General features: G+C 39.1%; 98 protein-coding genes, 1 tRNA gene, 3 rRNA genes and 1 other annotated feature (2 of these 103 only partly in view). Of the genes, 78 read left to right on the forward strand and 24 right to left on the reverse strand.

What is annotated here, in order from left to right:
• Both dhaK and dhaL read left to right on the forward strand, forming a co-directional pair.
• Positions 1 to 713, forward strand: partial view of a dihydroxyacetone kinase subunit DhaK gene (gene dhaK / locus IGK77_RS02210; protein ID WP_074800438.1) — the 3' portion only. It extends 271 nt beyond the left edge of the window; 713 of the gene's 984 nt are visible here — the last part of the coding sequence; its start codon lies off the left edge, out of view; its stop codon occupies positions 711 to 713.
• Positions 714 to 727: 14 nt separating this feature from the next.
• Positions 728 to 1333 (forward strand): dihydroxyacetone kinase subunit DhaL, encoded by a 606-nt coding sequence (dhaL, locus tag IGK77_RS02215; protein WP_074800552.1) that lies wholly within the window; start codon positions 728 to 730, stop codon positions 1331 to 1333.
• A 124-nt stretch (positions 1334 to 1457) separates the two neighbouring features.
• On the opposite strand, the gene IGK77_RS02220 is transcribed toward dhaL, so the two are convergent.
• Positions 1458 to 2612: a hypothetical protein gene (locus IGK77_RS02220; protein WP_074800435.1), complete on the reverse strand. Its 1155-nt coding sequence runs from the start codon at positions 2610 to 2612 to the stop codon at positions 1458 to 1460.
• Positions 2613 to 2928: 316 nt separating this feature from the next.
• Positions 2929 to 3132, forward strand: a binding site (T-box leader).
• Positions 3133 to 3228: 96 nt separating this feature from the next.
• Here IGK77_RS02220 and tyrS point away from each other — a divergent pair.
• From tyrS to tyrP, 3 genes are all read left to right on the forward strand, one after another.
• Positions 3229 to 4485 carry a tyrosine--tRNA ligase gene (tyrS, locus tag IGK77_RS02225; RefSeq protein ID WP_010736393.1) on the forward strand — a complete coding sequence of 419 codons (1257 nt, stop codon included), beginning with the start codon at positions 3229 to 3231 and terminating at the stop codon, positions 4483 to 4485.
• Positions 4486 to 4775: 290 nt separating this feature from the next.
• On the forward strand, positions 4776 to 6650 hold the full coding sequence (tdc, locus tag IGK77_RS02230) for a tyrosine decarboxylase (protein WP_074800430.1): 1875 nt from the start codon (positions 4776 to 4778) through the stop codon (positions 6648 to 6650).
• 244 nt (positions 6651 to 6894) lie between these two features.
• Positions 6895 to 8313: a tyrosine-tyramine antiporter gene (tyrP, locus tag IGK77_RS02235; protein WP_074800427.1), complete on the forward strand. Its 1419-nt coding sequence runs from the start codon at positions 6895 to 6897 to the stop codon at positions 8311 to 8313.
• Positions 8314 to 8821: 508 nt separating this feature from the next.
• Here tyrP and IGK77_RS02240 read toward each other — a convergent pair.
• The 4 genes from IGK77_RS02240 to IGK77_RS02255 form a co-directional block, all read right to left on the reverse strand.
• A complete protein-coding gene (locus IGK77_RS02240; RefSeq protein ID WP_074800424.1) occupies positions 8822 to 9838 on the reverse strand; it encodes a LacI family DNA-binding transcriptional regulator in 1017 nt (338 codons plus the stop codon).
• Between the two features lie 62 nt (positions 9839 to 9900).
• Positions 9901 to 10911, reverse strand: a complete 1011-nt coding sequence (locus IGK77_RS02245; RefSeq protein WP_074800421.1) for an aldose epimerase family protein — start codon at positions 10909 to 10911, stop codon at positions 9901 to 9903.
• Positions 10904 to 11569: a beta-phosphoglucomutase gene (gene pgmB / locus IGK77_RS02250; RefSeq protein WP_074800418.1), complete on the reverse strand. Its 666-nt coding sequence runs from the start codon at positions 11567 to 11569 to the stop codon at positions 10904 to 10906. Before pgmB ends, IGK77_RS02245 begins: the two co-directional genes overlap by 8 nt.
• Positions 11562 to 13856 carry a glycoside hydrolase family 65 protein gene (locus tag IGK77_RS02255; protein ID WP_074800416.1) on the reverse strand — a complete coding sequence of 765 codons (2295 nt, stop codon included), beginning with the start codon at positions 13854 to 13856 and terminating at the stop codon, positions 11562 to 11564. Before IGK77_RS02255 ends, pgmB begins: the two co-directional genes overlap by 8 nt.
• Before the next feature lie 284 nt (positions 13857 to 14140).
• On the opposite strand from IGK77_RS02255, the gene IGK77_RS02260 reads away from it, so the two are divergent.
• Both IGK77_RS02260 and IGK77_RS02265 read left to right on the forward strand, forming a co-directional pair.
• Positions 14141 to 16303: a PTS transporter subunit IIBC gene (locus tag IGK77_RS02260; protein ID WP_074800414.1), complete on the forward strand. Its 2163-nt coding sequence runs from the start codon at positions 14141 to 14143 to the stop codon at positions 16301 to 16303.
• 128 nt (positions 16304 to 16431) lie between these two features.
• Positions 16432 to 17262, forward strand: a complete 831-nt coding sequence (locus tag IGK77_RS02265; RefSeq protein ID WP_074800412.1) for an endonuclease/exonuclease/phosphatase family protein — start codon at positions 16432 to 16434, stop codon at positions 17260 to 17262.
• A gap of 291 nt (positions 17263 to 17553) precedes the next feature.
• Here the strand turns inward: IGK77_RS02265 and IGK77_RS02270 are convergent, their stop codons facing one another.
• Both IGK77_RS02270 and IGK77_RS02275 read right to left on the reverse strand, forming a co-directional pair.
• On the reverse strand, positions 17554 to 19233 hold the full coding sequence (locus tag IGK77_RS02270; RefSeq protein ID WP_065096534.1) for a hypothetical protein: 1680 nt from the start codon (positions 19231 to 19233) through the stop codon (positions 17554 to 17556).
• A gap of 264 nt (positions 19234 to 19497) precedes the next feature.
• Complete coding sequence (locus tag IGK77_RS02275) at positions 19498 to 20031, reverse strand: phenolic acid decarboxylase (RefSeq protein ID WP_023519065.1); 534 nt, start codon at positions 20029 to 20031, stop codon at positions 19498 to 19500.
• Positions 20032 to 20134: 103 nt separating this feature from the next.
• On the opposite strand from IGK77_RS02275, the gene IGK77_RS02280 reads away from it, so the two are divergent.
• Positions 20135 to 20683 (forward strand): PadR family transcriptional regulator, encoded by a 549-nt coding sequence (locus IGK77_RS02280; protein ID WP_074800411.1) that lies wholly within the window; start codon positions 20135 to 20137, stop codon positions 20681 to 20683.
• Between the two features lie 188 nt (positions 20684 to 20871).
• On the opposite strand, the gene IGK77_RS02285 is transcribed toward IGK77_RS02280, so the two are convergent.
• The gene (locus IGK77_RS02285) at positions 20872 to 21339 is read right to left on the reverse strand and encodes a MerR family transcriptional regulator (RefSeq protein ID WP_074800409.1); all 468 of its coding nucleotides are present in this window, start codon (positions 21337 to 21339) and stop codon (positions 20872 to 20874) included.
• Positions 21340 to 21473: 134 nt separating this feature from the next.
• On the opposite strand from IGK77_RS02285, the gene IGK77_RS02290 reads away from it, so the two are divergent.
• The 3 genes from IGK77_RS02290 (at position 21474) to IGK77_RS02300 (ending at position 24052) form a co-directional block, all read left to right on the forward strand.
• Positions 21474 to 22946, forward strand: a complete 1473-nt coding sequence (locus tag IGK77_RS02290) for an MDR family MFS transporter (protein WP_074800407.1) — start codon at positions 21474 to 21476, stop codon at positions 22944 to 22946.
• On the forward strand, positions 22943 to 23650 hold the full coding sequence (locus IGK77_RS02295; protein WP_074800404.1) for a DUF4811 domain-containing protein: 708 nt from the start codon (positions 22943 to 22945) through the stop codon (positions 23648 to 23650). Before IGK77_RS02290 ends, IGK77_RS02295 begins: the two co-directional genes overlap by 4 nt.
• A 111-nt stretch (positions 23651 to 23761) precedes the next feature.
• Positions 23762 to 24052: a DUF1905 domain-containing protein gene (locus IGK77_RS02300; RefSeq protein WP_074800402.1), complete on the forward strand. Its 291-nt coding sequence runs from the start codon at positions 23762 to 23764 to the stop codon at positions 24050 to 24052.
• A gap of 281 nt (positions 24053 to 24333) precedes the next feature.
• Here the strand turns inward: IGK77_RS02300 and IGK77_RS02305 are convergent, their stop codons facing one another.
• On the reverse strand, positions 24334 to 26670 hold the full coding sequence (locus tag IGK77_RS02305; RefSeq protein WP_074800399.1) for an ABC transporter ATP-binding protein/permease: 2337 nt from the start codon (positions 26668 to 26670) through the stop codon (positions 24334 to 24336).
• A 145-nt stretch (positions 26671 to 26815) separates the two neighbouring features.
• On the opposite strand from IGK77_RS02305, the gene IGK77_RS02310 reads away from it, so the two are divergent.
• The 12 genes from IGK77_RS02310 to IGK77_RS02365 all read left to right on the forward strand — a co-directional run bounded on the left by IGK77_RS02310 (position 26816) and on the right by IGK77_RS02365 (position 36353).
• A complete protein-coding gene (locus IGK77_RS02310) occupies positions 26816 to 27484 on the forward strand; it encodes a response regulator transcription factor (RefSeq protein ID WP_074800396.1) in 669 nt (222 codons plus the stop codon).
• A complete protein-coding gene (locus tag IGK77_RS02315; RefSeq protein WP_074800393.1) occupies positions 27484 to 28548 on the forward strand; it encodes a HAMP domain-containing sensor histidine kinase in 1065 nt (354 codons plus the stop codon). The genes IGK77_RS02310 and IGK77_RS02315 overlap by 1 nt, the downstream gene beginning before the upstream one ends.
• Before the next feature lie 200 nt (positions 28549 to 28748).
• Complete coding sequence (locus tag IGK77_RS02320) at positions 28749 to 29075, forward strand: hypothetical protein (RefSeq protein ID WP_074800390.1); 327 nt, start codon at positions 28749 to 28751, stop codon at positions 29073 to 29075.
• Positions 29076 to 29434: 359 nt separating this feature from the next.
• Positions 29435 to 29752 carry a PadR family transcriptional regulator gene (locus tag IGK77_RS02325; protein WP_010736371.1) on the forward strand — a complete coding sequence of 106 codons (318 nt, stop codon included), beginning with the start codon at positions 29435 to 29437 and terminating at the stop codon, positions 29750 to 29752.
• Positions 29745 to 30359: a DUF1700 domain-containing protein gene (locus tag IGK77_RS02330; RefSeq protein WP_438712891.1), complete on the forward strand. Its 615-nt coding sequence runs from the start codon at positions 29745 to 29747 to the stop codon at positions 30357 to 30359. The genes IGK77_RS02325 and IGK77_RS02330 overlap by 8 nt, the downstream gene beginning before the upstream one ends.
• A 3-nt stretch (positions 30360 to 30362) precedes the next feature.
• On the forward strand, positions 30363 to 31226 hold the full coding sequence (locus tag IGK77_RS02335) for a DUF4097 family beta strand repeat-containing protein (RefSeq protein ID WP_256209279.1): 864 nt from the start codon (positions 30363 to 30365) through the stop codon (positions 31224 to 31226).
• A gap of 195 nt (positions 31227 to 31421) precedes the next feature.
• On the forward strand, positions 31422 to 31913 hold the full coding sequence (locus IGK77_RS02340; protein WP_034690033.1) for a DUF5348 domain-containing protein: 492 nt from the start codon (positions 31422 to 31424) through the stop codon (positions 31911 to 31913).
• Positions 31914 to 31939: 26 nt separating this feature from the next.
• Complete coding sequence (locus IGK77_RS02345) at positions 31940 to 32809, forward strand: SPFH domain-containing protein (protein WP_074800383.1); 870 nt, start codon at positions 31940 to 31942, stop codon at positions 32807 to 32809.
• Positions 32810 to 33022: 213 nt separating this feature from the next.
• On the forward strand, positions 33023 to 33400 hold the full coding sequence (locus tag IGK77_RS02350) for a YxeA family protein (protein WP_074800380.1): 378 nt from the start codon (positions 33023 to 33025) through the stop codon (positions 33398 to 33400).
• Positions 33393 to 34145, forward strand: a complete 753-nt coding sequence (locus IGK77_RS02355) for an ABC transporter ATP-binding protein (protein WP_062805716.1) — start codon at positions 33393 to 33395, stop codon at positions 34143 to 34145. Before IGK77_RS02350 ends, IGK77_RS02355 begins: the two co-directional genes overlap by 8 nt.
• A gap of 14 nt (positions 34146 to 34159) precedes the next feature.
• Complete coding sequence (locus IGK77_RS02360; protein WP_074800377.1) at positions 34160 to 35974, forward strand: FtsX-like permease family protein; 1815 nt, start codon at positions 34160 to 34162, stop codon at positions 35972 to 35974.
• 208 nt (positions 35975 to 36182) lie between these two features.
• Entirely contained in the window at positions 36183 to 36353 is a 171-nt protein-coding gene (locus IGK77_RS02365; RefSeq protein WP_330932461.1) for a DUF2087 domain-containing protein, read from the forward strand.
• A gap of 70 nt (positions 36354 to 36423) precedes the next feature.
• Here the strand turns inward: IGK77_RS02365 and IGK77_RS02370 are convergent, their stop codons facing one another.
• The gene (locus IGK77_RS02370; RefSeq protein WP_074800374.1) at positions 36424 to 37191 is read right to left on the reverse strand and encodes a MurR/RpiR family transcriptional regulator; all 768 of its coding nucleotides are present in this window, start codon (positions 37189 to 37191) and stop codon (positions 36424 to 36426) included.
• A gap of 657 nt (positions 37192 to 37848) precedes the next feature.
• Between IGK77_RS02370 and IGK77_RS02375 the strand changes: the two genes are divergently transcribed.
• From IGK77_RS02375 to IGK77_RS02395, 5 genes are all read left to right on the forward strand, one after another.
• Positions 37849 to 39438 (forward strand): alpha-glucoside-specific PTS transporter subunit IIBC, encoded by a 1590-nt coding sequence (locus IGK77_RS02375; RefSeq protein ID WP_074800370.1) that lies wholly within the window; start codon positions 37849 to 37851, stop codon positions 39436 to 39438.
• 13 nt (positions 39439 to 39451) lie between these two features.
• On the forward strand, positions 39452 to 40783 hold the full coding sequence (locus tag IGK77_RS02380; protein WP_074800367.1) for a 6-phospho-alpha-glucosidase: 1332 nt from the start codon (positions 39452 to 39454) through the stop codon (positions 40781 to 40783).
• 68 nt (positions 40784 to 40851) lie between these two features.
• Positions 40852 to 42018 carry an MFS transporter gene (locus IGK77_RS02385; RefSeq protein ID WP_074800546.1) on the forward strand — a complete coding sequence of 389 codons (1167 nt, stop codon included), beginning with the start codon at positions 40852 to 40854 and terminating at the stop codon, positions 42016 to 42018.
• A 219-nt stretch (positions 42019 to 42237) separates the two neighbouring features.
• Positions 42238 to 42375, forward strand: a complete 138-nt coding sequence (locus IGK77_RS02390) for a hypothetical protein (protein ID WP_229078035.1) — start codon at positions 42238 to 42240, stop codon at positions 42373 to 42375.
• A 77-nt stretch (positions 42376 to 42452) separates the two neighbouring features.
• On the forward strand, positions 42453 to 42632 hold the full coding sequence (locus tag IGK77_RS02395) for a hypothetical protein (RefSeq protein ID WP_256209281.1): 180 nt from the start codon (positions 42453 to 42455) through the stop codon (positions 42630 to 42632).
• A 206-nt stretch (positions 42633 to 42838) separates the two neighbouring features.
• Here IGK77_RS02395 and IGK77_RS02400 read toward each other — a convergent pair whose 3' ends face one another.
• Both IGK77_RS02400 and rbsR read right to left on the reverse strand, forming a co-directional pair.
• Positions 42839 to 44974, reverse strand: coding sequence for a glucosaminidase domain-containing protein (locus IGK77_RS02400; RefSeq protein ID WP_074800364.1), 2136 nt, complete (start codon positions 44972 to 44974; stop codon positions 42839 to 42841).
• A 401-nt stretch (positions 44975 to 45375) separates the two neighbouring features.
• Positions 45376 to 46404, reverse strand: coding sequence for a ribose utilization transcriptional repressor RbsR (rbsR, locus tag IGK77_RS02405; RefSeq protein WP_074800361.1), 1029 nt, complete (start codon positions 46402 to 46404; stop codon positions 45376 to 45378).
• A gap of 556 nt (positions 46405 to 46960) precedes the next feature.
• Here rbsR and IGK77_RS02410 point away from each other — a divergent pair.
• Genes IGK77_RS02410 through IGK77_RS02420 form a run of 3 tightly spaced genes read left to right on the forward strand, consistent with a single transcriptional unit; the run spans position 46961 to position 50702 of the window.
• A complete protein-coding gene (locus IGK77_RS02410) occupies positions 46961 to 47662 on the forward strand; it encodes an ABC transporter ATP-binding protein (protein ID WP_010736355.1) in 702 nt (233 codons plus the stop codon).
• Positions 47663 to 47673: 11 nt separating this feature from the next.
• Complete coding sequence (locus IGK77_RS02415; RefSeq protein WP_074800358.1) at positions 47674 to 50385, forward strand: ABC transporter permease; 2712 nt, start codon at positions 47674 to 47676, stop codon at positions 50383 to 50385.
• 17 nt (positions 50386 to 50402) lie between these two features.
• On the forward strand, positions 50403 to 50702 hold the full coding sequence (locus IGK77_RS02420; RefSeq protein WP_074800355.1) for an antibiotic biosynthesis monooxygenase family protein: 300 nt from the start codon (positions 50403 to 50405) through the stop codon (positions 50700 to 50702).
• Between the two features lie 171 nt (positions 50703 to 50873).
• Here IGK77_RS02420 and IGK77_RS02425 read toward each other — a convergent pair whose 3' ends face one another.
• Entirely contained in the window at positions 50874 to 51968 is a 1095-nt protein-coding gene (locus IGK77_RS02425; RefSeq protein WP_074800352.1) for an AI-2E family transporter, read from the reverse strand.
• 355 nt (positions 51969 to 52323) lie between these two features.
• On the opposite strand from IGK77_RS02425, the gene treC reads away from it, so the two are divergent.
• Positions 52324 to 53955, forward strand: coding sequence for an alpha,alpha-phosphotrehalase (gene treC / locus IGK77_RS02430; protein WP_438712898.1), 1632 nt, complete (start codon positions 52324 to 52326; stop codon positions 53953 to 53955).
• Positions 53956 to 54121: 166 nt separating this feature from the next.
• On the opposite strand, the gene IGK77_RS02435 is transcribed toward treC, so the two are convergent.
• Positions 54122 to 55303, reverse strand: a complete 1182-nt coding sequence (locus IGK77_RS02435; protein ID WP_074800346.1) for an AI-2E family transporter — start codon at positions 55301 to 55303, stop codon at positions 54122 to 54124.
• A gap of 631 nt (positions 55304 to 55934) precedes the next feature.
• On the opposite strand from IGK77_RS02435, the gene IGK77_RS02440 reads away from it, so the two are divergent.
• Entirely contained in the window at positions 55935 to 57539 is a 1605-nt protein-coding gene (locus tag IGK77_RS02440) for a zinc ABC transporter substrate-binding protein AdcA (RefSeq protein ID WP_074800341.1), read from the forward strand.
• A 100-nt stretch (positions 57540 to 57639) separates the two neighbouring features.
• Here the strand turns inward: IGK77_RS02440 and IGK77_RS02445 are convergent, their stop codons facing one another.
• The 3 genes from IGK77_RS02445 to IGK77_RS02455 all read right to left on the reverse strand — a co-directional run bounded on the left by IGK77_RS02445 (position 57640) and on the right by IGK77_RS02455 (position 60399).
• Complete coding sequence (locus IGK77_RS02445) at positions 57640 to 58368, reverse strand: LytR/AlgR family response regulator transcription factor (RefSeq protein ID WP_010736348.1); 729 nt, start codon at positions 58366 to 58368, stop codon at positions 57640 to 57642.
• A 4-nt stretch (positions 58369 to 58372) separates the two neighbouring features.
• The gene (locus IGK77_RS02450; protein ID WP_019723361.1) at positions 58373 to 59656 is read right to left on the reverse strand and encodes a sensor histidine kinase; all 1284 of its coding nucleotides are present in this window, start codon (positions 59654 to 59656) and stop codon (positions 58373 to 58375) included.
• A gap of 140 nt (positions 59657 to 59796) precedes the next feature.
• Positions 59797 to 60399, reverse strand: a complete 603-nt coding sequence (locus tag IGK77_RS02455; protein ID WP_010736345.1) for an accessory gene regulator B family protein — start codon at positions 60397 to 60399, stop codon at positions 59797 to 59799.
• Between the two features lie 574 nt (positions 60400 to 60973).
• Here IGK77_RS02455 and IGK77_RS02460 point away from each other — a divergent pair.
• From IGK77_RS02460 to rrf, 8 genes are all read left to right on the forward strand, one after another.
• Positions 60974 to 61189 carry a hypothetical protein gene (locus tag IGK77_RS02460; RefSeq protein ID WP_010736344.1) on the forward strand — a complete coding sequence of 72 codons (216 nt, stop codon included), beginning with the start codon at positions 60974 to 60976 and terminating at the stop codon, positions 61187 to 61189.
• Between the two features lie 303 nt (positions 61190 to 61492).
• Positions 61493 to 63697, forward strand: a complete 2205-nt coding sequence (locus IGK77_RS02465) for an ATP-dependent helicase (RefSeq protein WP_074800338.1) — start codon at positions 61493 to 61495, stop codon at positions 63695 to 63697.
• 248 nt (positions 63698 to 63945) lie between these two features.
• Positions 63946 to 64353, forward strand: a complete 408-nt coding sequence (gene spx / locus IGK77_RS02470) for a transcriptional regulator Spx (protein WP_019724106.1) — start codon at positions 63946 to 63948, stop codon at positions 64351 to 64353.
• 17 nt (positions 64354 to 64370) lie between these two features.
• A complete protein-coding gene (locus IGK77_RS02475; protein WP_074800335.1) occupies positions 64371 to 64727 on the forward strand; it encodes an ArsC/Spx/MgsR family protein in 357 nt (118 codons plus the stop codon).
• Between the two features lie 844 nt (positions 64728 to 65571).
• A 16S ribosomal RNA gene (locus tag IGK77_RS02480) occupies positions 65572 to 67132 on the forward strand.
• Between the two features lie 77 nt (positions 67133 to 67209).
• A tRNA-Ala gene (locus tag IGK77_RS02485) sits at positions 67210 to 67282 on the forward strand.
• A 181-nt stretch (positions 67283 to 67463) separates the two neighbouring features.
• A 23S ribosomal RNA gene (locus tag IGK77_RS02490) occupies positions 67464 to 70378 on the forward strand.
• A gap of 91 nt (positions 70379 to 70469) precedes the next feature.
• Positions 70470 to 70585 (forward strand): 5S ribosomal RNA (rrf, locus tag IGK77_RS02495).
• Together the 16S, 23S and 5S rRNA genes with 1 tRNA gene alongside form the textbook arrangement of a ribosomal RNA operon.
• A gap of 223 nt (positions 70586 to 70808) precedes the next feature.
• Here rrf and IGK77_RS02500 read toward each other — a convergent pair.
• From IGK77_RS02500 to IGK77_RS02515, 4 genes are all read right to left on the reverse strand, one after another.
• Positions 70809 to 71279 carry a glutathione peroxidase gene (locus IGK77_RS02500; RefSeq protein WP_074802092.1) on the reverse strand — a complete coding sequence of 157 codons (471 nt, stop codon included), beginning with the start codon at positions 71277 to 71279 and terminating at the stop codon, positions 70809 to 70811.
• A 298-nt stretch (positions 71280 to 71577) separates the two neighbouring features.
• Positions 71578 to 72036 (reverse strand): S-ribosylhomocysteine lyase, encoded by a 459-nt coding sequence (locus tag IGK77_RS02505; RefSeq protein ID WP_010736339.1) that lies wholly within the window; start codon positions 72034 to 72036, stop codon positions 71578 to 71580.
• Between the two features lie 152 nt (positions 72037 to 72188).
• The gene (locus IGK77_RS02510; protein ID WP_074802093.1) at positions 72189 to 73337 is read right to left on the reverse strand and encodes a cystathionine gamma-synthase; all 1149 of its coding nucleotides are present in this window, start codon (positions 73335 to 73337) and stop codon (positions 72189 to 72191) included.
• 48 nt (positions 73338 to 73385) lie between these two features.
• Positions 73386 to 74303 (reverse strand): PLP-dependent cysteine synthase family protein, encoded by a 918-nt coding sequence (locus IGK77_RS02515; protein ID WP_074802095.1) that lies wholly within the window; start codon positions 74301 to 74303, stop codon positions 73386 to 73388.
• A gap of 376 nt (positions 74304 to 74679) precedes the next feature.
• Between IGK77_RS02515 and efp the strand changes: the two genes are divergently transcribed.
• Both efp and tnpA read left to right on the forward strand, forming a co-directional pair.
• A complete protein-coding gene (gene efp / locus IGK77_RS02520) occupies positions 74680 to 75240 on the forward strand; it encodes an elongation factor P (RefSeq protein ID WP_074802096.1) in 561 nt (186 codons plus the stop codon).
• A gap of 209 nt (positions 75241 to 75449) precedes the next feature.
• Positions 75450 to 75905, forward strand: a complete 456-nt coding sequence (tnpA, locus tag IGK77_RS02525; RefSeq protein WP_100917284.1) for an IS200/IS605 family transposase — start codon at positions 75450 to 75452, stop codon at positions 75903 to 75905.
• 160 nt (positions 75906 to 76065) lie between these two features.
• Here tnpA and IGK77_RS02530 read toward each other — a convergent pair whose 3' ends face one another.
• On the reverse strand, positions 76066 to 77562 hold the full coding sequence (locus tag IGK77_RS02530) for a helix-turn-helix domain-containing protein (RefSeq protein ID WP_074801753.1): 1497 nt from the start codon (positions 77560 to 77562) through the stop codon (positions 76066 to 76068).
• A gap of 353 nt (positions 77563 to 77915) precedes the next feature.
• On the opposite strand from IGK77_RS02530, the gene IGK77_RS02535 reads away from it, so the two are divergent.
• The 18 genes from IGK77_RS02535 to IGK77_RS02620 all read left to right on the forward strand — a co-directional run bounded on the left by IGK77_RS02535 (position 77916) and on the right by IGK77_RS02620 (position 98424).
• Complete coding sequence (locus IGK77_RS02535) at positions 77916 to 81362, forward strand: vWA domain-containing protein (protein ID WP_074801750.1); 3447 nt, start codon at positions 77916 to 77918, stop codon at positions 81360 to 81362.
• Positions 81359 to 82711, forward strand: a complete 1353-nt coding sequence (locus tag IGK77_RS02540) for an isopeptide-forming domain-containing fimbrial protein (protein WP_074801748.1) — start codon at positions 81359 to 81361, stop codon at positions 82709 to 82711. The genes IGK77_RS02535 and IGK77_RS02540 overlap by 4 nt, the downstream gene beginning before the upstream one ends.
• The gene (locus IGK77_RS02545; RefSeq protein WP_074801746.1) at positions 82708 to 84573 is read left to right on the forward strand and encodes a SpaH/EbpB family LPXTG-anchored major pilin; all 1866 of its coding nucleotides are present in this window, start codon (positions 82708 to 82710) and stop codon (positions 84571 to 84573) included. The genes IGK77_RS02540 and IGK77_RS02545 overlap by 4 nt, the downstream gene beginning before the upstream one ends.
• Positions 84574 to 84612: 39 nt before the next feature.
• Entirely contained in the window at positions 84613 to 85458 is an 846-nt protein-coding gene (locus tag IGK77_RS02550; protein WP_169058798.1) for a class C sortase, read from the forward strand.
• Between the two features lie 91 nt (positions 85459 to 85549).
• Complete coding sequence (gene trhA, locus IGK77_RS02555) at positions 85550 to 86191, forward strand: PAQR family membrane homeostasis protein TrhA (protein WP_010736330.1); 642 nt, start codon at positions 85550 to 85552, stop codon at positions 86189 to 86191.
• Positions 86192 to 86465: 274 nt separating this feature from the next.
• Positions 86466 to 87722 (forward strand): diaminopimelate decarboxylase, encoded by a 1257-nt coding sequence (gene lysA, locus IGK77_RS02560; RefSeq protein WP_074801743.1) that lies wholly within the window; start codon positions 86466 to 86468, stop codon positions 87720 to 87722.
• Entirely contained in the window at positions 87709 to 88515 is an 807-nt protein-coding gene (dapF, locus tag IGK77_RS02565) for a diaminopimelate epimerase (RefSeq protein WP_074801740.1), read from the forward strand. The genes lysA and dapF overlap by 14 nt, the downstream gene beginning before the upstream one ends.
• Positions 88512 to 89393: a 4-hydroxy-tetrahydrodipicolinate synthase gene (dapA, locus tag IGK77_RS02570; protein WP_074801737.1), complete on the forward strand. Its 882-nt coding sequence runs from the start codon at positions 88512 to 88514 to the stop codon at positions 89391 to 89393. Before dapF ends, dapA begins: the two co-directional genes overlap by 4 nt.
• Positions 89390 to 90109, forward strand: coding sequence for a 4-hydroxy-tetrahydrodipicolinate reductase (gene dapB, locus IGK77_RS02575; RefSeq protein WP_074801734.1), 720 nt, complete (start codon positions 89390 to 89392; stop codon positions 90107 to 90109). Before dapA ends, dapB begins: the two co-directional genes overlap by 4 nt.
• A 1-nt stretch (position 90110) precedes the next feature.
• Positions 90111 to 90806 carry a 2,3,4,5-tetrahydropyridine-2,6-dicarboxylate N-acetyltransferase gene (dapD, locus tag IGK77_RS02580; protein WP_074801730.1) on the forward strand — a complete coding sequence of 232 codons (696 nt, stop codon included), beginning with the start codon at positions 90111 to 90113 and terminating at the stop codon, positions 90804 to 90806.
• 20 nt (positions 90807 to 90826) lie between these two features.
• Complete coding sequence (locus IGK77_RS02585) at positions 90827 to 91822, forward strand: aspartate-semialdehyde dehydrogenase (protein WP_074801726.1); 996 nt, start codon at positions 90827 to 90829, stop codon at positions 91820 to 91822.
• On the forward strand, positions 91819 to 93168 hold the full coding sequence (locus tag IGK77_RS02590; RefSeq protein ID WP_438712909.1) for an aspartate kinase: 1350 nt from the start codon (positions 91819 to 91821) through the stop codon (positions 93166 to 93168). The genes IGK77_RS02585 and IGK77_RS02590 overlap by 4 nt, the downstream gene beginning before the upstream one ends.
• Positions 93128 to 94222, forward strand: coding sequence for an amidohydrolase (locus IGK77_RS02595; RefSeq protein WP_074801721.1), 1095 nt, complete (start codon positions 93128 to 93130; stop codon positions 94220 to 94222). The genes IGK77_RS02590 and IGK77_RS02595 overlap by 41 nt, the downstream gene beginning before the upstream one ends.
• Positions 94223 to 94257: 35 nt before the next feature.
• Entirely contained in the window at positions 94258 to 95430 is a 1173-nt protein-coding gene (locus tag IGK77_RS02600; RefSeq protein WP_010736321.1) for a pyridoxal phosphate-dependent aminotransferase, read from the forward strand.
• A 120-nt stretch (positions 95431 to 95550) separates the two neighbouring features.
• Positions 95551 to 96930, forward strand: coding sequence for an FAD-dependent oxidoreductase (locus tag IGK77_RS02605; protein WP_074801718.1), 1380 nt, complete (start codon positions 95551 to 95553; stop codon positions 96928 to 96930).
• A gap of 289 nt (positions 96931 to 97219) precedes the next feature.
• Complete coding sequence (locus IGK77_RS02610) at positions 97220 to 97501, forward strand: hypothetical protein (protein WP_074801715.1); 282 nt, start codon at positions 97220 to 97222, stop codon at positions 97499 to 97501.
• A gap of 236 nt (positions 97502 to 97737) precedes the next feature.
• Complete coding sequence (locus IGK77_RS02615) at positions 97738 to 98019, forward strand: hypothetical protein (RefSeq protein ID WP_074801711.1); 282 nt, start codon at positions 97738 to 97740, stop codon at positions 98017 to 98019.
• 138 nt (positions 98020 to 98157) lie between these two features.
• A complete protein-coding gene (locus tag IGK77_RS02620) occupies positions 98158 to 98424 on the forward strand; it encodes a hypothetical protein (RefSeq protein ID WP_074801708.1) in 267 nt (88 codons plus the stop codon).
• A 130-nt stretch (positions 98425 to 98554) separates the two neighbouring features.
• Here the strand turns inward: IGK77_RS02620 and IGK77_RS02625 are convergent, their stop codons facing one another.
• Positions 98555 to 99307, reverse strand: a complete 753-nt coding sequence (locus IGK77_RS02625; RefSeq protein ID WP_066025209.1) for a MurR/RpiR family transcriptional regulator — start codon at positions 99305 to 99307, stop codon at positions 98555 to 98557.
• Between the two features lie 155 nt (positions 99308 to 99462).
• Between IGK77_RS02625 and pfkB the strand changes: the two genes are divergently transcribed.
• From pfkB to IGK77_RS02710, 17 genes are all read left to right on the forward strand, one after another.
• The gene (pfkB, locus tag IGK77_RS02630) at positions 99463 to 100395 is read left to right on the forward strand and encodes a 1-phosphofructokinase (protein ID WP_081355954.1); all 933 of its coding nucleotides are present in this window, start codon (positions 99463 to 99465) and stop codon (positions 100393 to 100395) included.
• Complete coding sequence (locus IGK77_RS02635) at positions 100395 to 101786, forward strand: PTS fructose transporter subunit IIC (RefSeq protein ID WP_074801706.1); 1392 nt, start codon at positions 100395 to 100397, stop codon at positions 101784 to 101786. Before pfkB ends, IGK77_RS02635 begins: the two co-directional genes overlap by 1 nt.
• A 19-nt stretch (positions 101787 to 101805) precedes the next feature.
• Positions 101806 to 102261, forward strand: coding sequence for a fructose PTS transporter subunit IIA (locus IGK77_RS02640; RefSeq protein ID WP_074801703.1), 456 nt, complete (start codon positions 101806 to 101808; stop codon positions 102259 to 102261).
• A complete protein-coding gene (lacD, locus tag IGK77_RS02645; protein ID WP_074801699.1) occupies positions 102258 to 103241 on the forward strand; it encodes a tagatose-bisphosphate aldolase in 984 nt (327 codons plus the stop codon). Before IGK77_RS02640 ends, lacD (IGK77_RS02645) begins: the two co-directional genes overlap by 4 nt.
• A 375-nt stretch (positions 103242 to 103616) precedes the next feature.
• Positions 103617 to 104360 carry a GntR family transcriptional regulator gene (locus tag IGK77_RS02650; RefSeq protein WP_074801691.1) on the forward strand — a complete coding sequence of 248 codons (744 nt, stop codon included), beginning with the start codon at positions 103617 to 103619 and terminating at the stop codon, positions 104358 to 104360.
• 1 nt (position 104361) lies between these two features.
• Positions 104362 to 105540, forward strand: coding sequence for an SIS domain-containing protein (locus tag IGK77_RS02655; protein ID WP_074801688.1), 1179 nt, complete (start codon positions 104362 to 104364; stop codon positions 105538 to 105540).
• 20 nt (positions 105541 to 105560) lie between these two features.
• On the forward strand, positions 105561 to 106538 hold the full coding sequence (gene lacD / locus IGK77_RS02660) for a tagatose-bisphosphate aldolase (protein ID WP_074801685.1): 978 nt from the start codon (positions 105561 to 105563) through the stop codon (positions 106536 to 106538).
• 57 nt (positions 106539 to 106595) lie between these two features.
• Complete coding sequence (locus IGK77_RS02665; protein ID WP_074801682.1) at positions 106596 to 107075, forward strand: PTS system mannose/fructose/N-acetylgalactosamine-transporter subunit IIB; 480 nt, start codon at positions 106596 to 106598, stop codon at positions 107073 to 107075.
• Positions 107076 to 107088: 13 nt separating this feature from the next.
• Entirely contained in the window at positions 107089 to 107979 is an 891-nt protein-coding gene (locus IGK77_RS02670) for a PTS mannose/fructose/sorbose/N-acetylgalactosamine transporter subunit IIC (protein ID WP_062805684.1), read from the forward strand.
• Positions 107966 to 108775, forward strand: a complete 810-nt coding sequence (locus tag IGK77_RS02675) for a PTS system mannose/fructose/sorbose family transporter subunit IID (RefSeq protein ID WP_074801680.1) — start codon at positions 107966 to 107968, stop codon at positions 108773 to 108775. Before IGK77_RS02670 ends, IGK77_RS02675 begins: the two co-directional genes overlap by 14 nt.
• 13 nt (positions 108776 to 108788) lie before the next feature.
• Complete coding sequence (locus tag IGK77_RS02680) at positions 108789 to 109190, forward strand: PTS sugar transporter subunit IIA (protein ID WP_074801677.1); 402 nt, start codon at positions 108789 to 108791, stop codon at positions 109188 to 109190.
• 173 nt (positions 109191 to 109363) lie between these two features.
• The gene (locus tag IGK77_RS02685) at positions 109364 to 110794 is read left to right on the forward strand and encodes a glycoside hydrolase family 1 protein (RefSeq protein ID WP_074801674.1); all 1431 of its coding nucleotides are present in this window, start codon (positions 109364 to 109366) and stop codon (positions 110792 to 110794) included.
• Positions 110795 to 111075: 281 nt separating this feature from the next.
• The gene (locus tag IGK77_RS02690; RefSeq protein ID WP_074801671.1) at positions 111076 to 111360 is read left to right on the forward strand and encodes a hypothetical protein; all 285 of its coding nucleotides are present in this window, start codon (positions 111076 to 111078) and stop codon (positions 111358 to 111360) included.
• A 32-nt stretch (positions 111361 to 111392) separates the two neighbouring features.
• Positions 111393 to 112361 carry a dimethylarginine dimethylaminohydrolase family protein gene (locus IGK77_RS02695; protein WP_074801669.1) on the forward strand — a complete coding sequence of 323 codons (969 nt, stop codon included), beginning with the start codon at positions 111393 to 111395 and terminating at the stop codon, positions 112359 to 112361.
• Positions 112331 to 113167: a tyrosine-protein phosphatase gene (locus IGK77_RS02700; protein WP_081355953.1), complete on the forward strand. Its 837-nt coding sequence runs from the start codon at positions 112331 to 112333 to the stop codon at positions 113165 to 113167. The genes IGK77_RS02695 and IGK77_RS02700 overlap by 31 nt, the downstream gene beginning before the upstream one ends.
• 617 nt (positions 113168 to 113784) lie before the next feature.
• A complete protein-coding gene (locus IGK77_RS02705; RefSeq protein ID WP_074801665.1) occupies positions 113785 to 114387 on the forward strand; it encodes a hypothetical protein in 603 nt (200 codons plus the stop codon).
• 45 nt (positions 114388 to 114432) lie between these two features.
• Positions 114433 to 114567 carry a hypothetical protein gene (locus IGK77_RS02710; RefSeq protein WP_081355952.1) on the forward strand — a complete coding sequence of 45 codons (135 nt, stop codon included), beginning with the start codon at positions 114433 to 114435 and terminating at the stop codon, positions 114565 to 114567.
• Between the two features lie 145 nt (positions 114568 to 114712).
• On the opposite strand, the gene IGK77_RS02715 is transcribed toward IGK77_RS02710, so the two are convergent.
• Positions 114713 to 115343, reverse strand: the 3' portion of a protein-coding gene (locus tag IGK77_RS02715) for an NADH:flavin oxidoreductase/NADH oxidase family protein (protein WP_074801661.1). It continues 572 nt past the right edge of the window; the window shows 631 of its 1203 coding nt (coding positions 573-1203); its start codon lies beyond the right edge, outside the window; its stop codon occupies positions 114713 to 114715.

A 115343-nucleotide genomic window follows, 5' to 3' on the forward strand; every position in this document is an offset into this window, starting at 1 on the left:
AAGCAGATCAAGGAAAAGGTGTGTTATTGATCATCAAAAACTATACTGGAGATATATTGAATTTTGAAATGGCAAAAGAGTTAGCTGCTATGGATGAAATTGACGTCGAAGAAGTAGTGGTCGATGATGATATCGCGGTAGAAAACAGCACGTATACGGCAGGAAAACGTGGCGTAGCGGGGACCATTCTGGTTCATAAGATTTTAGGAGATGCTGCCAAAAATGGCGCGAGCTTGACTCAACTGAAGGAATTAGGAGAGCAAGTAGTTGCTGCGACCAAAACAATTGGTGTCGCATTACGGGCTGCGACTGTCCCAGAAGTAGGGAAGCCTGGCTTTGACCTAAATGAAGATGAAATCGAATACGGCGTAGGGATCCATGGCGAACCAGGTTATCGTCGAGAAAAACTTCAACCCTCTAAATTATTAGCGAAAGAATTAGTCACGAAAATTTTGAGTGAGTATACTGAAAAACCAAAAGAAGTCGGTGTCTTAGTGAATGGGATGGGCGGCACACCGTTGATGGAACAATTTGTATTTATGAATGATGTGTTGACGTTGTTGAGTGAAGAACAAGTGGATGTTACTTTCCATAAAGTTGGTGATTTGATGACTTCATTGGATATGCAGGGACTATCGTTAACAATGGTTGACTTAACAGAAACCACTTGGAAAGAAGCTTTAACAAGTCACGTAGAAACGATTGCATGGTAAAGGATGATGAAAAGATGAAGTTGACGGTAAAAGAGATCCAAGCATGGCTGACTCGCTTTGCTGAAGAGATCAAAGAGAAAAAAGCGTACCTAAGTGATTTAGATACCCCCATTGGCGATGGGGATCATGGGAATAATATGGGAAGAGGTGTGACAGCCTATGAAGCATCTTTTCAACAGGGGGCACCTGACACTATCAGTGATACCTTCAAGATGTTTTCTATGGCAATGATTTCCAAAGTAGGAGGCGCCTCGGGTCCTCTTTACGGTTCTGCGTTTATGAATTTGATGAAAGCAACAAAAGGAGTAGAGCAGATCGACTCACAGGAACAATTAGGTGAAATCATCCGTGAAGGAGCGAACGGCATCCAAGCAAGAGGAAAAGCGGAACAAGAAGATAAAACCATGTTAGATGTTTGGTTCCCTGTGGCTGACGCATTAACCGCAGGAAATCTTACGAAGGAAGTAATTGAACAGGCAAAAGAACACACAGCAGGATTAGTCGCGAAAAAAGGACGTGCTTCTTATTTAGGTGAACGTTCAGTCGGACATATTGATCCTGGTGCGGCATCTAGTGCCATCTTGTTTACTACGTTATTAGAAATAATCGACGAAATATAAAAAGGTTGGAAAGAAGTATCTAGCCTCGACAAATAAAGCGTCATCCACAGTGTTAACTTATGTGGATGACGCCTTTTTTTGTTCTGTCGTTTATCCCAATTCAGGAAAGATAAGTGGTTACTTGCTAGATATTCCCAATACCCCCGCCCACTTCCGGGTGATTGATTTCATCAACAACTGAGACTGTAACCGTTTTTTCGACTCTTGGATCTTCTGTTACGCCAAATGTCACGGCAAATTCGCCAGTTTTGTTTACTTCAATCGAGGAATGCTTCACGTAAACATTTGCCTTTTGACCAAGGAGAGTCACTGCATTCGCGCCGGTTGCTTGGATCAGCGAGAGGTCATCCGTTTGACCTAACTGGACAGTTGCATCGAATGCTTGTAAAAAGAATCTAGAAGGAATAGTGTTATCTGAAGTGACGGTAAGATTGACAGTTTTAGTAAATAAACTTGAGTCTCCTTTGAGACCGAATGTAACAGTGTAGTTTCCTGGCTCAGACTTGATTGTGGAGTGTTTGATTTCTACAGGCAAAGAATGTCCTAAAATATCAGTTACCTTGGCATCAGTCATGACAATCAACGTTTGTTCGTCCAATTGGTCGATCGAGACAGTAGCATCAGATGCGTCGACAAAGTAAAGACTTTCTTGCTCGTTCCCTGCGTCATTAGTAACTGTGACTTGGACTGTCTTGCGGATCTTTGGTTCTTCTTTGATCCCTAAAACGATTTGATACGTACCAGGGGTATCACTCACTATATTTGATTTCTTGATCACGACATCTACTGGATAGCCGCTAGAAGTCGTCGCTTGCGCATTTGTTGCTTGAAGGATTGCTGTTTCATCTACTTGCCCCACCTGAACCGTTCCATCGTCAGCAGTTAATTGATAAATACCATAAGTCGGACAGTCTTCAAGGTTATCGACGACAGTGACTGTGATTTCTTTTTCTACTGAAGACATGATCGTTGTACCAATTGTTGCACGATAGACACCTGGCGCGTTTTGTACATTGGCTGACTTGATGATTGGAGGGACTTCTACGCCAATTGAATTTGTGATGCGGGCATGAGAAGCTGTTAAAATATTCTCGTTAGAGGCTTCACCAACTTCCAATGTAACATCTGTCCCGCTAATGGCAAAAGCACCAATGAAATCAGTTTCGCCAGCTGTTGGATGTATTTCCTCAGCGCCAACAGGTTGAGAGACGTTCAAGTATGATACTGCACATAAAATCGCACTAGCAGATAAAGCAATTTTCAAAATCATCGATTTCATTTTTTATTCCTTCTTTCTAAAATAATTTTATTATCTATAACAATATAACAGCCGTTTGAGTTATTAACGTAACGACAATTATGTAATTAAAGAAAAATTGGTGCGTGCAATATGAATAATATTTTTCAACAGATCGAGCAGTAAATGATTCAATATTCTAGCAGTAGAATCAATAAAGGCTTATCCAATTCAATCAAGCTTCGTCTATCTCAAGATTCAAAAGCGACGTTATTTTTTATTGTTCGATTGATCAAGAAAAATTTTTTTGTTGACAAAAAAAACAGTGCGTTCTAAGATAGGAGATAGATGAATAAGGAATTAGACGATGAATAAAACGAAGTAGTGGGTAAAGCCAATGTTTCAGAAAGCTAGTGGTTGCTGTGAACTAGTACATGCTTTAGCGCGAATTACATTTTAGGAGTCTATGGCATGAAGCCACGCGACAGCGTTAAATGTTAGAGAGATATGTTTGGAAAACAAACATATAATTTGGGTGGTACCGCGAATTTTCGTCCCTTGACTTGATTGTCAAGGGATTTTTTTGTTGTCTGCCCGTTAATAAATGACATGCTGGCAGGGACCTGCTTTCATAAAAAAAGATATGGAGGGAAATGTTATGAATATTATTGATGAATTAACTTGGCGTGATGCCATTAACCAACAAACCAACGAAGAAAGACTTCGCGAGCTTGTTGAAGAAAAGAGTATCTCGCTTTACTGTGGTGTCGATCCAACAGGAGATTCGATGCATATTGGGCATTTGATCCCATTCATGATGATGAAAAGATTCCAATTAGCAGGGCATCATCCATACATCCTGATTGGTGGAGGAACTGGAACGATCGGTGATCCAAGTGGACGGACAAGCGAACGTGTTTTACAAACGATGGAACAAGTCCAACATAATGTAGATGCACTATCGAACCAAATGCGTAAACTTTTTGGGAAAGATGCCAATATCACATTTGTGAACAACTATGACTGGTTATCAAATATTTCTTTATTAGAATTTTTAAGAGACTACGGAAAAAACTTCAACATCAATACGATGTTAGCGAAAGATATCGTGGCAAGTCGTTTGGAAGTCGGAATTTCATTTACCGAATTTACTTACCAAATCTTGCAATCGATCGACTTCTTGCACTTACACAGAACATACGATGTGCAATTACAGATCGGTGGAGCTGACCAATGGGGAAATATCACTGCTGGTTTAGATCTGATCCGTAAATTAGAAGGACCAGAAGCGGAAGCCTTTGGGTTGACGATTCCATTGATGCTGAAAGCAGATGGAACAAAGTTCGGAAAAACTGCCGGTGGTGCAATCTGGCTAGACCCTGAAAAAACATCCCCTTACGAATTCTACCAATTCTGGTTGAATCAAGATGATCGGGATGTTGTGAAATACTTGAAATTCTTTACTTTCTTATCGCAAGAAGAAATCAATGAATTAGCGAAAAAAGTGGAGACAGAACCTGAAAAACGTGAAGCACAACGCCGTTTGGCAGAAGAAGTGACACGTTTTGTCCACAGCGAAGAAGACTTACAAGAAGCACAAAAAATCACAGCTGCATTGTTCTCTGGAAATATCAAAGAACTAAATGCGTCAGAAATCGAACAAGGCTTTGGAAACATGCCGAATGTAGAGATTTCAAGTACCCCTGAAAATATCGTGGAACTACTTGTTTCCACAAAAATCGAGCCATCAAAACGTCAAGCGCGTGAAGATGTGTCGAACGGAGCTATAAGTATTAACGGTGATCGCGTAACCGATTTAAATTTTGTCATTGATCCAGCTACAGAATTTGATGGTAAATTCGTAGTGATCAGAAAAGGGAAAAAACGCTACTTTTTGGCCAAAGTAGTTGATTAGAATTTAGTAATTTTTTACCTTGTAAAAGGTCTATTCCATTACAAAATTCCAATTTTTGAAACTTATCCTAATAGTTACGCCGGTTGTCGTTAATACAATCACGAGGAGAGAATTTACATTTGTAAATTCCCTCCTTTTTTTAATTTTTATCAATTGTGCCAACAATTCAAACAATTAAAAACATTAAAATGAAATGAGGAAAATAGAAAAAGTGATATTTACAGAAATAAAAAACAGGTGTAATCTAAGCCTCGACAAAATTTAATTAATTTTTTTTAGGAGGGTTTCAAATGGAATCAAAGGGAAATGATTTAAATTTGAATGCACTATTCATTGGAGACAAAGCAGAGAATGGCCAAATCTATAAAGCTTTGTTGAATGAATTAGTGGACGAACACTTAGGATGGCGTCAAAATTATATGCCACAAGATATGCCGATCATTACGCCGGAAGAAAAAAGCAGTGAAAGCTTCGCGCACACGATCAATAAAACAAAAGATGTGTTAGCTGAAATCTCTACGCGGATGCGTACACACTCTGTCCCATGGCATAATGCAGGTCGTTATTGGGGTCATATGAACTCTGAAACATTGATGCCATCATTATTAGCCTATAATTTTGCGATGCTCTGGAATGGAAATAACGTCGCATATGAATCTTCTCCAGCAACAAGTCAAATGGAAGAAGAAGTCGGAATGGAATTTGCTACATTGATGGGGTACAAAAATGGCTGGGGCCATATCGTTGCAGATGGCTCATTAGCAAACTTAGAAGGTCTTTGGTATGCGCGCAACATCAAATCATTGCCACTTGCGATGAAAGAAGTGGCACCTGAATTGGTTTCAGGCAAGACAGATTGGGAATTGATGAATCTTTCAACTCGGGAAATCATTGATCTGTTAGATCAAGTGCCAGAAAAAATCGATGAGATCAAAGCACATTCTGCACGCAGTGGAAAACATCTACAACAATTAGGTAAATGGTTAGTACCACAAACAAAACACTATTCATGGTTGAAAGCAGCAGACATTATCGGTGTCGGCCTAGATCAAGTGATTCCAGTGCCAGTCGACCACAACTATCGCATGGACATCAAGGAACTTGAAACAATCATCCGTGAATTAGCAGCAGAACACACACCAGTTTTAGGTGTCGTTGGTGTCGTTGGTTCTACAGAAGAAGGGGCAATCGATGAAATCGACAAGATCGTTGAATTACGTCGCGTCCTAGAAAAAGAAGGGATTTATTTCTATCTACACGTAGATGCTGCTTATGGTGGTTACGGACGTGCGATCTTCCTTGATGAAAACAATCAATTCATCCCATTTGATCAATTAAAAGAAGTACACGCAAAACATCATGTCTTCACAGAAAATAAAGATTATCTTTTAGAAGAAGTACACCGTGCATATCAAGCAATTGAAGAAGCAGAATCAGTGACGATCGATCCGCATAAAATGGGCTATGTCCCTTACTCTGCTGGAGGTATCGTGATCCAAGACATCCGTATGCGCGATGTGATCTCTTACTTTGCAACCTATGTATTTGAAAAAGGAGCAGATATCCCAGCGTTGCTTGGTGCCTATATTTTGGAAGGATCAAAAGCCGGAGCAACTGCTGCAAGTGTTTGGGCAGCGCATCATGTACTACCGCTTAATGTGACTGGTTATGGTAAATTGATGGGCGCATCGATTGAAGGCGCACATCGTTTCTTCCACTTCTTGAACAATTTAACCTTCAAAGTGGGAGATAAAGAAATCGAAGTTCATCCATTGACTTATCCAGATTTCAATATGGTTGATTATGTATTCAAAGAAAAAGGAAATGATGATCTGGTAGCAATGAATCAGTTGAACCATGATGTGTATGACTATTCTTCTTATGTCAAAGGAAGCATCTATGGCAATGAATTCTTGACATCTCATACAGACTTTGCAATTCCAGATTATGGCAATAGCCCACTTCAATTTGTAAAACAATTAGGATTTACAGAAGAAGAATGGGAACGTGCTGGAAAAGTCACAGTCTTACGTGCCAGTGTCATGACGCCGTATATGAATAAAGCAGAACATTTTGAAGAATATGCGGAAAAAATCAAAGCAGCGCTTCAAAGTAAATTGGAAAAAATCTATGCAGATCAGTTAGTGGCAAACGAAACAAAATAAACGTAAATATTATGATTAGCGAAGAGAAAGCAAGTAGAATGAGCGCTCATTTCTCGTTCGAAACGAATAAAGAATGAGCCTCCTTTCTCTTATCGAATCTTTCATGTTGGAGTGCCTTTGAAGCTTGATGATCCAAGCAAAAAATACTCAAAGCACAAGTTGGCCATACGTTTGCTTTTATTTGCTGTTAATGAAAAGTTTCAAAGACACGCCTATTTATTTATTAATAAGGAGAGTGTCAAAATTGAGTAAAGCTCAAGTAAGTAAAATGGGGCTAGGAACATTTATTGGTTTGACCATGGCGCTATGTGCCACTGTTCGTAGTATCCCAACATTGTCAGCTGTTGGTTGGACATTGATTTTTTACACGATTTTTGCCGTCTTGTTTTTTGCTGGACCCATTTCAATGATTTCTGGTGAATTATCAACGATGCTGCCACAAGAAGGCGGCCCGCAACTTTGGGTCAAAACAGCTCTAGGTAGTAAATGGGGATTTGTCGTTGCATGGTTGCTCTGGGTGCAAATGTTCCCAGGAATGGTCATGGTCGCTTCTACCTTAGGTCCATTGTTAGGGAATACGTTTGGGAACGCCGCTCTTGGCAACAATCACTACTTCGTTTTAGGGTGTATCTTGGTCATCTACTGGATCATCACCTTGCTCAACTTGAAGTTTGACATGGCGAAAGTCGGCGGGAATATTGGTGTTTGGTTGGGCGTTTATATTCCTGTGGTGATCATGTTTGTTTTGGGGATCTTAGCGTTTTTCAAAGTGGGACTTGTTTCAAATGGCTATTTAGGGGATTTTTCATGGTCGAAAGCACTGCCTGATCTACAACACAGTGATTCATTGAAATATTTGGCAGGGATCACATTTATCTTTGTAGGGATCGAAATGAGCTCAGTGTATATGCCTCGTTTGAAAGATGCGACGAAGAACTATACTAAAGGGGTCTTTATTGCATTGATCGGACTAGTTTTATTGAATGTCATCAACGCCTTGTTTGTTGCAAATGTCGTACCAGAAGGAACAATGGAATTGGCAAACATCACACAACCAGTATTGATCTATTGTGATATTTTAGGATTGCCAACGATCATCGGTAATATCTTCAGCTTTATGGTCTTCATTGGTGTGTTATTACAATTGTCTGCTTGGGTAACTGGACCTTCTAAAACGATCATCCAAGTAGCACGTGAAGGATTCTTACCACCAAAATTTGGCTTCCATAAAGAAAATGAATATGGTGTTTCAAGAAATGTGGTGTTGACGCAATCAGTAGTTATTTCCCTCTTTGCGTTACTTTATGGCGTCATGGATGATGTAAGTGCGGTCTTTCTTACATTGACGAATGCAACAACAGTGATTTATTGCATCGTATATCTCTTGATTGCCATATCTTTAGTGAAAATGAGAACTAGCCATCCAGAATTGCCTCGTCCTTATCGAATCGGTAAAAAAGGAAATGGCTTTGCGTGGCTGGTTAGCTGTATGCTGATGTTGGCAATTATCGCCGTTGTTGTTTCAACGTTAGGAACTTCAACATTAGCGGATGCATTGCTTGTTGCGGTCATCGCGATCGTGATGTTCGTTATTCCGCTGATCATCAATCGCGTGAAGAAAACAACCTGGTTGACTGATGTTGAAGCAGACTTAAAAGAATAGTGGGGGAAACTCCCTCTTAGAGGATATAAAACAACGAGGTTGTGACAGAAGTGTTCAGCTCCGAGAAATAAGCGTGAAATCCCGAAAATTGTTCTTCAAATTTTTTGGGTTTCACGCTTATTTCTGAAGGAGTTACTTCTGGAACACCGCTTATTCGGTTCTAGGGGATGCAAGGTGACTAATATCCCGGGCTCGTTGTTTTTCTTAAAAAATCAAGAGCAAAAAAAATAGAGCCGTCCCAACTTTTGGCGAAGTAGACGTGCTCTAATGCTCTATCAATGCCATCCGCTTTGAACGGACTACAGGGGGCATGTTAACGCATGCCTCTTTACCCACATTATTAGGGATTTTTAGAAAGAATGGAAGAGATTTCTTTTCTAGTTAAATACAAATGTGAACTTATCGTTAGTGGATCAGTTGATTACTAGTAAAATAAATAGCAAAGTATCTTTTGTCCGAAGACAAGATGCTTTGCTATTTTTGTTTGATCTGCCTAGGAATGGATGCCCTATTTTTCTTTCAATGGAACGACCGTTTCGCGTTTGATCAAACGATGGGGGATCACTAAGCGTACACCATTGCTCACTTCTTCATGGATCAGTTCTTGCAATTTTTGCATCGCGACTCGACCTAACTCAGAGATATCGATGTCGATACTTGTTAAGTAAGGATGCATCAATGTAGAAAAAATCGAGTTATTGAAACTGATCATCGAAAGGGTTTCCGGGATGATATAGCCATACATTTGGGCGAGTTGCATCGTGCGTAAAGCAAAAATATCATCGATAACAACTAGCGCTGTCGCTTCAGCTTTTTTTAAGATCGTGTCAAAATCTAAGTAATCTTCAGCCTGTTCCAAGGTCACACTTGGTTGGGCGTTCAGTCCTGCTAACATCATCGCTTTTTGATAACCGAAATAGCGTTCAAAGTATAAACTTTCATGTGTTGTATTGGTCACGAAAAGAATATTTTTATGGCCATTATCGATCAAAAATTCGGTGGCTTGCTTTCCTAGCAGTTGATTGTCGTTATCAATGTAGATGATTTCGTTCTCATGATGGTACGGTTGTCCGATCAGTGTGAACGGAATCTGTTGTTCATAAAGATAATCGATGACTGGATCGTCACTATCGGAGTAGACTAGGATAAAACCATCAACTTGTTTTTGTAAATGCATCCGCTGAACGTTCTCTAATAAGACGTCGAAACTTTTTGCGGTAGCAATAGCTGTTGTCACACCGTGATGTCGTGCTTCTTCGTTGATTGCTTCCATGATTTCTAAATAAAACGGGTTGCCAAGACGTTCTTTGGAATCGAGTGGTGGAAGAATGACACCTACAGCACTTGATACACGTTTACCAAGATTTCTCGCTGTGATATTGGGGACATATCCTAGTTCATCCATGATTTTTCGTACTTTCTTTTTCGTTGTTTCGGAAATACTTGGATGGTCATTGATCACGCGAGAAACAGTAGATGTCGCTACGCCTGCTTTTTTTGCAACATCCTTCACTGTAATTGCCATAAGTTAAATCACCTTTCTTTTTCATCGTCCATCGTCTTTGAAACCAAGCTAAATAAAACTGGTTAAGTGAATGTACTAAATTCATAAGTTGTTTGGCTGACACGTTCTTGTCCAGGGCGTAGCGTAATCGAGCCAAACTCCGGAAAATGAACGATATCTGGTATTTCTTGTGGTTCGATCGCTAAGCCAAAATGAGAATGCATGTTTTGACCGTTGATCTGTAAATCGGCATCGAACCCAGTTGTAGAAAATAATACCATACTTTTGTTCGTAGTTGCTATATTCATTTGGCGACCGGAAGCTTCTTCTGATAAAGTTAAGCTATTTTTGGTGAGTTTAGGCGTATTTAATAAAAAAACGTCATCAAGACCTGAAGGATACTTGGATAAAATCTCTGTCAGTGTATTTGGTTCTTGAAAATTGATTGGTAAGTCCGCTTTGTCTAGTGTTTCCCCTGTAGGTAATTTGTCATGATCCAAAAGTAACAAGCTATCTAATTGAATCTGGAGTTGATGGGAATCGATATCACGTTTTCCATTTCCAGATAGATTGAAATAGGCATGGTTTGTCGGGTTGCAAATCGTTTCTACTACACTGTTGGCTTTAGTGATCATCACTAATCTATTTCCTTCTAATTGATAGGTCACAGTCGCGGTGATTGGTCCAGGATAACCTGAAAATGTATCTTTTAAATAAAAGACGACACCCACTGCTTGAGGGGATTTGAATACTTCTACCTCCCAAAACTGAAAGGACCAGCCGTTTGTTCCGCCGTGGATATGATGGTTGCCATTATTTTTTTCTAGTTGGTTAGGGCCCCATTCACCATTTCTAATCCTACCTGCCACTGGACCAACCGTTGCACCGAAAAAACTATGATCAGATAAAACATCTTGAAGATTGTCGTAAGAGAGTAAGATATTTTCCCTTTGTCCAACTCTATCTGCTGTGAATATTTGATGCAAGCGAGCGCCATAATTGAGAAGAACGACTTCTAGCTCGTCGTTCTTCAATGTGATTTTTTTTAGATTTGTTTGTTTGATGGGGAGGACAGAGATGCTTGGTTCAGACATCTTTGCGCCAAACGTGTTGTAGATAGTCGAGTGTTAACGAAGACGTATCAGCGACGATCGGAATGTCCTCCCCAAGATCTTCCTTGCGTCCAACTCCTACAGGATAAGCACCACTTGCGATGATCGCTTGGATGCCTGCTTTTGCATCTTCAATACCTAAACAATCAGTCGCCTCTAATCCGATTTCTTTAGCTGCTAATAAAAAGATATCAGGGGCGGGTTTCCCACTTGCTACTTTGCTAGGATCAGCAATCGCATCAAAGTAATCCGTCAATTGCATTTTATCTAGTAACAATGGCCCGTTTTTACTAGCAGAAGCTAAGGCGATCTTGATGCCAGTGTCCTTTAATTCTGATAATAAAGGAACGATACCCGGAAATACGTCTGCTGGCGTGATTTCTTGGATCATTTCTAGATAATACTCATTTTTACGTTTAGCTAAAGCAGCGAATTCTTCGTTTGAAAAGTCATTTTCTTTCTTGCCATAAGCAAGAAGCAATGTTAATGAATCTTCTCGGCTGACCCCTTTTAATTGTTCGTTGAAGTTTCGGTCGATTGAAATCCCGATTTCTTCACCAAGTTTTTTCCAGGCGCGATAATGGAATTCTGCTGTGTCGGTGATGACACCGTCTAAATCAAATAGGACACCTTTAAACATGTGCATCGTCCTTTCTTAATGGAATCGTCAATTGATCTGTTAGCTCTTGTGTTTGTCCATACACAGTCAATTCCAGTGACTCACCATTCAGTAATGTAAATGTGACTTGTTCCTCAGAAACAGCGATGAAAATCAAGCGACCGCGGTAATTGATATGGAAAGAATAGGCATTCCATGTGTTTGGTAAAAATGGTGCAAAAGATAATTCGCCATGGGCGGTTTTCATTTGTGCAAAACCTTGAACGATCGCTAACCAACTACCTGTCATTGACGTGATATGCAATCCATCTTCTGTATCGTTGTTATAGTTATCCAAATCTAAGCGAGCAGTACGTTGGTACATTTCGACCGCTTTTTCTTCCAAGCCAAGTTCAGCAGCTAAAATCGCATGGATACTTGGAGAAAGAGAAGATTCATGAACCGTCATCGGTTCATAGAAATCAAAGTTCCGTTGTTTTTCTTCTTTTGTAAATTCTTCATTGAAGAAATAGATACCTTGTAACACATCCGCTTGTTTAATGAAGCAAGAACGCAAGATCTTATCCCAAGACCATTTTTGGTTCAATGGCAATTCGCTAAGTGGTAGATCAGAAACCGGCATCAAATCTTTGTCGAGGAATGTATCATGTTGGACAAAAATTCCTTGTTCCTCGTCGATCGGGTAGTACATGTTTTCGACGATATCTGCCCATCTTGCTAATTCTTCTTCGCTGATTTCAATTGTTGTTTCTTCTTTGAACGCTAAATAATTTTCACGAGTATAACGAAGGACCCATGCAGCGATCGTATTCGTATACCAATTGTTATTGATATTGTTTTCGTATTCGTTCGGACCAGTCACGCCGTGGATCATATACTTGTTTTGACGTTTGGAGTAATGGACACGATCCGCCCAGAAACGAGCAATCTCAGCCAATACTTCAAGTCCTTCCTTTTTCAGATAAGACGTATCGCCAGTATAATTTGTATAATTGTAGATCGCGTAAGCAATCGCACCGTTACGATGGATTTCTTCAAAGGTGATTTCCCACTCATTGTGGCACTCGACACCTGTAAAGGTCACCATTGGATAAAGTGCGCCTTTCAATCCTTGTTGTTGGGCATTATGGATGGCTTGTGGTAACTGATTATGACGGTATTTCAATAAATTTTTTGTGACTTCCGGGTCAGCTAATGCCAGATATAATGGCACAGCGTAAGCTTCTGTATCCCAGTACGTCGCACCGCCGTATTTTTCACCAGTAAAGCCTTTTGGTCCAATATTCAAGCGTTCGTCTTCTCCATAATAAGTAGAGAACAATTGGAAAAGATTGAAACGGATTCCTTGTTGCGCTTCATCGTCGCCTTCGATCACTACGTCAGCCAATTCCCAACGTTTTGCCCAAGCGGTTGTTTGTTCTTTTTTTGCTTCATCATAATGAGTAGTTAACTGATCAAATTCATCCATAAGTGTTGCCACTTGTTGTGCTTCAGGGATATCACGACTTGTCAAAATCAAGACTTCTTTATCCACGACCACAGGATCATTTTTTGTTAGATCATACGAGAATACACCTTGTAACGCTAATGTTTGTTCTTCAAATATAGGTGTCGCTGCTTCTCCATTGATAAAATGACGCATGCCTGCAGTGACGGTGAATTGCTCAATATCAAATGCATTAGGAATGGTCTTTGTTGTCAAATAACCGATCGAGTCTTTTGTGCCACGGTCGATCTGATTCCAGAAATGCTCATCGTAGTTACTATCTTCATTTTGAACATTTCCATCTAGTTTCGAAACAAATTTTACAGTGGCAGAGCCGGCGATTAATTCAACCTTTACACGAATATAGGCCGCTTCGCTTTTAACAATACTCAAGAAACGTTCAAATGAGAAACGAACTTTATTTGTACCTGTCGTAATCGTAAATTGACGAGATAAGACCCCGTTTTTCATATCTAATTCCCAAGAGAAATCTTCTGGATCTAGTGAAGCTAAGTCAATCAATTGGTCGTTGATGTAAATATCCATTGCAATAAAATTTACTGCATTGATGACTTTGCCGAAGTATTCAGGATAGCCGTTTTTCCACCAACCCACACGAGTTTTGTCGGGATACCAGATACCTGCTAAATAAGTGCCTTGGTGATGATCCCCAGAGTACGTTTCTTCAAAGTTACCACGCATTCCCATGTAGCCGTTTCCGATACTTGTCAATGACTCTTGTAAACGCAAGTTTTCTTTATCTAATGTTGTCGTGCTGATTTTCCAAGGGTCGATTTGGAATAAGCGTTTGATTTGTTTCATGATTCTCCTCCTAAATGTTTCATTTCTTAGGTTTATAATAAACGCAACCGGTTGCGTCAGTCAATAGTAAACTGATAAATACTCAATCTTTTTTATTGGCGGACACTTCGCAAGGGGATGGAAAGCATACTTGTCATAGTTTATCTATATAATTCTTAATATATTAGATGTATCATGCTTTTGGATAAAAAAATAAATAAAATAAAAATAAAGCATTTACAAAAAAAGGAATTACCTCTATAATACGGATTAACGAAACCGATTGCGTAAAGGAGAGATAGAAATTGAAGAAAATGTTTAGTTTTGATTTTTGGCAGAAATTTGGAAAGGCTTTAATGGTCGTTGTAGCAGTTATGCCAGCTGCTGGTTTAATGATCAGTATCGGGAAATCGATCCCATTGATCAACCCGAACATGGCAGCACTTGTCACTACGGGTGGCGTTCTTGAAAGTATTGGTTGGGCAATTATTGGGAACTTGCATTTATTATTTGCATTAGCGATAGGTGGTAGTTGGGCAAAAGAACGAGCAGGTGGTGCATTCGCTGCCGGAATCTCGTTTGTTTTGATCAATCGGATCACAGGAGCAATCTTCGGTGTCACAACAGAGATGTTAGCAAACGAAGATGCTTTCACACATACGTTGTTCGGTACACGAATCATGGTGAAAGGATTCTTTACGAGTGTCTTAGAAGCTCCAGCATTGAATATGGGGGTATTCGTAGGGATCATCGCTGGGTTCGTCGGTGCGATGGCTTATAACAAATACTATAACTACCGTAAATTACCAGATGCACTTTCTTTCTTTAATGGGAAACGATTTGTTCCTTTTGTAGTGATTCTTTGGTCAACGATCGTAGCTCTTATTTTGGCAGCAGTCTGGCCAGCCATTCAAGCAGGAATCAACAACTTTGGTTTATGGATTGCACAATCGCAAGATAGCGCACCAATTTTAGCACCATTTTTATATGGAACATTAGAACGGTTATTACTACCTTTTGGTTTACACCACATGTTGACGATTCCAATCAACTATACGCAATTAGGTGGAACATATGAGATTCTATCTGGCGCACAAGCCGGTACACAGGTATTTGGTCAAGATCCATTATGGTTAGCATGGGCAACTGACTTAGTGAACCTGCGAGGTGCAGGAGACATGGCACAATATGAATTCGTCTTGAATAATTGGACACCGGCACGTTTCAAAGTCGGTCAGATGATTGGTTCTTCTGGTATTTTGATGGGGATGGCGCTTGCGATGTATCGCAATGTCGATCCAGACAAAAAAGCAAAATACAAATCCATGTATTTCTCCGCTGCTTTAGCTGTCTTTTTAACAGGGGTAACAGAACCACTAGAATTTATGTTTATGTTTGCGGCAGTTCCACTGTATGCGATCTATGCAGTGATCCAAGGGGCAGCTTTTGCGATGGCGGATATCTTACCATTACGTGTCCACTCCTTCGGGAATATCGAATTATTGACGCGAACACCATTAGGGATCAAAGCAGGACTTGGCGGCGATTTGATCAACTTCGTCATCTGTGTCATTCTCTTTGGCGTAGTCACTTATTTCTTAGCAAACTTCTTGATCAAGAAATTCAACTTTGCGACACCAGGACGTAACGGAAACTATGACAATGATAGTGAAGAAACAACCGCTGGCACGACAACAGGAGCTGCGGATCAACAAGTTATCCAAATCATCCATTTATTAGGTGGAAAAGAAAATATCAAAGACGTGGATGCTTGTATGACGCGTTTACGTGTAACAGTGGCAGATCGAGGCAGAGTTGGTTCAGAAGACGCGTGGAAACGTGCTGGTGCAATGGGCTTGATCGTCAAAGACAATGGTGTCCAAGCAGTTTATGGGCCAAAAGCAGATGTGTTAAAATCAGATATTGAAGATTTGTTGCAATCAGGGGCAGATATTCCTGAACCACAAGTCAAAGAAGTCGTGATGGAAAAAGAAACAGCGACAGCAGCATTAGGAATCGAAAAAGAATTGTACGCAGTAGCCAAAGGAGAAGTGATTGCTTTAGCAGCGGTCAATGATCCAGTATTCTCACAAAAAATGATGGGTGACGGTTTTGCAGTCATTCCTGAAACAGATACGATCACTGCTCCAGTAGCGGGTAAAATCGTTAGCGTATTCCCAACGAAACACGCCATCGGGATGGAAACAGCTGAAGGCGCAGAAGTACTGATCCACATGGGAATCGATACTGTCCAAATGGCGCAACCTGCATTTGAAGTATCTGTGAAAGAAGGACAAGAAGTCACACCAGGTATGCCGATTGCACGCATGGATCTTGCAAAAGTCAAAGAACAAGGAAAAGATACAACGATCATGGTTGTTTTCACTGATGATAAAGTGAAAGAAATTGCGATCACCACCCTTGGTTCTGTTGAAATGGGTACAGAAATCGGAAAAATCAAGCTATAATAAATAAAAGAAGTGATCAGAGATTGTGACGAAAAAGCGAGACGATTGAGGAGAGATTTCTTCAATGATCAGCGCTGACGTAGCAGTCTCTGATTTTTATGTAAAAATAGAAGAGAGGTTCCGAAAAAATGAAAATAATGACATTGAACACACATAGTTGGTTGGAAAAAGAACCAATAACTAAACTACAAGAGCTTGCAGACAAGATTTTAGTTGAGAGCTATGATGTAATTGCTTTGCAAGAGGTCAATCAACTGATTGAAACAGAAATCGTAAATGAACAAGAGCTAGTCGGTTTTTGTCCAGTAACGAATCAGACCCCCATCCACAAAGACAATTTCGCTTATTGTTTGATCCAACGACTGGCAGAAGCAGGAGAATCCTATTTTTGGAGTTGGGAAATGAGTCATATTGGTTATGACAAGTACGAAGAAGGAAACGCTATTTTATCAAAGGCTCCTTTGGATAGTCGGGCATACATAGTGTCTGAAACAAAAGAAAAAGAAAACTACCGTACACGCATGATCCTTGTTGCCAAAACAGTTATTGACAATCAATCAATCGTTGTCGCAAGCTGTCATTTCTCTTGGTGGTCAGATATAGAAAAGGGCTTTGCCTACGAGTGGCAATTCTTACAGAAAGAACTCCTAACTTATCAAATACCTTGCTTGTTGATGGGTGATTTTAATAATCCAGCAGGTGAGAAAGGGTATCGCTTAGTTAATGAAGATAACCAATTGAACATCAAAGATTCATATGTTTTAGCCGAACAAAAATCTGAAGAAGCCACGATCGATAAAAAAATCGATGGCTGGGAAAACAATACAGAAGCACTGCGGATCGACTATATTTTTGTTCCAGCACAGAGTAAAGTCAGTACGTATACGCGCGTCTTTGATGGGACGAATGGCCCGGTCGTTAGTGATCATTTTGGGGTAGCTGTGGAAATGGAGCTATAAGATAGGTGCTTTTTGCCGTAGGTGGACTCACTCAAATAAGTTTGATGAGGTAAACGATTGGATTGATCAAGATAAAGCGAACGAATAAGAGCTGACAAGTCTTAGGATTTTTCATACCCACCTGCTTACGTTTTATATAACGATTAACTAAGAGAATGTCTGCTGAGAAAGGATAAATTATCTACTCTCGAATTTTAAAACTAAGCGAGGGTGTGACAGTCAATCTGTCACACCCTCGCTTATTCTTATGCCTAGATGATAGATGTTTCACATAATCTAAAAAATGATAGTCTAGCTGATTTTTACATTTTTTTCTTTCCTAAAATTAAACTTTTGTGAAAGATAGATGCCTAAAAAGGATAGCCAACCCGCAATAGTCGCAGCAACAACAAAGTAGAAATAGACTGGAAGGTCATAATAGAGAATGATTTCGTTGATGCCATTATGCTGCTTGACGATCGGTGTCCCGATATCGGTCAATTCAATATCCGTTAATTTCTGTCCATTTTGCATCAAAACGGTGCGATCATAAACAATGACTGGTACATGAACAGTTGGCTCACCAGTGTTTTTCCATTTGATGCTCAACCGACCATCAGGATGGGATTTGATAAACGTTGTTTCATTTTCTAAAATTTCTTCATTGTAGCGATCGTATTTATTCGCTGTCGTTTGTTTATAGATCGGCAAATAGTCTGGTGTTGTCTTTTGGAAAACAAATAAACTTTTCGACATATCACGACTATAGAAGGTTTTTCTTGCTTCATCAGGTGTATCGAACAAATACGTATGACGACTGACAAAGGTTTCATCTTCCCATTTATCGAGGTGACGGTATAAGTTTTGGATGGTTTGAACAGAACTGATCAGGATCAGTAAGGTCGCAGCTATCCGTAACCAGGTTTTGTTTTCCCAACGATTGGCGACAATCGCAAAGTAAAGTAAGAAAAGCAAGGTAAATGGAACAAAGAAACGAAACGGAAACTGGATCAAGCTAATAAATGGTACTTCGTTTTCAACTAATGTATTCCAAGGGATCAGGCTGGTTGAAAGTAAGAAGAACACAACGCTTGTGCGCAACAAAAGTTTTGGAAACAGTTCTTCTCTTTTTCGGAACAATAAGAAACATAAAAATCCAGCAAATAAAACGACAGGTAGGATTTTCGGATAATTCAACCAGTAACTTCCCTCAAGATTGATTGATTTCTCTGTCATGCGTCGATTGACGAAAGGTGGAAGAATCTCATTCCCACTGTAAACCATCGCCATACCTACCCAGATGTTTGCCGTTAGGATAAAGTAAAGCAAAATTGATTTCCCTAATTGTAAAAGAGCTTTTCCCTTGTTGGTTTGTGTGAAGAAATAATACCCATAAAAAGGAATATACATCAATACTAGCATCACAGAAGATAGCAGATGGATCTGTGTCATCAATGCAATCGCCGCAGTTACTTTGAGGACAGGGAATTTTTTATGCACGATGAAATCAACGAGCGGGATCATACATAAAGGATAAAATACTGTTCCCCAGCTCGTAAAACCTTGATTGACAGCCCAATATTGGATCGAATAGGTCGTCATGAACAGGACTGAAACCGGTACACTTACCCATTCACGTACTTTTACATAACGCAACAAAGTCAACATGGACCAACCTGCGATAAGGAAGAGGATAAAATTCGATAAAATCTGGTAATGATACCAACTTCTAGCAACGAGTACGATCAACCCTTGAAAGTATGAGAATAAGGGACCGTAGATTGCATTGACGATCCGACCGCTTTGTTGAAAGCCATACATCGATGGGAAGTAGTGTAAGTCTCCGTGAATAATTTGTTGGGCTGCATCATAAAAACGATTGTAATGAAATGGCGCATCAGCCCCGATGATCAATTTGTGTGATAATATATTTGGCAATACGAAAATAATTGCGAAAATAAAAATCAAAAAATATGGTCTATATTTTTTCAACTGTTTGGCTCCTTTTCATATAATAACTAAACTTATCATAAAGGTTAATGAAAAGAGAGGCAAGGAATTAGAAAAAATTTGAAAATAACATGAAATTATTTATGTAAATCATAAAGAAATCAATTGGAAAAGTTAAATGACCACATTTATTTACAATAAAATAAAGGGTAGAAACAAAAGCCTCCGTTTATAATGATCAAAAAGCCACTGGTCTTCATCAATTGAAGGAGTGGCTTTTGATTTTATACGAGTGAGGTAGAGTGATTATTTATTGATGCGACGGTAGTTTTCGTCGAAGTAACGACCTTCACGAATGTCTTTTGGCATGCCTTCATAAGGTTCTTCGCTAATTACATCTTCATTATCAACACCCGCATCACCCATATAAGTAATTGTCGCAAATTCTGGAACGACTAGTTTTGGGTATGTTTCATATTTTTCACGAGCAGCTTCCATTTCCGCAATATGTTCGTTTTGGAAAGTGACAGTGATCTCTGGATGTTCTTCGACCCATTTAGGGAAGAAAATCGTGCCATGGAGTTTTTTCTCATTTGGCATAAAGTCTAAAGCAACGTCTGTACCAGTTGGTTCAGTCCAAGTGATTTTAAAAACACCATCTGTTAATTTTACAATATCTGCTTCTTGATCTTTGACCCAACGTCCTTTGACCATTCCGCCATGAATACGATAGTCAACGGTGTGGTCATTTTTTGCATACCATTCATATTCCCAACCATTGTCATAAGTATAGATAAAGTGAGTTCCAATAAAATCTTCTAAGTTTTTGAATTGTTTCATGTAAAACATCTCCCTTTAAATTGAAACATGTAATAATTTACATGTTTTTGATTACGTGATTATGATAGAATGATTTTGAGAGAATGTCAAGGAGGAAATTTTGATGGCTAGAAAAAATACATTACGCTATATATTACTGGGATTACTGAGCAAAAAAAATCAAACGGGGTATGAATTGAATCAAGCATTCAAAAATGAAATCGGTGAATTCTGGCAGGCAAAGCATAGTCAGATCTATCCTGAACTGGCCAAAATGGAAGAACTAGGAATCATCAAACATGAAGTAGGCATTACTGGAGTCAAGCTAGAAAAGAAAATTTATCAGCTGACTGAAGAAGGGCGTGTTTTGTTAAACGAATGGATCCATGCCTCGCCAAATGAACTTCCAGTCAATCGAGACGAATTTGTCTTGAAACTTTATTTTGTAAAAGATATCAATGATCCAACATGGATCGAGATCCTTGAACAGCAAAAGGAGCTTCATGAAGAAAAAAGACAGCATTTATTCGCCCGACAACAAGTGATTTTTCCAACAGAAAAAGAGCAACATGCAAATTATGGCCATTACCTGATCTTGTCTCACGCAATCAATCGAGAAACCGAATATATCAATTGGTTGACACAAGTATTGGAACAAGAAATAAGAAAATAAATGGAAAGTTTATGACAAACAACTTAAAAAGGCGCCATCCACAAAAACTTGAAAAACAATTTTCGTGGATGGCGCCTTATTTCTCTAGGCTGAACACTTCTGTCCCGACCTCGTGGTGGCTTTTTTATTTAACTGTAGCATGTCGCTATAAGTTCTAATGGAGTAAAAAAATCAACCTGCGATCTTTCTTATTTTTCCAGTACTTTTTTAGGATCGATCGTTTCATCTGCTGGGAAGATTTTATAGGACAGTTCATCCGTTTCTTCGTCATGAATAATACATAACTGTTCCATATCGTTAAAATCACCGATCAAAAGGAGTGTGTAACGTTCATCAATTAACTGGATATCTTTAATGGATTTTGAGAATACTTTTCGGACATGGCTCATTTTGTTTAAACGTTCTTGTGCTTTTTCAGCGGCTTTGGTCAACGTGTACCCTTCATCTAAAAATTTCTTGATGATCTCAACTTTGACCACTGTCGGTAATCGGTATTTTCTTGAACAATTCGCGTCAGCAGTAACGGATTGAATAAAGCCTTTTTGTTCCCAGTATCTCAATTGTCGTGGTGAAACTCCGACGATCTCACTCAATTCACTGATGCCTACTAATAAATGGTCATTTTCCAATAATTGTTTAAGTGAAGCCCCCACCATTCGTCACACTCCTTTGTTGGTTGTTCCCTTAATTATACTTTTGTTGACTATCGTGTCAAGTAGGTTGACAAAAGTTAAAAATAGGAATAAAGTATCTTAGTGATTTCAGAAAACATTCAGAAAGAAGGCGAAATATGAGTAAGAATCAACCCGTAGATATTTACGGAAAACCATATAATCGTACACTATTAGTTGTCGTGTTATTGATTGGGACATTTTGTACGGTCTTGAATCAGACCTTATTGACAACTGCTTTTCCAGCATTAATGAAAGCTTTTGATATTTCAGCTTCTGATGTGCAATGGTTGACAACAGGATTTTTACTAGTGAACGGGATCATGATTCCGATTACTGCTTGGTTGATCAATAAATTTAGTTCTAGAAAATTATATCTGTCAGCTATGACGATTTTTTTGATTGGAACGATTACCTGTTTTACTGCTCCTAACTTTAGTACGCTACTGATTGGACGTTTGATCCAAGCGTGTGGTGTAGGGGTATCTATGCCATTATTGCAAAATATCATGCTATCGATCTTCCCACCAGAAAAAAGAGGTTCTGCTATGGGAATGTCTGGGATCGTTATCGGATTAGCCCCAGCATTAGGCCCAACACTATCTGGTTATATCATTGATAACTATCATTGGCGCGATTTATTTGGAATGGTTATTCCAATCGTCGTTCTTGTTTTAGTACTTGCGTTCTTTTTGATGAAGAGTGTGATTCCTTTATCCAATCCAAGTATCGATATTTTCTCTGCCATTCTTTCAACAATTGGATTTGGTAGTTTGCTGTACGGATTTTCAAGCGTAGGAGACGCCGGTTGGGGAAGTACGAAAGTAATCAGCTTCTTGATCGTTGGTGTGATTTTCATCGCCGCATTTGCTTGGCGCCAATTACATTTAGAACATCCATTCTTAGAGTTGCGCGTTTTTAAATCACCAACCTTTATGATTGCAGCGATCCTAGCAGGCGTAACGAATATGGCGATGGTCGGTGCGGAAATGGTCGTGCCATTGTATATTCAAAATATTCGTGGAGAATCGGCATTCCACTCTGGCTTGATGTTGCTTCCTGGTGCATTGATCATGGGTGCCATGATGCCAATCACTGGTGCGATTTTTGATAAACACGGGGCAAAACGTCTTGCGATTGTTGGGATGTTCATCCTAACAGCAGCTACAGCACCTTTTGCCTTCTTGACTGAAACGACACCTGTTTTGTATATCGTCATTCTTTATGCGATCCGAATGTTTGGGATCTCAATGGTCATGATGCCGGTGACAACATCAGGAATGAATGCTTTACCTAACAACTTGATCAGCCACGGAACAGCGGTGAACAATACCTTCCGCCAAATCGCAAGTTCGATCGGAACTGCGATTTTGATCAGTGTGTTGACGAATGTTACGAAAGATAATCTACCAACGGATGCTGTGTTGAAAAGTACACCTTTAGCCTATAAAGATCAAGCAATCAACGCGACTTTATCTGGTTACCATGCGGCCTTCTTTGTCGCAATCATATTCGGCTTGATTGGTTTTGCGATTGCTTTCTTCTTAAAAAGAAAAGAACCAGTAGTGGTGGAAGTGGGGGATAACGCATGATTATTTTCGTATTGATTGCCAGTGTCATTGCTTTTGCTTTGACGAATGTGTTTGCCAAAAAAAGGTGGCAAACACTTCTTTCACTCGTCTTTGGCTTACTGTTTGTTCTCTCGTTAGGGCTGATCGTAGGAAATATCACTAATCATTTTGGTATGGAAGAAGTGACAGAAACAAAAACGACTCCGCTCGTTTCCAGTGCGGATCAGTCAGACGTAAATATGTTGCTTTATCAGTCACTAGGAGATGGGACAGAAAAAGTCTACTTATATCGAACAGATGACAAGCAAAAAGAACCAAAAGCTACTGGCACAAAAAATGAAACAAATAAGGTTGAACAAACGGATGGCAAAGCAGAAAAAGTCAGTGAAACAACTTATTGGGTCTATAAAAATGACCAATACAAATTCTGGTTCAACTTAGCGGATAATAACCATGAATATGAACGCCGGGTCAATACGTTCAAACTTCCGAATGATTGGATCGAATTAAGTACTGACCAAGCTTCTGAGTTGGCAAAACGTGTCGAAGAACAAAAAAGCACGATGGAAGCCGATGCACAAAAATTTGTCAAAGAAGGCTTGATGAAGGCTATTGCCCAAAATCCAGCGATGTCTCAAGAAGAACAACAACAAGTATCAAAAGACTTAGCGACAGCTTATCAAAAACAAGCATTGGCAAAATTAGTCGCAGAAGTGAAGAAGTAAAAGGAAAACTGTTCGTACTCAGGTCTTTTCAGCCGAGTACGAACAGTTTTTCTTATTGTTGATTCAATCGGTTCCATTTCTTTGTTATACTGAAAAAAAGGAGGGGAAATAATGACTGAAATACATAAATTTGAATCTAAAATCTATGCCTCTGAAGTTGGTAAAGGTGGCGCATACGTCATCTTTCCTTATGATGTGAAGGCATTGTACAATGTTGGAAGAATCAAGGTTTCTGCCACTTTTGATGGTGAACCCTATGAAGGTAGCATTGTGAATATGGGCATAAAAAATGAAGACAGCACGATTTGTTATATCTTAGGGATACGCAAAGACATTCGCCAAAAGATTGGTAAGGATATTGGCGATATAGTGAAAGTAACCGTTGTCAAAACATCCGGGTGAATTATTACTTTACCGCTAGTCATATCTTGTCTCTCAAATTCAAACAAATAGTGTGATCAAATTAACAGTTGCGGAAAGAAAAAAATCCACAGTATGGATGAGGTCGGAACAGAAGTGTTCAGCCTCGAGAAATAAGACGGAATCCACGAAAATTGCTTTTCAAATTTTGGTGGATTCCGTCTTATTTCCGAAGAGGTTACTTCCAAAAGAATAAAGCAAAAACACAGTTGGTTTTGAAATTACTTGTCAAAACCAACTGTGTTTTTTTTTATTATATTTTACTATTCTGCTCTTAAAGCAATCGCTGCATCTTTCTTCGCTGCCATACGAGCTGGGATGTGTCCGCCTAACATCGTTAAGATCGTTGATACAACAATCAAAATCAAGGCGTGTACAGGATTTAGTTGAGCAACATTTTCTAAATCAGTCATATTGTACAAGAGACTATTGATTGGGAAAGTCGCTAGCCAAGCAATCAAGACCCCTAGTAAACCAGAAGAAATCCCTAAGATACAAGTCTCAGCATCGAATACCCGTGTGATATCTTTCTTACGCGCACCTAAGGCTTTCAAGACACCGATTTCCTTCGTCCGCTCGATCACAGAAGTATAAGTGATGATGCTGATCATGATCATACTTGTTACAAGTGAAATACCTGCAAAAGCAATCAAGACATACGTGATGGCATCCATCAATCCACCAGTCAATTCGGTCATCGTTCCAGCTAAATCGGAATAGACGATTTTATCTTCATCTGATTTTCCTTTGTTGAATTCATCTAAATAGTTTAGAATCTCTTCTTTATCGCCAAAATTATTTGGATAGATCATAATACTTGAAGGTAAGCTATCTCCACCTAAGTAGCTGATCAATGTTTGTTTTGCTGAGTCATCTACTTTTTCGGTCGTCAATACGTTCATATCGCTGTCTTTTTGCGCTTGAACGATTTCAGAATTCTTGTTTTCATTGACGATTTCTGTTGTCAATTGGTCGCTGTAAGCAATACCCGGAGATAATAGATTCATCGTAGAAGAAGATTTGACCCGTAGAATACCAGAAATCTTAACTTCTCTTGTTGCATCGTCATACATCGCTTGGTAATCCGTATTAGGAATGAAGTTTCCTGTCGGTAATTTTGTATAGTACGTATCATTGTTCACTAATTTGAAAGTCGTTCCGACGATTTTGTCAAAATCAAGCGTTTCGCCGTCTTTCACATCAAACCCTAAATTTTTCAACGCATTGATGTTGGTATTATTATTGCCATCCACGATCAATACGACATCATTTGCAGAGGTAGGATAACTACCAGAAAGCAATGAGTAATTTGATTCTAAGAAATTGTCTTTTTGGTCGTCTAGTTGTGTTGGGAAACTAGAAACCCCCACGCCAGTCATGGAAGACATCGCACTTGAGAAGGACAGTGATTCAGAATCTGGGTTTTGATTCGAAAAGCTAACAGGCTGTACTTCGCCGTCAACATCTCTTAATAAATTGATACCAGTCGTGCGGGTAAAACCAATATTATTACTTAAATCAGGATCGATACTCGTTACATAATCAACATATTCTTGGTCGATATTATTCGTATGTTGTGCACGGTCTTCATCGCTGATTTTTGCGGTAACAGTTTTCGTATCTGGATATTCGGCTGTGTTGGAACTCAAGCCATCCGATTCAGAAGGAGGACTAGTGGTGACTCTGGAAATCGTAATGGGAAAACGAGCCATCGTTTCTGACTGTGTTTGATCAATTTGTTTTTGGAATCCTGTAGATAGGGCCAATACGATCGCAATCCCGATAATCCCAATACTTGAAGCAAAGGAAGTCAAGAATGTCCGGCCTTTTTTCGTGCGAATATTATTGAAAGATAATTTTAATGCGGTCCAAAAGCTCATCTTTGTCCGACGTAGATTGAATTGATCATCTTTTGGACGTTCGATATGTGGATTAGAATCAGAAACGATTTTTCCATCTGAGAACTCAATGATTCGATCGGCATATTCATGTGCCAACTCAGGGTTATGTGTGACCATGATCACTAGTTTCTCATTGGATAGTTCTTCAATCAACTTCATGATTTGGACACTTGTTTCTGTATCTAAAGCACCGGTTGGCTCATCACATAAAAGGATATCAGGATCATTGGCTAAAGCACGTGCAATCGCGACACGTTGCATTTGTCCACCAGATAATTGATTGGGTTTTTTGTGCATGTGGTCGGTCAAACCAACACGACGCAATGATTCCTCCGCTTTTTTCCGTTTCTCGTCTTTAGAGACACCACTTAATGTCATCCCAAGCTCAACATTTTCAATGATTCCTAGATGACCGATCAAGTTATAGCTTTGGAATACAAAACCGATGGAATTATTACGATAAGCATCCCAATCGCTATCTTTAAAATCTTTGGTGGACTTTCCGTTGATGACCATATCGCCAGAATCGTAATTATCCAAGCCGCCGATCACGTTCAACATGGTTGTTTTACCAGAACCACTTGGGCCTAAAATGGCTACAAATTCTTTTTTTCTAAAAGCGACGGATACGCCGTCTAATGCTTTTGTCGTTGTTTCACCAACTTTATAATATTTCTTTATCTCTTTTAATTGTAACATTGTCACCCTTCTTTCCGTTTGAAATATTCGTTATACTAATAAGTATAACAGAACAACGAACGTAGTATAATGAATGAATGTTAACTGAATATGAACAATCAGAAAAAAAACTGAAATTTTTCAAATAATTACATGAGGAGAAATGATGAATCGAATATTATTAGTAGAAGATGATGAGCGTTTGCAACAACTTTATCAATCCGTTTTAGAACGCGCTGGTTTTTTGGTTTTCGCCGTTGCAAATGGGACCGAAGCTTTGAAGCGATTAGAGAGTACTCAAGTGGATGTGATCATCACAGATATTATGATGCCTGTGATGGATGGGTATGAACTGTTGGAAACTTTACGAAGCAGTCGCGTAGAAACACCTGTGTTGATCATCACAGCGAAAGCAGATTTTGAAGATAAAAAGAAGGGATTTCAACTGGGAACGGATGACTATATGACTAAACCAGTAGATGTCAATGAAATGGTATTGCGGGTAGAAGCCTTGTTACGGCGAGCGAAAATCAATCATAGCCACCAATTGAACATCGGACAAACTAGCTTGAACCAAGAAACCTATGAAGTGATCAAGCAAGATCAAGCCATCTTACTTCCACAAAAAGAATTTCAATTATTGTACAAACTACTTTCTTATCCAAATAAGATTTTTACACGGCAACAATTAATGGATGATATATGGGGGTTGGATACCAATACGGAAGAACGGACGATCGATGTGCATATCAAACGATTACGCACGCGTTTTATTGAAAATGATGATTTCCAGATCATGACAGTTCGCGGCTTAGGCTATAAGGCGGTGATTTGATGCGTAAAAAAATCTTTTCGCAATTATGGATTTATTTTGCTTGTATTGTGTTTATTTCCATTTTAGTTACTTTGTTGTGTTTCTTAGGTTTTATTTTCTTACTGTCACATAAAACAGTTCCTGCTTCAGAGCAACAAGCGACATGGTTTCCTTTAGTCGTTTTTGCAGGATTTAGTATGATGGTGGGCACAGGAATCTCGATCTTTGTCGGTCGTCGGATCTTGCTGCCGATCAGTGATTTACGAACGAATATGAGCAAAGTAGCAACTGGCGATTTTTCGATTCGGATGGATGAGCAACAAAAAGTCGAAGAAGTGCAGCAACTATACAAAGATTTCAACGTGATGGTCCAAGAATTGAGTAGTATCGAAACGTTACGAAATGACTTTGTTTCCAATGTTTCTCATGAATTCAAGACGCCGCTTGCCACGATCCAAGGATACGTCCAATTATTGCAGGCACCTAACATTTCAGAAGAAGAAAAGCAGGTTTTCTTGCAACGGATCATTGAGAGCATCACTCAGCTTTCGCAATTGACAGAGAACACACTGAAATTGAATAAATTAGAAAATCAGCGAATTAAATTAGAAAAGCGCCCTTTTCGTTTAGATGAACAGATTCGTGAAGTGATTGTTTTTTTACAACCTAAATGGGAGCAAGAACACCTTCAACTGGAGATCGATCTAGAAAGTGTCAACTTTGTCGGTAATGAAGAATTTCTATATCAAGTCTGGCTGAATCTCATGGACAATGCCATCAAGTACAATCAACCACAAGGGAAAATCAAGATTCGCCTAACACAAAATGCCACTCAAGTGATCGTTGAAGTGACAGATTCTGGCGTGGGAATGGATCAAGAAACACAAGCACGACTCTTTGAGAAATTTTATCAAGGGGAATCCAGTCGTCAATTTTCTGGGAATGGGCTGGGCTTATCACTAGTCAAAAAAATCGTTGAATTGCATCATGGAAAAATCAGTTATAACAGTATCCCAAAAGTAGGTACGACCGTCATCGTTCAATTAGACAAAGAAAACACGCAACCAAATTCTCCGATGGAATAAGATCCAGAGAAGTGAACAGTTAATGATCTATAGGAGCAATAAACCAACAAAAACGAAGAAAAAAATGCCACTTCTGATTTAATCGTTCTAAGGTGTATTTTTCAAGTAATATATAATTGGAAAAGTGTACGAAAACAAGTCGTACATAAGTGAGCATTCGTATATTTTTCTAATAACCGTTATTGGAGGAATGATAGGAATTGAAAAAACAAGTCGGTTTATTGCTCGGACTTTTGACGTTAAGTGTTGGACTGAGCGGAGCCAATCCCATAGTCATTGCAGATGAAGCAACTCATTCTCATGGTACTCCCACTGTATTATTGAAACAGGATTCGGTCTTGAGTACACTTGTGGCAAGTTCAAGTGCAGAGGACGAAAAACAAGCAGATCGTGGTATCGGTTATTATTGGAAATGCCATACCTGCGGCTATCATAGTAAGTGGCATCTATTCCCTGGGACAGCAGTTTCTGCTGCCAATAAGCATGCACAGCAATACGATCATGTCACCTCTGTTTATCCAAATTAGCAACTGACTATTTTAGAATGGAGTGTAGCGAAAGATGAATGAAACGTGGTTGAATAGGAATAAAAAAGAAGTGATCCGTTTCTCTCTTGCCGTTTTTCTAGGTTTTGCACTAAGTTTTATCGTATTTGCTTTGTTGTAGGTAAGAGGATAATAAAAAAGTATTCAAAAGGAACAAAGACCAGAAATCATTACGGTCTTTGTTCCTTTTTTGTAAGCAGAATTTTTATGATAATTAGCATTGTTTTCGCGAAGATTGAAGTAATCAGGGGGATGATTGGGAATTTTACTTGCAAACAATATTATACGTGATATAATATTGGTAAATATAAAATATTGCAAACTATAAAGAAGGTGAAGTAATGCATATCCAAGTCCCAACAGTTTTACTTGATGGTACGGTTTTAGCGGCTTTGAGCAGAGAAGACATGTACGGTTACGCATTAACGAAGATCGTCCAAGAAAGTTTATCTGTCAGTGAATCAACGATGTATCCTGTTTTACGCAGATTAAAAAAAGAAGAATACTTAGAAACATACGACGAACCATTCGAAGGTAGAAATCGCCGATATTACCGCTTAACTCCGAAAGGACGTCAACATTTAGAAGAAATCATTGATAAATGGATCGTGTTTCGAGATTCCTTAAACCGATTACTGGAGGAGAATACGAATGAATGAATATTTAAATGATGTGTTGGACGAACTTCAAGAAATACCTGAAGATGATCGCTTTGATATTATTCAGTATTATGAAGAATACTTCTTGGATTCTGGCAAAATAGTAGAAGAAGTCGTGGATGAATATGGCTCACCAAAGCAATTTGCCCTGAAGCTGAAAATCAATTATTACTCGGAACAAGACGACGATGAATCAGAATACAGCCAAAGTCCTAAACGGAAAATCCGTTTGATTTGGATGATCGTTATCGGGTTGTGTGCATCACCTTTATTGATTCCTTTAGCATTAGCTTTTATTCTGGCGATTTTTGGTATTCTGATTGGCTTAATTGGCGTGATCATTGGAATCTATGTCGTATGTATCAGTATTTTAGGAGTAGGTTTATTTTCGATCATTTCAGGTGTTGCTGTCTTGCAACAATCGATTGCTAGTGGGCTGTTCTTTGTAGGACTAGGGTTACTTGCCACGGGAGGTGCCGTTTTCTTTGCACCATTATTGTTAAAAGGAACTAAATGGTTATTCCAAATGATGATGAACTTTGTCAAGTGGGTAGGACGCCGGTTTATTACGAAACGAGCGATCCATACGACGAATAGTGGGGTGTAAAAAATGAAATTAAAATATATCTTGGGGATAGGATTGGGACTGATGGTCACTGGTGGCTTGATGGCAGGATTAAGTTATGCCTCTGGTGCCCAAACGAGTCTGACGTGGGAAGGTGGACCAAGGATCATAGAAATGGCTCGCGAAACAAAAGATTTTTCGTCTGAAAAAATCGAAAAAATCGTTGTCCGTGCAGATTACCAAAATATCGTGATCCAACGAGGCGTGAACTTTGGGGTTGAAACGTCTTATGATAAAACGCAAAAACCAAAAATCAATCTGGAAGATCACACATTGGATATCTCAGCTGACGGTCAAACGCCAGCAGTGATGATCAACGTGACAGACACACGTTCGATGTTGAAAATCACGATCCCTAAAACCATGTCCTTAACAGAATTAGTGGTTGAAGGGAAAAACAATGAATTATTTTTAGATGAGTTCAATAGTAAGAAAATCAACTTGAATTTAGCAAATACTTGGACATCGATCAATGAAGTAAGTGGAGAACTTCTTACTGTAGAAAATCAAATGGGCTCACTAGATTTACACGAGTTTTCGATAGATAAAGTCAAATTAGCTACAAGTGATGGCAGTATCATTTTTAACGATAATGAAAAATCAATCAAAGGCGAAGTCACACTTCATAATAGTAGTATTGATTTTTATAACAACCAAGAGCAAGGATTAGCTGTGACACTTGAAGGGGATTCTTATATCAACAAAAATTATGAATCTTTGACAACGAAGACGTACAATCAAGGAAACAAAGATCTCAAAGTGACTGCTTATAATAGTCAAGTGAACTTGACGAATGAAGATGATGAAGAGCCGCCGATGGATGATGAAGATTACGGAGAGTATGATTAATCGTTGAACAGTCAAGACTGTCTTTTTCAAAATAACGAATAAATAGTTGAAAAAGCGTATAATTCTTTATGGAATAAGGAATTATACGCTTTTTTATTTATTTTACATGAAATATTATCGCCTATCATTCAATAATATAGTAGAATAAGGAAAGGGAAAAACGTACATATATGGGGAAACTAGGGTGAATATTGAATGAAAACAGAGGAAATCAAGCGAGAAGAATTGAAAAGTGAATTAGGGAAATTGCATCATTTTTTAACAGAACTGAGTACCAAGTATTATGATACAGACAAAGAAAGGGTAACGATCCAATATCCAAATAATTCCGAAGGTCGACAACTTGAGCAAGTGTACAACGAAATGTTCAAACATCTATTGAAAGTGAAAAAAGAATTAGATTATTATTCACTGCCAATCATCGATACGGGTATTTTAAAATACGATCAAGCAAGTGAGCGATTTGTCTTCAAATCGGTTCGTGAGAATCTTGAATTATCCGCTGGTATGGACTTAGAGATCTTAGTGGAAGACTATTTTACTGAAACAAAACAGTGGGTCCGTACACGATTAGAATATTTGCCAGAAGCATCAGGTGGCGTACACGAAAACGGTTGGTATATCACGGAAGACAAAGAATTGGAATTAGAAGGAGCCATGGCAAGGATTCGTAAAAAAACAGAATAGAACTAAGCAAAATTAGGAGTGAGTAAATGAAAGAAAAAAAGGCATTCACAATCAATGGCTATATAGGGCTGTTCATCATTCTTCTAGTGTTTATCGCAGGAATCTTATTATTTTTCATAGGGGTTGCTCGATTTTTAGTTGGCTTTTCAATTGTCGGGATTTTCTTGTGGTTGCTCGTTTTCTTAGCAATCAGTGGACTGACAGTAGTCAGCCCCAACCAAGCAAAGGCAATCGTCTTTTTTGGGCAATACATTGGAACGATTCGTGAGAGCGGGTTTTTCTTAACGATTCCTTTTGCACAAAAAATCAACTTATCTTTAAAAGTTCGAAACTTCAATAGTTCGCTGTTGAAGGTCAATGACTTAGATGGGAATCCAATCGAGATTTCCGCTGTCGTCGTTTTTAAGGTAGTAGATACAGCTAAGGCGCTTTTTGATGTAGCAAACTATCATCAATTTGTTGAAATCCAAAGTGAAACCGCCATTCGTCACATTGCCAGTCAATATCCATATGACACATTCAACGAGGATGATCTTACTTTACGTGGAAATACCACTGCGATTTCAGATGAATTGGCAAAAGAATTACAAGAACGTTTATCGGTGGCGGGGGTCGAAGTTTTAGAGACAAGATTAAATCACCTGGCTTATGCAACAGAAATTGCCAGTGCGATGTTGCAACGACAACAAGCTAAGGCCATTTTATCCGCCCGTCAAACCATCGTTGAAGGCGCGGTGTCGATGACGCAAATGGCTCTGGAACAAATCGAAGCAGGACAGGATATCGCTTTTACCGATGATCGAAAGGTCCAATTGATCAACAATCTACTTGTATCAATCATTACTGATAAAGGCACGCAACCAGTGATCAATACTGGAAATAATAAAGAAAAATAGCTAAATGAGGAAAGCATCCGTCAGTGGAATGCTTTCTCCAATGAATATCGGTTTGAATCAATAAAAAAAGAATTTGGAGTGGCTCACACTTCCAGATTCTTTTTTTTATGGGACATATGACAATAATGAAAGAGTTTTGATAGTAAAAAGAAAGGAATTTTCACGGATACTTGACTATACTTAATTTATCAGAACAGGAAAGAAGGAGTCACAATGAAAAAATTATTGATTGGGTTGGGTGCATTTATCATCATCGTTTTTGGTGGATACCGTTTAGCTGATCATTTGATCATGGGTGGTGAAAGCTACTATGTTCAAATCACAACGGATGGTGAGAAACAGGTGGATCGCGCTGACGGTGGACAAGAAATCATCAGTTATCGTTATGAACTACCTGGTTTTAATAAAGAAGGTAAAGAAAAAACAATGGACTTCAATGGTTTTCAAGAGCGTCCATTAAGAAAAGATGCATTTTTGAAAGTGACTTGGAATAAAAATAAAGGCGTGACGTCTTATGAAGAAGTACAGGCAAAAGACATTCCATCAGCAGCACAAGAAAAATTAAGTAAAGGGACGGTCAATAATGGATAAAATCGTAGAAATCAAGAACGTAACAAAAGTTTACGGAAAAAGTAATGAGAAACAGACACAAGCATTGAATGGTATCAGTTTTAGTGTAGAAAAAGGCGAATTCATTGGTATCATGGGGGCTTCTGGATCCGGTAAATCAACCTTATTGAATATCTTATCAACATTAGATAAACCAACAAGTGGCACGATCCATATCAACCAAGCAGATGTCACGAAGTTGAAAGGGAATCAGTTAGCCGATTTTCGTGCAAAAGAAATCGGCTTTATTTTCCAAGATTTCAATCTTTTAGAGAACTTGACTGCACAAGAAAATATTGCAGTTCCGCTTTCTTTACAAGGCGTGAAACCAAAAGATATCAAGAAAAAAGTCAATGCGGTGGCTGAACGCTTATCAATCAGTCACATTTTAGACAGCTACCCCGCAAAAATCTCCGGTGGACAAAAACAACGGGTAGCAGCTGCGCGTGCATTGGTGACTCAACCAACGATTCTTCTAGGTGATGAACCGACAGGGGCACTGGATTCAAAAAGTGCGAAAGATCTTTTAGATACGATGGAGGAGCTAAACACGAAAGATAATGTCTCCATTTTATTGGTGACACATGATGCTTTTTCAGCAAGTTACTGTCAACGAATCTTATTTATTAAAGATGGCGTGATCCATCAGGAAGTTAAACGCGGAGAACAAAGCCGTTCAGACTTTTATCGTCAAATATTAACGATTCTAGGTAATCTAGAACAGTAAGGGGGAAACTGAACATGCTTTGGAAATTATCACTTACTGGGATCAAGAGTCGGTTAAGAGACTATATTGTTCTATTTTCAGGTTTAGTCATGGCTTCAGCCATCTTTTATATGTTCGAGTCAATGGCAAGCAACACCGATTTTTTGAACAATAATTCCACTTTAGCGATGACAGTCTTCATCTTTCGCTTTGGGTCGGTATTATTGGGGATCATCACGTTTGTTTACATTCTTTATGCCAACTCATTTTTGATGACGATGCGACAAAAAGATTATGCGATGTTTATGATGCTAGGAGCAAAAGGGCGAAAAATTGCCCAAATGATTTTCTCTGAGACCTTGATAGTAGGAACAGTCGCTACTTTAGTTGGTTCAGCGCTAGGTATTGGTTTAACAAGCGTCGTCCATCGACTATTAGTTGCCCAGTTAAATATTAAAATCACTCATTTTACACCGTTCAATATGAATGGATTATTGATTACTTTGTTGTTTTTCATCGTACTATTCTTATTAGCAGCGTTTGTCAATGCATTCTCGATTGTCAAAAAACCAATTTTGACTTTACTACGTGCGGATCAAACACCTGCGCAGATGAAACAACACAAATTCTTGTTTTTCCTTGAAGTAGTTTTAGGCATCATTTTTATTGGCGTCGGTTACTATATGATGGCAAATATCGGAACCTATCAGTTGATGGCAATCGCCGTCGCGTTAGTTACAATCGTTTTAGGAACGTACTTTATTTTCCATTCGGTCATCATTTTCTTCCTTAAACTATTGAAGAAAACAGAAAATCTTTCGATGAAAAAACTGAACAACTTTACGTTATCACAGTTAAGCTTCCGTATTCGTGAATACACGCAAATGCTTTCAATGGTTGCAATGTTACTCGCATTAGCTTTAGGTGCATTAACAGTCGGTCTAGGCTTTAAAAACCAGATCACTCAGTTGACGAATGAAGTATCGAATTATGATCTAGTATTGAATCAATCAGAATTGATCGATCAATCTAAAGTGGAGAAACTTTCACCAACGATCAACGCGGTCTATCAACAAAAAGAAGACGAAAAAACAGTGTACTATAACTATAGTGAGTTTGAACAAAATCCATTTTTGATCATGGAAAATCAAACACCTAACACTGGGGAAAGAAACGTCAAAACGAAAAAAGTAACCGCAGAAGAATTAGCGACAAACTCAAACTATCAAGATGAGTTGCGCTATTACGAATTGCCAGAACAACGAGAAAAAGAAATCAAATTACTGCCAGCAGAAGAATTTGCTCAATTAAATCTTCCACAAACCAGTATGCAACTGATCCAAGCAAAAGATTTCCATGAGAGTATTGAACAAATTGGTGATCTGGTAGCAGAAAACAATAAAAATAATGAATCATTAAAAGATGGAATGTTTAGTTTCACGCAAAAATATGATGCGTACCAAATGATCAACGGTATGTTCTCAGGCTTTGAATTCATGGGCTTCTTCTTAGGGATCGCCTTCTTGACAATGTTAGCAAGTTGCTTGATGTTCAAGATCCTCTCAGGTAGCAAGAGTGATGTCGTTCGTTATGAGATGCTCGGTAAGATCGGTGCTCGTCAAGCATTGTTAAAACAATCGATTCGTCGAGAAATCGGTATTCTCTTCTTAGCACCAGGGATTCTAGGAGCCATCCATGTATTATTTGGACTTCAAATGTTTACTGTTTTGATGGATGATCCATATCACAACTTATGGATACCATTTACAATATTCTTTGTTCTCTACTTTATCTACTATGTTGTAACTACTTGGCTGTATACAGGCATCGTTTTGAACAAAAAAGAATAAGTTTAGATTGATAAAGAGCGAGAAGATGGTTCGTAGAAAAACCTCCTTCTCGCTTTTTCTGTTGCCTTCGATAAAATTTGCTTGAAGCATGATCAAATAGAGAAAAGACCACTGGATACGATGGAAGGAGATCGGTTATGAGTGAACTGGTAGTTTTTTCAAAGACGGATAACTGCAACAAATCCCTAGAAAATAAAAAAATACACGCTTGCTTTTTGATCATCTTTATTCGAAGTTTGAATTTGATAAAGATTACTTAGAGAGTGAGATCAACACAATTTTAAAAAGTATTTACTCTGATCATGCCATATTACGGCGCTACCTCGTCGATTATCGTTACCTTGATCGAGAAAAAGACGGTTCGATCAAAAGGCAGTGAGAGAGACAGAATCAAATAAATAAAAACGCATCTCTTTAAAAGCCAAAGTGGCACGAAAGAGATGCGTTTTTTAGGAACTTTTATTTGTTTGTTTTTGCCAAGCATCATATTTCAACAAAAAATATTCGATCACGAAAAAAAGTGTTGAAGTTGTTTCAAAAGGTGTAAGGATATCTTCTTGATCTTGTACTTCTGGATTCAAGAAGAAAATCGTTTCATCACAAAGTTTTGAGACAGTTGAGTTCCTAAGTTTTGTGATACCAATTGTCTGGATATTTCGTTGCTTCAGTTGCTTTGCTAATTTGACGACTTCAGGAGACTCACCATTTAGCGTGATCAACAGGACTAAGTCTTCTGGCTGAATGATTTGGTAAAACTGCTTGTTGATGGAAACGGCACCGAAGTCATAGAGTATCAATCCGTTGTGTACGAAAAGCAATTTCATATAACTCGAAACTAGCGTTTGTATGTCACCTGATCCATAGATAAAAATCCGATTCGCATTTGCCATCATTGTACATAGATCGGTGAAATCTTTTTTCTTGAGATTTTCAATTGTTTGGATATGATTTTCCAAGATTTCTCCTTCAAGTTCAGATAGAGGAACATTTTCCTGTGTAAGTTCATTTTTTAGATGATATTTGAATTCTGAGAAACCATCAAATCCTAGTTTTTGGCAAAAACGCATGATTGTTGTGCGCGAAACGTTGCATTGTTTCGCCAGTTCGTTAATAGACATTGTTAAAGAATTTTTTTTGTGATTTGTGATATAGGACCAGATAAGAAAATCATTTTCAGTCAACCTTGACTGAAACGTCGTAATTCGGTCTTGTAACATCTCTTTTCATCATTGCCAAAAATCTATAAATCGTTAGAACTAACCATTAAACTTTTCAGAACCATGTTTCTACAACGCTTGTTTGGTCATTTGTAAATATGGATCTGACGAATAGTGGTTATTTTTTTGATGGATCGATTGAATGTTCGATTCTAATTTATAGATATTACAGGTTTTGACAAATCAGTTTCCCCCTTTTTCATTTGATATTTTTGAGAGAGTTCACGCTGTAATCGACGTAGACGTTTCTCAATCTTGTTTGTTTTAGTGGTATTTTCATAGACCTTGTAAGGTGATACAACTGCTAAAGCTTTGTTACCTAACTCAATAACCAATTCATTATTAGCCAATTTTTGGTTGGCAGACTGTCTTCAATCACCCTTTGGTTTACCTGGAGGATTTTCCAATTGCGTGTGTCCTTATTGTTCTCACCTCACTAATAAGATACGTCTTCATGTACCGTTTATTTGATTAACTACTACCAGACCTCTTGTTTTATTCGCGAAGATAGGATGTGACGATTCACAAATTTTGTGACAAAAACCTTTTTCCTGTGAGGAGTTTTTAAATCATCTTAAAGTGTTTCAGGAATCCATTTTAATAGTAAACTAAGAATCAGTAAAGCGCTTACTGAAAAATATGAAGGACTAAAAAACTATGATGAAAAAAATTCAAAGATTTGGTGGAGCAATGTTAGCACCTGTCATGCTATTTTCTTTTTTTGGTATCGTTATTGGTTTTTCTTTACTTCTTTCCAATCAAACGATCATGGGAGATATTGCTGCGCCTGATACACTCTGGTATAAGTTCTGGAATGTTGTAGCAGCCGGTGGCTGGACCCCATTTTTTCAATTACCGCTTTTATTTGTGGTCGGATTACCAATCAGTTTAGCTAAAAAATATACGGCTCGAGCAACGATGGAAGCATTAGTGATCTATATTGCTTTCAATTATTTCGTCAATGCAATTTTAACGTTATGGCCAAATTCTTTCGCCGTGGATCTATCTCAAGGAACAGCCGTTGGTTCTGGGTTAACATCGATTGCTGGAATCATTACTTTAGATACGGGCATGATCGGAGCATTGTTGATTTCAGGTATCGTGGTTTATTTGCATAATCGCTTTTATGAAAAAGAATTACCAGAGATGTTGACGATTTTTAGTGGTTCTGTTTTCGTTACGATGATCGCTTTTTTTGTCATGATTCCTCTAGCACTTTTGATGTGTGTCATATGGCCAATCATCCAAGAAGGAATGAGAAGCATGCAAGGATTTTTTATCCATTCGGGGAATTTTGGTGTATTCATCTATCAATTTTTACAGAAAATCCTTATTCCAACTGGCTTACATCATTTCGTGTACGCGCCATTTGCTTATGATAGTGCGGTAGTTGAAGGAGGGATGGCTGCTTATTGGGCATCCAATATTGGCGAATTCCAAACAAGTGCGCTTTCGCTTAAAGAACTTTATCCTTTTGGTGGTTTTTCTTTATCGGGCATGTCAAAAGTATTTGGAACTGCTGGCTTAAGCTTAGCCATTATTCAAGCCGCTCATCCAGAGAAAAAGAAGAAGGTCATCGCATTGATCGCCCCAGCTGCATTAACTGCGATTTTGACGGGAATCACCGAACCTATTGAGTTTACGTTCTTATTTGTTGCTCCAGCTTTATGGGGTGTCCATGCGCTATTAGATGCGTCCATTGCTACGGTTTCTTACGCTTTTGGCGTCGTTGGGGATTTTGGTGGTGGATTGATCAATTGGTTAGGACTAAATTGGTTGCCTCTTTGGAATTTTCATGGGTCAACCTACCTCACCCAAATCATGATCGGACTTACATTTACTGCGATCTGGTTCTTAGTATTTACCTTCATGATCAAAAAATTCAATTTAAAAACTCCAGGACGTGAAGAGGATGTATCAGAGATACAACTTTATTCAAAAGCTGATTACGAAAACAAAAAGAAGACACAACAAGATGAACAAGAGAAAAACCTACCTAAACATGCTAGACAAGCACAAGCCTATCTAGTGTTAGTAGGTGGAAAAGAGAATGTACTGGATGTGACGAATTGTGCCACACGGTTACGACTTACCGTGAAAGATACAAGTAAAGTAGCCAATCCTATTGATTTTCAGGAAGCTGGTGCCTCAGGACTTGTCAATCCTGGAAATGGGGGTATCCAAATCATTGTTGGGTTAACTGTACCAAGGGTGAGAGAATCATTTGAAGAATTGATCGCAAAATAAGAGGAGGATAATTATGAATAAGAAAAAAAGTTCAATCTTGATCGCAGTTGGAGGGAGTACATATACACCTTCATTAGTGATGATGTTAATAGAAGACCGAGAACGATTTCCAGTCAGAAAAATCAAATTTTATGATAATGATGAACAAAGGCAAGCAGTTATAGCAAAAGCATGCGCGATCATCCTCGCAGAACGAGCGCCAGAAATCGAATTTGATTATTCAACAGATCCCAAAGAGGCTTTTACAGATGTTGATATCGTCATGGCACAACTCAGAGTCGGAAAATATGCCATGAGGGAACAAGATGAAAAAATTCCATTTAAGCACAATGTTGTAGGTCAAGAAACATGCGGACCAGGGGGACTTGCTTATGGATTGCGCTCAATCGGACCAGTCTTAGAACTAGTCGACTATATGGAAAAGTATTCACCAGATGCTTGGTTATTGAATTATTCTAATCCAGCAGCAGTGGTCGCAGAAGCAACAAGAAGGTTTCGCCCCAATTCAAAAATCATCAATATTTGTGACATGCCCGTTTGTTTAGAAGATATCATGGCTCGAGTGATTGGGCTACGGGATCGAAAAGAGTTTGAAACGTCTTATTTTGGCCTGAATCACTTTGGGTGGTGGACAAGCATCAAAGACCATGACGGCAATGACTTACTACCAAAAATAAGCGCCCATGTAAAAAAATATGGCTATACAGAACAAACACAACAAGGCCAACACAAAGAAACAAGCTGGTTGGAAACCATGCTAGCAGCCAAAGAGTTACATGAAATTGAGCCGACCTTTTTATCCAATACGTATTTAAAATATTATTTGATGGCTGATGAAACGGTTGCTCATGCCGATAAACAGTATACAAGAGCGAATGAAATCATTGATGGACGGGAGAAAATCGTTTTTGAAGAATGCCAACGGATTATTAATAACCAAACAGCCAAAGACACGCTTTTTGTCTCTAATGAGCATGCCTCATTTATCACAGACCTAGCTTGTGCGTTGACATTCAATACGAAAGAGCGCATGATCCTGATCGTTGAGAATAATGGTGCCATCTCTAATTTCAATCACGATGCGATGGTCGAATTGCCTTGTATCGTAGGAAAAGACGGTTATGAAGTACTATCGATTGGTGAAATCCCTACTTTTCAAAAAGGTTTAATGGAACAGCAAATTGCATCTGAGAAGTTAGCAGTCGATGCTTGGGAACAAAAATCATATCAAAAATTATGGCAAGCCTTCATCATGAACAAAACGGTACCTAGTGCAAAAGTAGCGAAGGAGATCCTCGATGAAATGATCGAAGTCAATGCTCCTTATTGGCCGGAGCTTCACTAGGTATCACTTATAAAAATGAAAGGGGTCGGCTGGAGGAGATCCTTCAGCCGATCATTTTGAAAGTAGATATGGCAGTAAAGAACAAATTTCAACTCGTCTATTTGTTTCAGTATGCGTTGATGGCTATTTTGATGACGCAGATCGTACCGTTTTTGACCGAACAAGGCTATGATGCAGTCCAGAGAGGCTGGTTTTTGGCTTCTTACAGTGTGACCACGATGATCTTCCAAATCTTTATTGGCTATTATTCTGACCGAAGTAAGGAGATAAAAAAAGTTTCCATGGTAGTTTCTGTACTATTCGTATGCTTTGCGATCACTTTTTATTTGCTAGGAAAAGATATCTGGCTGATTCATCTGATCGTACTGGCTATTGCAGGAGGGCTATCCAATACAGGAGCAACCGTCCTAGATAATTGGGTGTTGTCAGAGTCAGAGATGCGAAACAACCTTGCGTCGATCAAAGCAATAGGTTCTTTAGGTTGGAGTGTGATGAGTGTATGTATTCCGGTATTCATTTTTAATAATAATTATCAGTGGCTGATCGTTCCTTTTCTCTTTTTTCTAATCAGTTATTTGTACATCGCAAAAACAGTGCCTCAAACACCTCACGATAAAAAGGAGCATAAAGAACAAAAAAACGAGGAATTTAATCTTTCAGATATGTATCAGCTGTGCAAGAATGGGGAGTTTTTATGTTATACGTTGCTATTTTTCCTTTTATATTTAACGATCGTCGCCAATAATACGATCGTGATTGACAAGTTACTCTTAATGGATAGTGGAAATACGTTCGTAGGATTAAAGTGGGCGATTCAAGCTTTCTGTGAAATCCCGGCGTATCTTCTATTGAATCATTCGGTGACAAAATGGAAAAATGAGCGATTGATTTTTCTTTCTGGTTTCTTTTTGGTCCTGCAATTTTTGATTTATGCAACTTCGCGAACGCCGTTAGTATTGCTTGCTGCCAGTTTCTTGCAGTTTTTCACTGTCCCAGCTTTTACTATCGGTAGTCGAATGATCATCAGTGAGATTACCCCTAAAAATATCTTTTCTTCAGGACAACTTCTGTCTATAAGTGTCTATATGGGGCTTTCTTCCTTCATTTCTCCCTTACTAGGCGGTGTCTTGGCACAACAGTTATCAGTGAACCATGCACTTTACTTTTTTAGTCTGCTACCGATCTTCGCTTTTATTTGTTATTACTTTTACAACATGTATCAAAGAAATAAATGAGAAATCTGAACAGAGGCGTACAAGAAAGGTGAGGGGATTCCTTACTTTTTTTGTATAATCAAATAAAGGAGAGGAATACTTATGGATAAAAAAGTGCAAGTCTCAGCTAAAATGACGTCCAAAAGTCAAATTACTGTCCCTAAGAGTGTGCGTTAAACATTAGGCTTGAAAGAGCATCAGAAAGTTATTTTTGAATTCACATCTGAAGGTGAAATTAAAGTGACTAGTGAAAAAACAATTCTAGCTTATGAAGACTTTTGGAAAAATGAGTTGGTTGTGATGGAAGAACATGCGAGTGATGATACAGAAATCATTGATTTTGGAGAGGATGTAGGCGAGGAGAAAATCGAATGGTAAAACAAGGGGATATTATTTTTATAGATTTGGTTCCACCAAAAGAGAACGAACTAGCAAAAAAATGACCGTGTGTCATCATTAGCAATGACAACTATAACAAGATTTTCAATGCCGTTTTAGTCATGCCAATCAGTAGTGCAACAAAATATTTACAGGAAAAATATCAACGCTCAAGTGCATTTCAAACAATTTCTGATACAGCGATGAATACAATCAAAGGAACGATATTATGTCAATATAGCCGAAGCATCGATTGATCTCAACGCAGTAATCTTCAAGTGGTTGATCAAATTGATCCTCAAACAAAAGAAAGGTTATCAGAAATTACCAAATCTTTTTTCTAACCAATAATGCAACTATCCAGCGCCTATTTAGGTGGGGTAAGATACATAAAAAGAACCAAAACTCAGAAGTATTCCATCCACTTCTGAGTTTTGGTTCTTTGATAGGGTGTCCATTTTTGTTATCTCAAAAATTGTTTCATCCGAAAGACACGATCAAGGTTCAAGCGACTAGCAAGTGGCTGATCGGTTTCTCTGACTGTAACAGAAAGTTTCTGTGGGATCTCTCTCACTGAAAAATGATGCCATAGGTCCCAGAAAGAAGCAAATCTTAATTCTGATAGATACAGAAGTGAAGGGTTTCTTTGATTGAACAACGAAATGGTCATTCTAGATGAAGTAGACGAAGAATTTCGCCAACGAGTAGGAACGACAAAGGAATCCATTCGCTCATTTGTTTCAGAATCCTGTGTTTCTTGTTCTTTTGGTTCGTCGTATTGCGTCAAGTCATACGCTTCAATGATCGCATTCAATTTTCTAGAATATTGTCGATCAGTTGCATAGCGCCCTTCTAGATATTTCGTTGCTTCTCGGTAATCTTTAGTCTCAGATTTCCATGTTGGTTTGTAAAAATCAGCATTATGAGATAAGCCGTTTTTGATCAAATCTGCGTAGTCTTCTAAGCTTTCTTTGTAAGAAGGATATTTACGAAATGCTGCACGAATTTGATAGTTTTGCCCAGCTGCTGTTTGTTCTAAGGTATTGAAGGAAATACTACTCCCTTTATAAGCGCCCTTGATCCCAAAAAGATTATAGTTAGGTGAACGAGAAAGCAAGCTGTTACCAGAACCACTTTCTAGGATAGCTTGTGCCATCATAACAGAAGCATAAATATTTTCTTCTTGTCCGATTTCTCGAGCATCTTCAGCGATTTTTGCAACAAACTGATCTGTTGTTTGGTTTTGTGCGAAATGGAATGAATCGTTGATTCCATCTAAAATCGGTGAGCTGGCTAATGAATTTGTCGCTCGTGGTAAACCAGCTATATTGACACGTAAGGCAAAGTCGGGTCTGTAATCCTTGATAGAAGTGATCCGCACATGGTCACCCGGCTGAGGGGCATGGATGTAATTCCCATTACCAATATAAATACCTACATGATGGGTAGTACCAGAAGCAGGGCCCCAAAAGACTAAATCGCCCGGTTGAGCATTCTCGACAGGGATTTGTGTACCAGCATATTGTTGTTCCCCTGTCCAACCTCCAATTGAATGGCCAGTTACTTTTTTATAGATGTAATAAGTCAAACCAGAACAATCGAAAGTCGTAGGACCTTTGGCACCCCAGACATATGGTTTTCCCAGCTGGCGATACGCTTCTTTTACAAGTGCTTGTTGGATGCTCGTTGTGTTTGCTGGTAAAATTGCTTCGATCGGTGTTTTTACAACAAAATCAGATGATTCTGAAGCTGGGTTTTCAATTCGATCGGGCGTCTGAGGCCGATTAGTGTTTGTTGTCTGGTTTGAAGATGAGCCATTATTGTTTGTTGATCCTGTAGAACCACTTGTATTCCCATTATTATTTGAAGAACTTGGTGGTCGTGAAGGATTTGTCGTATTGCCTGTAGTTGAATTTCCGTTGTTGTTGCCATTATTTCCCGAATTGCCAGTGTTGCCATTATTGCCACCATCCGGAATATCTGGAGTAACTGGCGTTGGCTCTGAGGAATCCGTCGTTTCTTCTTCTGGAGAGGTTGGTTCAGAAGGGGAAGTTGACGACTCAAACTTTGCGGAGATCGTTAAATCAGTCACGCCGACTGTAAAAATTTGTTTAGTATAGTCGATTTCTTGCGCACCTTCGATTTTGACAGAAACTAATTGTTCATTCGTTTCAGGTGTGATCATATATGTAACTTTGGTTCCTTCTTTTAAATCTTTGATTTTGCCAGACTTAGAAATCTCTAGGAAATCTTCTTCTGTGTACTCTCTTGTTTTGATCTCAGATTCTTCTTTCTCTTCATCAACGATCTTCAATTTGATTTTTTCACGTAAATTCCGAGCAATCGATAGCGTCCGAGTGGCTGTTTCAGTAGATTCTTCTGTGGATTCCTCCGTGTTGTCTGAAGAATCAGGCGAAGAACTTGATAAGGTTGAATCATTTGTACTTGAATCGGTCGTAAACGACGGACTCTCTGCAACGATCGTGCTTTCGGATGTCTGTGTTTGCCTGATTGTAGCAAACGCAGGCTGTGTAGATAACAAAGTTGGAGCAATCAGCCAAGATGCTGCAAATAGGCGTATTGCTGTTTTTTTCTTCATAACGAAATACTCCTTTTCTTTTTCCACAGTTGTACTAATAAAGTTACATCTGTTCTGTCAGTTGCTTGATTTCGTGAATACATTCAATCAAGATTCACGAATAAAAAACAAATAAACATTGGACAAAAGCATTAAGTAGCCATTTATTTCGTTTGAACATTCATTGGTTGATGTACCCTATTTCATTTGTGGGGGCACAAATTTTGGGGGAAATGAGTACACTTACTATAAGTTTACCAAAGATTTATAAATTCTTCAAAACATTTCGTTAAATAACGAACGTAAAAAAAAGGCCTAACTGATGGCTTTTCATGTAAGAAATAAAAATATAAAATAACGTATTATTTTAAAAACCAATGATAACAGGTTCAGTCATCATTGGTTCGCAACAAATATTCGTCTTATTGATGGTCAGAGGGATCGATCGATTGAGTCGAGGTACGTTGGATCAACTCTACGGGCAATAAAAGTTCTTCCCATGATTTATCAGGGTGTTGGATGCGTTCTAAGAGTAAACGCGCAGTTGCTTTACCTAAATCTAAAATAGGTTGAGCAATGGTCGTTAATTTAGGCTTCATGTATTCACACATATCAATATTATCATAGCCGATGATGCTATAATCTTCGGGAATGATTTTATCATGCTCCGCTAATCCGCGATATACACCAAAAGCTAGTTCGTCATTTAATGCGAAGATCGCTGTAGTAGCAGAAGAAAGTAAATCAGGGACGATTTCATAGCCCCCTTTTTTTGAAAAGTGAGTAGGGAACCAATGAATCTGTTTCTCAGAATGATCCACATGTTTACACGCTGCTAAGAAACCATCTATCCGATTTTGGACATTTTGCGGTGTCTGTTGTGGATAGACTAAAGCAATTTCCTGATGCCCTAAACCTAGTAGATGCTCACCGGCTAAGTACCCACCTTGATAATCATCTGTTAAGACCGCATCACTAGAACCTTCTGCTTTTTTCTGATCTAATACGATAAATGGCTTTCCTTGTTTCTTCAAAGAAACTTGGAGGGCTTTCGTTGAGACAGCCGAAGAGGCAATAATAAACCCGTCGACACCACGTTGCGTCAACTCAAGTAAATAATCCGTTTCTTTTTGATGATCAAAATCTGCATTGCATAGAATCGTGACAAAATTTTGTTGGTAAAGATAGTCTTCTATCCCTTGCATCAATGTATTGAAAAAAGGGTTGGTGATATCAGGGACAAGGACACCGATTGTTTTTGTTTTCTTTGTGATCATTTGACGTGCAATGTAATCAGGTTGGTAACCTAATTCGTCTCTTGCTCTTACTACTTTTTTGACCGTATCTGGATGGAATTTTGCTTCATTGCCATTCAAGATCAGTGAGACAGTTGCGATGGATACGCCTGAATGTTTCGCAACGTCTTTGATCGTCACTTTTTTCTTTGCCATTGCTATACTCCTATCTCTTTCTTAGTGTCATTTTCCCATGAATACGTAAAGAAGTAAATGATGATTCTATGATATTATTCACCTTGCACACCCTAGAAGCGAATAAACGGTGTTCCAGAAGTAAAACTTCAATAATAAGCCAAAAAAATCAAAAAATGAAAAAGCCATTTTAGCTTTTCCTCTCTTATTACTCAGTGCTAATCGCTTCTCTCACAACCTCTTGTAAACGGTGCTCAAAGCACAACACTTCGGACATAAGACAAAAAATAAAAAATGAAAGAACCATTTTATATTTTTCTTTCTTATGCCTCAGTGCTGAACGCGCCTTTCACGACCTCTCTTGTAAACGGTGTTCAAGGCGCAACATTTCGGACATAAGACAAAAAATAAAAAATGAAAGAACCATTTTATATTTTTCTTTCTTATGCCTCAGTGCTGAACGCGCCTTTCACGACCTCTTTTGAAAAGGTTTTTTTCACAACCTTTCATTTCAGTGTTAAAATAGAAGAGATTTACCAAATAGACAAATAAACGGGAGAATGAAGGTGGAAGTTTTATGAAATATGTAGAAGTAAAAAATGAATTTAAGCGTTACCAGATGGGCGAAACAACGATTACAGCGAATGACGATATTTCATTCTCCATTGAAAAAGGAGAATTAGTGATCATCCTTGGCCCTAGTGGAGCAGGGAAATCAACGGTATTGAATATTTTAGGTGGGATGGATACACCGGATGAGGGACAGATCATTATTGATGAAACAGATATTGCTCAATTCAATGACAAACAATTAACGGCTTATCGCCGGACAGATGTTGGCTTTGTTTTTCAATTTTATAATCTTGTTCCTAACTTAACCGCAAAAGAAAATGTTGAATTGGCAACAGAAGTTTCGCCAAATGCGTTAGATCCTGTAGAAGTTTTGACACAAGTTGGTCTTGCGCACCGGTTGAATAATTTCCCATCACAATTATCAGGGGGCGAACAACAACGTGTGTCGATTGCACGAGCGCTTGCGAAAAACCCAAAATTATTACTTTGTGATGAACCAACTGGCGCATTGGATTTTGAAACAGGAAAACAAGTATTGAAATTGTTGCAAAATGCTAGCCGTGAACATGGCAACACCGTTTTGATCATTACACATAACTCGGCTTTAGCGCCAATCGCTGATCGAGTGATCCATATCAACGATGCAAAAGTCCGTGCAGTCGAATTAAATGAACAGCCTTCATCTATCGATGAACTTGTTTGGTAAGGAGGTTTGCCATGAAAAATAGAACTTACCTCAAAGCAGGATTTCGTGAAATACGCCAATCAAAAGGACGCTTTATCGCGATCATTTTGATCATTTTACTCGGCACGCTCCTATATGTAGGCGTCAAGACAGCGGGTCCTGTGATGCAAAAAACGATGGATGAATATGTCAGGGCAGGTAAACTCTCTGATCTACAGATCGTTTCGACAGCAGGATTGACGAAAGAAGATGTTGCAGAAGCAGAGAAACTCTCAGATGTAACCGTTGAAACGGGTAAACAGCTATATTACGCGAATGCCAATAAAAATGAAGTTGTCCAAGTGTTCTCCTATGCACCTGATATGAAACAAAATCAGTTGACGGTGATCGACGGTCGCTTGCCGCAATCGGATGATGAACTTGTACTAGATGAGAAGGCAAAAAATCAAGGTTACAGCATCGGTGACACTTATACGATTGAATCAGATGACTTGAAAGAGACGGCGTACAAGATTACAGGATTTGTTCGTTCCCCGTTATTCATCAATAATTTAGAACGAGGGTTTGCAAATGTAGGGAATGGGAGTATTGATTACTTTGCCTATGTTCCCCAAGATAATTTTAAAACAGATATCCAATCCGTTTTATATCTTGACTTTGCAAATGTCGACGATTTAAATACGTACAGTGAAGAATACCAAGAAGAGATGGAAAAAAACATCGAAAAGCTGGAAGCGTTGTTTGAAGAGCGACCGCAGCAACGTTTAGAACAGTTGAAGCAAGAGGGCAAGGATGCTTTAGCCCCTGCAAAACAAGAAATCACAGACGGAAAATCACAAGTGGCTGATGCGAAAAGTCAATTAGAGGCAGCGAGAACACAGATTGATCAACAACGTCAAGTCTTGGAGCAGTTACCTGAACCGCAGCGAACACCGGCATTGAGTGCTTTAGCGGAACAAGAAAGTCAATTATCAGAACAAGAAGCACAATTGACAACAAAAGAAGCGGAGCTAACAGAGGCCGAAGCGTCTATTGCGGAGAATGAAGAAAAAATCAATGAATTAGCCAAGCCAACTTATCTTTTCCAAGAGCGATCGGAAAATGTCGGCTTTCAGGAATTTGGCGATCTAGCTGAACGCATCGCAGCCATCGCAAATGTCTTTCCAGTCTTTTTCTTCTTTATTGCAGCATTGATCACTTTTACAACGATGACACGGATGGTAGAAGAAAACAGACGAGAAATCGGTACATTGAAAGCTTTAGGATACAGTAAATTGGAGATTGCCAAAAAATATGCCATTTATGCTTGTCTCGCTTCAGGTATCGGAATCATTTTAGGAACGATATTAGGAACCAATCTTTTGCCTCGGATCATTTTCGAGCTTTCAAACGAACGTTATGATATTGGCAGTGCGGTGATTTTCTATGATTGGCCGCCAATCATCCAAGCAGCTATTGCGTTCTTCATTGCTGCTTTTGGTGCAGCGATGTTAGTTTTATTCAAAGATCTACGCGAACGACCAGCTGCTTTGTTACAGCCTAAAGCACCGAAACCAGGGAAAAGAATTCTTTTAGAATACATTACTCCTCTTTGGTCACGTTTAAGCTTCAACCAAAAAATCAGTTATCGTAATCTTTTCCGTTATAAATCACGGATGTTCATGGCAATCATCGGAATTGCTGGTTGTGCAGGATTGATGGTTGCAGGAGTTGGACTAAAGGATTCGCTTAGCTCGGTTTCTGCCAAACAGTTTGGACCAATCATTGATTATCAAGCGATCGTAACGACCAATCAAACTGATGAAACGAGTCAAAAAGAAATCAATGACGCAATGGATGATCAAGCGAAGATCACTGATCGTTTAGCCGTTGATTCGCAAACGATTGAACTACGTAAAAAAGGTCAAGCATCACAAAGTTTGACATTGATGGTACCAGAAAATGAACAAGCATTAGAAACATTTATCCATTTGAAAACAACGGACGATCAATCGGTAGAACTACCAGATAATGGGCTTGCGATTACACGCAAAGCGGCCGAATTATTCGATTTATCCGTCGGTGATACGGTAGAAATGTATGATGACGATCAACAAAAATTACATGGAACGGTGGCAGTCATTTTGCAAAATTATTTGGGTAATTTTGTCTATATGAGTCCAACGTATTATGAAGAGATTTCTGGACAGCCAATGACAACCAATGCGTATCTACTCAAAACAGAAAAGATGTCGAAAGAAGAAGAGGATACGCTCTCAGAAGAATTATTGAAAACGGGGGCGGTCACTAATACCTCATTTATTTCGACACAGATCAAGAACCAAGAAGAATCTCTTTCAAATTTAGATGCAGTGGTCATCATTTTCGTCGTTCTATCTGGTTTATTGGCGTTTATCGTTTTATACAATTTAACGAATATCAATATCTCTGAACGAGTACGAGAACTTTCTACGATCAAAGTATTAGGCTTTTTTGATAAAGAAGTCACGATGTACATCGTTCGAGAAAATATCATTTTTACTTTATTAGGGATTTTTGGAGGATTTGGGATTGGTTATGTGCTGACCGACTTTATTTTACGCCAAGCTTCAATGGAATCAGTGATTTTCCCGTTAGTTATTACCTGGGTTGCTTATACACTATCCGCTGCTTTGACGATTCTATTCACGGTGATCGTGATGATCGTCACTCATTTCAAATTGAAGCATATTGATATGATCGATGCATTGAAATCAAATGAATAACGAGTGGGAGGACTAAGATGAGTATTACTGTGAATATCCTATATAGCGGTAAAGAAGGCAATGCAAAGGCATTTGCCCAAGAAATGACAGAGCGAGGAATCGTCGAACGCATTCGTGCGCAAGAAGGAAATGAGCGTTATGAGTATTTTATTCCTTTAGAAGATGATGAATCGATCTTATTGGTGGATCGTTGGACCAATCAAGAAGCAATCGATCGTCACCACAAATCAGAGATGATGATGGAGATTGCTGAATTACGAAAACAATATCAGTTGAAGATGAAGGTCCAACGTTTCATCGATGAACCAACAGAATAGATCAATCGATAGTTCTGATCCGTTTATTGCTTATTCTTGAAAAAGAAGATAGCAATAAACGGTTTTTTTGTTGAAAGATAGGGGAAAATAGATAAGGAGAAAAGCCTCGGCGTAAAGCCAAAAAAGGATAAACGGTAAATTTCCCCGTTTATCCCCCGTTTATTCCTAGGACTATTCAGTTGGATGAGTTGACTTAGATGTATCAGTAGTGTTCTTAAAGCGAATAAAGCTACGGATCATCTCCCGGATGATCGTATACGTCGGCAACACGAGGATCATTCCTAATAAGCCAAACAAGTTCCCAGCGACAAGTAAAAGAAAAACAGTCGCAATCGGATGAATATGAATCATCTTATTCATCACTAGAGGAGACACCAAGTAAGATTCCCCAAATTGAATCAAGGTGATGAAAGCCACTAAGAGTAAGGCTGTTTTAATGTCTTGACTCAATGCGTACAGTAAAGCCGGCGCAGCACCAATAAACGGACCAAAATAAGGAATGATATCCATCAATCCACAAATCAAGGCAAGTAATAACGCATTTGGCAAGCCTAATACTTTAAAAACCAGATAACTCCCTACACCTACATACGTACAGACTAAAAGCTTGCCACTAATATAGGTCGAAGCAGCTAAATGGAAATCATGGCACCAATCTCTGACTAACTGATGGAATTTCTTAGGCGTGTAGCGTGTCAAGATAGCTGGAATCCTGTCGCCATCTTTGAACATATAAATCAGTAAGAGCGGAATCGTAAAGAGAATGATCGCAGAGCGCGAAACGATTTCGAATACATTGACTAAACTTGAAGTGGCACCTGAAACAAATTGTAAAACAAAACGTGTCAATTGGTTCAATTCCAGTGTATCAATGAATGGGAGCAAGCGTTCTTCTAATAAGGAACCATCTAGATTCTCTGCCAAAACATAAAGAATTTGAGGAACCTGACCGATAAATTTACTGATTTCCAAAATGATGATCGGTAAAATCACTTGTACGGTCAAATACACAGTTAACAAAATCAGTAGCATCATCAGTGTGACCGCAAGCGTTCTTGATTTTATATATTTGAGGAGTTGATTGTATATTGGAAGAAAAATATAAAAAACGAAAACTGAAATCAAGATTGGCAAGAAGATACTTGCCATGATCGCTTCGAGTGGCCTGAAAATAAAAGTGATCTTAGAAAAAATAAAAATAGTGATTCCTGTCAAGCTAAGTAAAACAAGTGTTGCAAATAATTTGGAACGTTTTAAAAAAGTCATAGTAGAGATCCTCCGCTTTTTGGCTTTTTATCGTTTAGGGTATGTATGAAAAAAGCATGTTACTTGAAGACTGTTCAATCGATTTTAGATGCTACAAGCTGATTTATATCACGACCCTATACTTAAATATAACATAACTAAAAGAATTTATTTTCTTGAAAAAGGAATTTGTAAAAAAATAAATAGTTCAATGAATTGAGTGGCGGCGTGAATGGTCGATTTAAGAGAAAATATTTACTGAGAAAATGAAGGCACACATTTCCTAGCGTCATTGATTTACAAACGCTTACGTTTCATATATAATTGGATTATCAACTTGTATATATAAGTTAAAAACAGCTGGAGGTACAGGCTTATGGCGTTTACAGAAAAAGTGATTTATCAGATTTATCCCAAGTCATATCGTGACACGAATGGTGATGGGATTGGTGATTTACCAGGAGTCAAAGAAAAATTGCCTTATTTAAATGAATTGGGCATTGATATGATTTGGTTGAACCCCTTTTACCTAAGCCCGCAAAAAGACAATGGGTATGATATCTCTGATTATCAAGCAATCGATCCATTATTCGGTACGATGGCTGATTTTGAAGAGCTAGTCGCTGAAGCAAAAAAATATCAGATCGACATCATGCTAGATATGGTATTGAACCATGTCTCTATTGAACATGAATGGTTCCAAAAAGCATTAGCTGGAGACAAGTATTATCAAGATTTCTTTATTTTAAGAGATGAACCAACAGATTGGGTATCAAAATTCGGTGGGAACGCCTGGGCGCCATTCGGCGAAACAGGGAAATACTATTTGCATTTGTATGATAAAACGCAAGCCGATTTGAATTGGCGTAATGAAGCAGTCCAACAAGAATTATTCAAAGTTGTTCGTTTTTGGATGGATAAAGGGGTCAAAGGGTTCCGTTTTGATGTAATCAACGTGATCGGAAAAGACGAGGAACTAAAAAACAACGCGGAAAATGAAGGGAAAGCCGAGTACACAGATAAACCAATTACTCATACGTATTTACAACGCTTAAATAAAGAAACGTTTGGCCAAGACCCTGAAATCATAACGGTAGGGGAAATGAGTTCAACGACTATCGAAAACTGTCTTTTATATACGTCACCTGAACGAAATGAATTGTCAATGGTATTTAATTTCCACCATTTGAAAGTCGATTATGAAAATGGCAATAAATGGACAACTCCACCATTTGATTTTGAAGAGTTAAAGCGTTTGTTCCATACTTGGGGAGAAGAAATGAGCGCAGGAAATGGCTGGAATGCACTATTTTTGAATAACCATGACCAACCACGTGCCTTAAATCGCTTTGTCGATGTTGAACAGTACCGCAAACAAGGAGCAGAGATGTTGGCCACGATGATCCATTTAAATCGAGGCACTCCGTATATCTATATGGGGGAAGAAATTGGCATGATCGATCCTGACTTCGATTCGATTTCTGACTATCGGGACATTGAAAGCTTAAATGCATATAAACTTTTACAAGAACAAGGATTCACACCAGAAGAAGCCTTTCGACGAATTAAAGCAAAGTCACGAGATAACTCACGCACACCGATGCAGTGGACGGACGAACCACAAGCTGGCTTCACATCAGGGACACCTTGGTTACCTTTAGCATCGAAGCACGAAACAATCAATGTAGCAACTGAGCAAAAGCAAGAACAGTCGATTTTTGCCTATTATCAAAAGCTGATCCAACTAAGAAAAACATATCCAGTGATTGCTAATGGTGATTACAAAGCCTTTGTACCTGAGCATCCACAAGTCTATGGCTATCTTAGACAAACCGATGATCAAAAATTATTAGTTCTGACCAATTTTTACGGGAACGAAACGTCGGTGGAATTACCGGAAGAATTTGTAGGTGCGGAAGTATTGATCAGTAACTACCCAACGACAGTTGAAAAAGAAATGAAGTTACAGCCTTATCAAGCAGTCGCACTATTAGTCCAAGAAAAGTAGAGACTGTGACAAACGAATAGTTTTAAAAATAAGCAGCAAAAGCATGAATAGCTTTTGCTGCTTATTTATGGAGGAGTTGCATCTCTCTGAAATGTTGCTCTTTGAATACCGTATAGTTTTTTAAAGGATAGGAGTGGACGAATGTCTTACTCCTATCCTTTTTTAGTTACTTAAAGTAATCCTTCTCTGAAAAATCAGCTTTTTGATAAACCCCTTGATCCCCATAAAACTTGTTATAACGCTGTTTGAATTTTCTAAAGAGAAAAACAACGAGTAGTTTGATCAGCGTATAGATCGGGATACCAAAAATGACACCCATGATTCCTAGAAGATCTCCCATGACTAATAAGACAATCAAAATCGTGATGGGGTGGATCTGTAACCGATCACCCATCACACGAGGGACCACAAGATCTCCGTGAAGCAACTGGACAACGAACCAGACGATCACAAATTTTACAGCCATGAACGTCGAATCTTGAAAAGCAATGAACAGTCCAGGAAAGAAAGCGATGAATGGACCAATATAAGGAATAATACATAATAAACCAGCAGCGATAGCCAGAATACTTGCAAATTCTAAGCCAATCAATAAGAAAGTTACCCAGTAAACGGCACCTAGAATGAAAGAAGCGATAATTTGTCCTTTTAAGAAAGCACCTAATTGTTGGTTCGCAATTTTAGTCAATGTCCGAAAATCTGTGCGAAATTTTGGTGGAACGATACCTAAGACCGATTGATAAAAATTGTGCGGATCTTTTAAAAGGAAAAAGGCAATGATTGGACCAGTAAATAAAGTGATAAAGGTCGTTGTGACCGCTGAGAATAGATTTCCTAGACTTTCAGCACCGCTCTCCCAATAGTTACTGATAAATGAAGTAAAGTTATCGGTGAAATCATCAATCGATGCAAAGAATTGATTGAACGAATCAGAAAATGGTGTCTGTACTAAAAAGTCCTTCAACGTTTGTTGAAAATCTTGGAATAGGTCAGGCAGTTGTTGAATCAAAGTGGTTGCTTGTTGTTCTAAAAATGGAAATAGCCAGACACCTCCTAAGCCAATCAGCAATAAAATAATGACAAATACTAAAATGACTGACAGATTACGTGAGAGTTTCTTGCTGAGACGTTTGATCAAAGGTTCTAATAAATAATATAAGACCAAAGCAAAAAGGACTGGTGGTAAAGTCGTGATGAAAATGACAACCAGTGGTTTGAATATAAAAGCAATCTTTTGGAAAAAGTAAATGACCAACGCGATCATCACAAGTAATCCTAGAACGTAATACGAAGTTTTCCCTCCTAAAAAACGAATCAGTCGGGAAGATTCTTTCGGTTTTTTTTCCACGATAGTTCTCCTTTCTCTTGAAATAAGTAGTTGGATTTTTGGCTTATGCCGTTCTCATTGATCAGCTACTGAAACCGAATGAATACTTTTTCAATAGCTAGCCAGACCATGAAAAATATAAAGAGCTATTTTCTCAAGTTCTGCCTTACTACTTGGAGCTGAACGTCTTTCTCACAACCTGATAAACGGTGTTCAAGAATCTGCCCTTCAACATTAAGCTGAAAAAATATGGAAAGCTATTTTCTGATTTTTCATCTTACTGCTCAGGTCAGAGCGCTTCTTTCACAACCTATGATAAACGGTGTTCAAGAAGCAACACTTCAATAATAAGCCAAGAAAATCCAAAATGAAAAAGCCATTTTTGATTTTCCTGTCTTATTACTCAGTGCTGACCGCTTCTTTCACAAGCTTGTCCTACTCCAAGTTATTATAATCTGAAACGGGTATAAAAAGAAAATGATACAGTTGAAAAATCAATCGAATTTCGATAATAAAATAAATTTAGTAATAATGCTTGACGGTTGGTTTGATTCTATGCTAAATTAATTCCTGTTGCTAAAACGTAACTATTACGATTTGCGTTTATTAATCGTAATCAAATAGAGAAAGAAGATGAGAAGGAGCGAATAAAATGAAACGTTGGATCAAGGTGGTAGGAGGATTACTGTTGACAGGGGTCCTTGCAAGTTGTGGCACAGGAGATACTGCAACAAATACAAATGCACAAAATGATGAAAACTTGAATGTAATGACGACATTTTATCCAATGTACGAATTTACGAAGCAAGTAGTTGGTGAGGAGGGAAATGTTGAATTATTGATTCCAGCTGGAACAGATTCACATGACTATGAACCTTCTGCAAGAGATATGGCAAAAATCCAAAATGCTGATGTTTTTGTTTATAATGATGAAAATATGGAAACTTGGGTTCCAGCAATTGAACATACTTTAAAAGAGGGCGATGTACTTCCAATCAAAGCAACCGAAGGAATGTTGTTATTGCCTGGGGATGGGCATTGCCATCACCACGATCATGATGATGAAGACCACGATCATGAAGACCATGATCACGATGATCATGCGGATGACCACGACCATGATCACGATCACGGAGACCACGGTCATTCTCATGAATTAGATCCACATGTTTGGTTAGCTCCTAATCTAGCGATGAAGCAAGTAGAAACGATTCGTGACCAATTGATTGAGGCATATCCTGAAAAAGAAGAAGCATTCACTGAAAATGCTGCCTCTTATTTAGAAGAATTAGAAACGCTACACAACACTTTTAAAGAAACCTTAGGTCAAGCAAAACAAAAATCATTTGTGACCCAACACGCTGCGTTCAATTATTTAGCTCTAGAATACGGTCTTAATCAAGTACCAATTGCCGGTCTATCTTCAAGTGAAGAACCATCTGCTGCAAGAATTGCCGAGTTAAAAGAATTTGTGGAAGACCATGGGATTGAATATATCTATTTTGAAGAAAATGCCAAAGATAGTATTGCTCGTACGTTAGCCACTGAAGCTGGGGTATCACTAGCAGTATTGAATCCTTTAGAGGGATTGACAAAAGAACAAATGGATAACGGCGAAACGTACATTTCAATCATGGAAGCAAACTTAAAAGCGCTCCAAAAAACAACGGATACTGAAAATCCATTAGAAGAAACACTGAAACCTGAAAAAGAAAAAACAGTTTATAATGGTTATTTTGAAGATTCAGAAGTCCAAGACCGTCCATTGTCGGATTGGTATGGTATCTGGCAAACTGTCGATACGTATATGACAGATGGAACATTCGATCAAGTATTTGAATATAAAGCCAAAACAAATCCAGATATGACAGCTGAAGAATATCGTGAATATTATGAAATAGGCTACAAAACAGATGTCGAAAAAATTGAGATCAAAGATAATATGATGATCTTTACTTTCAAGGACGGCGAAGTTAAAGAATCGAAATACCGTTATGCTGGTAAAGAAATCTTGAACTATTCAGCAGGTAATCGCGGTGTCCGTTTCTTATTCGAAGCAGAAGATCCTGATTCTGGTGCATTCAAGTATGTACAATTTAGTGACCACTCGATTGCGCCTACCAAATCGGACCATTTCCATATCTATTTAGGAAATGATAGCCAAGAAGCTTTACTAGAAGAAATGGACAATTGGCCAACTTTCTATCCTGAAGAAATGACTGGAAAAGAAATCGCACAAGAAATGATCGCGCATTAAACGATACTAAAAACGAAGAATGAATGGAAAAGAGGTTTTACGACTTTTTCATTCATTCTTCGTTTCTTTATTAAAAAGAATTTATTTATTTTATTGTCTTTCAAGAAATCAACTTCTTTAGCCCACGAATCGAAACAGGGATCACTTCCCCATTGGATAGAGTCACTTCTCGTGTTTTCTTATTGATTGTTTGGACATTTTGGGTATTGATGACATAAGATTTGTGACAGCGGATAAAGTGTTGGCTTTTCTTTTCGATATCTTTTATCTTTTCGTAAAACTGCATCTGGGCATGTGTCAAATGGACCTCAAGTTTATGAGGAGTACCTTGAGCAGTAGAAAAGTATTGGATATCTCGAATAGGTAAAAATTTGATTTCATCATTGAATTCAATTCTAAAAATATCCTTTTGTAATGGCGCAGTTTGGAAATCTTCGAATATTTTACTTAAGATACGTTCAACATTTTCTTTAAGATCAAAAATATCTTCTTTGATGATATAATCAGTCGGCTCAATGTTGCTTTTCAAAATCGTCATGGAAAGATCGGTGTGTGAAGTCACATAAATGATTTTTCCAAGCGAATCCAAGTCACGTACTCGTTTTCCAATGGCAATGCCATCTAATTCACTGTCTTTCAGTTCGATATCCAAAAAATAAATACCAAAAGAAGACGTACGTATCCTTGCTGCATTGAGGAGTTCAATAGGATCAGAAGTTGCAATATGGACATAACTATCCAAATTTTCAATCATGATCCGATTCTTGATTACTGTAGAGATGACTTCCAGTTGTTTTGGATCGTCTTCACAAATGTAAATGGGAATCATAAAATTACTCCTTTAATTGTATATGGATTGTTTGTGAAAATCGCTGATTCTCAATCGATGTTTCAAGAAAAAGATAAGGATTCGTTTTTGTTAACTCATCAAGAATAAATAAACCTAATCCTTCATTTTTGGGATTTGTTTTCGTCGAGAAGCCTTTTTGTTTTAACTTACTCAATGGAAACGTATTCGTAGTAGTGTTGATGACACGTATCATCAACGACTGTTTTTTCTTGATGATCAGCACTTCGATTTTTTTCTTTTTGGTTACTGTTGCACCTTCGATTGCATTATCAAGAATAATACCAAGCATTCTTACCAAATTGATCGTATATTTTTTACCAATGACGATTTCATCTGGAACGGTCAATTGGACAGAGATACCTTTTTCTTGTGCCATCATTAATTTTAAAGAGAATAGACTTCTTATTTCAGGTACCTTCATTTTGTCTAGTAAGCTAAGGTTTGCTGGGAAGAGATTCATCATTTCACGTGTAGGTAAAATCGTTTGGTTGTAATATTTTTGTAAGCCCTCAAGATCGCCTTCAGAAATATAACTATTCAAAGAAAACAACAGATTTTGATAATCGTGTTTAAATTCTCTAAGCTCTTGATAATTTTTTTCTAGATCTCTAATGTAATCTTGCTGTAATTGGATGCGTTGTTCCAATAATTGATCTGCCATCTTTTTATTTGATATTTTCCAATAGTAAATCAAGATAATTAGGCCGACACACAGATAAAGGATAAAAAAGCTCGTATTTAATGCTAGTACTTTTGGCGTTTCACCAGAAAATCGTGTATAAAAAATAATGATATAGTAGGTAAGTAAAACCAATGAACCGATTGTACCAATCATTCGACGGTCAACACTAGCGGACCAATTATCTAAAAACTTTTTGAATCCATACGCAAATAATAAAGATAAAATCGCTGATACAGTTATATGGAAATATTGTAATGCATCTCCAGGTTCAATGACAGCAGATTCCAATACTAAAAAATCCGCAACGCTCGTCAAATGATCGCCTAAAATGGAAGCTAATAATCCCAAAGGTAATGCGTAGATCATATGTTGGCGCGAGGATGAAAAGAAAAAGAAAAGTAGACTCAACATGGCAATTGCGACAAGTGCAGAAAAAATACCTAAAATCGGGTAAAGTATTCCCAACAGGGCTGCTGCCAAGAGACTAAACGTAGAAAATAGGTATTTATTTTTAATTTGGGAATTGATGATTAAGATAGAACTTGTGTAAATCAGATATTGCAAGGCTATGGACCACAAAAACATAAAGCACAGCTCCCATTGCGTTTTCCCAAATTATAGCATATTTATAATATTATTTTTTTAATTTTTCAGGTATTTTAAATTCTGAGCTCATACCGAAGCAGCAGCCAGATACAAAGAAATCAGAAAGGTTAGTTAATTGTTTAACGATTGTTTTTTTCATAAAAAATTCCTCCAATATTCATCATGTAATTTGTAACTGGAAGCAACGTAGCTATTTCTAAAATAATCCCAAGTAGTAAATAGGTAGAAAAGTAAGAAGCAGAGAAAAATAATGTGAGTACTGCAAATAAAAGATACATGAAAATTGCTTTTTTTAGTAGGGGTGGGCGTTTCTCTGGTGCAATCGGGTTAAGGGCTGTGCCTCTTGATCCATAGCGAAGCAAAAGGAAAAAACAAACAATTAACAAAAGGACCATCATAGGGAAAGAGAAAGTCAATTGATAATGTTTCATTACTAAGGGAACCCCCCACAAATAAAGCAAAGTCCAAAGTAAGCAAACAAATTCAGAATCGGAATGGAGACCGTAAGCATATCTGCGAATACAGATATATGAAAGGAAAGTCATTCCTGTTTCCGCCCACGTGCCTGTCAATAAAGAAAATACAAAAACGACAGCAAGTTTTCCAAGATTGTTCAGTAAAACTTCCAAAGCAAACTTGACTTGGATGTAAGTCATATCTTCTTCATCTTGTTTTCCGTTGAATAATATTGCCAATATTCGATTTACCACTTTATTTTTCATCTCTATACGTACCTCCGAATACTATAATAAGCGAAAAGACACAAAAAAAGTTTTTCGATTCATAAAAGGACGTTTTGACATCAAAATCGTTAACTAAGTGAATTTTGTAACATATTTGTTATATAAGAGTGAAAACTTTTTCTTATGTAAAAAATAAAAGACATGTTTATCTCTAAATAATTAAAAAATTCCTGTAAAACTATCAAATCATCTTTAAATTTTCAACTAAACATACGATTATGCCAAAAAAGAGTGAGATTAATTAACAGTTTTGATGCCAAAAGAACTTTTTATGATATTTCTGTGTTATGTTTAAAAATTTATGTTAAAAATTAGTAGAGGTTGCGAAGATGAATGTAAGTGACACGTTCTTATATTTTTGTTTTACCAACTTCTTAATAGAAGGCAGCAACTCCCTTCCCCTTTTGTTGTTGCCTTCTGATATCAACAACAAGGTAGTTTCTATGTTAACATGCAAGCCTTTAAGAAGGTGGGTTTGTCAATAAAGGTAACAGATTCGAAATTTTTATCAAAAGAAGTTGTGCTGTATGTACAACATAATGGAGGAAATAGCATGGAAAATGAAAATCTATTTGAAGTCGGTAAAACGTACGCATTTGTATCAGATTTATTTTGTTCTCCAATTGAAGCAGAAATTGAAAAAATCTATGAGAATAGTTTGATGGTTCGTGTTCTCAATTGCGCAGATGAAGACAATGAAACTGCACACAATTTACACTGGCAATTAGTCGTTCGTAAGTCAAGTGCAGTGAAAGAGTACAGCTACTAATAGTAACTGTTCATGAATGAAAAATAGTATTTTGATAAATAGCCAGTCAAATCTTGAATGATGGAAAATCATTTTTGGATTTGACTGGCTATTTTTACTTTGAAAGGTAAAGGAAAAGTGGATTTTGCTTTTTTGGGGTTCTCATGTAGTTTTAGGAACTCATCAAATACATCAGTTGATAGTAGAGTTTCTTTTGTTTCTTTCTAAGACCACGATCGTAAAAGGGTGAAGCCCCATTTTATTTTTTGTAAAGGTCTGGTAGTATAAAGAAAATAAATGGAGTAGAAAATAAATAAAAGAAAGATGGGGAAGATGATCAATCAAGAAAATGAGAAAGAAATTCTTCGATTGCAAAGAGAAATCAGCCATTGGGAAAGAAAATATAAAAAGCTCCAACAAATTTTTCGAATGCAAGAAGAAATAATTGCTAGTTATGAAGCTGCATATGGGGAAGCACCAGGGTTGGTAGAAGAACAACATGAGGAAGAACAGCCAAATGAATCATTTTTTGAACATATTGAGAAGCGTTCTTATAATCGATTCAATAATGAACAAAAAGCAGCAATCACTTATGATATGAGCAAACACTTACGGATCATTGCAGGTGCAGGAAGTGGAAAAACACAAACGATATGTGCGAAAGCTGTATATCTGATGAATGAAGAACAAGTAGAAGAGCAAAGGATCTTAATGATTACCTTTACTCGAAATGCTGCCAATGAATTGAAAAAACGGGTGGATAATTTTAGTCAAAGAAAAACGAATGTAACGATCGGAACTTTTCATAGTATTTTTTATCGTCTGTACAGTGATATCAAACGGCAGTTTCCGGATCTTTCTGCCGAAGGGATTCAAGGTGAGTTTTCTAAAGATACACCATATAAAGTAAATCTTTTACTGCAGAAACTAATAAAAAAATATCAACTATATTCTTTCGATCAGTATGGGGAGAAAACGATTGCTAACCGATTGGATTATTGGCAAAATATGAATCTCTCCCAACAGGAGATCATCCAATTGATCAAAAAGAGATTTGATTCCATTGAAAAAGACCCGCGTCAACCCATCTCTGAGCGTATGGATCAATTAATGACTGAACTATATGAAGAAAAACAAAAGCAACGACTTTTTGAATTCAATGATGTTCTACAAAATTTGAAAAATGTCCTCTCTAATGTAGATGTCAGAAGATATGTAGGTCAAAAATACGATTACTTGTTTATCGACGAGTTTCAAGACACGAATCCTTTGCAATGGGCAATCGTTCAGTTGATTACGAAAGACTCGTCGATCAAGTTGATCATCGTTGGAGATGATGATCAAAGTATCTATGGCTTTAGAGGATCTGAACCTGATTATCTCAAACAGTTTGAAAAAGAATATCCAACAAAAACACTCTTTCTATTGACCAATTATCGTTCACGAGCGTCGATCGTTCAAGGAGCTAATCGATTGATCACATACAATAAAGAGGATCGCATACCTAAAGCGATGGTTCCAGCACAAAAGGAACCAGGCGTATTACAGGCATTATCATTTAAAACGGTACAAGAGGAAAGTGACTGGTTGATTCAGCAAGTCTATGCCTTTATACAAGACAAAGGAAAGTATAAAGAATCGATCATTTTGTATCGCTCATTATCACAAACGCAAGCTTTAGTGCAACGGTTGATCCAAACAGATATTCCATTTGTATTAGAAGCAGATACCCAATATGCGGGGATTTATGGCATTAAGCTTTTCCAACAATTTTATCAAAAGCTTATTAATTGGTACGATGCAGCAACGCCGATAAAAACACAGGCGTATCAACAATTATTGCGACAGCTGATGATTAATTGTTACTTGAAAACAAATGAATGCGACCAATTTTTCTCTAATAAAACTAGTGACCAAGATATTGTTGCTTATATTTTAAAACGGCGACCTAATTTAGAGGCTAGAGAAAAAGAACTAAAGACATTTGTAAGCGCGCTAGAATCATTTGCCCAACCAACAAAACGTTCATGTGTTTCACTGATTGAGGCCTATTGTCGGTTGCCAAGACCGAATAAAGAAATCGAGCAAGGTGACAAAGAATGGTTGTTGGAGACTGTCAGACAATATCCAACGATTCCACAATTGAAAAAATTGTATCTTGAGATCCAAGGAATTGCAGCAGAACTAAAAACAAGGTTGATTGCTTATCGTAAGGGAAAACTAGATGCATTATGTATCCAGAGTATTCACAAAAGCAAAGGACTAAGTTATCGTAACGTCTTTTTAATCGGTTGTAATGAAGGGATGATTCCTTACAATGGTGCGGTAGCAAAAGATAAAAGATTGAAAAGTGAGTTGAAAATCGAACCATTAACGACGATTGAGGAAGAGAGACGTCTTTTTTATGTCGCAATGACTAGGGCAAGGAATCGTCTTTATTTATGTGTACCTGAGTTTAAAGGGAAAAGAAAATTAAAACCTTCACGTTTTATTAAAGAAACAGGTTGTAAAGTTAAAAAAATCAAATAAATTACGAAAAGCAAAGCGAGTAAAAATACACTCGATTTGCTTTTTTATTCAAATAAATAAATAACTTTTATTATTTATGCCATTTTTAAATAACCTCTGTTTATAAAAAGAATATAACCTTTAATTGACTGTTTAAATAACAATATTATGAACAAAAACAAAATTTATTTATTTTAAGGATAGCGTATGACTGGCATTATTTTGATATTACGTTTAGAATGGGATTACAATTAAAAAGGGGTGAGAAAATGATAAAACTATACACTTCGCCTAGCTGTACATCTTGCAGAAAGGCCAAAGCATGGTTACAAACGAATCACCTTGATTTTGAAGAAAAGAATATCTTTGCAGAACCCCTATCAGAAAATGAGATACGACAAATATTGGCTGCAACCGAAGGCGGAGTCGAAGATATTATTTCTACTCGTTCAAAAGTTTATGAGAAATTAGGAATCGATTTTAATGATTTATCATTAAAAGAAATGATCCGCTTGTTCAAAGAATACCCATCTTTACTTAGACGTCCAATCTTACTTGATGAAAAAAGAGTATTGATTGGATTCAATGAAGATGAAATACGAGCATTCATTCCTAGAGAAATACGAGGTGTCGCAAGAAACTTGATTTATATGAAACATAGTGTCTTGTATTCGTAAGAATAGGAGGAGACGTTGTGAATATCAAAATCTATAGTTCAACGAATTGCACAATAACGGTTAAAGCAATCCAATGGTTAGAGAAAAAGAACTTGTCTTATCAATTTGTTGATCTAGAAAGTAGAGCTTTAAGTAATAAAGAAGTCAAAGAGTTATGTAGTTTTGAAAATGCAGATATTGAACAGTTATTTACTACATGGTCATTTGAATTCAAAAAAATTAAAGCTGGGCTTCCAAAAAATCAGGAAGATCAACTTCTATTTTTGTGCAAAACGCAACGTCATCTTTTAAGACGTCCTTTGATCATCATCGATGATGCGCTGTTTGTTGGCTACGATCAACGATTGATGGAGCAATTGATTTTACATGAATAGACTGTATCCAATTGTGTTACATACTGAAAAAGGCAATTGGGATCATCGGTTTTTCCTTAGTAACAAGCCAAAGAATCAAAATCTCACTTACCTGTACTCTGGTTTTTTGGCTTATTACCAAAGGCGCGATGCATATTTTTCGTAAAGAAACTAGTGAAAACTAGCAAAAAGTGTAAGAGGCAAATCGTATATTCCAAAATAAAACATTTCAACTTTTTCGTATTTCTACTATAGAGAGGATCAGAATTGAAAGTATACCAGATAGATTTATAAGAAATAGTGATTGACAACTAAATAGAATAAATGGTATATTTTTTTTTGTTGTTTTTTGTTTATTACTGATTTTAAGAGTGTAAATAAAACTTTAAATAATGCTTGACGAATAGAAAAACACATGTTAATATAACTAGTGTTGTTTGAGAAGTTCATCAAGGAATGCTGACTCTACAAAAGAAGAGGCAAAAAAAGTTGTTGACAAATAACAAACAATCAGTTATTATAAGTGAGTTGCTAAAACGACCTCGTGAAAAACGAGTTCGAAAAACTTTTAAAAAATAGTTGACAATCATTTGAGAGTTTGCTAAGATATAAAAGTTGCTACGGCAATCACAAACGATAAGTTGAGACAGTTGTGTTTCATTTATCACGTAGACCTTTGAAAACTGAACAAAGTAAGACAAACCAAATGTGTAGGGCGTCTTGATTCAATTCAAGACAACAAACATTTTTAACAAGCAAGCAATATGCTAGCAAACAATTGAGCTTAACAAATGAACTATTATGATGTTCGAAAGTAAATTTCGAACTACAGTTCCACATCAGCTTTCGCTGTGAGGAACTAGCATATTATGAGAGTTTGATCCTGGCTCAGGACGAACGCTGGCGGCGTGCCTAATACATGCAAGTCGAACGCTTCTTTTCCCACCGGAGCTTGCTCCACCGGGAAAAGAGGAGTGGCGAACGGGTGAGTAACACGTGGGTAACCTGCCCATCAGAAGGGGATAACACTTGGAAACAGGTGCTAATACCGTATAACAATCGAAACCGCATGGTTTCGTTTTGAAAGGCGCTTTACGGTGCCGCTGATGGATGGACCCGCGGTGCATTAGCTAGTTGGTGAGGTAACGGCTCACCAAGGCCACGATGCATAGCCGACCTGAGAGGGTGATCGGCCACATTGGGACTGAGACACGGCCCAAACTCCTACGGGAGGCAGCAGTAGGGAATCTTCGGCAATGGACGAAAGTCTGACCGAGCAACGCCGCGTGAGTGAAGAAGGTTTTCGGATCGTAAAACTCTGTTGTTAGAGAAGAACAAGGGTGAGAGTAACTGTTCACCCCTTGACGGTATCTAACCAGAAAGCCACGGCTAACTACGTGCCAGCAGCCGCGGTAATACGTAGGTGGCAAGCGTTGTCCGGATTTATTGGGCGTAAAGCGAGCGCAGGCGGTTTCTTAAGTCTGATGTGAAAGCCCCCGGCTCAACCGGGGAGGGTCATTGGAAACTGGGAGACTTGAGTGCAGAAGAGGAGAGTGGAATTCCATGTGTAGCGGTGAAATGCGTAGATATATGGAGGAACACCAGTGGCGAAGGCGGCTCTCTGGTCTGTAACTGACGCTGAGGCTCGAAAGCGTGGGGAGCAAACAGGATTAGATACCCTGGTAGTCCACGCCGTAAACGATGAGTGCTAAGTGTTGGAGGGTTTCCGCCCTTCAGTGCTGCAGCTAACGCATTAAGCACTCCGCCTGGGGAGTACGACCGCAAGGTTGAAACTCAAAGGAATTGACGGGGGCCCGCACAAGCGGTGGAGCATGTGGTTTAATTCGAAGCAACGCGAAGAACCTTACCAGGTCTTGACATCCTTTGACCACTCTAGAGATAGAGCTTCCCCTTCGGGGGCAAAGTGACAGGTGGTGCATGGTTGTCGTCAGCTCGTGTCGTGAGATGTTGGGTTAAGTCCCGCAACGAGCGCAACCCTTATTGTTAGTTGCCATCATTTAGTTGGGCACTCTAGCAAGACTGCCGGTGACAAACCGGAGGAAGGTGGGGATGACGTCAAATCATCATGCCCCTTATGACCTGGGCTACACACGTGCTACAATGGGAAGTACAACGAGTCGCGAAGTCGCGAGGCTAAGCTAATCTCTTAAAGCTTCTCTCAGTTCGGATTGTAGGCTGCAACTCGCCTACATGAAGCCGGAATCGCTAGTAATCGCGGATCAGCACGCCGCGGTGAATACGTTCCCGGGCCTTGTACACACCGCCCGTCACACCACGAGAGTTTGTAACACCCGAAGTCGGTGAGGTAACCTTTTTGGAGCCAGCCGCCTAAGGTGGGATAGATGATTGGGGTGAAGTCGTAACAAGGTAGCCGTATCGGAAGGTGCGGCTGGATCACCTCCTTTCTAAGGAATATTACGGAGACTACACACGTTTGTCGATACTTTGTTCAGTTTTGAGAGGTCTACTCAAAATGTAACCCGGGGCCTTAGCTCAGCTGGGAGAGCGCCTGCTTTGCACGCAGGAGGTCAGCGGTTCGATCCCGCTAGGCTCCATTAACAACGTATGTTGTTATATACTTGTTCATTGAAAACTGGATATTGAAGTAAAAATGTAAGTAATACAAACCGAGAACACCGCGTTGAATGAGTTTTTTAATAAGTTCAATTGCTTATTTTTCTTGATTGGACTTCTATCGCTAGAAGAAAGATCAAAACCCAACCGCAAGGTTGATAAGGTTAAGTGAATAAGGGCGCACGGTGGATGCCTTGGCACTAGGAGCCGATGAAGGACGGGACTAACACCGATATGCTTTGGGGAGCTGTACGTAAGCTATGATCCAGAGATTTCCGAATGGGGGAACCCAGCATCTTTTATAGGATGTTACGTATACGTGAATACATAGCGTATACGAGGTAGACGCAGAGAACTGAAACATCTAAGTACCTGCAGGAAGAGAAAGAAAATTCGATTCCCTGAGTAGCGGCGAGCGAAACGGGAAAAGCCCAAACCAATGAGCTTGCTCATTGGGGTTGTAGGACTCCAATATGGTAGTTCTTTCAGATAGTCGAATGACTTGGAAAAGTCAGTCAAAGAGGGTGAAAGCCCCGTAGATGAAATTTGGAAGGCACCTAGGAGGATCCTGAGTACGGCGGAACACGAGGAATTCCGTCGGAATCCGGGAGGACCATCTCCCAAGGCTAAATACTCCCTAGTGACCGATAGTGAACCAGTACCGTGAGGGAAAGGTGAAAAGCACCCCGGAAGGGGAGTGAAATAGAACCTGAAACCGTGTGCCTACAACAAGTCAAAGCCCGTTAATGGGTGATGGCGTGCCTTTTGTAGAATGAACCGGCGAGTTACGATTGCATGCGAGGTTAAGTTGAAGAGACGGAGCCGCAGCGAAAGCGAGTCTGAATAGGGCGTTTGAGTATGTAGTCGTAGACCCGAAACCATGTGATCTACCCATGTCCAGGTTGAAGGTGCGGTAAAACGCACTGGAGGACCGAACCCACGTACGTTGAAAAGTGCGGGGATGAGGTGTGGGTAGCGGAGAAATTCCAAACGAACTTGGAGATAGCTGGTTCTCTCCGAAATAGCTTTAGGGCTAGCCTCGGAATTGAGAATGATGGAGGTAGAGCACTGTTTGGACTAGGGGCCCATCTCGGGTTACCGAATTCAGATAAACTCCGAATGCCATTCATTCATATCCGGGAGTCAGACTGTGAGTGATAAGATCCATAGTCGAAAGGGAAACAGCCCAGACCACCAGCTAAGGTCCCAAAATATATGTTAAGTGGAAAAGGATGTGGGGTTGCACAGACAACTAGGATGTTGGCTTAGAAGCAGCCACCATTTAAAGAGTGCGTAATAGCTCACTAGTCGAGTGACCCTGCGCCGAAAATGTACCGGGGCTAAACATATTACCGAAGCTGTGGAGTACACCTTTAGGTGTATTGGTAGGAGAGCGTTCTAAGGGCGTTGAAGGTAGATCGTGAGGACTGCTGAAGCGCTTAGAAGTGAGAATGCCGGTATGAGTAGCGAAAGACAGGTGAGAATCCTGTCCACCGAATGACTAAGGTTTCCTGGGGAAGGCTCGTCCGCCCAGGGTTAGTCGGGACCTAAGCCGAGGCCGACAGGCGTAGGCGATGGACAACAGGTTGATATTCCTGTACTCGTTGTTTTTGTTTGAGCAATGGAGGGACGCAGGAGGCTAAGGAATGCAGACGATCGGAAATGTCTGTCCAAGCAGTAAGTCTTGATAGGAGTCAAATGCTTCTAACTTTAAGGACAAGCTGTGATGGGGAGGGAAATAATAGTACCGAAGTTCCTGACGTCACACTGCCGAGAAAAGCTTCTAGTGAGAAAACAACGACCCGTACCGCAAACCGACACAGGTAGTCGAGGAGAGAATCCTAAGGTGAGCGAGAGAACTCTCGTTAAGGAACTCGGCAAAATGACCCCGTAACTTCGGGAGAAGGGGTGCTGATCGTCAGATCAGCCGCAGTGAATAGGCCCAAGCGACTGTTTATCAAAAACACAGGTCTCTGCAAAATCGTAAGATGAAGTATAGGGGCTGACGCCTGCCCGGTGCTGGAAGGTTAAGAGGAGTGCTTAGCGTAAGCGAAGGTACGAATTGAAGCCCCAGTAAACGGCGGCCGTAACTATAACGGTCCTAAGGTAGCGAAATTCCTTGTCGGGTAAGTTCCGACCCGCACGAAAGGCGTAACGATTTGGGCACTGTCTCAACGAGAGACTCGGTGAAATTTTAGTACCTGTGAAGATGCAGGTTACCCGCGACAGGACGGAAAGACCCCATGGAGCTTTACTGTAGTTTGATATTGAGTGTCTGTACCGCATGTACAGGATAGGTAGGAGCCGTAGAAATCGGAACGCTAGTTTCGATGGAGGCGCTGGTGGGATACTACCCCTGCGTTATGGCCACTCTAACCCGCACCACTTATCGTGGTGGGAGACAGTGTCAGATGGGCAGTTTGACTGGGGCGGTCGCCTCCTAAAGAGTAACGGAGGCGCCCAAAGGTTCCCTCAGAATGGTTGGAAATCATTCGAAGAGTGTAAAGGCAGAAGGGAGCTTGACTGCGAGACCTACAAGTCGAGCAGGGACGAAAGTCGGGCTTAGTGATCCGGTGGTTCCGCATGGAAGGGCCATCGCTCAACGGATAAAAGCTACCCTGGGGATAACAGGCTTATCTCCCCCAAGAGTCCACATCGACGGGGAGGTTTGGCACCTCGATGTCGGCTCGTCGCATCCTGGGGCTGTAGTCGGTCCCAAGGGTTGGGCTGTTCGCCCATTAAAGCGGCACGCGAGCTGGGTTCAGAACGTCGTGAGACAGTTCGGTCCCTATCCGTCGCGGGCGTTGGAAATTTGAGAGGAGCTGTCCTTAGTACGAGAGGACCGGGATGGACTTACCGCTGGTGTACCAGTTGTTCTGCCAAGGGCATTGCTGGGTAGCTATGTAGGGAAGGGATAAACGCTGAAAGCATCTAAGTGTGAAGCCCACCTCAAGATGAGATTTCCCATTTCTTTAAGAAAGTAAGATCCCTGAGAGATGATCAGGTAGATAGGTCAGGAGTGGAAGTACAGTGATGTATGGAGCGGACTGATACTAATCGATCGAGGACTTAACCAAAATAAAATGAAAAAACTCGGAGAGTTTCTTACTGATACTTCAAATCCAGTTTTGAGTGAACAAGATTTACTCAAATATAGATAACACCAAGTGTGGTGGCGATGGCGAGAAGGATACACCTGTAACCATGCCGAACACAGAAGTTAAGCTTCTTAGCGCCGATTGTAGTGAGGGGTTGCCCCTTGTGAGAGTAGGACGCCGCCACGCAAATGAAAACAGTTGAACGAAAGTTCAGCTGTTTTTTTGTTTGCTTTTTTGAAATAGTAAAAATTATTATCAGTATTCTAGACAAAAAAATACATGATCTTGAAAAAAATTTTTTCAAGGTCATGTACTTTTCTAAAGTCGATCTAAGCTTTTTCTCTAAATAGAAGTGAATTTCATTTGACCAATAATCTAAAATGTTGATTGTCCAATTATTGCATCTTGACTAAAGAATGGCTTCGATTGCTTCTTTCATTTTTAATGGTGAAGTTTTTGGCGCAAAACGTTCAATTACTTGACCGTCTTTATCAATAAGGAATTTTGTAAAATTCCATTTGATTGCAGATGTCAAAGTACCTGGTGCTTGTTCTTTTAAATAATCAAATAGAGGATCAGCATCCCCGCCATTGATCACCGTTAGTTGGTGCATGGGAAACGTAACACCATACGTTGTTCGGCAGGCTTCCGCAGCATCATTTGCAGAAGCTACTTCTTGCTTGAATTGATTCGATGGGAAACCCAATACTACTAACCCTTTTTCCTGATACGTCTGGTAAAGCTCTTCCAACTGTTCAAATTGTGGCGCCAAACCACATTTTGTTGCAGTATTAACGATGATCATAGGGTGGCCCTTGTATTTGTCCAATGAGTAAGTTGTCCCATTTTCTAATGTGACGTTAAAATCATAGATATCCATTCGTTTTTTCCTCCTATTTGTTGATGTATAATAAAGGGCTTGCTGATGTTGTCCCCTAAACTGAAATACATAATGAGCGAAAGTCAACGCCTTCGAACATCAGCCAAAATGGAAAATTAAGAGATATTATTTGAGTTTTCTCTTAATGTTCACGCCAAATTGTCTTTCTCATAACTTACCAAAACAAGCCATAAAAGACAAAGATTTGGCATGTTCTTTTGTCTTTTACGGCTTATGACTATGAGATGGAGGTCACTTTCCTCAATCTCTATTATGCTTAAATAAATGTATGGTCTGCTTATACTCCGACGTCTGACCATTCATCTCGTTTTGCTAAAAATTCACGCGCTAAAGCTTGTGCGCCTTCTAACGTATGGTTTGCAGCCCAGCCACATTGGATTTCGTTACTTGCTGGAACTTCTGTCGCTTGTAGCACATCTTCCATCGTTTTTTCTAAAACATCTAAAATATCATCATAATTCTCATGGTTGATGACAGTAAGATAGAAGCCTGTTTGGCATCCCATTGGTGACCAGTCTACAATATAATCTGCATGATTGCGGATGTTTTCGGCAGTTAAATGTTCTAAAGAATGCAAACCTGCCATATCCATGTGTTCTTTGTTTGGCTGTTTGAAACGGACATCATATTTGATGATCAAATCGCCATGTTCTCCTTTTTTACGATCAGCTACACGAACATAAGGGGCTTTTACTTTACGGTGGTCTAAATTAAAACTTTCGACATTCATTTTCATATTGAATTACTCCTAACTATCTGATGATTCTTTTTAGGAGGAATGAAAATCCTCTAAAAAGATTGGGTCGATTTATCTAAATTCTAACACTTATTGCAGGTCAGGTGTAGAAAACTGACTGATTTTTTTCAATTCTTTATAGATAAAATGGATCAGTGATTTTCCAATTGAGTAAAGGCTTGGTTCAAATCATCTAAAAGATCTTGGGCGTACTCGATTCCTACTGATAAACGAATCAATCCGTCTTTGATTCCAGCTTTTTCGCGTTTTTCTTTAGGTACAGAGGCATGAGTCATCACAGAAGGAATTTCCACTAAACTTTCGACACCACCCAAGCTTTCAGCGAGGATAAATAGTTGCAAAGCTTCTACAAAAGGAATTGCATCTGCGTCGTTTTTCAAGGTAAAGGAAACCATTCCGCTATAGCCGGACATCTGTTGTTTCGCAATTTCATGATTATTATGAGTTGTTAGACCAGGATAATAGACTGCTTCAACTTCAGGATGGTTCACTAATAATTCAGCTACAGCATAGGCATTTTTTTGATGTTCTTCCATGCGCACACTAAGAGTCTTGATCCCACGTTGCATCAACCAACTATCTTGTGGACCTAATACGCTACCGATGGCATTTTGATAGTAACCGATTTGATCCGCCAACTCTTGGTTGTTTGTCGTAACTAATCCAGCAACGACATCACTATGACCGCCTAGATATTTTGTACCACTGTGTAAAACAATATCAGCGCCTAATTCTAAAGGCTTTTGAAAGTATGGTGTAGCAAATGTGTTATCCACGATTGTTAACAAGTTATGATTTTTTGCAATGGCTGCCCCTGCTTTCAAATCGGTGATTTTAAGTAGAGGGTTACTTGGTGTTTCTAGATACAAAGCTTTTGTATTGTCTTGAATTGCTTCTTCAATCTGTGCAAGATTACTTGTGTCGACGATCGTATACTCTAAGCCATTTTTTGTAAGAACATTATCAAATAAACGGAAAGTCCCTCCATAGACATCATCGCCTAAGAGAATGTGATCCCCAGATTGGAATAAGGAAAAGACGGCATGGATTCCTGCGAGACCTGAGGCAAAGGCAAAGGCACGAACGCCACCTTCTAAGTCTGCAATCAATTCTTCTAAAGCAAAACGTGTTGGATTACCTGAACGTGAATATTCGTATTCTTTCGGTTGTCCAACTGCATTTTGGCGGTAAGTCGATGTTTGATAGATCGGTACGCTAACTGCACCTGTTGTCGGATCTTCACTAATACCACCATGGATCAATTTTGTTTGAATATGCATAATTATTTCCTCCAATTTCTTCATTGAGTTTATCGTTTCGTCTGTTGCTTACAGATAAATATTTTTTGATAAGTAACGATCGGACGTATCTGGAAATATGGTCAGGATAGACTGTCCGTTCGGTAAACGTTGCGCTTCTTTTAAAGCTGCGGCAAAAGCGGCTCCGCTCGAGCTGCCTACTAATAATCCGTGTTCTTTTGCTAGTTGGCGGGTATAAGCAAATCCTTCAGCATCAGAAATCGTTTCAAATTGATCAATTGTCAACTCACTAAGAAAAGGGGGGACAAATTCAACGCCGATGCCTTCAATTTCGTGCCCATGTGAAGGACCACCATTCAAAATCGATCCTTCTGGCTCAACACCAATCAAGCGAAGTTCAGGTAAACGTTCTTTTAGAAATTTTGCGGTTCCAGCAAACGTACCACCACTTCCAATACCGGCAACAAAACTATTGATTGACCCTTCCAATTCTTGAAACAATTCAGGCCCCAATGTTCGGTAATAAGTGGCTGGATTGTCTGGGTTTTCAAACTGCAAGGGAACATAACTATTTGGGATCTCAGAAGCTAATTGTTTACTTTTTTCGATCGCACCAACGATTCCTTCTTCTGTAGGAGTGTGTACGATTTTTGCGCCTAGGGCCTGCATGATTTTTTGTTTTTCTATACTAAATTTTTCTGGTACGACAAAAATTGTTTTTAAATTGAATTTCAAAGCTGCCAGACCTAAACCAATCCCTGTGTTACCAGCGGTTGGCTCAATGATCGTTGTTTCTTGATCGATTTTTCCGCTCTCAAAACCGGAAGTCAATAAATACAAACCTAAACGGTCTTTGATACTACCTCCTGGATTCAAGTATTCCAGTTTTGCATAGATCACGGAATCTTTTGGCATAGGAAAATCTTTCGCAGTAAATTTATAGACGGGTGTATGCCCGATTGCTTCAGTAATTGATGAAATGATCACGAATCCAAACCTCCAAAAAAGTAAAATAAAAAGGAGCTGACTATTTAATCAGCTCCTCGTAAGATCATAAATTGAAAAGACTAAGAAAGAAAACACTTTCACTACAGAAAGAGATCTTTCATTCAACTATGAAGGGCAATTAATAGACATGGCAAACAGTATGCTGTTTTTATACACCATACAACAACAACACTTCAATTGTTTTAAGTAATTGATTGCCATGTTTATCCCTCCAATAATGATTTAATTAAAAATAGCATGAAAAAATAAGAAAGTCAAAGACTATCATTTGAAAAGCAATAATTTCCTAGTTTTATAGACGTTTGTCTGATACAATAAGGGTGATTATGATTAAGAAAAAAAGGAGCAAAAAATAATGATCTCAGCAAGCGATTTAAAAGCCGGAATGACATTTGTCCAAGACGGAAAATTGATCAAAGTAATTGATGCAAGCCATCACAAACCTGGTAAAGGAAATACTGTGATGCGTATGAAGCTAAAAGATGTTCGTACTGGTGCTACTTATGATACGACACTAAGACCAGACGAAAAATTTGAAAAAGCACACATCGATACAAAACCAGTTCAATACTTATACACAATGGATGATACAGCATTCTTTATGGATCTAGAAACATACGAACAATATGAGATCCCTGTAGAAACTGTAGCTGAAGAAATGAAATTTATCTTAGAAAACATGGAAGTAAAAATCCAATTCTTCGGTAGCGAAGTGATTGGTGTCCAATTACCAACAACAGTTGTCTTACGTGTTGTTGAAACACAACCATCGATCAAAGGTGCGACAGTGACTGGCTCTGGTAAACCTGCAACAATGGAAACAGGTTTAGTAGTCAATGTTCCTGACTTCATTGAAACGGATGAATTATTAGAAATCAATACGGCAGAAGGTTCATACGTAAAACGTGCAAAATAATCGAGTGTAGTCAAAAAAAGCTTTTAAGCATCTTGCTTAAAAGTTTTTTTTATATTATTGTCTTTAGACCAAGTTGAGCTCGCAAAGCGAGTGAAACAGAAAACCACCTGCTATGCGGGTGGGGAATAAAAGGTTCTACCAAAAAGCCCTTCCTATCGTTAAAATATGATTGTTCAGGTCATATTGATAACGAAAGGAAGGGAAAAGAAATGGCTAATAAAGCAAATAGTTTAGCCCATACAAAGTGGCTGTGCAAATACCACATTGTATTCACACCAAAGTATAGAAGAAAAATCATCTATAATCAATATCGAGCAAGTATTCAAGAAATTATCAAACGACTATGTAAGTATAAGGGAGTAGAAATCTTGGAAGGACATATGATGCCAGATCACGTCCATCTATTATTGAGTATCCCACCAAAAATAAGCGTGTCAAGTTTTATGGGTTATCTTAAAGGAAAGAGTGCATTGATGATTTTTGATAAACATGCAAATTTAAAATATAAATTTGGCAATCGACATTTTTGGGCAGAAGGATATTATGTAAGCACAGTGGGATTGAATGAAGCGACCATAAGGAAATACATTCAAGAACAAGAGAAACATGATATAGCGCTAGATAAATTGAGCGTTCGAGAATACGAGGACCCTTTTAAGGGTTAGAGAGTAGAACAAAAACCTTTTTAAAGGTAGGCAAAAGTGACAAAGGCAATATGGCTTGAACATGAAATGAGAAAGCCAGCGTCTTTAGGCGCTGGCCGGTGTTAAGGGCTTATAGCCCTAGAGCAAACCACCCTTTTGAAGGGTGGTTATGATTGTTCAGTCAACTAGCAAACAATGTCTGTAACTTTAAATGGTGGACTTCTAACAGCCGCTGATACAGCTTTGTTTCAAAGTCTCTATAATGACAAAGATCAAGAACTGTATATTTAGAAGAATCAAGACCAGCAGGGATCAATAAGGGGGAACCCAAGATGAAAAAATCATATTCTTCAGTGATGGGAAGTGTGAGTCGCTCGATATCTACAAAGGGGATCTTCTTGCCTAAATTCATGATCTCTGCGGAAATCAGATGCTCAGAGACGTTGACAAACCCAACTTTCAATTTATAGTTTTCATCGATTTCTGAATAATACGGATAAAGTAAACTGGCTTGTAGAAAGGCTAATTCACTTACGCATGATTTCAGCCATGTGTAGTTTTTTCGTTGTGCGGCCTTTTTCCAAAATCCTTCGATTTTGATTGTCAAGATACGTAAAAGTGGATATTTATCTTGAATATAAGAAGAGATAAATAATGTGGTCAAAGGAATTTTTTGTTTGAACATGCTAAAATTTCCAATTGAAAGATAAAGATTCAAAAGCAAAGCGGGCTCTTTTTCAAAATGGAATGTACCAATAAATGTCTGACAATGTGCCTGAAATTCTTCTAAAATAGCTTTGATTTCATTGCTCGGTTGTTGATAGGAATGGTGAACGATCGGCACACGAATATCTTGATTAGAGGTAAGGAACGGCCAATAATAGAACAAATAAAACAACGAGTTTACTTCTAAGATATCTAAACGAAGATCCGCAATTTTGAAGAAGTCATAAAAAAAGTCAATGTTTGTTTTACTGGGAATAAAGGAGTCTCTCGATAATCGATAGATATCCGTAAAATGATCATTTTCGATCCTCAGCAAACAAATCAGACAATGGAGACTGGCTTGTTTTTTTCCTAAGTCAAACTTATTTTTGAGCTGTGGACCTTCGTGCTTATAAATCAATGCGCGAACTTCTTGGTTGTAAGGAATACTATCCAGACTTTCTCCTAATGAAACAAACCAAAAGAAATTGAAAAAAATAATACGAATCAGCGTTTCAGAACCAGATAGGGTAAGATTCGATAAATTCAAATTGATATTGTACTCCTTCAAATATTCAGCCAATTTTTTTGTTTGTCGAAAACATGTTGAGCGGCTGATAAAATGGCGGTTGCAAAAAGCTGCAAGATCTTCATCTTGTTCAGTCAGAAGACTGATCAGTAGTTTATAAGGAACACTTTCTGTTGATAGGTAATGTTGGTATTGGGTATATTGAACAAGTTGTTCAGGAATGGATAACTTGTTTTTAGTATGTAACAGTTTAATATCAGTAAATTGTTCTAAATCATCTTGTATAGCACATAGGATTTTTTTGAAACGAGTCGCACTGAAATAGAAATCTAAGTTTTCTCGTACATGATCTAAACTATATTCCCCCGGCCATAAGGTCATTACCTTTCCATACACACTTAATTTCATTCTTGCATGGTCATCTAATAAAATTTTTTCAATCAATTCTTCACCTTCTTTTTATATTTTTATTATTAATACCGTATTTATTTTTCCTTGTAAATACTTGTCTCAATTTTCTAAAAAAACTCTACCGGATTTAGAAATATTCTTTTAAAATTTGTCTCAAAATTATCGCTCAATGAGTATATTTTGTGAGAGAAAAGAATAATAAATCGGTTTTAAATAACGAAACGTTCAATGTATTCGTTTTACTATATCAATTTAAAGCTCCTTAAAATAACTATAATTTAATAGTTAGAGACAAAAGAGAAGAGAACTAGAAAGATTAGTGAATTTTTTCTTTTTTTTATATTATCTAATTGAATTTTAAAGTTTTTTTAAGGAGGTATCCATGAATGAAGAAGCGAAAATATGTGATCGTTTTCTGTCTATTTTCTCTATTTTTCGCCACCTATTTCTATTTCCAAAAAGGAAAGACTGTGGCAGCCAATGAAGAAGGAATGATAGAGGTATTAAACAATGAATACGGGAAAGTAAGTATTAGGAAAATAGATCGTCAGCTAACGGTCGTGTATCTATTAAATGAGCAAGCACAAGAAAACCGATTTTTATTCCAGTTACATCCAAAAGATGCACCTGAAACGAATCTGCTTTCCTCTTATGTTTCTCAGGAATATCAAGAATACACAGATGAACAACAACGAAAATGGCTAGCAGGTGATTTTTCTCAAGCCATTGAAGAAAAAGAATTGACCATTGAATTGCCGAGTACGAGCAAAGAATTTCAACTCAATATTCAGATAGAAGAAAAAACGGGTCAGTTACTTTTATCTGAACCAGCTTCCTTTTCATTTTCTATAGATAACGAGAATCAGGAAACTGCACAAACGAGTGAACCAATGTCTGAAACCACGACTTCTTCTGAAAACAGTGAGGTGTCGGATGATTCATCGGTAGCTAAAAACGAATATCGTCCGTTTGAACAACCACAATTATTCAATGAACAGTTGAAACCTAAAGGGTTAGCTACGATTGAACCAGAATATATCACAGATGAGCAAGGAACATACCCTAAGGCAATGTGGCAACCGGATAACAGTCAATATGTGCGTAATCATCAAGGCAATCGCCAAGGACAACAGCAATGGGACGGGCAAAAAGGTTGGGATGGCAATCCAACTAATCGCAACAATTCTTATATTGAATATGGTGGGGAAAAAGAGGACGCTGATTATGCCATCCGAAAATTTGCCAAAGAGACAGCGACTCCTGGATTGTTTGACTTGTATCTGAATGTTCGAGGAAATACCCAAAAAAATATCACTCCTTTAGATGTTGTCCTGGTTGTCGACTGGTCTGGCAGTATGAATGAGGAAAATCGGATTGTTGAGGTGAAAAAGGGGATCGATCGCTTTGTCGATACCTTATCAGAAAGTGGTGTAACGGAAAAAATCAATTTAGGTTATGTTGGTTTTTCTAGTGAAGGCTACGCCAATCGCAGGATTCCGATCGCGGGATTTGATTCTGTAAAGGAAGAAATCCAAGCAGCGACACCTGATTCAACAAGTGGTGGGACGTTCACTCAAAATGGATTACGTCAAGCAGGTGAAATGTTATCGGAACAAAATGATCATAAAAAAGTGATCGTTTTACTAACAGATGGTGTGCCAACAAGTTCCTATCAAGTAGCCAGTGTGGTGACTGAAGAAGATGGTAGTTATTATGGCGCGACTTTTACCAATCGTGTTGATCACCCTGACTATACTTCAAAAATTTCCCCACCTTATCTCGTACCAGTTAAAGATCAAGATTTACAGTGGCGCTGGATCAATTCGACATTTACAGCCACAATCGGTGAAGCAATGGCATTGAAACAACGAGGTATCGAGATCCATGGCTTGGGTATACAGTTGCAAGGAGATGAAACTGAAGGCATCACGAAAGAGGAAGTAGAACGTCGAATGCGTAAGATGGTTTCCACTGGCGAAGACGGTACGGCATATTATGAATCTGCCAATGAGTCTACAGATATTGCTGATTATCTAGCCAAAAAAGCTGTGCAGCTTTCCGGAACAGTCGTTGATGGAAAAATCACTGATCCAATCATTGATCCATTTGTTTATCAACCAGACAGCGCTTCTGTTACAAGTGTCGGGACGACCCCTCTATCGATTGACCCACTTCTCTCTATTGATGGGCAAACGATCAACGTCGATAAAATCTATTTAGAAAAAGGGCAGGAAATCCAACTACATTATCAAGTGAGACTCCAAACAGAAAGCGAAATGTTCGAGACTGATACTTGGTATCAAATGAATGGGCAAACAATCTTCCAACCAACGAGCAACCCAGATGTTCTTGCTAAATTCGGTGTGCCGTCAGCCAAAGCACCAGGTGTATCTCTTGATTTTTTCAAAGAATGGGAAGAATTTGATCAAGATACGACGACTCGACCAGAGAAAGTGATTTACGAAATCAAGCGAACAGGAATCACTGAAACATCTAGTTGGGAAAGTGGCTATGTCCAATTAAGTAAACCAGAAGATGAGAACACCAATGTCTGGGAGCGAACCAATATCACCAAACTTCTAGCGTCCAGTGAAGCGTCTCGTGAAACCCTCAGCTTGCCAAAATACAACAATCAAGGGCAAGAATTTCACTATGAAGCGGTGAATGAGTTGGATGTACCAGGATATCAATCAGAAAAAGTCAACGCAACGACTTGGAAAAATAAAAAACAATTTGTTCCTTTAGATTTAAAAATAACCAAGAAAACTTCGTCAGCTGACCATCTTTTAAAAGGAGCAGTGTTTCAACTAACGATTGAAGGTCAGGAGATTCAGCTGATCGACCATGAGGATGGTACCTATTCATTGCCAGAGGGCACACGCCTTGAAAAAGGAAAATCTTATACATTGACAGAAATCAGTGCACCTGCTGGACATGAAAAATCGGAAAAGCAGGCGTGGGAAATTGCTATTTCTGAAAATGGGGAAGTAACAGTGGACAAACAACAAGCTACAGTTACTGATCAAGTGATCCAATTGACGATTGAGAATCCATTTGCAGACCTTCCGATAGCTATAAGAAAATATACCGAAAAGGACAAACAAAAAATCAATCTGGCAGGAGCAACTTTTGCTTTACAAATAAAAGGAGAAACAGGAACCTATCATACACTGAAAGAGGAAGTTACCGCATCATCAGGATTGGCAGAATTCGTGATACAAAAAGCGGGTGAATATCGCTTAGTAGAAACAGCAGGACCGCTTGGCTACGATACGATTCCAGGAAACTATGAATTTAAAGTTGACCCTTACGGTACGATTCTCTATGACGGAGAAAATGTAGAGGAAGATACCATTTGGACATTGACGCATATGAATCAAATCAAACCTTTTGATTTAACAGTCCTAAAGCAAACGGATACAGGACAGGCGTTAAAAGGGGCAGTCTTCCGACTATCCGGTCCAGATGGACAGGTTGAATTACCAAACGACGATAAAGCAACTGATACATTTGTTTTTGAGAACCTAAAACCGGGTGAGTACACGTTGGAGGAAATCAAAACACCAGAAGGTTATCTGGGATTAGAGCAACCCGTGCAGATTGTTATCCAAACGGATGGAAAAGTAACTGTAGATGGTGAACTAACAGAAGTTCAGTTACAAAATGATCATACGAACAACCAAATCCATTTGGTCATCACCAATCAGGCATTGATCCCACTGCCTGAAACGGGAGGATCTGGCCGACTTGGCTTCCTATTATTAAGTATCCTTGCGATTGTTTCATTTGTCGTTTATTCAAGGGGGATGAAACGAGGAGGCATTTCAAGTTGACCAAGTATTATTGGTTCTTGCTGTTGTTGCCTTTTCTGTTAGTTGGTGGTGCCAAAACGTGTATTGCCCAAACACAAGAGATGGTCCAGTTGATTGTCCATACTACGCAGCCCTCATCAGATAAACAAACGGAATCTCATAAAGCGAGTTTTGCGGTTTACGATGTGACAAAATCATTTTATCAATTACGTAAAAAAGGATTTACTGTCGAAGAAACACAACAAATCATTGCGCGACAAGGTACTTCAGCAGGTTCTTTTCTAATGGAAAAACTGGTGAAGTCGAACAATGATGGAGAAGATGTAGCAATCTTTGATCTACGTGAGTCAACGAATCAAATAGGTAACGTTTATTTAGTGAACGAAACCACTCCCATAGCAGATGCGTTTGTAGGATCACAAAATGTAGTCGTGGTTTTGCCTCTTTATGATTCATATGATCACCCACAAAAGGCAATCCATCTCTATCCTAAAATGAACCAAGAGCCATCTGCGATCGTCTTTGAAAAAAAGCTTGTAGAGGAAAAAAACACTTATTCGATTGGTGAAAAGATCTACTATCAATTGGATATCCAGTTTCCAAATGGGATAGCCAGTGAAGAAACATGCGTAGTCACTGACAGTGCGACGAAAGAATTGGAGTTGCTAACTGAATCGCTCAAAGTCCACAGTGAAGAAAAACGCTTGGAAAATCTGACGTTTCATAGCCATAGTCAAGGATTCAGTATTGCGTTTAACGGTCAAGACTTGCAAGATCTGGCAGGTAAAACAGTGAGGATCAACTATCAGATGCGTTTACGACAAGATGCAATCGCTGATCAATCGATCATCAATCAAGCGTCATTAGATATCGGAACAGCATCATTGTCACGAAGTACACGTATTCGAACAGGAGGGAAGTGGTTTCAAAAAGTTACAACAGATAAGGAACAACAGGTGCTAGAAGATGCAATGTTTATGATCAAAAACCAACAGGAAGAATACCTGCATTTGAAAGATGGAAAATATTGCTGGAAAAAACGAGCAAGAGATGCAATAACGCTGACTTCTGATCGAAATGGCTTATTTTCCATCAATGGCTTAGCAGACGGAGAATATTTACTTGAAGAAATCAAAGCACCAAAAGGGTATAAAAGAAATCCTTATGCTGTCTCGTTTGTCGTAAAAAGTATGTCATATGCCATCAATGGACAACCTAGTGAACCTCTGAAAATCACTAATCAGAAACAAGAAACGAGTTTTCTTTTTCCAAAAACAACTGACGAAAAAATAAGTGTTGGTATGATTGGTGGCCTATCGATCATAGGTAGTTTCATTATTTATCAAAAGAACAGGAGTAAAGAAGAATGAAGAATAGAAAAAATTTCAAAAAAGTATTACTATGTCTTATTTCATCACTACTTACACTGGTGGCATTACTTCCTAATCCACAAGTGTTTGCTGAAGGAACGGATGCACAATTGGTGATCCACAAAAAGAAAATGTTAGATTTCCCACAACAAGAGATCCAAAATACAGGGAAAGAAATGACTGAATTCAACAACTATCAAGGGTTGGCAGATGTGACGTTCCATGTGTATGATGTCACCGAATCATTTGCTGAAGCAAGAAAAAATGGCGCGACGATTGAAGAAGCAAAAGCGATCGTCCAATCACAGACTTCTGGCACAGCTCTTCTTTCTGGTACCACAGACGCTCAGGGGGATCTTTCTTTAGCATTGCCAAAAAAACAAGCTGGAAAAGATGCAGTTTATGTGATTGAAGAAGAAGCAAAATCAGGAGTAACAGCTGCTGCAAATATGGTTGTGGCATTTCCAGTATATGAACTGATCAAACAATCCGACGGTTCATATCAATATGGGACAGAAGAACTAGACGTAGTTCATTTATATCCTAAAAATGTCGTGGAAAATGAAGGAACGCTGAAGGTCAAAAAAGTAGGTTCAGCAGAAGGCGAAGCACTAAACGGTGCGGAATTTGTCATTGTGAAAGAAGATGCAGGTGTTGCCAAATATTTGCATAGTGTGGCACAAGGAATGTATACATGGACAACTGATAAATCTAAAGCAAAACACTTTGTGACTGGCAAAAGCTATGAAATCGGTGAAGAGGCCGTTGCTGAAAATGAAGCAGAGAAAGGTCAAATGCTCATTACTGGATTAGAAGTTGGCGAATATGTGTTAGAAGAAGTAAAAGCACCTGAAAATGCAGCGATGATCACTGAGCAAACAAAGACACCATTCACAATTGTTACTGGCAACCAAACGCCAGTTGAACTTACAGTGAAAAATGATACGACGAAAGTAGAAAAAGAAACGCCGCAATTAGATGGGCAAGACGTAGCAATCGGAGAACCGATCAATTATGAGATCAGCGTCAATATTCCTCTTGGGATCGCGGATAAAGAAGGATCAAACAATAAATATACCACCTTCAAATTGATTGATACACATGATCCAGCTTTAACGTTCATGAACCAATCAACGGGAGAAACAGGTTATGCACTTTACGATGGTGAAACGATCATTGATTCAACAAATTACCACGTAACTGAACAAACAAACGGCTTCACAGTAGCGATTGAACCAACTTATATTCCTTCATTGACTCCAGGTGGTACGTTGCGTTTTGTTTATTACATGCATTTGAATCAGTTAGCAGAACCAACCCAAGGCTATAACAACGAAGCAAATGTTGATACTGGACATACGACAGATCAAACACCACCAACTGTGGAAGTACTGACAGGTGGGAAACGATTCATTAAAGTAGATGGAGCAGTAGCTGATATCAAGCCATTAGCAGACGCTTCGTTTGTGGTACGTGATCAAGATGAAGCAACAGCGAAATATTTGATCATCGATCCAGTAACAAAAGCAGTAACGTGGACGACTTCACAGGAAGAAGCAACGATTTTCACGACAACAAGTGATGGATTAGTGGATATCACAGGCTTGTCTTATGGCACGTATTATTTAGAAGAAACAAAAGCACCAAACAATTATGTGAAACTAACTGAACGAATGGCGTTCAAGGTCGATCAGCAATCTTATGCTGTTGCAGGTGAATTGGTTGCACCAGAGAAAGTACCAAACAAACACAAAGGGACATTACCAGCAACTGGTGGCAAAGGCATTTCATTGTACATTTTCTTAGGTGTGGTTTTACTGACAATCGTGGGTGCGTACTGGCTAAAACGACCAAAAGTTTAGTCTCAAATGAAGAACAAGTGACTCGCTGAGGAGAATAAAATGAAACAAAAAAAATGGCGTCTGTTAGATCTAATCATGTTCTCGGTATTTTTTATCGGTGTCCTCAGCTTGGCGTATCCTTTTGTCAGTGATACGTTGAATGATTATCTCGACCAGCAGATCATCAAAAATTATCAAAAAAAGGCAAAGTCTGAACATGCGACAGAACTTGCTGAATTACAAAAGCGGATGATCAAAAAAAATGAACAACTGGCATCAAACGTAGCGATGCCAGAAGCAGACCCATTTTCCAAGAAAAAAAAGAATGATCAAAAATCTCAGAAATCGTATATCGAATCACATACCGTTGGTGTTTTGACGATCCCCAAAATCAATGTCAGCTTACCGATTTTTGATCAAACAACGACGAAACTATTGGAAAAAGGCGCTTGTCTGCTCGAGGGCACCTCATACCCGATCGGAGGAAAATCGACACATGCGGTACTTTCCAGCCACCGAGGCTTGCCGCAAGCAAAATTGTTTACAGATTTACCTCAATTAAAAATAGAAGATCACTTTTATATTGAAATCAATGGACAGTATCTTGCGTATCAAGTCGATCAGATCAAAACCGTAGCACCGACAGAAACAGAAGCGCTGCAAATCCAAGAAAATCAAGATTTAGTCACACTGGTTACTTGTACTCCGTATATGGTCAACAGTCACCGTTTATTAGTACGCGGACACAGGGTTGCTGTTAAACCAGAAGAAATAAAAGAATCGTTAGAAAAAGTGAAACAGGCGAAGCGTACTGCATTTTTACTCGTAAATGGCTTGATCAGTGTGTTTTTGTTGCTATTTCTTATCATGATGATAAAATATTTTACAAAAGTTATTAAAAAATGATATAGTTTTGGAAACTAGATGTTAAAGTTTTTGTAAACAGAACATCCTTCATGTATAATGAAATTGAACAAACGAAATGGAGTGGATCAAGATGGAGATAGAATTTAGCCGAAAGTACCAAATCGTCAATGAAGTATTAAATGCGGTGACCCATGGGATTGCAGCTTTGTTAAGTCTGCTTTGCTTCAATTTGCTGATGGATCGCGCCCATACAACCTTAGATTATGTCGCTTTTGCGATTTATGGTAGTTCTCTTTTTCTGCTATTCTTTTCTTCTACGTTATTTCATAGTTTGATTTTTACGAAAGCAAAAAAAGTATTTCAGGTATTTGATCATTGTTCGATCTACCTTTTGATTGCTGGAACCTACACGCCATTTTGTCTGCTAGTCGTGCAAGGAACGACAGGACTAGTTTTGCTAAGTGTTATTTGGGCGACAGCAGTGATCGGTATCATATATAAATGTTTGACTTTAACAAAGACAAACAAGGTATCAAAAGTTTCAACGATCATTTACAATGTGATGGGGTGGGCAATCATCGTTGTGCTACCTAAGCTCTATCAGAATATCGATTTGACTGGCTTGCTACTGCTAGTTGGCGGAGGAATCGCTTATTCTGTGGGATCACTATTTTATAGCATGAAAAGCAGACGATTCACCCATGTGATTTGGCATCTATTTGTCATGTTAGGTGCAGCGTTGATGTTTTTAGCAATCTATGTAAGTAATTAATTTAAGGAAATTTCACTTTAAAAAGCTGACCAAGAAATTGGTCAGTTTTTTTGTCTATTTCTAAGATAATTATGTGAAAATAAATAGTGGTTTTTTATTTTTTGTTTTCTGTATGCAATAAAATTGAAAAATTAAACATTTTTGCTGAAAATAGCGATTTAAACTAGACAATTCAAACAATTTTGTTTAATATTATTCAAATAAAATTCAAATTATAATCTAAGGATATTTCAATTTGATGAGAAAATAATTTTTTGAAAAGAGGGAAAAGAGAATGACAGAATTAACGATCGGCGAAATTCCAGTGAGTCAACTAGCAAATGAATATCAAACACCCCTATATGTGTATGATGAAAAAAAGATGGAAGAAACGATAAAGTCGTTTAAGCTGAACTTTGATTCTGATTATTTTCAAACAAAGATCTTGTATGCGTCTAAAGCCTTTCAAACAGTAGAATTACTCCGTTTGATCGCTGAACAAGGGTTAGGTCTAGATGTCGTAAGTGGTGGAGAAATTTATACCGCGTTACAAGCTGGATTTCCTGTAGAAGATATTTATTTCCATGGCAACAATAAAACGGTCGATGAATTAAGATACGCGATTGAAAACGATATACACCATTTCGTTGCAGATAATGGGATGGAAGTCGAAGTCTTGGAAGAATTAAGCCGAGAATATCAGAAAAAGCTACAGATCATGTTGCGATTGAATGTAGGGATCGAAGCGCATACCCATGAATACATCGTCACCGCACATATCGATTCAAAATTCGGTATGCTTTACGATAGCGATGTTTGCCAACAAGCGATTACACGTATCCAACAAAGTGAGTTTCTTAGATTGGAAGGCTTTCATGCCCACATCGGCTCACAAATCTTTGATATGACGGCTTGGTTGGCTGAGATCGACCAGTTGGTTACCTACCTTGAAGATTTTCAACAACCGCTTTCTTTAAATCTAGGAGGAGGCTTTGGTATTCGTTATACCGAAGCGGACACACCTTTACCGATTGCAGAATCAGTCAAACATCTGGTTACACATACAGAGCAGGTACTAGCTGACAGAAACTTAACGATCGATCGCTTATTGATTGAACCTGGGAGAAGTATCGTTGGTGAAGCCGGAACAACACTTTATACAGTCGGCTATATCAAAGAAACACCTCACAAGAAATATTATTTTGTGGATGGTGGGATGACAGATAATATTCGACCGGCACTTTATCAAGCAGAATACACCTGTGATTTAGCAAATAAACTAGACATTGAAAAAACAGAAAAAGTGACGGTTGCGGGGAAAATGTGTGAATCAGGAGACGTGGTGATCCAAGAAACACAGTTGCCTCCTGCAGAGCCAGGTGATCTTCTGGCAGTGTATGCCACAGGAGCCTACGGATATTCGATGAGTAGCAATTACAATCGTGCACTTCGACCAGCAGTTGTTTTTGTCAAAGATGGCGTGTCGAGAGAAGTCGTGCGTCGGCAAACTTATGCGGATCTATTGAGAGGAGAAGTCTATGCAGATTTATAAATATAACGGTTGTGGCAATGATTTTATTCTCTTAGATTACGATGAAACGATCGACTATAGTCGTTTGGCTCAAAGCTTGTGCGCACCAACTGCTTATGATACGGATGGATTGATTGCTGTTAAAACCGATCCATTGGAAATGATCTACTACAATAAAGATGGCAGTCGTGCACCGATGTGTGGCAATGGTATCCGTTGTTTTGCCAATTATGTCAGCGATCAACAATTACATGAAGAGCCACAATTTGCAGTCAAAACGCTTGCTGGGATGATCCATGTGACGATCCATTCACGAGAACCTTTTTATTGCACGGTCGACATGGGTTCGCCAGACTACCGACCAGAGAAAGTAGGCGTAGCGCAAGCAACACCGATCATCAAACAAGCGCTGACGATTGATGAGCAAAAGGTAGAGCTGACTAGTTTATTCATGGGGACGATCCATACAGTTGTTTTTGTTGAAGATGCGTTGGCTGAATTAACCAAGGAGACAGGAGAAAAACTCTGCCATCATCCCTTATTCAAAGAGAAAACAAACGTCAATTTTGTCCAATATGTCAATGAAGAAGAATTGATCGTCCGCACGTATGAACGTGGGGTCGGTTGGACATTAGCTTGTGGCACAGGCTGTTGTGCAGCGTATGTCGTCGCAAAAGATCAAGGATATCTCTCCGGCTTACAAGCTACGATCCATTTAGAGCAAGGTGATTTACTGATTTCTGGTGATGAAACGATTACGATGGCAGGACCAGCCAGTTATGAATGGCACAAAAATTTGGAGGTAGAAGGATGATCAAAGGATCGATTGTTGCATTAGTGACTCCGATGACGGAAACAGGTGCAGTGGATTATTTAGGATTGGAGCAGCTGATTGCTTTTCATCTGAAAGAACAAACAGACGGATTACTTGTCCTAGGAACAACTGGGGAATCACCAACACTATCTGAGGAGGAAGAGGAAGAGATCGTACGATTCACCGTTGAAAAAGCCAATGGGCGTATCCCAGTGATAGCTGGCGCAGGATCGAATGCGACGGCGAAAACGATCAAGAAAGTCCAGCGTTTTGCAGAACTAGGGGCAGACCAATTATTAGTGATCACGCCTTACTATAATAAAACGAGCGATGCAGGCTTACTGGCTCATTTTAAAGCGATCGCAGACGCGTCCTCTCTACCAATCATCTTATATAACGTACCGTCACGAACAGGCATGACGATTTCATTACCTGTATTAACGGAACTAGCGAAGCATCCACGAATCATCGGCATCAAAGAGGCTTCTGGTGATATGTCCTACACAATGGAAGTCGCACAACTGATTGATGAATCATTTGCGCTTTACAGTGGCAATGATGATTTGATTTTACCCATCTTGAGTATTGGTGGCATCGGTGTGATCAGTGTTTGGGCGAATATCCAACCAAAAGTAGTCCATGGATTAGTCCATGATTACTTGGATGGAAATAGCCATTCAGCAAAAGAAAAACAATTGACTCATTTAGCGTTGATCAATGCCTTGTTCAGTGAAACCAATCCAATTCCAGTGAAAGCAGCAATGAATCATTTAGGTTTACCTGCTGGACCATTAAGACTACCACTGATTGAATTAGGCGAGGAGAAAAAGCAACAACTGATTGCACTGTTAGCAGAAAACGGAGGGGCAAGCATATGAATATCGGGATTATCGGAAGTGGAAAAATGGGCAAGCGAATTGCAGAAGTTACCGAAGAATATCAACATCAACCATTGATGTTGACCGAATCCCTGCAATTAACGGAGGAATTATCGTTTGCTCATACACCCGCGGTCATGATCGATTTTTCTCATCCAGCTGGTTTGGATAAAATCTTGCGGTACAGCCAAGCTCACCAAGTCCCACTGGTGATTGGCACAACTGGCTATACCGAAGAGCAATTTGCTGAAATCGCCCAAGCAGCTCAAACGATCCCTGTACTCTACAGTGCTAATTTTTCATTAGGGATCATGGTGATGAATCGCTTGATCAAACAAGCAGCTCAAGACTTAGCCAGCTGGCAGATCGAATTGATCGAAAAACACCACAGCCAAAAAAAAGACGCACCTTCTGGCACAGCCAAGCGTTTAGTAGAAACACTACAATCCGTTCGAGAGCTGACGCCTGTCTATCAATGGGCAGACGAACCTCGAGAAGACCAACAAATCGGTGTCCATAGCCTACGTGCAGGCTCTTTTCCAGGAGAACATGAAGTCCTTTTTGCGACCAAAGATGAAGTTCTTTCAGTGAAGCACGAAGCCTTTTCAAATCGAATTTTTGCAGAAGGGGCAGTTCAAGCAAGCATCTGGTTGGCCGAACAGTCAGCCGGTTTTTATCAATTAGAAGATCTATTTGGACCTAGAGGAGGAGCCTAAATTGAACGCACAAGAAATCATTCGTTTTATTCAAACAGCAGAAAAAAAGACCCCAGTCAAAGTTTACTTAAATGTTTCTGAACCCATTGGGTTCCCAAACGCAAAAGTATTTGGCGAAGCGCACAGTCCAATTGTTTTTGGGGATTACAAAGACATTGCGCCGGTATTAGAAAAAGAAGCGGAGAAAATCTTAGCGATTGAACTAGAACAGACAGCTAGAAACAGTGCCGTTCCTTTACTGGATATCAAAGACATCAACGCTCGGATCGAACCAGGCGCTGTCATTCGTGACCAAGTAACCATCGGAGATCAAGCAGTGATCATGATGGGTGCTGTGATCAATATCGGTGCTGAAATCGGGGATCATAGCATGATTGATATGGGAGCAATCCTAGGCGGACGTGCGACTGTCGGCAAGAATTGTCATATCGGCGCCGGCGCTGTGCTAGCAGGGGTCATCGAGCCAGCTTCCGCTCAACCAGTAGTGATCGAAGATGGTGTATTAGTTGGTGCGAACGCGGTGATCGTCGAAGGCGTTCGTGTTGGAAAGAATGCAGTCGTCGCAGCAGGTGCAGTCGTTTTAGAAGACGTTGCACCTGAGACGGTCGTTGGTGGTACGCCGGCACGTGTATTAAAAATAAAAGATGACCAAACCAAAGAAAATACCGCATTGATTGCAGCACTAAGAGAATTGTAGACAAAGAAAGGATGAAAAACATGCGCGAAATAGATACCTGTATTGTCGGAGCGACGGGATTAGTCGGTCAAACTATGTTAAGAGTATTAGAGGAGTACGATTTTCCAGTAGGAAAACTCAAGCTTTTAGCATCCAAACGCTCTGCGGGGAGTCTGTCTGTGTTTAAGGGAAAAGAGTATGTTGTCGAAGAACTGACTGAGACTTCTTTTTCTGGGTATGATTTGGCGCTTTTTTCAGCTGGAGCATCCGTTTCTCAAACATTTGGTCCGATTGCACGTCAAGCCGGCTTAGTAGTCATCGATAATTCTTCGGCGTGGCGAGAAGATCCTACGATCCCGTTGATCGTCCCTGAAGTAAATCTAGAGGATCATACGTTAGACCCATTGATCGCCAATCCAAATTGTTCGACGATCCAATCCGTCTTACCACTGAAAGCACTACAGAATACGTTTGGTGTGACACGTGTCAATTACACGACGTATCAAGCTGTTTCAGGTTCAGGGCAACAAGGAATCGCTGATCTACAGGCGACTAAAATTGGTGAACCAGCCACTTTTTATCCTCATGACATCAGTCAAACGGTCATTCCAGAAATCGATCGCCCAATGGAAAATGGGTATACCAAAGAAGAACAAAAAATGATCAATGAAACAAAAAAAATCTTGCATCAACCAGATTTGCCTGTATCTGCGACTTGTGTGCGTGTTCCCATCGAAAATGGCCATGGTGTCTCGATTGCTGTTGAGTTAGAAAAGGAATTTTCATTGGAACAAATCCGTGCTTGTTTCAGTCAGTTTCCAGGGATTTTGGTTGTCGATAACTTAGCAGAACACCAATATCCCACAAGTACATTAGCAAGAGGCACAGATCAAGTATATGTTGGGCGTATTCGCCGTGACTTATCGGTTGAAAATGGCTTGCTCTTTTATACCGTAGCTGACAATATCCGCAAAGGCGCTGCGGCTAACGCGGTGCAAATTGCTTTGGCGCTTCTTCAAGAGGAGGTCCTTTCATGAAAGTCGCAAAATTTGGTGGAAGCTCGATGTCTCATGAAGAACAGTTCCGGAAAGTCCGTGAGATCGTGCTAGCTGATCCTAGTCGAGAAGTCGTTGTCGTTTCCGCTTTAGGAAAAAGAACCGATGAAGACGATAAAGTGACCGATTTACTCTATTTGATCCATGCGTATCTTCAACATAAGGTTGATTGGACGCCACTATGGGAACGGATCACACAACGTTTTATTCAAGTAAGGGATCTTCTATCACTCGACTTTCCGATTGAAAAAGAATTAACCACGATCGAAACACAACTAAAACAGGAAAAAGTGACGATCGATTATTTAGTCAGTCGTGGGGAGTATCTGACTGCGCAATTGATGGCGGAATATTTAGGGTATACCTTTGCAGACGCAAGTGAGCTGATCTACTTTGATTATGAAGGAGGCATCGACTTTCCGCGTACAGAGCAAGCAGTACGCGAGATGTACCAGAAACACCAAAAGTTGATCGTCCCAGGATTTTATGGTGCCAATCCAGCAGGAAAAGAAAAATTACTTGGTCGTGGGGGCAGTGATATTACCGGCTCCGTTTTAGCAAGTGCCTTACAGGCAGATCTTTATGAAAATTGGACGGATGTTTCAGGTATCATGATGGCAGACCCAAGAATCATTGACTCACCGAAAGTCATTGAAGAGATCTCTTTCCGTGAATTACGAGAAATGGCTTATATGGGTGCTAATGTGTTACACGAATCTGCGGTTTTTCCTGTACAAGAAGCTGATATCCCGATCCAAATCAAAAATACGAATCGACCGAATGATCATGGAACAAAAATCTCAAATCATGAAGTCGAAAAAGAAAATGGGTTGACGGGGATTGCAGGAAGAAAAGACTTTCTTTCAATCACCTTGTTCAAACGACATATGTCAGACGAGATCGGTTTTATTTGGAAAGCCATGAGTATTTTTGCAAAACATGGCATCTCGATTGAGCATATCCCCTCTGGCATCGATAATATCGGTGTCGTCGTTTCGGCGGAATTGATCATGGATAAATTGTTTTTGATCACGAAAGAATTACGTGAGGAATTAGGCGTAGAGGAAATCGAGATCATCGAAGACTTGGCTTTGATTTCTGTGGTAGGCGGCCCACATAAGGAACCAATTGGACTTTCTGGAAAAGTATTATCGATTTTGAATGAGTTAGAAATCAGGACCTCGATTTTATCGCAAGGTGCGCAAGAGTTGAATTTGATCATCGGCGTACCCAATGCACAATATGAAACCGTGGTAAAAGGAATCTATGAAGGGATGGTGAGGCGACATGTTAGCAACACACCGAATGGCGTTACATCAAATTCCTGAACTTGGCTTTCATGAATTTAAAACGAAAGAATACCTTTACGAACAAATCAAAAACTGTGGTGGCGTGATCCATGAAATCGATGAGACAGGCTTGTTGGTTTATTTTGATCAGCAACAAGACACAACGATTGCTTTTCGGACAGATATCGACGCGTTGCCCATCACTGAAGCCACAGGGTTACCTTTTGCGTCTACACACCCAGGATTCATGCACGCCTGCGGACATGATGGTCATATGGCGATGCTCTTAGGATTGACCGATTATATTGCCACGCACCGTCAAGAGATGCAGCACAATATCGTCTTGATTTTTCAACCCTCAGAAGAAATCGCTGGTGGGGCAGAAAGTGTGATCCGTTCTGGGTGGTTGGAACATTACAAGGTACAGGCAATCTTTGGTTTTCATTTATGGCCAGGCTTACCAGAAGGGAAAGTATTTTCACGACCAGGTGCGTTGATGGCCCAAAGTAGTGAAACAGATATCATCGTCCAAGGCAGATCTGCGCATATCGCTTCAAGTAGTCAAGGCATCGATAGTTTAGAAGCAGCTGTGCGTTTTATGAAACAAGTCTATGACTTTGATAAATCTCTGCCAGAAAACCTTGAACATCTCTTGAAATTTGGTCAGATCACAGGCGGGACGATCCGCAATGTCTTAGCCAATGAAGTCGTGATCTCAGGCAGCATTCGTTCATACAGTCGTAAGACCCAAACGGACTTAAAGATGCAACTAGCACGACTAGCAGAAGAATTCCAACAAACTTCCCCAGCGAAAATCTCATTTCGTTATAACGATGGGTATCCTGCTGTACGTAACGATGAACAGTTGTATGCAGCACTTGCCCACTCAGAGTTGTTACATGAGTTGGCTGAACCTGTCTTACAAGCAGAAGATTTTGGCGTTTATACGGAACACTATCCTTGTGTCTTTTTCTTCTTAGGTGTAGGGGATACACCAGCCCTGCATGATGCAACCTTTGATTTCGACATGGCAGTTTTAGAAAAAGGATTGGAATGGTACCAAACAATCCTTTACACCAAGGAACTTTTCTGAAAAAATAAGGATAGTAACCAAAAGGGGAGAAGTCTATGAATCTACACCATCGTTTTAATCCAAGGCTGGCTAAAATCGAAGTCTCGCAGATCCGTATGTTCGATCAGCAAATCTCAAGCATTCCGGGTATCATCAAATTGACATTAGGTGAGCCAGATTTTTCAACACCTGAAGCAGTCAAAGAGGCAGGGATCACAGCCATCAAAGAAAACTATTCTCATTATACCGGGATGAGAGGTTTACCAGAATTATGTGAAGCAGCTTGTTTCTTCCAAAAAGAACGTTACGGTCTTTCTTATGATCCGCAAACGGAAGTACTGACAACGATTGGTGCCACAGAAGCGATCGCGACAGCTTTATTAGCGGTCTTAGAAGAAGGAGATAAGGTATTGATCCCAGCACCTGCGTATCCCGGCTATCAACCAATCGTTGATCTAGCAGGCGCCGAATTGATCACGATCGATACATCAGACACTGGCTTTATTTGTCAGCCAGAACAACTAGAAGAGGCGTTTGCCAAATACGGAGACGAAATCAAAGCAGTGATTTTGAATTACCCAAGTAATCCAACTGGAACATTGTTATCTGCAGAGCAAATGAGTAAACTTGCAGAAGTTTTAAGCCAACATCCAGTCTTTGTCATCAGTGACGAAGTTTACGCGGAGTTGAATTACGTGGGGGATCATGTATCGATGGCTACGTACTTACCTGAACAAACGATCGTCGTGAATGGACTCTCTAAATCCCATGCCATGACTGGCTGGCGCATTGGCTTTCTTTTTGCCCAAAAACCAGTGATCGATGAATTGATCAAGGTCCACCAATATTTAGTTACTTCTGCCACAACGATTTCTCAAAAAGCTGCGGTCGAAGCATTGACAACGAGTATGGACGAAGGGGAAAAAATGAAGGCCCGCTACGTCGAACGCCGAGATTATCTATTACCACAACTTACGGAATTAGGCTTTCAAATCTCTCAACCTGATGGTGCGTTTTATTTGTTCTGTCGCTTACCAGAAACGATCCAGATGAATTCGTGGGATTTTTGTTTAGCACTCGCAGAACAAGGTAAGGTTGCCTGTATCCCTGGCTCAGCTTTTGGACCGGAAGGCGAAGGATTTATCCGAATCTCTTATGCAAGTGGGATGGATGACCTACAAGAAGCGTGTAAACGTATCGGCACATTTTTAGCACAATTAAAACAATAATATTAAAATAACGAATAAAATTTTTAGGCAAGCCTTTTCATTTGCATTATTATTCGTAGAATGATATCGTAAAATTGTTTAGAATGATTCTAAACAATTGTTATGAGGAGGGTTTTGTCAATGGAAAAAACGAAAGTAATTATTGTCGGTGCATCACATGGAGGGCATCAATCCATTTTAGAATTACTATCTAGATACGGAGAAAATGTGGATATCACCTTGTTTGAAGCAGGCGACTATGTTTCATTTATGTCATGCGGCATGGAATTATATTTAGAGGATCAAGTCACTAGTGTGAATGATGTCCGTAATTTCAGACCGGAAAACTTTCCACAACCAAATGTGGGGATTTTAAATAACCACGAAGTTAAGACAATCAATGCAGATAAAAAAACAGTAACAGTTACACGTAAAGAAGATGGACATACAGAAGAGTATGCTTACGATAAATTGATTTTGAGTTCAGGTGTGAAACCAAACTCATTACCTATTCCAGGAACAGACTTAGAAAATGTGTATTTGATGCGTGGCTATAATTGGGCAACGAAAATCAAAGAACGCATGACAGACCCAGCAGTGAAAAAAGTAGCCGTTATCGGTTCAGGTTACATCGGAATCGAAGCAGCAGAAGTTTTCTTGAATGCAGGGAAAGAAGTAACGTTATTAGATATGATCGATCGTCCTTTAGGTACTTACTTAGATAAGGAAATGACAGATATCTTAGAAGCGCACTTAAAAGAAAAAGGCATGAACATCAAAACTGGCGTGAACATCAAAGCCTTCACAGGTGACGGTAAAGTCGCAGCCATCGAAACAGACAGTGGCACGATCGAAACAGATTTGATCATCCAAGCTGCCGGTGTCAAACCGAATACCGAATGGTTGAAAGGCATCGTTGATTTAGATGAACGTGGCTGGATCATCACAGATGAATACCTACAAACAAACTTACCTGATGTTTATGCAGTAGGAGATGCAACACTTGCTTATTCGATCCCAGCAGGCAAAAAAGTGCCGATCGCATTAGCAACAGTTGCACGTCGAGAAGCACGCTATGTCGTTCAACACTTATTTGAACAAACACCAAGCAAACCATTTGGTGGCTTAGTCGGCTCATCTGCGTTACGTGTGTTTGACTATCATTTTGCTGCAAGTGGCTTGAACAGCTTCACAGCTGATCGCGCTGGCGTAGCCATCAAAACAGCCTTCTATGAAGATACGATCCGTCCAAAATTCGTACCAGAAGAATTTGGGAACGGAAAAGCAGCTGTACAATTAGCCTATGATCCATTTACGCATCAATTGCTAGGTGGAGCAGTATTATCAACAAAAGACATTACTCCTCAAGGAAATGTTTTGGCTTTAGCCATCCAACAAAAATTAACGATCGAAGACTTGGCAGAAGCAGATTTCTTCTTCCAACCAGGACACGACCGTCAATGGAGCCTACTAAACTTAGCCGCACAACAAGCACTAGGTGAAGAGCCATTTGTGGAGTAAAAACTACATTTATGTAATAGTAAATACGGAATAACAGGTGGATGGAAACATTCTGCCTGTTGTTCCGTTTTTTTATTTATTCGTAAGAGTTGTTTGGGCTGAAGGGAAATATTGACGATTATGCTGTTAAAACAGCTTTTTAGGAATGTAATAATTTTTTTTGATATTTTTTGATATGATTAAGGTGGAAGTTATTTTAATTTGTTAAAGTAATATTTTAGTACGTTACGTATATATATTTGTAGAGAGGAATCGGTTACTATTTATACATAGAATGGAGAGATGAAAGATGACCTACGTTCGAATAATCAAAATAATCCAACTGGTTTTATTGGCGCTAAGCATCTATTTTGCTGCAATGAAAAATACGATCTATACCATACTGATTATGCTATCACTATTTATTGAATATACCCAATCCGAGCAACCTAAAACTCCTTACAAATCGGGAAAAAATTCAATCTATCTACCGAATCAAACATCTAGAACGGAAGTGATGTTTGCGCTGATTCCCACGATTTTAGTTCTTATGATTTGCTCCATTTTGGAATTAGAATTGTATCATTTTTAGTAACAGGAATAATTTGAACCACATCTATTTATTAGTAATAAAAATGAATACATAAAAGTATCGATCGTATGAGAATTTTAGAGAAGGTGAACCGAGTGAGCCAAATAATTGTTCTCACCTCCTATCTAGTGATGACGATTCTATTGATTGTCATGTGGAGGTATAAAAATAATAGAAAATAGTTAGAAAACAGGACAGAAAATCTACAAATAGAAGAATAGAACGGAGAGATTAAAATGACCTACGCTAGAATACTCAAAGGAACTAGTTTGATTTTATTAGCTTCAAGTATCTATTTTGCGGCCCAGCAAAATACTATTTACTTCACACTGATTTTATTATCAATACTTATTGAATCTGCTCAACCCAACCGCCCTAAAATTCCTTATCAATCGGAACGAAAAGCCATCTATCTACCGAATCAAACATATGGAACGGAAGTAAAGTTTGAACTGATTCTGACGATTTTAGTTCTTACTATATGCGCCATTTTAGAATTAGAATTGTATCATTTTTAGAAAAAGGAATCGTTTGAAATACGTCTAAATACTTTAAATGACTGTTTCTCTCATTTTGAGAATTAGTAATAAAAATAAATACATAAAAGGAATGATTCACTTAGATTTTTAGTAGATGAATAGAATGGAGAGATAATAATGACCTACGCTAGAATACTCAAAGGGACTAGTTTAATTTTATTAGCTTCAAGCATCTATTTTGCAGCACAGAAAAATACTATTTACTTCACACTGATTTTATTATCGATACTTATTGAGTCTGCTCAACCCAACCGCCCTAAGATCCCTTATCAATCGAAACGAAAGGCAATCTATCTACCGAATCAAACCTATGGAACGGAAGTGAAGGTTGAATTTGTTTTGACGGTTGTAGTTTCGATTATTTGTTTTGTTTTGGCGTGGTGACAAGACTTGAATGTAGAAGAACGTCATAAACCAAAAGTAAATAAAACTGAATCAACTCTTTCGTAAAGAAGCACCAATCGCCGAAATCTGTTTCATGTTTTCGGTTATTGGTGCTTCTTCCACATTTTTTTCAATTTCCCTTCTTCACCCGTATCGCATACGAATCCAGCAAGATCCGCGCAATCACAGAAAGTGGCAGGCGAGAGCGGACTTCATATTCAGGGAAAAAAGAGATTTCGGATTTGAATCCGATCAAGGATAATTCTGCTAAGTGATTCAAACGGCTTTCCCGTGAGGCGGTGATCAGGATCGAACTGATTTCCTCGCGGTAGCAATTCTCCGCTGCTGCTACGAGTTCTTCTGTTTCACCGTTTAAGGAAATAAAAAGAACGACATCTTTCTTGTGCAATTTGCGACTAACGGTTTTGATGATATTTGGATCGGTATGAAGGACACAGTATTTATCAAGTAGTTGGAATTTTGTTTGTATTTCTTCCCCAATCATCTCTGAAAATCCTCTGGCAAAGATAATGATTCTTTGTGAACTCCAGATTTTTTGAATCGCATCTTCGATTACTCCTGTATCCAATAGATTGATGGTACGCACGACTTCTTGCTCGTTTTTTAGAATGGAGGTTTTTATTTCTTCATCTACTTTATCGACCGTAGCAAAATTGATGGTGGTATTTTTCTTTTCCTTTAAATGATGCTTAAAAGAAGTATAGCCTTCGTATCCTTTTTTCTTCATGGTACGAACGATGGTCGTGGTGGATACGTTGGCTCGTTCGCTTAGTTTGATAATTGATAGATTTGGGATTTCTTGGATGTGATTCATCATATACTCCCATAAAAAATGTTCTGCCTCGCTTAATTTAGGTTCCATTTACGCCTCCCCCTTTTCTTTTTATTCTACCACTGATGTAAACCCTTACTTAGATGAGTTTTATTTTGTAAACATTTACCTAAAATTTCGCTTATTTAGAAAACATGTACATCCAAAAACAGGTCATACTGTAGATAACGTGAGGAGGGATACAGGTGGCTAACGTATATACATGTACGATGAATCTGGCGATTGATCTGTTTATTGAAGTGGCACAACTCAAACCGAATGTCGTGAACCGCTCAATCGATGATGACATCCAAGCAAATGGGAAAGGTGTCAATGTTTCATTGATTTTAAAAAAACTCGGGATACCAAATACTGCGTTGGGCTTTAGCGGAGGATTTACTGGGGCTTATATTGAGGAATGCTTGACGAAGGAAGGGATCGACGCTCATTTTGTTTCTATACCCGGAATGACTCGCATCAACGTATTTACACAAGTGAATGAGGAATCAAGTGAATATAAGTTGGTCAATCGTGGACCAGAAATCGACCAGTTAGCGATGGAAGAATTGCTTGAGACAATCAGTCATTTGTCAGCTGGAGATTATCTTTGTGTTTCTGGGAGTCTGCCAAGAGGGGTACCAGAAGAAATCTTAGTAATGATCAGTAAAATCTGTCATGAGAATCAAGTGCGCTTGATCTTAGATACGAGTGCTAAAATCGTTAAACGATGTCTAAAGTATCAACCATTTTTACTGAAACCGAATGAGCAGGAATTGGCAGAATGGTTTGATGAAGAAGTAGCAGAAACGGAATATGTGAACTATTGTAAGAAACTATTAGCCGCAGGTGCACAAAATGTCTTGCTGTCATTAGGTGGAGCGGGCGGGATCTATGTGAACGAAAATTATTGTTTGACAGGAAATGCCCCGCAAGGAAAAGTCGTCAATACCGCTTGTGCCGGGGATACACTCCTAGCCACTTTTCTGGCAGGCTTGATCAAAGAAGAAAATAGTGCGGATTGTTTCAAGGACAGTTTAGCTGCGGGTAGCTCGACTGCGTTTCAAAAAGGATTGACTAATTTTACAGATGTCGCAGAGTTGAAAAAAGAAATCACCATTCATAAGGAGGAATTCAGATAATGGCTAAGTATCGATTAATTGCAGCAACTGGTTGTCCCACAGGTATCGCCCACACGTATATGGCACAAGAAGCACTGGAACAGGCAGCAAAGAAAAAAGGCATTTCGATCAAGGTGGAGACCCATGGGCAAGTAGGGGTAGAAAATCGTTTGACAGATCAGGAAATCATTGAAGCGGAAGCAGTGATTATTGCGGCGGATAAAGATGTCCAGCCTGAAAGATTTGCCGGGAAAAGGATCATTGATGTTTCTGTTTCGAAAGGGATCAAAGAAGCCGATCAATTGATTGCTGCGGCTTTAAACGGTGAAGGAGTGATTTCTGAAAAAGTCGAAATGGCGGAAGGAGATAAGGAAAAACAACATGCACAACAGAGTATTGGTCACAGCATCTATAAGAACTTGATGAATGGTGTTTCCCACATGTTGCCTTTTGTTGTCAGTGGAGGAGTCTTGATCGCCATTTCTTTTTTATGGGGGATTTATTCTGCTGATCCTGCCAATGCGCAATACAATGAATTTGCTGCGAATTTGAATCGAATCGGCGGTTTTGCGATGAGTATGATGGTGCCGGTCCTTTCCGCTTTTATTGCTGAAGGAATTGCAAAGCGTCCTGGACTGGTTGTTGGTTTTGTCGGTGGATTGATTGCCTCAGATGGTGGTACAGGTTTTTTAGGTGGGATTATCTCAGGTTTCTTGGCAGGGTATGTGGTATTGGGATTAATAAAAGCGTTAAAACCTTTGCCTAAAACACTAGATGGTTTAAAGGCAATTTTCTTATATCCCGTACTAGGGGTGTTGATTACTGGATTGATCATGACAGTCATTTCAGGACCGATGGCTAGTATCAATGAAGGAATGATGGATTTTCTAGCAGGGTTTGAAAACTCAAGTCCTTTAGTATTAGGGGTGATCGTCGGTTGTATGTGCGCATTCGATATGGGGGGGCCGATCAATAAAGCAGCCTACGTTACTGGAACTGCCCTGTTAGCACAAGGAAATACTAGCTTTATGGCGGGAGTTTCTGCAGCCTGCATTGCTCCACCGTTGATTACTGGCTTTGCGGTCTTGCTTTTTGGGAAATACTTCGAGCTAAACGAAAAGAATGCTGGTCTAGTGAATTTCATTCTAGGTTCAACACATATTACGGAAGGTGCGATTCCTTTTGCGGCAAAAGATCCGCTTCGTGTCTTGCCAATCATGATGCTTGGTTCGTCGATCGCCGCTGTATTGACCTATTTCTTTCGCGTGCAAGTACCAGCACCCCATGGCGGATTTCTCGTTTTACCAGTAGTGACCCATGGCTTATTGTGGGTTCTTGCGATTCTTGCTGGTTCTATTGCAGGGGGAGTATTACTAGGCTTGGTTCAAAAAAGAAAGTCACTGAGTGTGTGAAAGGGAGAGGATTCATTTGATGGAAAATTTATTTGTTTATACCAATGTGGCGGCGAATACTCGTGAAGCGGTGTTTGCGTTTCTTTCAGCAAAAATCGTTGAGGTAGGAAAAGCGACCAATGAGCAGGCGGTCAAAATCGGCTTGAAACAGCGCGAAGCAGAAGGCACGACTGGTATGATGGATGGCTTTGCGATTCCTCATGCGAAAAGTGAAAGTATAGAAGAACCAACGATCATTATCTTGAAATTAACGAATGCAGTCGCCTGGGATAGTTTAGACGGTCAACCGATCAAGTATGTGATTGCGTTGTTTATTCCAGCTGCAGAAGCAGGAACCAGTCATTTGGCGCTTCTTTCGCAAATGGCACGAATGTTGATGGATGAAGGCTTTAAACAAGCATTTATCACTGCTTCCACTCAAGAAGAAATTGTTGGGTTGATTGATTTTAAGTTAGAAGGGATGTTGAAAAAATGAGGAAAGTATCAGAGGGGAAATACCAAGCATTGGTAAACATGAGTAATCCAGACGGGATCATCGGGGCTTTAGCGATTGATCAAAGAGGGGCATTGAAAAAAATGATGGCGAGACATCAAGAGGAGGTCAAAGTGGATGATTTGATCCATTTCAAAGAACTCGTGTCCGAAGAATTGACACCTTTTGCTTCTTCGATTCTTTTAGATCCAGAATATGGGTTACCCGCTGCCGAAAAACGCGCCAAGACAGCTGGACTATTGTTGGCTTATGAGAAAACAGGATATGATACAACGATACCTGGACGTTTGCCAGATACCTTAGCTTTTTGGTCAGCCAAAAGACTAAAGGAAGCTGGAGCAGATGGCTGCAAATTCTTGCTTTACTATGATGTAGACGAAAGCGAAGAAGTCAATGAACGGAAACAGGCATATGTAGAAAGAATTGGTTCAGAATGTCTGGCGGAAGATCTTCCTTTCTTTTTAGAATTGCTATCTTATGATGCAACGATCCCAGATACGACCTCCAAGGAATATGCCAAGATCAAACCGAAAAAAGTCATTGAAATGATGAAGATTTTCTCAGAGCCGAGGTTCAACGTAGATGTCTTGAAGGTAGAAGTACCTGTCAATATGACTTTTGTTGAAGGTTTTGGAAAAGAAATCATTTATTCCAAGCAAGAAGCATCCGCTTTGTTCATCGAGCAAAGCCAAGCGACTGACTTACCGTTCATTTTTCTTAGTGCAGGTGTCAGTGCCGAAGGATTCCAAGAAACGTTGTACTTTGCCAAAAACGCTGGGTCTTCGTTCAATGGTGTTTTATGTGGGCGAGCTACATGGGCAGATGGTGTGGCACCTTTTGCGGATCAAGGGAGACAGGCGGCAAAAAAATGGCTTGCTGAACAAGGGAGAAACAACATTGAGGAATTAAATGGAGTCTTGATGAAGACAGCTTCGCCTTGGAAAAATAAGATTAGTCGCTAGTTGGTTAGTCATCTTGAAATAGCAAAAGAGAAACACTTTGAGCACCTAGACGTGGGAAATGAAGTGTTTCTTTTTTTTGTTATTTTTCATTGGAATTTAGCGAAATGCAAGAAAAAGAACCGTTGGATTTCTTCATTATTTTATAAATTTTCTAGAATAAACAAGCTTTTTAAGGACAAGCCTTATGCTGCTTTTTATGAGGTTTATGCTGTTTTTTTATTTTAAGTGGTATTTTCGAGGTATTTAAAATGTTTTTATATATAGTTGATTAAAACGTTGTTATATAGAGGTTTTTAAGCAATTTTTATGTTGACAGGTAGTTATTATTACTTTACGATTGTCTTGTGGTTATAACCAGTTGGAAGGGGTAAAGAAATGGAAAATTCTCGTAAAGGGAAACCGTTATATTATCAACTAGTTGATGTACTAAAGAAACGAATTGAGGCAGAAATGATCCCGCATGATAAATTGCTGTCTGAGAGGGAGTTATGTCTGTACTATGGTGTGAGTCGGACGACGGTTCGATTGGCATTGCGGGAATTAGAAACACTTGGCTATATTTATAAAAAACATGGAAAAGGAACGTTTGTCAGTGACTTATCGCATCAAGCAGCAAGTCTAGCTGGTGCTTACAGCTTCACAGAAGAAATGTTGGCATTGGGGCGTACACCGAAAACGATTATTTTAGCTTTTGAAAAACAAGCAGCGACAAAGCAGTTGGCTGAACGCTTGAATCTCAATCTAGGAGAAGCAATCTTCAAAATCAAGCGGCTACGTTTAGCGGATGATGTTCCTTTGATGGTTGAACGGTCTTATTTACCAGCAAAACTGTTTCTTGGCCTTGATTTGCCGATTTTGGAAAGCAAGCCTTTGTATGATGTTTTTCTGGAAGATTTTGATCAACATGTCCAAGTGGCAGAAGAGGAATTCTATGCCAGTATTGTTTACGCAAATGATGCCGAATTACTGCATATATGCGATGGGGCACCGATTTTACATTTGAAACGGACGACCTTCAATAGCAAAAACGAGATCATCGAATATACAGATAGTGTCGCAAGAGCAGACCAATTCCATTATAAGATCCGTCATGTTCGGAGTAATCTAGGAGGAAAATAACATGTTTGAACTGTCGAAGGATGAATTAGAAAAAATAGGTGCAAGGATCACTACAGAAGAAATCAAACAACAACCAGATCTGTGGGAAGAGGTTGTGGAAATCTTAGAAGAGAAGAAAAATGAATTAGCCCTTTTCTTTGATGCACTTGAAAAACAGGCAAACGAGCAACAAATCCAAGTCATCTTTACCGGTGCAGGCTCTTCTCAATATGTAGGCGATACGCTTGTTCCTTACTTGAATGAGCATGGAGACACCAAACGGTTTGCTTTTCATAGTTTTGGTACGACCGATATTGTTGCTTCTCCAAGAGAGTATTTGTTTCCTGATCAACCCACGTTATTGATTTCGTTTGCTAGAAGTGGCAATAGTCCGGAAAGTCTGGCGGCAGTCAAAATCGCCGATCAAGTTGTGGATACGTTGTTCCATTTAGCGATTACTTGTGCAGAAGAAGGAAAATTAGCACAAGTCGCACGTGAACAATCGCAACATTTCTTGTTGTTGATGCCAAAAAAAGCAAATGACGCTGGCTTTGCCATGACAGGTAGCTTTACATGTATGTTATTGAGTGCCCTTTGGCTTTTTGATCAAACGAACCAAGAAACAAAACAAAAGTATGTCACTTCCTTGAGTCATATCGGCAAAGATGTTCTGAAAAGAGAGCAAGAACTGATCCAAGTGTTAGCAGTACCATTCAATCGGGTCGCATACCTTGGCTCAGGTAGCTTGGCTGGTGCCACAAGGGAAGCACAGCTGAAAATCTTAGAGTTGACTGCTGGAAAAATTGCGACAATCTTTGATTCTTCGATGGGCTTTCGTCATGGACCAAAATCCTTTGTCAATGAGCAAACTTTAGTGATCGGGTTTGTGACGAACCAAGCGTACACACGCAACTATGATTTAGATATTTTGGAAGAAATCAATGGCAATGCTATTGCTGCAAAGGTGTTAGCCATTGCTCAATCGACGCAAAGAGATTTTTCTGGAGCAAACTTTTTCCTAGAACCAGCCGCACTAGAATTACCCGATGCCTATCTATCTGTAGTGATGATCTTGACCGCACAAATCATTGCTTTGCATATGTCGATCAAAGTCGGTAATACACCTGACACGCCTTCACCGACAGGAACGGTGAATCGAGTAGTCAAAGGTGTGACGATCCATGAGTACCAAAATGAATAACAAGGAGGTCAATAAAAACAATGACACCAAACAAGAAAAAAGCGATGGAACATTTAGCAACAAAAGACGGCATCATCAGTGCATTAGCAATCGATCAGCGGGGTGCATTGAAGAAAATGCTGTCGGCTTTAGGAGAAACACCCACAGATGAACAATTGATTGAGTTCAAAGCGTTGGTTTCTAGTGAGTTGACGCCTTATGCTTCAGCTATTTTATTAGATCCTGAATATGGTTTGCCCGCTGCCAAAGTACGTGATCGATCCGCTGGTTTGCTCTTGGCGTATGAAAAAACGGGTTATGACGTATCAACTCCTGGACGGTTACCAGATCTATTAGGAGACTGGTCTTCCTTGAGATTAAAAGAAGAACAAGCCGATGCAGTGAAATTTTTACTTTATTATGACGTTGATGAAGATCCAAAAATCAATCATTTGAAACATGTCTTTATTGAACGTCTAGGAAGTGAATGTGCAGGAGAGGATCGACCGTTTTATTTAGAACTGCTCTCTTATGATGCCAAATCAAATGATAGCGCTTCACATGAGTATGCAAAGGTTAAACCGCATAAAGTGATTGAAATGATGAGAGAATTTTCAAAGCCTCGTTACCAAGTAGATGTTTTGAAAGTCGAAGTACCAGTCAATATGAACTTTGTCGAAGGTTTTGGTGACAAGGAAATCGTCTATAGTCAAAAAGAAGCAGCTGACTTTTTCAAGGCGCAAAGCGAGGCGACTCACTTGCCATTCATTTTCTTGAGTGCGGGTGTATCTTCTGAATTATTCCAACAAACGCTAGTCTTTGCTCATGCGTCAGGTTCCACCTTCAATGGGGTCTTGTGCGGAAGAGCGACTTGGAAAGATGGCGTCAAAGCTTATGTAGATGCTGGGAAAGAAGGAGCCGTCAAATGGTTACGGACACAAGGTAGACAGAATATTGAGAACTTGAATCAAGTAATCAATCAGACAGCGACACCTTGGTATCAAAAAACAGGCGAATAATGTAAGCGTTACCTTTATTTTTAGAATGAACAATTTATTTGTAAAGGAGAATGAACAATGGCAATTATTGGTGTAAGAATCGATGGACGTTTGATCCATGGACAAGTCGCGAATCTTTGGGTAACGAAGTTGTCGATTACTCGGATATTAGTTGTAGATGATGAGGTCGCAATGAATACAGTAGAAAAAAGTGGCTTGAAATTAGCCACACCAGCAGGAGTAAAGTTAAGTGTCTTACCAATTGAAAAATCCGCAGAGAATATTCTCGCTGGCAAGTACGATTCCCAACGTTTACTGATCGTCGCAAAAAAACCTGATCGATTGTTGAAACTTGTTGAACGAGGCGTGCCGATCAAGGAAGTCAATGTAGGGAATATGTCTCAGACAAATGAAACCAGATCAATCACCAAATCGATCAATGTGGTGGAAAAGGATATTGAGGATTTCAAACAGTTAAATGCGCGTGGGGTCCATTTGACCGCACAAATGGTACCAAGTGATAAGTCAGAAGATTTTATGAGTCTTTTGAATAAATAAGGGGGTTAAGTAGATGTCCATTCAATGGTGGCAAATCTTATTATTATCTTTATATGCAGGTTATCAGATTTTAGATGAACTACAAATTTATTCCTCAATGAGTGCCCCCGTTTTTGCCGGTTTGTTCACCGGATTAGTCATGGGGGATTTACAAGCTGGTTTAATTATCGGTGGTAGTATGCAATTGACCGTTCTAGGTGTTGGGACATTTGGCGGTGCTTCAAGGATCGATGCAAACTCCGGAACGATACTAGCAACTGCTTTTTCCATCTCATTAGGGATGAATCCAGAACAGGCAATTGCGGCTATTGCAGTTCCTGTCGCTAGTTTAATGATCCAATTGGATATTTTAGCTCGATTTGCGAATACGTACTTCGCTCATCGTATCGATCAACATGTTGAAACAATGAATTATAAAGCAATTGAACGCAATTATTTATTAGGTGCTCTTCCTTGGTCCTTGTCACGTTTGATCCCCGTCTTTTTAGCCTTAGCATTTGGTGGCGGATTAGTCGAAAACGTCGTCGCTGTACTAAATGGCGATTTGAAATGGTTAGGAGATGGCTTATCTGTCGCAGGAGCGGTATTACCAGCAGTCGGTTTTGCTATTTTACTACGCTATTTACCAGTCAAGAAACATTTTCCTTATCTGATTTTAGGTTTTACGATCACTGCCTTATTAGCAACGTTGTTCTCAAATGTCCAGTTGCTTGGCACGAGTGTCGCAAGTGTCGTCAAAGATTTGCCGGCAACCTTCAATTCATTACCGATGCTGGCAGTAGCAATGATCGGTTTCTCTTTAGCAGCGATCAGCTATAAAAACAATCAACGAACAGAAAACCAGCAAGTAGCAAGTCCCCATACAACCTCTGAGGAAGGAGAAATCGAAGATGACGAAATCTAATTACAAGTTAACGAAAGAAGACTTTACACAAATCAACCGCCGAAGCTTGTTGACCTTCCAATTAGGCTGGAATTATGAGCGGATGCAAGGTTCAGGCTATCTCTATACGATCCTGCCACAATTGCGAAAAATCTACGGAGATGATACGCCGGAATTAAAAGAAATAATGAAGACCCATACACAGTTTTTCAATACCTCAAACTTTTTCAATACGATCATTACTGGGATCGATTTAGCGATTGAAGAAAAAGAAGGTATTGCCTCAAAAGAAACTGTCTCTGGGATGAAAGCTGGATTGATGGGACCTTTCGCCGCGATTGGCGATTCCATTTTCGCCGCATTGATTCCGACCATTTTTGGGGCATTAGCCGCCAATATGGCGATCAATGGGAACCCCGCAGGTATTTTTATCTGGATCGTTGCCCAAATCGTAGTCATGGTTTTTCGTTGGAAACAATTGCAATTTGCTTACAAAGAAGGGATTTCTTTAGTGACCACGATGCAATCACGATTAACAGCGCTCACAGATGCCGCAACCTTGTTAGGGGTGTTTATGGTCGGTGCATTAGTTGCTACAATGGTGAATGTGCAAGTTTCCTGGGCGCCGAGCATTGGTGATGTGACGATGAACATGCAAAATAATATTGATATGATCCTGCCTAAATTATTACCAGCTGCGATCGTTGGCGGTGTCTATTGGTTATTAGGCAAAAAGAATATGACCTCCACCAGAGCAATTTTTATCGTCTTGATCATCTGTGTCGTTTTATCCGCTTTAGGTGTGATCTCAAAATAGGAGAGTGTTGAAAATGAGCAAACAGTTAGTTCTTGTCAGTCACGGACAACTTTGTGAAGGACTAAAGGCAAGTACCGAAATGATCATGGGACCGCAAGCTCATATTCATACAGTGCCTTTATTGCCCGAAGAAGGAACAGAGGATTTCAAAGAAAAATTTCTTGCGGTGGTTTCTTCGTTGGAAGACTATGTTGTTTTTTGTGACTTGATGGGCGGGACGCCAGCCAATACTATTGTCCAATTGATCATGGAAGGCGAAGCGATCGAATTATATGCGGGCATGAATATGCCAATGGTCATCGAGTTTATCAATAGTCAAATGGTCGGAACATCGCCGGAATATGTTCGTTCTGGTGCAGAGAATATTCTGAATGTGAACCAAGTAATTGCTGCATTGGCTGAAGAGGACGAATAAATCAATGTTTGACAACGTTTACAAAAAATAGTATCTTTTTAGATAGGATAGTGATTATTCAGTTAAGCTAGACCTGATCAACGGCCTTTAGGTGGTTGATTGGGTCTTTTTTTATACTCAATAATAAAATAACTGTAAGACTATCATACCAAACTGAAAAGGGGCAATGACTGATGAGTTTTCCAAAGAATTTTTTATGGGGTGGCGCAACAGCGGCGAATCAATGTGAAGGAGCATGGGATGTCAATGGTAAAGGAGATTCGATCAGCGATCACAATCGTGCAGGCAATCGGGAGATGGGGGAACGGCGCACATTTGATTTGGTGATCGATGAAACCAAGTATTACTATCCGAGCCATACAGCGATTGATTTTTATCATCGCTACAAAGAAGATATCGCATTATTTGCGGAAATGGGATTTAAAGCCTATCGTTTATCGATTGCATGGACACGGATTTTTCCTAACGGTGACGAAGAGCAGCCAAATGAGGACGGATTGAAATTTTATGATGCAGTGTTTGATGAGCTACATAAATATGGGATCGAACCGATCGTGACGATCTCGCATTTTGAGTTGCCGTTTCATTTGGGAAAAACATATGACGGATTTTTAGACAAACGAACGATCGACTGTTACGAACGCTATGCAACGACACTTTTTGAACGTTACAAAAACAAAGTGAAATACTGGTTGACCTTCAATGAAATCAATTTTGGTGTCTTAGAACATGGCAAACAAATCAATGGATTATTCAATCGAACTTATACGGAAACAGAAAAATATCAAGCCTTACACAATGTCTTCCTTGCTTCTGCTCGAGCGGTGATTGCTGGACATAAAATCAATCCTGATTTTCAGATCGGCTGTATGTTGGCGTATATCACGATGTACCCTAAAACCTGTCATCCATTAGATGTGTTGAAGACGCAACAAATGAATGACCGTTTAAATTATTTCTGTGGCGATGTCCAAGTCAAAGGAGCCTATCCTTATTACATGAAACGCTACTTTGAAAAAGAAAAAATCGAAGTGGACATCACAGAAGAGGATTTGGCACTCTTGAAGGAAGGCGTTGTCGATTATTATACGTTTAGTTATTACATGAGTACGTGTATTGCAGATGATCTAAATACTCGGTCAGATAAAAGTGGCGGCAATTTATTTGGTGGGGTGGCTAATGAGTATCTTGAAACAAGCGAATGGGGCTGGCAAGTTGATGCAGTTGGTCTAAGGTATACGTTGAATCAGATTTATTCGCGCTACGAAATCCCATTGATGGTCGTAGAAAATGGACTTGGAGCTGTCGATAAAATTGAACCAGATGGCTCGATCCATGATGACTACCGGATCGATTATCTCGCCCAACATGTCCAAGAAATGGGGAAAGCAATCGATGATGGCGTGGACTTGATTGGTTATACTTCTTGGGGCTGTATTGATTTGATCAGTGCAGGAACTGGTGAAATGAGTAAACGATACGGCTTTATCTATGTCGACCGAGATGACGAGGGTAACGGAACGTTGGCTCGCTCGCCTAAAAAATCATTTTACTGGTATCAAAAAGTGATTGCGACAAATGGTGAAAGCGTAGAAATGAAATAATTCGGTAGAAAATAGCCCACCTCCAATCGACTGGATGTGGGCTATTTAGTGAGAGATTTTGTAGGTTATGAGTCCAAAACCAACGATTATGATCGGTTTGATCTAGACGAAGTCAACTCATGTTATAGTAAAAAAAGTTGCTTCTGGCAGATAGTGGGGGTTGGGGAGCAGAGGTAACGGAATAGGACGCTCTTTTAACCAAATAATTAAAAAATATCCTAAGAAAAAGAGAAAGGGTGTTATTGTTAGACGATAACCGCTAGGATAGAAGGAGAGAAATAGTGAGAAAAATCAAAAATATCCAAATCATTCGATTGATCAAAATCATCCAGTTCGGTCTTTATTTTATGTCGTTGTTTTTATTTGCAAAATCCAGATATAAAGTGGCACTCTTACCTTTATCAGGCGGGACGATATTAGAAGTGCAACTCCCTAGAAAGTATGGTTGGGGATTTGTTAAAAATAAGGAAAATGTCTTTCTTTCTTCGAAAAAAACATGGGTCGAACCAATGGTTGCTTTGATTGTTTTAGTATTTTTGGTTGGTCTTGCCTGTTATTTTCTATAAAAATTCGAACAAATCGAGGAGGAGCAGAAACGATGGATCATATTTTTGTGAAAAGCGAGTTTGCACCACTAAAGCGGGTTGTTTTAGCACAGTCTGAATTTGGCTTTCCTACGAAAGAATTAACCGGTGTCGATTTCTTGACAGAAGAAAACCATGAGTTATTTAGTGGGCCTGAAGTGATAGGCAAAGACTTTAGTGAAGTTTTCCCAGAACAACAAAAAGCTTGGGAAGTCGAACGGAAGAATTTACAAAAAGTACTAGAAAAATATGGGGTAGAAGTCCTTTTACCAAGAAAGTTGACCTCTTTTGAAAAAGAACTAGGGCTAGAGTATGGCTACAGTAACTTTTTCACCAGAGACCCCTTTTTTACGATTGGGGATCTATTGATTGAAGGTTCATTGAAGCTCCCACACCGCAGAAATGAGATTCTACCAATTCGTGAGATACTCATGAATGAATCGAATGAGAATGACTGCTTGTATTTTTCTATTCCTAAGCCAGATATTTCGCAAGGTATCGATTCAGAACAAGGGCCTTTCTTAGAAGGTGGAGATGTTTTAGTATTAGGAAAAACGATTTTTGCAGGTAACTCAGGGTTAGCATCCAATACTCTTGGTATTGAATGGTTAAGAAATCTAGTTAAACGATTTGGCTACAAAGTGATCGAAGTGCCACTTCATCCGACGATCCTGCATTTAGACTGCGCGTTAAGCCTTGTCAAAGATGGATTGATGGTCGTGTGTGAAGAAGCGTTCCTAAATGGTATCCCAGAACAATTAAACCATTGGGATCGGGTAGAGGTGTCTTTAGCACAAGCCTCTCGATTGGCGACGAACGGACTGCCGATCAACGAGACAACGTATATCACAGATCCAGAATTTACTTTTATTGGTGAAGAATTAGAGAAACGAGGGATCACAGTCGAGTATATTGACTATAAATTGACAAGGATCTTTGGTGGTTCTTTCAGATGCAGTACGCAACCGCTTCTGAGGAACTAAGTGGAAACGATCCTAAATATGGGAAAAGGAAGGTCATTGCAGAAATGGTAAAAATCACAAATTTTCGCGATATCGGTGGCATCAAAAATAGAAATGGCAAAGAAGTTTTAACAAATGTTTTCTTGCGTTCAGGTGAACTATCTAGTTTGACAGAAGAAGATGCTAGACATTTAGAAACCACCTATCGTTTAAGTAAAATCGTTGATTTACGCGGTGAAGATGAAATTCAGGCTCGACCAGATAAAACGGTTCCACAGACGAAATATATCCATATCGACATCATGAAAGATGTGGCAGACGAAGGCGCTGGGCTGGAAGATTTTGTGAAGATCGGCTCCCCTGAAAAAGCCACGAACTATATGACAAAAATATATGAAGATATCGCCTTGAATCCGACTTCGCAGAAAGGGTATGCTCGTTTCTTCCAAGAAGTACTTACTATGGATCAAGAGGAAAGCCTTTTATTTCATTGTTTTGCTGGGAAAGATCGAACGGGAATCGCAGCCTTGCTAATATTAGAGTCATTAGACGTTCCTCGCAAGGCAATCTATGTCGATTATCTACGTACGAATGAACTACGTAAAAAAGAAAATGCGATGATTTTGGCGCAAGCAAAAAAAGTCCACTTGAATGAGGGGAATCTAGCTGCTTTAGATGTTGCGTTGAATGTGGACAGCAGTTACTTGGACCGTTTTTATCAAGTGGTAGAACAGGAATACGGGTCGATCCAAACCTATTTGAAACAAGTCCTGGCTATCGACCAATTAAGTTTACAGGCAATGAATAATCAATTTCTTAAAGGTTGAGTTGCTATTTTTCATTACTCCGAAAGTTAAAACATTGATTTTTCAAAAAATGTAAGAAAACAATCATATTATAATCAACTGTATCGATAGACTTGCTGATCTAAGAAATTAGGTCAGTTTTTTTGTCTTCCAATACTCAAGAGAACAGTTGAAAAGGGATTCGGTTTATTTTGAGGAATAAATATCTTTTTTTAGGGGAATTGAAGTGGATCTCAGGTTGTGCATCACATTGTCTTAAGGGTTATAAAGATGTGATTTTTAGTATAATGTAATTTTTGCTTTTAGTTTATTCTAAGTAAGGATTTGAGCTGTTTTTATATTTTCTTTCGAATGTTATTTTATTTTTACTTAATCATTCTTTTATATTAGGGAAATAAGCGTTAGTACAGTAATTTTTCTACATTAGAAAAAAACAATAAATGAATTAAGATTAAATGAGGTGATATATTGTTGAAAAAAAGAGAGCTTTTTTATTAATAGCTGAGAGATTAGATACATGATTAAGATATATTGTTTTTTTGAGTAGGCTATAAGCTATTAATGACAAATTCTTTCACTTATATAGAGTTAGGGTGGGTGGCTACATGAGAAAGAAAGGTTTGTGAAAAAAACAACTTTTGATTTTCAATGTTGTGATGATGCTTTTGCCAGTTGGGCAAGTAATTGCGATTCACGTAGAATCGAAGGAATCACCAGAAGCACATAGCAATGACGAATTGGTTTTAAAAGACGATGTGTTCCATTTTAATAATATTCCGCAAGAAAACGGGACAGAAGAGTTTTCTCAATTTGAAGAAATTGAAAATGATAGGCTCTATGAGGGAGCGGAGATAAGTACTGAACTTATAGAAGCGCCTGAGTGGACTATTGAACAAAGCGATGTAGAAGCGTTTGTTAATGAGACTGAAGGGTTTGATCCTGCAGCCGTTGAATCTGGTCAACTAGGAACGATTCCATGGACAGTCGATGCTTCTGGGACACTGACTCTAGGTTCTGGCATCTTCGATGAGGAAAATAATGTTGGTGGTCGATATGGAGCGATGGATTATTTTAATCATACGTCCGCGAATCAAGAAATGATCAACAGCATCGTTATCACGGGCAGGATCGAATTACGGGGAAGTTTGATTGGAACAAGAAATAGTGTCTTATCGAATGCTGAGCAGGGGGAACATAACCAAGGATTTTTTGGAAAATTTACGAAATGTCCAAACAATTGAAGGAATGGAGTATTTAGATACGAGTCAAGTAACAAATATGAACGTATGTTTACCCAGATGCGCAATTTAAGAGAAATAGATGTGAGTCATTTTGATACAAGAAATGTAACGAATATGAACAGTCTGTTTTATCGAATCTCATCGGTTTGCTCTTTCATGTTATCTGGTCAAAAAGAATAGCTGAAAAATATCATCTTCTTATTGATCAGATAGTCTGTTTATGAGGTAACTAACAAGCTCTTCTGTGTTACATCAAAAAAAGATCCGTTCGACTAAGAAACAGAAAGTCGAACGGATTTTCTTTTTGTTAATTGACTAGCAACTATCATCTGCGTCTTGGTTTTAGACTGTTTAGACCATGTCTAAACATTGCATCAAGAAGCGGTGACCAAGCGTTGGTTGTAAATTTAGCTTCTTTACCAGTCGCTAAGCGATTCATTTGTTGTTCATAATAAGAAAGACTAATAATGCTCCCAGCTTTTTTGTCGAGATTTTTCAGATGTGTCGTTAGACGTGGTAACTGAATGGCTTGAGCATGTCCTTCTGCTAGTTGATTTGGCAACTCTGGATTCATTGCTAGTGCTCGTGCTAGTCCAACCATTGCAATTTTTTCTTTAGTGATTACTTCTTCCATTGTTTCTGGTTGTGTCAGTCCACCAGTTAGAATGATTGGGGTTGTCACTTGCTGTTGGATATCTTTAGCAAAATCAAGGAAAAATGCCCCTTTCCCAACCTCCATGAATTTTGTTTTTTCGTAATTGCCACCAGAAATCTCAACAAAATCGATCCCTAGTTCCGCCATTTTTAAAATAACTTGACGCGAGTCTTCTTCACTAAACCCTTGAGCAGTAAAATCTGTGGAATTAAGTTTTAAACCAACAATAAATTCCGGTGTAGTGGCTTCTCTTAGCCCTTGGTAGATCTCAAGAAGGAAACGCATCCGATTTTCCAAAGAA

Source organism: Enterococcus sp. DIV0806c, assembly GCF_051710905.1.
Classification (GTDB): Bacteria; Bacillota; Bacilli; order Lactobacillales; family Enterococcaceae; genus Enterococcus_B; species Enterococcus_B mundtii.

Bases quoted from the DNA above. Each gene is read 5' to 3' on its own strand.
- dhaL (WP_074800552.1), top strand. From the start codon at position 728: ATGAAGTTGACGGTAAAAGAGATCCAAGCATGGCTGACTCGCTTTGCT.
- IGK77_RS02220 (WP_074800435.1), bottom strand. From the start codon at position 2,612: ATGAAATCGATGATTTTGAAAATTGCTTTATCTGCTAGTGCGATTTTA.
- tyrS (WP_010736393.1), top strand. From the start codon at position 3,229: ATGAATATTATTGATGAATTAACTTGGCGTGATGCCATTAACCAACAA.
- tdc (WP_074800430.1), top strand. From the start codon at position 4,776: ATGGAATCAAAGGGAAATGATTTAAATTTGAATGCACTATTCATTGGA.
- IGK77_RS02240 (WP_074800424.1), bottom strand. From the start codon at position 9,838: ATGGCAATTACAGTGAAGGATGTTGCAAAAAAAGCAGGCGTAGCGACA.
- IGK77_RS02245 (WP_074800421.1), bottom strand. From the start codon at position 10,911: ATGTCTGAACCAAGCATCTCTGTCCTCCCCATCAAACAAACAAATCTA.
- pgmB (WP_074800418.1), bottom strand. From the start codon at position 11,569: ATGTTTAAAGGTGTCCTATTTGATTTAGACGGTGTCATCACCGACACA.
- IGK77_RS02255 (WP_074800416.1), bottom strand. From the start codon at position 13,856: ATGAAACAAATCAAACGCTTATTCCAAATCGACCCTTGGAAAATCAGC.
- IGK77_RS02265 (WP_074800412.1), top strand. From the start codon at position 16,432: ATGAAAATAATGACATTGAACACACATAGTTGGTTGGAAAAAGAACCA.
- IGK77_RS02275 (WP_023519065.1), bottom strand. From the start codon at position 20,031: ATGAAACAATTCAAAAACTTAGAAGATTTTATTGGAACTCACTTTATC.
- IGK77_RS02280 (WP_074800411.1), top strand. From the start codon at position 20,135: ATGGCTAGAAAAAATACATTACGCTATATATTACTGGGATTACTGAGC.
- IGK77_RS02285 (WP_074800409.1), bottom strand. From the start codon at position 21,339: ATGGTGGGGGCTTCACTTAAACAATTATTGGAAAATGACCATTTATTA.
- IGK77_RS02290 (WP_074800407.1), top strand. From the start codon at position 21,474: ATGAGTAAGAATCAACCCGTAGATATTTACGGAAAACCATATAATCGT.
- IGK77_RS02295 (WP_074800404.1), top strand. From the start codon at position 22,943: ATGATTATTTTCGTATTGATTGCCAGTGTCATTGCTTTTGCTTTGACG.
- IGK77_RS02300 (WP_074800402.1), top strand. From the start codon at position 23,762: ATGACTGAAATACATAAATTTGAATCTAAAATCTATGCCTCTGAAGTT.
- IGK77_RS02305 (WP_074800399.1), bottom strand. From the start codon at position 26,670: ATGTTACAATTAAAAGAGATAAAGAAATATTATAAAGTTGGTGAAACA.
- IGK77_RS02310 (WP_074800396.1), top strand. From the start codon at position 26,816: ATGAATCGAATATTATTAGTAGAAGATGATGAGCGTTTGCAACAACTT.
- IGK77_RS02315 (WP_074800393.1), top strand. From the start codon at position 27,484: ATGCGTAAAAAAATCTTTTCGCAATTATGGATTTATTTTGCTTGTATT.
- IGK77_RS02325 (WP_010736371.1), top strand. From the start codon at position 29,435: ATGCATATCCAAGTCCCAACAGTTTTACTTGATGGTACGGTTTTAGCG.
- IGK77_RS02330 (WP_438712891.1), top strand. From the start codon at position 29,745: ATGAATGAATATTTAAATGATGTGTTGGACGAACTTCAAGAAATACCT.
- IGK77_RS02335 (WP_256209279.1), top strand. From the start codon at position 30,363: ATGAAATTAAAATATATCTTGGGGATAGGATTGGGACTGATGGTCACT.
- IGK77_RS02340 (WP_034690033.1), top strand. From the start codon at position 31,422: ATGAAAACAGAGGAAATCAAGCGAGAAGAATTGAAAAGTGAATTAGGG.
- IGK77_RS02345 (WP_074800383.1), top strand. From the start codon at position 31,940: ATGAAAGAAAAAAAGGCATTCACAATCAATGGCTATATAGGGCTGTTC.
- IGK77_RS02350 (WP_074800380.1), top strand. From the start codon at position 33,023: ATGAAAAAATTATTGATTGGGTTGGGTGCATTTATCATCATCGTTTTT.
- IGK77_RS02355 (WP_062805716.1), top strand. From the start codon at position 33,393: ATGGATAAAATCGTAGAAATCAAGAACGTAACAAAAGTTTACGGAAAA.
- IGK77_RS02360 (WP_074800377.1), top strand. From the start codon at position 34,160: ATGCTTTGGAAATTATCACTTACTGGGATCAAGAGTCGGTTAAGAGAC.
- IGK77_RS02370 (WP_074800374.1), bottom strand. From the start codon at position 37,191: ATGTTACAAGACCGAATTACGACGTTTCAGTCAAGGTTGACTGAAAAT.
- IGK77_RS02375 (WP_074800370.1), top strand. From the start codon at position 37,849: ATGATGAAAAAAATTCAAAGATTTGGTGGAGCAATGTTAGCACCTGTC.
- IGK77_RS02380 (WP_074800367.1), top strand. From the start codon at position 39,452: ATGAATAAGAAAAAAAGTTCAATCTTGATCGCAGTTGGAGGGAGTACA.
- IGK77_RS02385 (WP_074800546.1), top strand. From the start codon at position 40,852: ATGGCAGTAAAGAACAAATTTCAACTCGTCTATTTGTTTCAGTATGCG.
- IGK77_RS02400 (WP_074800364.1), bottom strand. From the start codon at position 44,974: ATGAAGAAAAAAACAGCAATACGCCTATTTGCAGCATCTTGGCTGATT.
- rbsR (WP_074800361.1), bottom strand. From the start codon at position 46,404: ATGGCAAAGAAAAAAGTGACGATCAAAGACGTTGCGAAACATTCAGGC.
- IGK77_RS02410 (WP_010736355.1), top strand. From the start codon at position 46,961: ATGAAATATGTAGAAGTAAAAAATGAATTTAAGCGTTACCAGATGGGC.
- IGK77_RS02415 (WP_074800358.1), top strand. From the start codon at position 47,674: ATGAAAAATAGAACTTACCTCAAAGCAGGATTTCGTGAAATACGCCAA.
- IGK77_RS02420 (WP_074800355.1), top strand. From the start codon at position 50,403: ATGAGTATTACTGTGAATATCCTATATAGCGGTAAAGAAGGCAATGCA.
- IGK77_RS02425 (WP_074800352.1), bottom strand. From the start codon at position 51,968: ATGACTTTTTTAAAACGTTCCAAATTATTTGCAACACTTGTTTTACTT.
- treC (WP_438712898.1), top strand. From the start codon at position 52,324: ATGGCGTTTACAGAAAAAGTGATTTATCAGATTTATCCCAAGTCATAT.
- IGK77_RS02440 (WP_074800341.1), top strand. From the start codon at position 55,935: ATGAAACGTTGGATCAAGGTGGTAGGAGGATTACTGTTGACAGGGGTC.
- IGK77_RS02445 (WP_010736348.1), bottom strand. From the start codon at position 58,368: ATGATTCCCATTTACATTTGTGAAGACGATCCAAAACAACTGGAAGTC.
- IGK77_RS02450 (WP_019723361.1), bottom strand. From the start codon at position 59,656: ATGTTTTTGTGGTCCATAGCCTTGCAATATCTGATTTACACAAGTTCT.
- IGK77_RS02455 (WP_010736345.1), bottom strand. From the start codon at position 60,399: ATGAAAAATAAAGTGGTAAATCGAATATTGGCAATATTATTCAACGGA.
- IGK77_RS02460 (WP_010736344.1), top strand. From the start codon at position 60,974: ATGGAAAATGAAAATCTATTTGAAGTCGGTAAAACGTACGCATTTGTA.
- IGK77_RS02465 (WP_074800338.1), top strand. From the start codon at position 61,493: ATGGGGAAGATGATCAATCAAGAAAATGAGAAAGAAATTCTTCGATTG.
- spx (WP_019724106.1), top strand. From the start codon at position 63,946: ATGATAAAACTATACACTTCGCCTAGCTGTACATCTTGCAGAAAGGCC.
- IGK77_RS02500 (WP_074802092.1), bottom strand. From the start codon at position 71,279: ATGGATATCTATGATTTTAACGTCACATTAGAAAATGGGACAACTTAC.
- IGK77_RS02505 (WP_010736339.1), bottom strand. From the start codon at position 72,036: ATGAAAATGAATGTCGAAAGTTTTAATTTAGACCACCGTAAAGTAAAA.
- IGK77_RS02510 (WP_074802093.1), bottom strand. From the start codon at position 73,337: ATGCATATTCAAACAAAATTGATCCATGGTGGTATTAGTGAAGATCCG.
- efp (WP_074802096.1), top strand. From the start codon at position 74,680: ATGATCTCAGCAAGCGATTTAAAAGCCGGAATGACATTTGTCCAAGAC.
- tnpA (WP_100917284.1), top strand. From the start codon at position 75,450: ATGGCTAATAAAGCAAATAGTTTAGCCCATACAAAGTGGCTGTGCAAA.
- IGK77_RS02535 (WP_074801750.1), top strand. From the start codon at position 77,916: ATGAAGAAGCGAAAATATGTGATCGTTTTCTGTCTATTTTCTCTATTT.
- IGK77_RS02545 (WP_074801746.1), top strand. From the start codon at position 82,708: ATGAAGAATAGAAAAAATTTCAAAAAAGTATTACTATGTCTTATTTCA.
- IGK77_RS02550 (WP_169058798.1), top strand. From the start codon at position 84,613: ATGAAACAAAAAAAATGGCGTCTGTTAGATCTAATCATGTTCTCGGTA.
- trhA (WP_010736330.1), top strand. From the start codon at position 85,550: ATGGAGATAGAATTTAGCCGAAAGTACCAAATCGTCAATGAAGTATTA.
- lysA (WP_074801743.1), top strand. From the start codon at position 86,466: ATGACAGAATTAACGATCGGCGAAATTCCAGTGAGTCAACTAGCAAAT.
- dapF (WP_074801740.1), top strand. From the start codon at position 87,709: ATGCAGATTTATAAATATAACGGTTGTGGCAATGATTTTATTCTCTTA.
- dapA (WP_074801737.1), top strand. From the start codon at position 88,512: ATGATCAAAGGATCGATTGTTGCATTAGTGACTCCGATGACGGAAACA.
- dapB (WP_074801734.1), top strand. From the start codon at position 89,390: ATGAATATCGGGATTATCGGAAGTGGAAAAATGGGCAAGCGAATTGCA.
- IGK77_RS02585 (WP_074801726.1), top strand. From the start codon at position 90,827: ATGCGCGAAATAGATACCTGTATTGTCGGAGCGACGGGATTAGTCGGT.
- IGK77_RS02590 (WP_438712909.1), top strand. From the start codon at position 91,819: ATGAAAGTCGCAAAATTTGGTGGAAGCTCGATGTCTCATGAAGAACAG.
- IGK77_RS02595 (WP_074801721.1), top strand. From the start codon at position 93,128: ATGTTAGCAACACACCGAATGGCGTTACATCAAATTCCTGAACTTGGC.
- IGK77_RS02600 (WP_010736321.1), top strand. From the start codon at position 94,258: ATGAATCTACACCATCGTTTTAATCCAAGGCTGGCTAAAATCGAAGTC.
- IGK77_RS02605 (WP_074801718.1), top strand. From the start codon at position 95,551: ATGGAAAAAACGAAAGTAATTATTGTCGGTGCATCACATGGAGGGCAT.
- IGK77_RS02610 (WP_074801715.1), top strand. From the start codon at position 97,220: ATGACCTACGTTCGAATAATCAAAATAATCCAACTGGTTTTATTGGCG.
- IGK77_RS02615 (WP_074801711.1), top strand. From the start codon at position 97,738: ATGACCTACGCTAGAATACTCAAAGGAACTAGTTTGATTTTATTAGCT.
- IGK77_RS02620 (WP_074801708.1), top strand. From the start codon at position 98,158: ATGACCTACGCTAGAATACTCAAAGGGACTAGTTTAATTTTATTAGCT.
- IGK77_RS02625 (WP_066025209.1), bottom strand. From the start codon at position 99,307: ATGGAACCTAAATTAAGCGAGGCAGAACATTTTTTATGGGAGTATATG.
- IGK77_RS02635 (WP_074801706.1), top strand. From the start codon at position 100,395: ATGGCTAAGTATCGATTAATTGCAGCAACTGGTTGTCCCACAGGTATC.
- IGK77_RS02640 (WP_074801703.1), top strand. From the start codon at position 101,806: ATGGAAAATTTATTTGTTTATACCAATGTGGCGGCGAATACTCGTGAA.
- lacD (WP_074801699.1), top strand. From the start codon at position 102,258: ATGAGGAAAGTATCAGAGGGGAAATACCAAGCATTGGTAAACATGAGT.
- IGK77_RS02650 (WP_074801691.1), top strand. From the start codon at position 103,617: ATGGAAAATTCTCGTAAAGGGAAACCGTTATATTATCAACTAGTTGAT.
- IGK77_RS02655 (WP_074801688.1), top strand. From the start codon at position 104,362: ATGTTTGAACTGTCGAAGGATGAATTAGAAAAAATAGGTGCAAGGATC.
- lacD (WP_074801685.1), top strand. From the start codon at position 105,561: ATGACACCAAACAAGAAAAAAGCGATGGAACATTTAGCAACAAAAGAC.
- IGK77_RS02665 (WP_074801682.1), top strand. From the start codon at position 106,596: ATGGCAATTATTGGTGTAAGAATCGATGGACGTTTGATCCATGGACAA.
- IGK77_RS02670 (WP_062805684.1), top strand. From the start codon at position 107,089: ATGTCCATTCAATGGTGGCAAATCTTATTATTATCTTTATATGCAGGT.
- IGK77_RS02675 (WP_074801680.1), top strand. From the start codon at position 107,966: ATGACGAAATCTAATTACAAGTTAACGAAAGAAGACTTTACACAAATC.
- IGK77_RS02680 (WP_074801677.1), top strand. From the start codon at position 108,789: ATGAGCAAACAGTTAGTTCTTGTCAGTCACGGACAACTTTGTGAAGGA.
- IGK77_RS02685 (WP_074801674.1), top strand. From the start codon at position 109,364: ATGAGTTTTCCAAAGAATTTTTTATGGGGTGGCGCAACAGCGGCGAAT.
- IGK77_RS02695 (WP_074801669.1), top strand. From the start codon at position 111,393: ATGGATCATATTTTTGTGAAAAGCGAGTTTGCACCACTAAAGCGGGTT.
- IGK77_RS02700 (WP_081355953.1), top strand. From the start codon at position 112,331: ATGCAGTACGCAACCGCTTCTGAGGAACTAAGTGGAAACGATCCTAAA.
- IGK77_RS02710 (WP_081355952.1), top strand. From the start codon at position 114,433: ATGTTTACCCAGATGCGCAATTTAAGAGAAATAGATGTGAGTCATTTT.